The following is a 100,172-nucleotide window of genomic DNA, read 5'->3' as shown; positions in this document are numbered from 1 at the left end:
GCGGGGGCGCGTGCCCCGGGGGGGGGGCCCCCCCCCCAAAAAACCCCGGCCCCCCCCGCCCCCCCGCGCCACAACCCCCCCCCGCCACAGGTTTGGGTGTTGTCCAACACTCGCCGCTAGCACCTCTTGTCAGCAGCCCCCTTTGCAACGAAGGCCTCGGGTATACTGCCGCGTTTTGCGATGCCCTGCGGCGTCCCGCCGGTTCGAAACGCGCACTTACGATTTGCCGGTGCAGCGTTTGTGATTCTGAACCAGCCTTGCAGGGATGGTTCGGTGATTTTTGGAGTTTCTATGCTCGAACAGGCTCAACGCGTCCTCAAGGACATCTTCGGCTACGACAGTTTCCGTGGCCGCCAGGGTGCCATTATTGAGCGCGTGGCCAGCGGTGGCGATGCCTTGGTGCTCATGCCCACCGGCGGCGGCAAATCCTTGTGCTTCCAGGTACCGGCGCTGCTGCGCAACGGCCTGGCGGTGGTGGTTTCGCCGCTGATCGCGCTGATGGACGACCAGGTCGCGACCCTCGAGGAACTGGGTGTCGCCGCCGCGTCGCTGAACTCGACCCTCAGCGCCGAGCAACAGCGAGACCTGGCGACGCGGATCAAGCGCGGCGAAGTGAAGATGTTGTACCTGGCCCCGGAACGCCTGGTGCAGCCACGCATGCTGGCGTTCCTGCAGAGCCTGGAAATCGCCCTGTTCGCCATCGATGAAGCCCACTGCGTGTCCCAGTGGGGTCATGACTTCCGGCGTGAATACCTGCAGTTGGGGCAACTGGCGGAACTGTTCCCCGACGTGCCGCGCATCGCCCTGACCGCCACCGCCGACAAGCGCACCCGCGAGGAAATCGTCGAGCGCCTGCATTTGCAGGATGCCGAGCGGTTCCTGTCGAGTTTCGACCGTCCGAATATTTTCTACCGCATCGTGCCCAAGGAGCAGCCGCGCAAGCAGTTGCTGGCGTTCCTCGCCGAGCGCCGCAGCGATGCCGGCATTGTCTATTGCCTGTCGCGCAAGAAGGTCGACGAAGTGGCGGCGTTCCTGTGTGAACAAGGGTTCCCGGCGTTGCCGTATCACGCCGGCCTGCCCAACGACCTGCGGGCCTACCACCAGAAGCGCTTCCTCAACGAGGAAGGCCTGATCATGGTGGCCACCGTGGCGTTCGGCATGGGCATCGACAAGCCCAACGTGCGTTTTGTCGCGCACCTGGACCTGCCCAAGTCCCTCGAGGCGTATTACCAGGAAACCGGGCGCGCCGGCCGTGACGGCTTGCCAGCCGATGCCTGGATGGCCTACGGCCTGCAAGACGTGGTGATGCTCAAGCAGATGCTGCAGAACTCCGAGGGTGATGAGCGGCACAAGCGCCTGGAGCAGCACAAGCTCGACGCCATGCTCTCGCTGTGCGAGGAAACCCGCTGCCGTCGCCAGACGTTGCTGGCCTATTTCGACGAAGACATGCCCCAGCCGTGCGGGCACTGCGACAATTGTGTCGATGGCGTGGAAACCTGGGACGCCACCGAACCGGCCCGCCAGGCCTTGTCGGCGATTTTCCGCACCGGCCAGCGTTATGGCGTCGGGCACCTGGTGGACGTGTTGCTGGGCAAGGACAACGAGAAGGTCCGCAACTTCGGCCACCAGCACCTGACGGTGTTCGGCGTGGGCAAGGCCCGTACCGAGGGCGAGTGGCGTTCATTGTTCCGGCAACTGGTGGCCCGTGGCCTGGCGGACATCGACCTGGAAGGCTACGGCGGCTTGCGTTTGTCCGAAACCTGCCGGCCCTTGCTCAAGGGCGAGGTCACCCTCGAACTGCGCCGCGACCTCAAGCCGGCAACGGCAGTCAAGAGCAGCAAGAGCCAGGCCAGCCAATTGGTCCGTGGCGAAGAGCGCGAGCAATGGGAAGCCTTGCGCGCCTTGCGGCGCAAGCTGGCCGAGGAACACGGCGTACCGCCGTACGTCATCTTCCCCGACTCCACGCTGCTGGAAATGCTCCGCAGCCAGCCCACTTCCCTGGCGGAAATGGCCCGGGTCAGCGGTGTGGGGGCGCGCAAGCTGGAGCGTTATGGCGAGGCCTTCCTCCAGGTGCTGGGCGGTGAAGCCGAAGCGCCGAAAGCGGTGGCCGATGTGCGCCACGAGCTCATCACCCTGGCTCGGGCCGGCATGACCCCGGTGCAGATCGCCGGGCAATTGCAATGTTCGGAAAAAAACGTCTACACGATGCTGGCCGAGGCCATTGGCAAACAGCAGTTATCCCTGGAGCAGGCCCTGGATCTGCCCGAGGAGCTGATGGGCGAAGTACAGGACGCTTTCCTGGATGGCGAAGGCGAGTTGCCGCCAGTGTCCGAAGTCGCCGCGTTGTTTGTCGGACGGGTGCCTGAAGGTGTGCTGTACTGCGTCAGGGCTGCATTGCAGTCGGAATTTGAAGTCTGATCAGTGAGTTGCGCTCCTTTAACGATTCAGTACAAGGCCAGCCTTGCTTGAATCCAAAGCTCATGCTTAGCTGACTAATAATTAGTTTTTCTCTATTTCAGATCTGATGAGTTTTTTATGCCGTTAACCGATCAACACCGTTTTGGCATGCAGTTGGCGCAGATGTCCCGAGGCTGGCGTGCCGAACTGGACCGTCGCCTGGCCGGGTTGGGCCTGTCCCAGGCGCGCTGGCTGGTGCTGCTGCACTTGGCCCGTTTCGAACAGGCGCCGACCCAGCGCGAATTGGCCCAGAGCGTCGCGGTCGAAGGCCCGACCCTGGCCCGCTTGCTCGACAGCCTGGAAACCCAGGGGCTGGTGCAGCGCCAGGCCGTGGCAGAAGACCGCCGGGCCAAGAAAATCGTGCTCTGCGCACCGGCCCTGCCCTTGATCGAACAGATCGAAACCATTGCCACGCAATTGCGCCGGGAACTGTTCGAAGGTGTCGACGAGGCCGACATGCGCGTCTGCATGCGGGTCCATGGCACGATCCTGGCCAATCTGGAAAAATCCTGAGGTATATCCCTGGCGTCAGACTTTTGAGATTCGCCGGTTAGCGAACTATAACCAGTAGTAAGCGTTCCTAATGAGGGCGTTTATGCCGAGGTTGGTTCTGGTAATCGAAAGGGATGCCCATGCTTGAAAGTTTGCAGTCCACGTTGCGCAGTTGGGTCAACGTGTCGATCGTCGTGGGTGCCCTTGGGTTTCCGGCCTTGGCGTCAGCGCTGGGGCTTGGCGAGATCACGCTCCATTCCGCCCTGAACCAGCCGTTGCGTGCCGATATCGCCCTGGTCGACGTGGCCGGGATCAGTGAAGGTGATCTGTCGGCCAGCCTGGCGAGCCCGGACGATTTCAGTCGTGCGGGCGTGGAACGGGTGTTTTTTCTCAATAATCTGCGTTTTACGCCGTTTTTGCGCGGGGAGCGCAGCTTCATTCGAGTGACCTCCAGCAAACCGGTGGAGGAACCTTTCCTTAATTTCCTGGTGCAGCTTAATCAGCCCAATGGGCGCCTGCTGCGCGAATACACCGTGCTGCTCGACCCTCCGGGCTCACCGGGTATCGTGCCGGAACGTGACGAACCTTCCACGGCTGCGCAGCCTGCGCCGAGCCAGGCCACCCCGGCCATCAAGCCGCCCCCGGCAGTACAGGGCAAGCGCTATACGGTCGTGCAGGGAGACAACCCCTGGATCATTGCCCAGCGCCTGCATGACGCCGGCAGTAACGCGTCGGTCAATGAACTGGTGCAAGGGATCCAGGCCTTGAATCCCGGCAGCGACCGACTCTCCATCGGTCAACGCCTGTTGTTGCCCGATTCGGCCGTGCTGCCGACATCGGCTGCAACCACCGCTGGCCAGGCTTCTGCCGCGTCCGATGAGCAGTTGGCCGCCAGCGTGCTGCAAAACCAGCAGCAACAAAAGACCATCGAGGAACTGCAAGCGCGGCTCCAGGCCCAGGATGCGGAACTCGCCGGGCAGCGCCAGCAGATCAGCGAATTGCAGGCCCGGCTGGCCGAGACGGCTCCAGCCCCCGTTGCGTCGGCGCAACCGCAACCGGCGGAGCCTGCGTCGGAGCCGGCCCCGGACGTATCCCCCGTTACCGAACCGGTTGCAGAGCCAGAGGGCATCAATTGGACATGGGTGGTCGGGTTGGTAGCCCTGTTGGGGATGTTGGCGCTGTTACTGTTCATTCGGCGGCGCCAGCAGCAGGCCGAGCTGGAGCCAATGGCAGAGCGCCCGGAGCCGATGCTGGAGGCGGGCGACGAAAACTTCGACTCAATCCCCGACACGGAGCCCCCCGAGGCGGCGACAACGTTCAATAACGGCGATGCGCCCCTGGGTGATGTGCTGGAGGGCGTCGGGATCTACCTGACCTACGGCCGTTTCACCGAGGCTGCGGGGCTGTTGCGCGCGGCGTTGCTGGCGGAGCCTGAACGCACCGACCTGGGCCTGAAACTGCTGGAGGTCCTGGGCAGGCAGGGCGATGTCATCGGTTTCCAGGCCCAGGAAAATCATTTGCTGGGACAGGGGGTCGATGCCGGGACGCTGGAGGACATTCGTGGGCGTTATCCCAAGGTTGCCGCGATCACCGCACCGATAGTGGCTCCGACAGAACCCCAGGCACCGGCTCCTGAAGTTGAACCTGAGCCTGAACAGGCGCCGCGTGATGAGTTCGAGCTGGACCTGGATGCGCTGTCCATGGAAACCAGTTGGGACCTTGCCGATGATCAGGACACCTCCACCGAAAACAAACCGGTAGTCCCCCTTGCTAACGACCCGACCGAGGGGTTGTCGCTTTCAGGTTTCGACGAACCGGAGCTGCAATGGGAAGCGCCCCTGGAAACCGAGTCGCTGGACGATGCTTTCCTCGATGGTTTTGCCGATGAAGAACAGGCGCTGGAATTTGAGCCTCTGGCCCTCGAACCTGTTTCCCTGGACACCCTGTCCCTCGAACCCCAGCCCCCGGAACATTCGGCCAAGCTGGAACAGGCCCAGAACTGCATCGACGATGGCGACCTGAAGACCGCCGTGACCCTGCTTGAAGAGTTGCTCGAAGAGGGCGACGAACCCCTCAAGGAGACTGCCCGGGTGCTGCTGGCGGGCATTCGTTGAAGTTGTAAATGAATGTCGAGTCAACCGGCCTCTTCGCGTTCAAGCTCGCTCCCACAGGGATCTTGGGTGGAGAGGGATTTCACGTATATCCCGAATCCAGTGTGGGAGCGAGCTTGCTCGCGATAGCGGCCTGTCAGGCGATCAATCCCACCCAGGCAAGCATCTATCCCCTCAAAACGTCTGCCCCAGGTTCAGGTAAACCGCCTGTTCATCGTCGTCGTTGAACCCATAGCTGAAATTCAGTGGCCCCAGCGGCGTATCGAAACCGAGGAAAATGCTCGCGGCATTGATGTAGCCGCTGTCGAATTCGTTGTCGTTGTTCCAGGCCCGGCCGCGCTCCAACGAGCCACCGATGTACAGCGGGAAGTCCAAGGGCAGGTAGGCCCGCGGTGTGAGGCGGCGGTAATACACGGCACGCATCAGGCTCATGTTCTGTCCGGACACTCCATCTTCGCGAAAGCCCGACAATTGCCGCGCGCCACCGAGCACAAAGCTGGACGTCACCACCTCGGCGGTGTCCAGGGTGCGGCCGTAGCGCCCGCCCAGGATGAAGGTGTCCGGGCCGCTGCTCAGGGCCTTGTCCAGTTTGAACTCCCATTGACGGTAACGTTGGTCGGAGCCCAGCCCCGGTTCGTATTGGCGCCAGCTCAGGCCGATGTCTTCCCCTTCATGGGGAAAATACACACTGTCCAGGGAGTCGAACGAATACTTGAGCTCGTAGAAACCCTCGTTGAAATTCTCGCTGGGCTGGTCGTGGTCGCCGATGCGCACATCGGCCTTGCCCCAGGCCTGGCCGACACCGAAGCGAATTTCACCGCTGTTGCCGATCTGGCGCCCCACGTTCAGCCCGAAGCCATAACGCTCGACGCGATACTGGGCCACCGGATCGTTGTCCAGGATGGACTCCACGTTGCGCGATTCGAATTGCCCGTAGGGTGCGATGAAGTAGCGCGAGCCGACATCCAATGGCTGGTAGAACTCGCTGTACAACTCCTGCTTGTCGCCGATCTGCGCCCGGGTCAGCCATTCGGCACCCAGGCGATTGATGCCGTTGACCCGATAACTGGCCCCCAGGTTGAAAGCGCTGTCGCCGCGCATGTCGTCCGACAGGCTCAGCCCCAGCCGCAGATAATCGGTGCCGGTCCGTCGGCCCCGGGCGCTGATTACCAGCGTACGGTCCTGGCCTTTGTGAACCACGCGGTATTGCACCTGCTCGAAGTAATCCAGACCGTACAGCGTACCCATGTCGGTCTGCAGGCGACCCAGGTCCAGCGGCTCACCAATCTGCTGGCGAATGTAATAGCGGATCACGTCATCGCCGACTTTCGAGTCGTTCTCCACGCGAATGGCGGTAATGACCGGCGTGCGCTCGCTGGGAGTACGCGCAGCCATGAGTTCGGCGTCGGGTGTCTCGGGCGGGCGTAAAGGGGCCAGGCGTGCGTCGAGTATGCGGGTGGCGCGGTAGCCGGCGTCGATCATTTCCTGGGCACGGCCGAAGTCGGTAGAGCCGAAGCTCGCCAGGGCCGGCTGGATCAGTACGTCGTCTTTTTTCAGGGTCGCCAGTTGCTCTTCAGAGTTGCGCCGGGTCATCAGGGTGGTCGATTGGTTCAGCACATCGACCACCGTGACCAGTTGCTTGCGGGTGCGCAGCGGCGTGCCGATGTCGACCACAATGGCCATGTCCACGCCCATTTCCCGGGCCACATCCAACGGGATGTTATCGGCCATGCCACCGTCCACCAGCAGCCGGCCGTCCAGTTCCACCGGGGCGAACACCGCCGGGATCGACATGCTGGCGCGAATGACCTTGGGCAGGTGGCCTTTGCCGAACACCACCTTTTCGCCGGTGGCGATGTCAGTGGCGACGGCGCGAAACGGGATCGGCAGTTTGTCGAAGTCACGCGTATCGCTGGCATGGGCCAGCAGGCTTTCAAGCAGCAGGGCCAGGTTCTGGCCCTGGATCACCCCCAAGGGCAGGCCGAGGCTGCCGTCGTCACGAAAGCTCAGTTTCTGCTTCACGAGAAAATCCCGGTCATCCTGTTTGCGCCGGAACGGCACGTCCTTGCGCGGCGGCGCGTCGGACAAGGCCTGTTGCCAGTCGATGCCCAGGGCGAGTTTTTCCAGTTCGTCGATCTTGTAGCCCGAGGCGTACAACCCGCCGATCACCGCGCCCATGCTGGTGCCGGCAATGGCATCGATCTTGATGCCTTGCTCTTCCAAGGCCTTGAGCACACCGATGTGGGCCAGTCCCCGCGCCGCGCCGCCGGACAGTACCAGGCCGATTTTCGGCCGCGGTGCTTCGACAGCCTGGACGAAAGGGGGCAACAGCAGCAGAAGCAGGAGGGGCAGGAGGCGGCGCATCGTCAATCTCGGGGCGGGCGATCGAAGGCGGGTATTATAACGACGCCTTAGCACCCAGGAGTCCACCCGCCATGACCGAACACAAACCGGAAGTCGTCATTACCTATTGCACCCAGTGCCAATGGTTGCTGCGCGCCGCCTGGCTGGCCCAGGAACTGCTCAGCACCTTTGGCGACGACCTGGGCAAAGTGTCCCTGGTGCCAGGCACCGGCGGTGTGTTCCACATCAGCTGTGACGGTACGCAGATCTGGGAGCGCAAGGCCGATGGCGGTTTCCCCGAGGCCAAGGTCCTCAAGCAGCGGGTTCGCGACCGGATCGACCCGGAGCGGGACCTGGGCCACAACGATCGGGTTCAGTGAGACGCGGCTTGGGTCTCCACCCGCGGTTTCTTCGGGCCGCCTAGTTGGCTTGAGATCACGATGGCCGTGATGATCACCACGCCGCCCAGCAACATGCGCAACGTCGGGCGCTCGTCGAACAGCCACCAGGCCATGGCGATGCCGTAGACCGGCTCCATGGCGAAGACCACCGCCGCCGTGCGGGCCTTGATCACGGCCAGGCTGGCGACGAACAGGCTGTGGGCCAGGCCGGTGCAAAACACGCCGAGCAAGCCGATCCACAACCAGTCGATGGGACGAACGTCGCTCAATTGCGGCGCGGCCACCGGCAGCAGGCACAACCCGACCACCACGTTCTGGCACAGCGCGGCCTGTACCGGCGGCACATGGGCGGAGCCGGCACGGTTGGTCAATGACAACAGGGAGAACAGCAGCCCCGAGGCCACGGCCCAGAGCAAGCCGGTGGTGGCACCGCTGGCCAGGTCGAAGCTCGGCGTGACCAGCACCAGGCCGACGCTCACCAACACCACCAGCCAGATTTCATTGGCGCGAATCCGCTCGCGGAAGATCAGCCCCTCGAGCAATACCGTGAAGGCCGGGAAGCTGGCGAACCCCAGCGTGGCGATCGCCACGCCGGCCACTTTCACCGCGATGAAGAAGCTCACCCAGTGCCCGGCCAGCAACAGGCCGCCCAGCAGCAATCGCCGACTATCCTGGGCCCGCAGTTTCTGCCAGCGGCTGCGGCTGGCGAACCGGGCAAACACCGCCAGGGCCAGCACGGCGAAGACGGCGCGGCCGAACACGATGACCGCCGGCGAGGCCGCGGCGAGTTTGCCAAAGACACCGGTCAGGCCAAACATGAGTGCGCCAATGTGCAGGGCGCCGAGGGCGGTACGAGGTGTCATTTCGATCCTTTCAACAGATAAGCCAAAACCGACGGACAAACATCAATCCCCTGTAGGAGCTGACTGTAGGAGCTGACGAGTGCAACGAGGCTGCGATCTTTCCCCAGACACTTGAGTCGCAAGCGAAAGATCAAATGAATCTCAAGCGAAAGATCAAAAGATCGCAGCCTCGTTGCGCTCGGCAGCTCCTACACAGCTCCTACAGGCATTTAAGCGTTTGGGAGGGGGTGGCGTCTGTCGCGATCCTAGCGATTTTTAGCGCGAACCTAGCGCTGATGCCGCAGCGTGCCCGGCGTGGCGCCGAATTCCCGCAGCACCGCCGCGGCGAAAGCACTCTGGGAGCTGTAGCCGACCTGATGGGCGATCTCGCCGATGGGCAGGTCCGACTCCCGCAACAACGCCACGGCCTGGTGCAAGCGGCGGCTACGGATGTACGCCATTGGGGTTTGCCCGCACTCGGCGATGAAACGCGCATGCAGGCGGGCGCTGGAAAGGCCGGCGACCCGCGCCAGGTCCGCCACTTGCAGCGGGTAGGCCGCGTTCTGGTCGATGTGGGCGTTGAGCGCGGCGTAGGGCAGGCGCCGGCCACCGAGGGTGTCCTGGTGAACACCATTGAGACTCGCCAAGAGCAGCACCGCGCCTTGCTGGGCGATCACCGGATCGTCCACCGGGCTGCCCGCCAGCCAACTGACCAGTTGGCTTTGCCCAGCGTCCAGGGGCCGACGAGCGCTGTCGTCGAGCAAGCGGCGGCTGGCGTCGGCGTGATCCCCCAGGCATTGTCCGACCCAGTCGTCACTGGGCACATCCAGTACCAGGCAGCGGCTGCCGTGGGGGCTGCCACAGCCATGATGGGCGCCGGCAGGTACCACCACGAAACTTTGTTGCACCACTTGGCTGCCACGACCTTCGACCTCGAAGTCCAGCGCGCCGGACAACCCGAACACCAGCTGCGCGTGGTCGTGGCTGTGGGCGATCAAGTTGTGGCTGTAGTGGCGTAGCGTGAGGATCGGTCGCATCGCGGTCTCCCGTGTCAGGCCGCCAGCATACACCGAGGGGCAACGCCCGGCTCTGTCATGCAATGGACTTGTGTTTGTCATAGGCCATTAACCGCTGGGGTGCACAGTGGCGAAAACGATCAGAGGGTTGCCCAATGACCAGCGCCGAGCTCGCCAAACCCAGCCGCAAGCAGCGTGTACGCACCCTGTGGATCTCCGATGTGCACCTGGGCACCCGGGACTGCCAGGCCGAGCACCTGTCGCAGTTTCTCAAGGGCTACCACGCCGACAAGATCTACCTGGTGGGGGACATCATCGACGGCTGGAAGCTGCGCGGTGGCATGTATTGGCCCCAGGCCCACACCAACGTCATCCGCCGCTTGCTGACCATGAGCAAGCGCGGTACCGAAGTGATCTACGTCACTGGCAACCATGACGAATTCCTGCGGCGCTATTCGAAGCTGATCCTGGGCAATATCCAGTTGGTGGACGAAGCGGTGCACGTCACCGCCGATGGCCGGCACCTGCTGGTGATCCATGGCGACCAGTTCGATGTCATCACCCGTTATCACCGTTGGCTGGCGTTCCTCGGGGACTCGGCCTACGAATTCACCCTCACGCTGAACCGTTGGCTCAACCACTGGCGGGCCCGTTATGGCTACGGTTACTGGTCGCTGTCGGCGTACCTCAAGCACAAGGTGAAGACGGCCGTCAGCTTTATCAGCGACTTCGAAGAAGCCATCGCCCACGAGTGTGTGAAGCGCGAATTGCATGGCGTGGTCTGCGGGCATATCCACCATGCCGAGATGCGGATGGTGGGCGAGGTGGAATACCTCAACTGTGGCGATTGGGTCGAATCCTGCACGGCGCTGATCGAGCATTGGGATGGAACGATCGAGTTGTATCGGTTGGCGGACGCCCAGGCGCGGGAGGCGTTGATCAAGGCTGAGTTGAAAGTGACTGAGCCTGCCTAGGCCGGCCTGCCTGTTTCGCAAGCCCACATAGTGTTTTTGTGGCGAGGGAGCTTGCTCCCGCTGGCTGCGCAGCAGCCCTGGAAAAGAGGGGCGCTTCGCGCCCAGCGGGAGCAAGCTCCCTCGCCACGGGTTTTCCTGCGTCCGTTGGATTCAGGCTTGCTCCGCCATCGCCGCCTTGTAGATCGATTGCTTCGGCGCGGCAAACAGCCTTTCCAGCATCGGCTCAAAGAAGCTCAACGGCAGTGTGTCGTACTCGGGATCGAACGCCGCTGCGTCGTATTTCGCACAGAAATCAATGGTCGCCTGGTACTGCGGATGTTCGAAAAACTGCTCGCGCAGGTGCCGGTCCATGCCCAGGTGATGGAAGAAGTAATAGCCCTGGAAAATCCCGTGCTTCTCCACCATCCACAAGTTTTCGGCGCTGACGAAGGGCTTGAGGATCGCCGCGGCGATGTCCGGGTGGTTATAGGTGCCGAGGGTGTCGCCGATGTCGTGGAGCAGGGCGCAGACCACGTATTCTTCATCGCGCCCGTCACGGTAGGCACGGGTGGCGGTTTGCAGCGAGTGGGTCAGGCGATCCACCGGGAACCCGCCGAAATCGCCGTCCAGCAGTTTTAAGTGAGTCAGGATCCGGCCCGGCAATTGCCGGGCGTAGGCGCTGAAGTCGGCCGCGATGATCGCCCAATCTTGCGCAGTGCCGTCCTGCATGTGGGTGAAGCGTGCGTGGTTGCTCATCGACACTCCTTATCAGAACGCGACCTTGCCCAGCAGCATGTCGCGGTACATGACGAAATCACCGAATAGGCTGTAGAGCGGATGCTGGAAGGTGGCGGGACGGTTCTTTTCGAAGAAGAAGTGCCCGACCCAGGCGAAGCCGTAGCCGGCCACCGGCAGGGCGAGCCACAGCCACCCGCTACTTGCGACGAGGGCCATGACGAAAATCACGATGACCAGGGAGGTGCCGATGAAATGCAATCGTCGGCAGGTGCTGTTGCTGTGTTCGCTGAGGTAATACGGGTAGAACTCAGCGAAGGTATTGAATCGTTTGGCGTTTTCCACGACGGCTGACTCTGTGGTTATTGTTTTGATATTTAAGTCTAGAGCTATCAATTACAACGGCCAGTGACAATCAGCGCCACTTTAGTATCCTTCGCAAATCCAGCCGTACCCTGCGGCTCGTCATGCAAGTAAAACGTCATGAGCGAACGAACCACTTCTTCAAGCTGGGCGATGGGGATTGTCAAGGCGTTGGAAATGGACGGCCTGGATTGTCGGGCGCTGTTCAATCAATTGGGGCTGGATTTCGATGCGCTGGACGATCCGGATGCACGGTTCCCCCAGGACTCGATGACGCGGCTCTGGCAACGGGCGGTGGAGTTGTCGGGCAACCCGGCCATCGGTTTGAACATGGGCAAGGTGGTGCGCCCGGCCTCGTTCCATGTGGCGGGCTACGCCTTGATGTCCAGTCGCACCCTGGTGGAGGGTTTCCAACGGCTGGTGCGGTACCAGCGGATCATCGCCGAAAGCGCCGACTTGAGTTTTCGTCCGTTGGAAGGCGGTTATGGGCTGATCCTGACCGTTCATGGCGACCATCTGCCCCCGACCCGCCAAAGCGCCGAAGCGTCCCTGGCCTGTGCGCTGGCCCTGTGCAGCTGGTTGACCGGGCGCACCCTGCATCCGGTGAAGGTGCTGTTCCAGGGTGCCGAACCCTCGGACCCGGCGCCTTATCACCGAGCTTTTCACGCGCCGTTGGTGTTCGGCGCTCCCTATGACGCGCTGATCTTCGAACGGGCCGACATGGAGGCGCCGCTGCCGACGGCCAATGAAGCCATGGCGCAGCTTCACGATCGGTTTGCCGGGGAATACCTCGCGCGTTTCTCGGAAAGCCGCGTGACCCACAAGGCACGACAAGTCTTGTGTCGGTTGTTGCCCCAGGGGGAACCCAAGCGAGACGTGGTGGCGCAGACGCTGCACCTGTCCCAGCGCACCTTGCAGCGGCGCTTGCAGGAAGAGGGCACCAGTTTCCAGAGCCTGCTCGAAGACACCCGCCGCGAGCTGGCCGAGCAGTACCTGGCACAGCCGGGCATGACGCTGCTGGAAATCGCCTACCTGTTGGGATTTGCCGACCCGAGCAATTTTTTCCGGGCCTTTCGCCGCTGGTTCGACACCACGCCCGGCGAATACCGGGCGCGATTGGCGAGCCAGCCTGAACCGGTCAGTGACGCCAGAACGCCGGGATACACAGCACGAACACGGTGATGATCTCCAGCCGGCCCAGCAGCATGCCCCCCGACAGAATCCACTTGGCGGCGTCCGGCAGCGGTGCGAAGTTGCCGGCCGGCCCGATGGTTTCCCCCAGCCCCGGGCCGACGCCGGACACGGTACTGGCCGCACCGGTCAACGCCGTCATCCATTCCACGCCCAACAGCGACAGCAGCAGGGCGATCACGCAGATCGTGATGGCGAAGAAGAACGAGAACGTCAGGATCGAGCGGACGATTTCCTCGTCGAGGCGATGACCGTTGTATTTTTGCTTGATCACCGCACGGGGATGGATCAGTTGATTAAGGTTGGCCCGCAGCAGGATGTAGGCGACCTGGAAGCGAAAGATCTTGATCCCGCCGGCCGTCGAACCCGAGCAACCGCCGACGAACCCCAGGTAGAAGAACAGCATCAGCGAGAAATTGCCCCACAGGCTGTAGTCGCCCAGGGCGAAGCCGGTGGTGGTAACGATGGACGTCACGTTCAGCGCCACGTGCCGCAGGGCGTCCAGCCAATGCAGGTCGGTGGTCGCCCAATACCAGGTGCCGAGCACCAGCCAGGTCACCAGCAGCACGCCAATGAGCCCCTGGACCTGCTGGTCCTTGATCAACGCCCGGCGATTGCCCCGCAACATCGAGACGTACAGGGCAAACGGCAGGCTGCCGAGGATCATGATGACGATGGCGACCCAGTGCACCGCCGGCTGGGTCCACTTGGCCAGGGACAGGTCCGAGGTGGAGAAGCCGCCGGTGGAAATCGCCGACATCGAATGGTTGATGGCATCGAACAGGCTCATCCCGGCCCACCAGAGCGCCAGGGTGCCAAGAATGGTGATGCCCACGTAGGCCGCCACGATCAACCGCGCCACCATGTGGGAGCGGGGCATGACTTTTTCCGAGCGGTCCGATGACTCGGTCTGGAACAGCCGCATGCCACCGATGCGCAGCAGGGGCAGGATCGCCACCGCCATGCCGATGAAGCCGATACCGCCGAGCCAGTGCAGCAGCGAGCGCCACATCAGGATGCCCGGCGACATATTGTCCAGGCCGCTCAGGACGGTGGCGCCGGTGGCGGTGATGCCCGACATGCTTTCGAAGAACGAATCCGTATAGCTGATGTGCTGGGTCAGCAGGAACGGCAGCGCAGCGAAGATACACACCACCAGCCAGCTGCTGACGGTCAGCAGGTACATGTCCCGCGGCCGCAGGTGGATGTGTTCCGGGCGCCCTGGAAGCACCAGCGCCAGGCCGGCGAGGAACGTGATCATGCTCGACCAGAGGAACGACGGCAGGTCGCCAGTGCGCTCGAAGATCATCAGCGTGACCATGGGCACGACCATGAAGATCGCCAGGGTGATCAGGAAGATGCCGATGATGAAACCGATGATTCGCAGGGTCGGCAACGCCATGAAGTCCGCTCAGGCTGAAAGGGAAGGGCGCCATTCTACCTGCGGCCAGCGTCCTGTAAACCGGCACTCGGCGGCGCCTGGCTGCCTGGCCACGGAATTTGCGCTAACGGACTCGCCGCACAGCCACTAGAATAGCTGGACATTTTTTCAGGAGGTGGCCGATGCAGGCTCTCGACGCTTTGCTCAACCGTGTTTCCGTCCCGCGCCTGGTGGAGCCGGCACCCACGCCGGAACAGCGCGAGCTCATGTTCGCCGCAGCCATGCGGGCACCGGATCACGGCCAGTTGCGGCCATGGCGCTTCCTGACGGTGGAGGGGCAGGCGCGGCATCGCATGGGCGAACTGCTGGCCGAAGCGGCAAAGTTCAATGACCCACTGGTGCCCGAAGCCGTCGTGGAAAAGGCCCTCAATGGCCCATTGCGCGCGCCCCTGGTCGTGGTGGTGATCGCCCGTCTGCAGGACCATTTCAAAATCCCGAAATCAGAGCAATTGCTGGCGGCCGGCTGCGCGGCCCATGGCATCCTGCTGGCCGCGTATGCCCAGGGGATTGGCGGCGTGTGGCGCACCGGCGAACTGGCGTACTCGCCACATGTGGCCCGGGGGCTTGGCCTTGAAGATGGGGAAGAAGTGATCGGTTTCCTCTACCTGGGCACGCCGCAGAAAGAGGCGCGTACCGCACCGCAGGAAGATGTGGGGCAGTTTGTCCGGGAGTGGACGGGCCCGTAAATCTAATGAGTGGCGCGGTTTCTGTAGTGAAGAGGATTTCTGTGGCGAGGGGATTTATCCCCGCTGGGCTGCGTAGCAGCCCCAACGCTTTTGAATGGATGCGATCTGACACTCCGAGGTGTCGGCCTCAAGGGCCGCTGCGCAGCCCAGCGGGGATAAATCCCCTCGCCACAAAAGGTATCTAGCCACTATTGCTTACCTGCAAACATCCGCAATCGCCACCGCCAGCGCATCCAGGCGCGTGGCATCGATACCGGCCACGTTGGCCCGGCCGGTGCCGACCATGTAGACGCTGTGGCGTTCGCGCAGGTGCTTGACCTGTTCCGGCGTCAGGCCGGTGTAGGAAAACATCCCGCGTTGCACGCCGATATGGGCGAAGCGCTCCCGCAGACCATGGGGTTCGAGAGCTTCCAGCAAACCGCTGCGCAATTGCGCGATGCGCAGGCGCATGGCCTGGACTTCATCGGCCCACAGGCTTTTGAGTTCCGGGTTGCCGAGGATGGTCGCCACCACGGCTGCGCCATGGTCTGGTGGCGTCGACCACAGGTTCCGGGCGATGTTTGCCAATTGGCTGCGGATATCGATCAGTTTTTCGCCGTCCCGGGCGCAGACGATCAACGCACCCGTACGGTCGCGGTACAGGCCGAAGTTCTTCGAACAGGAGCTGGTGATCAGCACTTCGGGTAACGCTTGGGCAAATAGCCGGACCGCCCAGGCGTCCTGTTCCAAGCCATCGCCGAAGCCCTGGTAGGCGAAGTCGATCAGTGGCAGCAGGTCGCGGCTGCGCACCACTTCCAGCAGCTGCTGCCATTGCCCATGGGACAGGTCGAACCCGGTGGGGTTGTGGCAGCAGGCATGCAGCAAGACCACATCGCCTTTGGGTGCCTGGTTCAGGGTTGCCAGCATCGCCTCGAAATCCAAGCGGTTATCGGCGCCCACATAAGGGTAATGACTGACCTTGACCCCGGCCGTGGCGAAAATGGTCTCGTGGATCGGCCAGGTCGGGTTGCTCAGCCAGACACCACGGCCCGGCAGGCACTGGGCGATGAAGTCGGCGCTCAGGCGCAGGGCACCGGTGCCGCCGGGTGTCTGGGTGGCGCCGGCGCGCTTTGCGCTGATCAGCGACGAGTCGGCGCCCAGCACCAGCTCATTGATCAACTGGCCGAACGCGGCGTCGCCATGGCCGCCGATGTAGGTCTTGGTGACCTGGCGATCCACCAGTCGCTGCTCGGCCTGTTTCACCGATTGAAGGATCGGCGTCAGGCCTTGGGCATCCTTATAGACGCCCACGCCCAGGTCGAACTTGCTCGGGTTGCTATCCGCCCCGTAGGCCTCCATCAGGCCGAGGATCGGGTCGCCGGGTACCCGGCCGATGGCGTCGAAATGCATTACTTGCGGCCCTCGGCGGTCTTGGCCACGTCATCGGTGCGAGCGGCCATGATGAAGTCGTTGCGGTGCAGGCCCTTGATGGAGTGGCTCCACCAGGTCACGGTGACTTTGCCCCACTCGGTGAGCAGGCCTGGGTGGTGGCCTTCGGCCTCGGAGATTTCGCCAACGGCGTTGGTAAATGCCAGGGCGTGCTTGAAGTTCTTGAACAGGAAAACTTTTTCCAGCTGCATGACGCCGTCGCGCACTTCGATGTTCCAGTCCGGGATTTGTTTGATCAACACCGGCAATTCTTCGTCGCTGACTTGTGGGGCGTCGGCGCGGCAGGCTTCGCAGTGGGCTTGGTTCAGAGTGTTCATGGTGTGTTCCTGGATCGAATAGTTGAAAACGTCGATGCACCCACGCTAAAGCAAAGCCGCGTCGTGCAACAGACTCAATTGGGATTAAAAGACGCGGTTCACGCCGCTTTGGGCGGAAATTTCGGGGCGTGCAGGCCCAGTTCCCGACCGCGCTTGACCATGCCCATGATGTCTTCGTGGGCCAGGTCGAACAGACGCTTGAGCTCGGGCAACACGAAATACACCGGTTGCAGGATGTCGATGCGATACGGCGTGCGCATGGCTTCCAACGGATCGAAGGCTTGGTGCTCGGGCTCGTCGGACAGGCAGTACACGGTTTCCTTGGGCGACGAGAGGATGCCGCCGCCGTAGATGCGCCGGCCCTGCGGGGTCTGCACCAGGCCGAACTCGATGGTCATCCAATACAGGCGCGCCAGGTAGACGCGTTCTTCCTTGGAAGCCTGTAGGCCGAGTTTGCCGTAGGTGTGGGTAAATTCGGCAAACCAAGGGTTGGTCAGCAACGGGCAGTGGCCAAAGATCTCGTGGAAAATGTCCGGCTCTTGCAGGTAATCCAGTTCTTCACGGGTACGAATGAAGGTCGCTACCGGAAACTGCTTGCTGGCGAGCAATTCGAAGAAGGTCTGGAAAGGGATCAGCGCCGGCACGCGGGCGACTTGCCAGCCCGTGGTCTCGCCCAGCACTTTGTTGACTTCGTCCAGTTGCGGGATGCGGTCGTGGGGCAGGCCCAGCTTGTCGATGCCGGCCAGGTATTCCTGGCACGCACGGCCTTCGATGACTTTGAGCTGGCGGGTGATCAGCGTGTTCCACACCGCGTGTTCTTCAGCGGTGTAGTGGATAAAACCTTGCGCATCGGGCTCGCGAGCCACGTATTGCGTCTGCTTCATGCTGCTCTCCTGCTGATTTTCCCTCAGGGGGGAAGATGCGTTTGTTGTTATGTCGAGCGATGCATTAGAGATAACCCGAAGCAGCGGTGTGTGCATCGGCTTGGCGAGGATGGATTGGGCGAACGACGGGTCGATTCGTAAAGTTTTCGTTACGAATTGACGGGCGCTACGATCTTTCCGGGATTTTCAGGTGGGAAACGGCCTACATCTGTCACATAATCTTGACGATTATTTGCGTTGCCACGCCGAAAAACTTTTGTGACGAGGGTGCTTGCTCCCGCTGGGGCGCGAAGCGGCCCCTGTTTTGGGTCTGCTGCGCAGCCCAGCGGGAGCAAGCTCCCTCGCCACAGAGGGGCTGGAATGGCGCGTTTTTCTATCTCATATGCACCTGGGTCATTTCATGCGCATCAAAGTCCATTGCCAGAATCGCATCGGCATCCTCCGGGACATCCTCAACCTGTTGGTGGAGTACGGCATCAACGTCGCCCGGGGCGAGGTCGGTGGCGAGCATGGCAATGCGATCTACCTGCACTGCCCGAACCTGATCAACATCCAGTTCCAGGCGTTGCGTCCGAAATTCGAAGGCATCGCCGGGGTGTTTGGCGTCAAGCGTGTAGGGCTGATGCCCAGCGAACGTCGGCACATGGAGCTCAACGCCTTGCTCGGCGCCCTGGAGTTTCCAGTGCTGTCCATCGATATGGGAGGTTCCATCGTCGCGGCCAACCGGGCGGCGGCGCAGTTGCTCGGGGTGCGGGTCGACGAGGTGCCGGGGATTCCCTTGTCACGCTACGCCGAGGATTTCGACTTGCCGGAACTGGTGCGCGCCAACCAGTCGCGCATCAACGGCCTGAGGGTCAAGGTCAAGGGTGACGTGTTCCTGGCCGACATCGCGCCACTGCAATCGGAACACGACGACAGTGAAGCCATGGCCGGTGCGGTGCTGACCCTGCACCGGGCCGACCGCGTGGGTGAGCGGATCTATAACGTGCGCAAGCAGGAGCTGCGCGGCTTCGACAGTATTTTCCAGAGCTCGAAGGTAATGGCTGCGGTGGTCCGTGAGGCCCGGCGCATGGCACCGCTGGACGCGCCGCTATTAATTGAGGGCGAAACCGGCACGGGCAAGGAGCTGCTGGCTCGGGCTTGTCACCTGGCCAGCCCGCGCGGCCAATCGCCCTTGATGGCACTCAACTGCGCCGGGCTGCCCGAGTCCATGGCCGAGACCGAGCTGTTCGGTTACGGGCCGGGGGCCTTCGAAGGCGCCCGGGCCGAAGGCAAGCTCGGCCTGCTGGAACTGACCGCCGGAGGAACGCTGTTCCTCGACGGGGTTGGGGAAATGAGCCCGCGCCTGCAAGTGAAATTGCTGCGCTTCCTGCAGGACGGTTGCTTCCGGCGTGTCGGCAGCGATGAAGAGGTGTACCTGGACGTCAGGGTGATCTGCGCCACCCAGGTCGATTTGTCCGAACTCTGCGCCCGAGGCGAATTCCGTCAGGATTTGTACCACCGCTTGAATGTGCTTTCGCTACACATCCCACCCCTGCGCGAATGCCTCGATGGCCTGGGGCCACTGGTGGAGCATTTCCTCGACCAGGCCAGCCGCCAGATCGGCTGTGCATTGCCCAAGCTGGCGCCGGCGGCCATGGACCGCCTCAGTCATTACCATTGGCCGGGCAATGTCCGGCAGTTGGAAAACGTGCTGTTCCAGGCGGTTTCCCTGTGCGATGGCGGAAAGGTGAAAGCCGAGCACATCCGCCTGCCGGACTACGGCGTGCGCCAGCCCCTTGGCGATTTCTCCCTTGAGGGTGGGTTGGACGAGATCGTTGGGCGTTTCGAGAAAGCGGTACTGGAGCGCTTGTATTCCGAACATCCCAGCAGCCGGCAACTGGGCAAGCGGCTGGGGGTTTCCCATACGACCATTGCCAATAAGTTGCGTGAGTATGAAGTGGGCAAGACGGAGCCTTAGCGGGGGCGTTTTTTCCCTGGTATGGGATTTGCTAGATCGTGGCTGTCCCCCCGCTTATTCGGAGTAGGTGGCGACTTTTTGACAGGGCTGAGGCCCGGTTTCGGCTGCGTACGTGAGGCTCAGGATGCAAAAAAAAATAGCTGTGGTGCAGTCGAACTACATCCCTTGGAAGGGCTATTTCGATCTGATCCGCAGCGTCGATGCGTTCGTCCTGTTTGACGATGTCCAGTACACCCGGAGGGACTGGCGCAACCGCAACAAGATCAAGACCGCCCAGGGTGAGCATTGGCTGAGTATTCCGGTCAAGAACAAGGGCCGTCTCGAACAATTGATCAACGAAGTCCAGGTGACCAGCCCGGATTGGGCCGCTGCGCACTGGAAGACCATTGAGCGCAGTTATCGGCGCGCACCGTGCTTCGCTCAGATGGAGGCGCCGATTCGTGCGCTCTACGAGCAGGCTGCCGACCTCACCGATCTGACTCGCATCAACCACTTGTTCATCGCCGGCTTATGCCCCCTGCTGGGCATCCATACGCCGCTCCACCGTTCCGAAGAATTGGGGCGCGCAGAGGGCAAGAATGAACGCCTGATCCATCTCTGCCAGGCCCTCGGGGCCAACGAGTACCTTTCTGGACCCGCGGCCAGTCACTACCTCGACGAAGCGGCGTTCGCCGCCAAGGGGATCGCGGTGTCGTACATGAGCTATGCCGGCTATCCCGAGTATCCGCAGCTATACGGCGAGTTCCAGCATGCGCTCAGCGTCATCGACCTGTTGTTCAATACCGGCGCGGATGCATCGGCTTTTCTGGAGAAAGGGGCTGTCTGAGCGGGCCTTGCCAGTGACACCCTTTTTGACTTGATTCTGGAGATTTCACCCGATGTCGAACCTTGCGCAGCTGGACGCTCATTCGCTCGAACAGGCGTTGGCGCGTCTACGGCTGATGTATGCCAAACCCGAGCATCCCTACTACATCCTGGCGCCTGCTTACCGTGAATCCTCGTCGGGCGTCGTCTCGCTGCACTACCTCTGCCATATGCTCAACCTCAGTGGCCGTGAGGCCTACATCTGCAGCACCGAAGTGGTCAATCCAGATCTCAAGACGCCCTTGATCAGTTCTGCGATCAAGCAGCGCCATAGGGCGGCGGGCAAGGTGCCGATCGCGGTTTATCCCGAGGTATTCCCTGGCAATCCACTCAACTGTCCGGTCGTGGCGCGTTTTCTCCTGAATTTCGAGGGGTTCCTCACTGGGAAAAGCATGGACGCCGCGCCCACCGATTTGTTTTTCTATTACGCCGCCCGGCTCGCTGAGCACCGTGGCGACCCTGACGGTGACCTGTTGTGCCTGCCGGCGATCGATATCGAAATGTTCTCGACGGTGGGCGCCGGCACCGTGCGTAAGGGCAGCTATCTCTACCAGAACCGTCACCCCTTGGGTCAGATCGACTACTCGCTACTGCCAGCGGATGTCCGCCTGCTGAGCATGGCCAACCCCTTGGCCCTGCCTGAGCTGGCCGAGCTGCTGCGCAATGCCGAGGTGATGTACAGCTACGAGTGGTCGATGACCTGCGTCATGGCCGTGCTGTGCGGATGTCCGGTGATATTCATTCCAGGACATGGCGTCGACCAGCCACTGCTCGATAACAGTTTTTTCGGCAGCGTCGGTTTTGCCATGCTCGACCAGCCGGACCCGTTGGAACATGCCCGGGCAAGCCTCGGCGACGCCTTGCCCCGTTATGTTGAGCGCACGGCGGCTTTCTGGCAGCAGCTGGATGTGTTTATTGCAAAAACCCAGGCGACTGCCGCGCGTGAGGCGGTCGGCAACCGTCTGGGTGTGCTCGATTGGTTGCGCCAACGCTACCCGCTGGCGCAACCATTGCGTTTGATCAATGAGCGCTTGGCTAGCGCGGCGGCGCCAAGTTTCACTGTCCTGGTCCGCGACGACGGCAATCCGTTGGCGCTGGCGCACACCCTGGACAGCCTGGATCGACAGTTGTACCAGCGCATCCATGTATGTGTGATGGGTGACGCTGACCCGGGGCGAGCCAACGTTCAATGGTTGGCGTGTGACCCGAAGCAACCTGCGGCAGCGATCAATGGCCTGGTCGAGGGCACCCAGACCGACTGGCTCCTGCTGGTCGAGGCGGGGGAGGAGTTTACTGCTGCGGGGTTGCTGATGACGGCCCTGAATCTGCTCGATGCGCCAGACAGTTGCCTGGCGGTATACGCCGACGAGGCGCTGCGGGTGGGAGGGGTGGCGAATCTTTCGTTGCGGCCTGACCTGAACCTGGATTTGCTCTTGGCGTTTCCGACCAGTCTTTCCCGTCACTGGATGTACCGTCGGGAGGCGCTGGAGCGCTTGAGCGGTTTTGATAATGGCTGCGGTGGCGCCTTCGAGTTGGCCTACCAACTGCGCCTGATCGGCGAGCAAGGGATGGCGAGCATTGGTCATGTCAGCGAGCCCCTGCTGATCGCCAACGAAGTTCGGCAGTCGGAATGTGCTAATGAGCGCTCGGTCATTGACGCGCACCTGCACGGACGTGGCTATGGTCAGGCGCGAGCGGTTGCCCTTGAAAAGGAGCCGGGTCGCTATCGTATCGACTACGGTCACGAGCGACTGGCCTCGGTCAGTATTCTGATTTACCTCGAAGGACAGTTGACCAATTTCCAGCGTTGCCTGGAAAGCCTGCTGATGCGGACAGACGCCGTGGACTTCGAGGTCTTGCTGATCGAGCCGGGCAACGATGAACCCGCATTGCTGGAGTGGCTGGGGCTGGTCGAGCAGATGGGCGAAGGTCGTTTCCAGGTGTTGCGTTTCATGCCGGGGCAGTCGCGCGCGGCGATGTGCAATGCGGCGGCGCAGGAAGCACGCGGTGAATATCTGCTCTGGCTCGACGCGCAAACCGCTGTGCTTGAGCCGGGTTGGCTGCACGCGTTGCTCAATCACGCCCAGCGCCCGGAAGTCGGTGCCGTGGGCGGCACGTTGCAGGATAGCCAGGGCCGGATACGCCAGGCGAGCCTCGTGTTGGGGTTGGGCGGGGTCGTCGGTCGGGCCTTTGAGGGCTTGTCAGCCCAGGTATCGGAGGGCATGGGCCGGTCTGGGCTTGAGCAAAACTGCTCCGCAGTGGGCGGCGAATGCCTGATGCTGCGTCGGGCGCTGTTCCTTGAGGCCGATGGCTTCGATACCGATCCACTGCTGGCCCCCTGGACCCATGTCGACCTGTGCCTGAAGCTGCAGCAGGCGGGTTACCTGAACGTCTGGACCCCTTACGCACGTCTGTTGATGGACGTTGTGTCAGATTCCCAGGCAACTAGCGAGCAGGAAGATGTCTTCTACGCGCGTTGGTTGCCGCAATTGGCTCGCGACCCTGCCTACAACTCCAACTTTTCGCTGCGCGTCGGCGAGGGATTTGTCCGGGAAAACACCGACCTGTGCTGGTATCCACTGCAAGGCAGTGTGCCGAGGGTGTTGGTCTGTGTCACTGAACAGCAGGCGGGGGCTTATTCGCGTCTGGTTCAGCCATTCAGCACCTTGCTGGAAGCAGGGCAGGTCGAAGGCGCAGCTATTTCGAGTTTGCTGTCGCCGGTGGAAATTGCGCGCCTGGCGCCAACCACCGTGGTATTGCAGCGCCCTCTGGATGACGCCGGGCTACTGGCTCTGAGCCGCCTTAGAGCGTTTTCCAAGGCGTTCACGGTCTACGACCTGGACGGTTATTTGCCGCAGATGGAGTTGAAGGGCGATTACGGTGTCGATGAGCTGCTGGAGCGCCTGCGGTTCGGGATGATGCAGGCTGATCGGGTGCTGGTCCCCACGCCGACGCTGGCCGAACTGTTGCAAGGTCAACATGACGACATCCGCGTGCTGGAAACCCTGCTGCCGGCCGCCTGGGGTCGTGTGCAAAGCAAGCGACGCATCGGGGCCAAGCCGCGCCTGGGCTGGCTGGGCGGCAAGGATACTCATCTGCTGGCCGAGGTATTGCCCGCGTTCGCTGGCGAAGTCGATTGGGTGGTGCTGGGCGACTGCCCCGCGGCACTGCAGCCTTATTTGAAGGAGCTGCACCCAGCTGTCGCGCAGCAGCAATTGGCGGGGGCCATGGCAGCCTTGAATCTGGATCTGGCTCTGGTGCCCATGGCTGAAACCCTGGGCAATGCCTGCTCCGGTGACCTGCGTGTCCTGCAGCATGCCGCGTGCGGCCATCCGGTCATTTGCAGCCGGGTGCCGGGTTTTGTCGGCGGTGAGGTATTACCGCTGTCACGGGTGAATAACGAGGCGCAAGACTGGATCCGAACGATTCGCTTGCACCTGGAAGACCGTGAAGCTTCCGCGACGCTGGGGGACACCTTGCAGTCGACGGTGCGGGCGCAGTGGCTGCTCGAAGGCGAGCGCCTGGACGCCTGGCGGCGGGCATGGTTGGCCGATTGATCCCTACTAATATGATGTGACCTTGGTCGCTCAGCGGAGAACATGTGACATGAGCAACGATCTCGATACCTTCATCGCCGCCTATAGCGACAGCTTTGGCTATGCGTATGACAACAACATCATGCTCAACTGGTATCCCCAGCGCATCATGGCGCTCTGTACCCAGGCGCAAAGCCTCCTGGAGCTTGGTGTTGGCCATGGCTTCAGCACCCATCGCTTCTCGCAGTTCTTTGGCGAGCACACGGTCATCGATGGTTCCGCATCGGTGATTGCCCAGTTCAAGGCTCGATACCCGGATAATGCGGCCGAGATCGTTGAAAGTTATTTTGAGACATTCGACACCGACAAGCGTTTCGATCTCATCGTGATGGGTTTTATTCTTGAGCATGTCGAGGATCCACAGACCGTACTGCAACGGTTCAAGCGTTTTCTGGCCCCTGGTGGTCGTTGCTTCGTGGCGGTTCCCAACGGCGAGTCCCTGCATCGGCGATTCGGTCATGCTGCCGGGCTGCTTGACGACATGGCGGCGCTGGGCGGCGCGGATCTTGAGCTGGGTCATGTACGCAGCTACTCGCTACAGACCCTGACCGCGGAACTTGAAACCGCCGGGCTCCAGGTGGTGCGCAAAGAAGGCATATTTCTCAAACCCTTTACCACCGGGCAATTGAAAACGCTGAACTTGAGTCCGGACATCATCCAGGCCATGTGTACCGTGGGCATCGATTATCCAGAACTGTGCTGTGCAATGATGCTGGAAGCGACAGTCGCGCCGTCATGAAAAGCCTGGTCATAGGGAGTACTTCAGTCATTGGTAAGGCGGTCGCCCGGGCGTTGTCGAGCTATGGCCCAGTCAAATTGGCGGGACGTCGGGACGCCGATGTTGCCTTTGACTTGAATAGCCCGCAACCCAGCGCCTGCGACGAGCGCTTCGACGTGGTCGTGTTGGCAGCGGCCGATTTTGGCGGCGGCCAGCCAGATGATCTGATTCGCGCAGAACGGGTCAACAGTGTCGGTACATTGGCTGCCTGTCGCCTGGCCGAACAATGCGGGGCGCGGCATTTCATTCTGCTGTCGTCGCGTTGGGCCAGCCATCAGGCGACGGATCCCTACTTCGGCATCTACTCGCTGTCCAAGCGCCATGCCGAAGAAGTGGCGAGCCTGTATTGCCAGGAACGGGGCATGGCGTTGAGCGTCCTGCGCATCAGTCAGGTCTACGACAGCGGGGAGCAGTGCAGGACTCACCAACCGCTGTTATACGTCATCGCCGACAAGGCGCAGGCGGGGCAGGCCGTCGAGCTCTATGGCAGCAACGACCCCCGGCGCAACTACCTGCACTTGAGTGATCTTGCCGAGGTCTGCGCGCGGCTGGCGGAACAGGGCATCACTGGCTTGTATAACTGCGGCCATCCCGAATCTCCCCGTCTATCCGAAATTGCCCAGGCCGCCTTCGAGGCGTTTGGCAAACCGTCGGACGTCCGCTTCCTGCCGGAAAAAAACGATATTCCCGATCTGCCTTCCTTTGACTGTGGGCATGACTTGTACGAACAAATAGGTTTCACCCCGCGAATAGATATTCGCCGGGGTTTTGAGCTGATGCGAGCGCACCGGGAGAACCTGTCATGAAGACCGTCATGGTGACGGGTGTTGGCGCCATCATGGGTTACGGCCTGCTCAAGTCGCTGCGTGCGGCGGACCCTTCTGTTCGCCTGGTCGGCACCGATATCTACGACGATGCCGTCGGTCGCGGTTGGTGCGATGCATTCGTGCAGGCTCCTTTGACCGCTGACGCGTGCTACAGCCAGTGGTTGGGCGATACGCTGGCCAGGCACGAGGTTGACCTGTTGATCCCGGGGATCGAACAGGATGTCCATTGGCTGTCGGACAACCGAGCGTTGTTGGCGACATTTGATTGCCAGGTTGCGCTCAACAACCCGCAATTGATCGAACTTTCCAGGGACAAATGGGCCATGGACCAGGCGCTGGTGGCGCTGGGGGATGCCAGTCGTATTCCCAGCCTGCTGACGGGGGATTTCCACGCGCTCAAGGCGGCCTTGGGCCTGCCGTTCCTGCTCAAGCCGCGGCGAAGCTATGCCTCCAAAGGGTTGGTCTGGGTTCGCGAGGAGCGCGACTTTACGCCTCACGCGGCCCTGCTCGGTGACTACCTCATGGCCCAACCCATCATTGGCAGCGCGGCCGATGAATTCACCGTGGCGGCGTTCGGCGATGGGCGCGGCGGCACGGGGCCGATCATCGCCTTCCAGCGCAAGCTGGCGTCGGACGGGGCCACCGCCAAGGCTTGGGTGTATCAGGATGATTCGCTGGATGAAACAGTTGCCAGGTTGTGCCGCGCCTTCAAGCCGGTGGGGCCGACCAACTTGCAATTCCGTCGTGGTAGCGATGGCTCCTGGAGCCTGCTGGAGATCAATCCGCGAATATCCTCGACCAGTTCAATGCGTCGCGCATTCGGCTACAACGAGGCGGCCATGTGCCTGGATTTTTACCTCGATGGCAAGACACCGGCCCAGCCCACCATTCGCAGTGGTTTCGCTGTTCGTTATATAGAGGATTTCATTGTCTATGATCGGCATCATTTCTGACGTACATGGCAATTACAGCGCCCTTCGAACAGTGCTTGCCAAGTTGGATGAGCTGGGTGTGTCGCGGATTATCTGCCTGGGTGATACGGCCGGTTATTACAGTCAAGTCAATGAGTGCTGCGAAGCCCTGCGTGAGCGAAACATCTTCTCCGTGATGGGCAATCATGATTGGTACCTGGCCAGGAATGAGCGCTGCCCCCGTTCCAATAGCGCCAATGCCTGCCTGGACTATCAGCGGGGCATCATCACCTCGCAGAACCTGGCCTGGTTGGGATCCCTCCCGGAGCGCTCCACAGAGGATGGACTGAGCATCGTCCACGGTGGCTGGAACGATCCGCTGGACGAGTACCTGCGCCCCTCGCAGGCGTACTTTGCGCCGTTGCCCGGCCAATATTTCGCATCGGGTCATACCCATGTCCAGCACCTGTGGAGCGGCGAGGACAAGGCCTACTGCAATCCCGGTTCAGTCGGCCAGCCACGTGACGGTGATCCCCGGGCAGCTTTCGCCACTTGGGACGGCGAAGCCTTCAACCTGCACCGGGTTGAATACGACATCGGTGAAACGCAGCTCGCCATGAAGAGCGCCGGTTTTACCCCTTATTTCTACGAAAACCTTGATATCGGCAGTCAGATCGGTGGGCGGATCAATGCGGTTTGAGGTTTTTTGCTGTGTGCTACTCACTACCATGCCCGCCCAGGGAAGTTCGCAATGAGCAAAGAAACGATATTCTTCAACCGCCCGTACATGACCGGCAAGGAGCTGGACTACATTGCCCAGGCCAAATTCGGCAACATGCTCGCCGGTGATGGTCCGTTCACCAAGCAATGCCACCGCTGGCTGGAGTCGCACACGGGCTGCAACAAGGCACTGCTCACCCACTCCTGTACCGCTGCGCTGGAAATGGCCGCCTTGCTGCTGGATATCCAGCCTGGCGATGAAGTCATCCTGCCTTCGTTCACCTTCGTCTCCACGGCCAACGCTTTTGTGCTGCGTGGCGCGGTGCCGGTTTTCGTCGATGTACGGCCTGATACCTTGAACCTGGACGAACGTCTGATCGAGGCGGCAATCACGTCGCGGACCAAAGCTATCGTGCCCGTTCACTATGCCGGCGTTGCCTGCGAGATGGACACGATCCTGGCGATTGCGCACAAGCATGGTCTGGCGGTGGTCGAAGACGCTGCGCAAGGGGTGATGTCGACTTACAAGGGGCGGGCGTTGGGCAGCCTCGGCGACCTTGGGGCGTTCAGTTTCCACGAAACCAAGAACGTGATTTCGGGGGAGGGCGGGGCTTTGCTGGCCAATAACCCTGCAATGGCATTGCGCGCCGAGATCATCCGCGAAAAAGGCACCGATCGCAGTCGATTCTTCAGGGGCGAGGTGGACAAATACACCTGGCAAGAAGTGGGTTCTTCGTTCCTGCCCGGAGAAATTACGGCAGCCTTCCTCTGGGCCCAGTTGGAAGAGGCTCAGTCCATCACCAATCGCCGCTTGGCAATCTGGGATCATTACCATGGCGCTTTGGCAGAGCTTGAGCTGCAAGGATTGTTGCGTCGTCCAATAGTGCCTGAAAATTGCCAGCACAATGCGCACATGTATTACGTGCTGCTGGCTCCTGGTGTCGCGCGCCAAGTTGTTCTTGAAAAACTCAAGAGCCACGCCATCTACGCGGTGTTCCACTACGTACCGCTGCATTCGTCGCCCGGCGGAATTCGGTATGGGCGTGTGCACGGCTCGATGGAAATAACCGACGGGTATTCCGAGCGTCTGTTGCGATTGCCGCTCTGGCTCGGTTTGACGAACGATCAGCAAGACCGGGTGGTCGATGTGCTCGGCGGTGCATTGGCGGCTTGCCACCTAGCGGCATAACTCCGCCGGTTTTTCGACTTCGACACAACTGAGCGGTGCTCTCTGAATCCCCCAGGCCCTTTGTTTTCCAGGCCTGGGCCCGCCAGAAAAAAGTTGGTCTGCAAATTGCTTAAGGCTGTGCAACACAGCAGTGGGCGGCAAACGTCCGGCATGCAGAGGAACGACAGTGGACAAGTACCTTTATGTGGCAATGACCGGCGCCAGCCAGAACGCACTGGCGCAGCGGGCCCATGCCAACAACCTGGCGAACATCTCCACCAATGGTTTTCAGAAAGACCTGGAGCAGGCGCGCTCGATGCCGGTGTTCGGCGACAGCTTTCCGGCGCGGGCGTTTGCCCTCTCCGAGCGTCCTGCCACCGACTTCACCCCGGGTGCGCTGATCGAGACCGGTCGCGATCTGGACGTGGCGGTCAGCGGGCCGGGCTGGATGGCCGTGCAGAACCCCGATGGCGGTGAAAGCTACGTGCGCACCGGCAGCCTCAATGTCGACGCCCTGGGCGTGCTGCGGGCCGGCAATGGCATGCCGGTGATGGGCAATGGCGGTCCGATCGCCGTGCCACCCGAGCAGAAAATCGAAATCGGCCAGGACGGCACCATCAGCATCCGTGCCATGGGCGAAGGCCCTCGGGTGATGGCGGAAGTGGACCGCATCAAGCTGGTCAACCCGGACCTCAGGACCATGACCAAGGGCCTGGACGGTTCGATCCGGACCAAGGACGGCCAGCCGGCGCCCATCGACGGCAACGTGCAATTGGTTTCCGGGTTCCAGGAGGCGAGCAACGTCAATGCCGTGGATGAAATGACGTCGGTGCTGGCCCTGGCCAAGCAGTTCGAGCTCCACGTCAAGATGATGAACACCGCCAAAGAAGGCGATGAAGCCATGGCTCGGGTCTTGCAGATCTAACTATTAATTACAGCGTCGCGCCGAAAAACAGGCGTACGAGGAGAATCGAATGCTTCCGGCTCTTTGGGTTGCCAAAACAGGTCTGTCCGCCCAGGACACCAACCTTTCTACCATTTCCAACAACTTGGCGAACGTCTCGACCACGGGTTTCAAACGTGATCGCGCCGAGTTCCAGGACTTGCTCTACCAGGTAAAACGCCAGCCAGGCGCCCAATCGACCCAGGACAGCGAATTGCCGTCGGGCCTGCAAGTGGGTACCGGTGTGCGCATTGTCGGCACCCAGAAAAACTTCAACGCCGGCAGCCTGCAAACCACCGAGCAGCCGCTGGACATGGCCATCGACGGTCGCGGTTTCTTCCAGATCCTGCAGCCGGACGGCACCACGTCCTACACCCGTGACGGTACCTTCCACCTCGACTCCAACGGCCAGATCGTCAACGCCAGCGGTTTCGCCCTGGAACCGGCCATCGTCATCCCGAACGATGCCCAGACTTTCACCGTGGGCCGTGACGGCACCGTGTCCATCACCGTGGCAGGCAACCCGGCCGCCCAGGTCATCGGCAACCTGCAGACCGCCGACTTCATCAACCCGGCCGGCCTGCAAGCGGTGGGCAACAACCTGTTCCTGGAAACCGCTGCCAGCGGCGCCCCGCAAGTCGGCACCCCGGGCTTGAACGGCTTCGGTACCACGCTGCAGAACACCCTGGAAACCTCCAACGTGAGCACGGTCGAGGAGATGGTCAACATGATCACCACCCAGCGTGCCTACGAGATGAACTCCAAGGTGATCTCCACCGCCGACCAGATGCTCTCGTTCGTTACGCAGAATCTGTAACCGCGTCGTCCGTCATTACGTAGACAGGGCGGCCCCAGGGTCGCCTGCAACACCAAGAGGTAGGGTCATGAAACGCTTCGTATCTGTTCTGGCACTGAGTGGGATTACCGCACTCGCGGGCTGTGTTGCGCCAACGCCACGGCCCAATGACCCGTACTACGCTCCGGTGTTGCCGCGCACGCCGTTGCCGGCTGCCGCCAACAATGGCTCGATCTACCAGGCCGGCTTCGAGCAGAACCTGTATAGCGACCGCAAGGCCTTCCGGGTCGGTGACATCATCACCATCACCCTGAACGAGCGGACCCAGGCCAGCAAGAACGCCAACGCGCAGATCGACAAGACCAGCCAGACCAGCGTCGGCCTCACCTCGCTGTTCGGCTCCAGCCTGACCACCAACAACCCGATCGGTGGCGGCGACCTGAGTCTCAACGCCGGCTACGGTTCCGACCGTGCCACCAAGGGCGACAGCCAGTCCGGCCAGAGCAACAGCCTGACCGGCTCGATCACCGTGACCGTCGCCGATGTGTTGCCCAACGGCATCATCGCCGTGCGCGGCGAGAAGTGGCTGACCCTCAACACGGGTGATGAGCTGGTGCGCATCGCCGGCATGGTTCGCGCCGATGATATTTCCACCGACAACACTGTCCCATCGACCCGCGTGGCCGATGCGCGCATCACCTATTCGGGCACTGGTGCCTTTGCCGATGCGAGTCAGCCAGGTTGGTTCGACCGTTTCTTCCTCAGCCCGAAGTTCCCTTTCTAGGTGGCCCAGTTGAATCTTAAACAGCTGTTGATCGGTGCCCTGGTGATGTCGGCAGCCTTCACCGCTCAAGCCGAGCGTCTGAAGGACATCGCCAGCATTTCCGGCGTGCGTTCCAACCAGTTGATCGGCTACGGCCTGGTCGTGGGCCTGAACGGCACCGGTGACCAGACCACCCAGACCCCGTTCACCCTGCAGACGTTCAACAACATGCTGTCGCAGTTCGGCATCAAGGTGCCGGCCGGCTCCGGCAACGTGCAGTTGAAGAACGTCGCGGCGGTGTCGATCAGTGCCGATCTGCCGGCGTTCGCCAAGCCCGGCCAGCAGGTGGACATCACCGTTTCGTCGATCGGTAACTCCAAGAGCCTGCGTGGCGGCACCTTGTTGCTGACGCCGCTCAAGGGGATCGACGGTAACGTCTACGCCATCGCCCAGGGCAACCTGGTGGTGGGCGGTTTCGATGCCGAGGGTCGCGACGGTTCGAAGATCACCGTCAACGTTCCGTCGGCCGGTCGCATCCCGGGTGGTGCGTCGGTGGAGCGTGCGGTGCCGAGCGGTTTCAACCAGGGCAACAGCCTGACACTGAACCTCAACCGTTCCGACTTCACCACGGCCAAGCGCATCGTCGACAAGATCAACGACATGCTTGGCCCAGGCGTGGCCCAGGCCATCGACGGTGGTTCGATCCGCGTCACCGCACCACTGGATCCGAGCCAGCGCGTCGACTACCTGTCGATCCTGGAAAACCTCGAAGTCGATCCGGGCCAGGCGGTGGCGAAAGTCATCATCAACTCGCGCACCGGCACCATCGTGATCGGCCAGAACGTCAAGGTTTCCCCGGCCGCCGTGACCCACGGCAGCCTGACCGTGACCATCACCGAAGACCCGATCGTCAGCCAACCGGGGCCATTGTCCAACGGCCAGACCGCCGTGGTCCCGCGTTCGCGGGTCAATGCCGAACAGGAAGCCAAGCCGATGTTCAAGTTCGGCCCGGGCACGACCCTGGATGAAATCGTTCGGGCGGTGAACCAGGTCGGCGCGGCGCCGGGCGACTTGATGGCCATTCTTGAAGCCTTGAAGCAGGCCGGCGCGTTGCAAGCCGACCTGATCGTGATTTAAGGAAAGCGGTCATGGTGGATATGCGCAAAGGCGCCTTGATCAGCGGGGATTCGGGGTCCTACTCGGACCTGAATCGCCTGAACCAGCTCAAGGTCGGCGACAAGAACAGCGAAGGCAACCTGCGCAAAGTGGCGCAGGAATTCGAGTCGCTGTTCCTCGGCGAAATGCTCAAGTCCATGCGTTCGGCCACCGAGGCCCTGGGCAAGGACAATCCGATGAACACGCCGGAAGCCAAGCAATACCAGGAAATGTACGACCAGCAGTTGGCCGTTTCCATGTCCCGCGAAGGCGGTGGTATCGGCCTGGCCGATGTGCTGTTGCGCCAGATGTCGAAGAACAAGCCGTTGGTGTCCGGCGAGGCGGCGACATTGTCGGCTGCCAAGCAGCAAGAAGCGCAGGACAATGTCACCAAGGCACCAGTGCCGACGCCAGTGGCGGCCGGGACCCTGCCTACCGATGGGCCGTTGTCGCGTACCAGTGGCCAGCGTCCGTTGTGGGCTTCGCGGGCCGTGAGCGCGCCGCAAGGGGCCGAGGGCGTCCACCGTAACGACATGGAACTGCTCAACCAGCGGCGCCTGGCCCTGCCACCGAAACTGGCTGACCGCCTGCTCGCCGGGCTGGTGCCTTCGGCAGCGGCCAATGCCGATGCCCCTGCGCAGAACCTGCTGCCGGATCGTGCCATCGCCGCGGTCAAGCCGGCCACCGGCGAACTGGCCAATGGCGACTGGCTGGCCGCGCTCAAGGCGTCCGAGCCCAAAGGCGACATGCAGGTCTATGGTCGCGCCGTGGCCCAGCCACCGCTGGCGCCAGCGCGCAAGGCCTTCCGCGATGCCGATGAATTCGTCAATGCCATGCTGCCGATGGCCAAGGAAGCCGCCGACCGCATCGGTGTCGACCCACGTTACCTGGTGGCCCAGGCCGCCTTGGAAACCGGTTGGGGCAAATCGGTCATGCGCCAGCCCGATGGCAGCAGCAGCCACAACCTGTTCGGCATCAAGGCCAGCGCCAATTGGAAGGGCGATTCGGCGCGGGCGATCACCAGCGAATTCCGCAATGGCGAGATGGTCAAGGAGACGGCCGAGTTCCGTTCCTACGCCTCGTACCGCGACAGTTTCCATGACTTGGTCAATCTGCTGCAAAGCAACAGCCGCTATCAAGAAGTGCTGAAGTCGGCCGATAAGCCGGAACAGTTTGTACGCGAGTTGCAGAAGGCCGGTTACGCCACCGACCCGAACTACGCCAGCAAGATTTCGAACATAGCCCGGCAGATGACGAGTTACCAAAACTACGCATCGGCTGGTGCCACCACGACTTTATAAGGTCTGAACCATGAGTTTGCTCAATATCGGGATGTCGGGTCTGTCCGCAAGCCAGACCGCACTGGTGACCACGGGTAACAACATCGCCAACGTCGATACCGCCGGGTATTCGCGTCAGCAGACCGTGCAGACCACCAAGGCGTCGAACCAGTACGGCAACGTGTTCATCGGTTCCGGCACGACCCTGGCCGATGTGCGCCGGGTGTATAACTCGTATCTTGAAGCGCAACTGAAGACCACCACCTCGCTCAACAGCGATGCGGCGGCCTACCAGGGGCAGATCACGCCGCTTGACTCGCTGCTGTCGGACAGCGGCACCGGCCTCAACGGCGCGCTGACCAAGTTTTTCGCCTCGGTGCAGAACGTCAACGCCAAGCCGGGCGACGATGCGTCCCGCCAGTTGCTGCTCAGCGATGCCCAGGCCTTGAGCAACCGTTTCAATTCGGTTGCCAGCCAGCTGACCGCGCAGAACGACAACATCAACGGCAACCTGTCGAACATGGTTGACCAGATCAACAGCCTGGCCACCACCGTTGCCCAGCTGAACAAGAAGATCGCCGAAGTCTCCAATTCTGGAGGCGCGCCGAACGATTTGCTCGACGCGCGCAGCGAAACCATTCGTCAACTGTCGACCTTCACCGGCACCCAAGTCGTCGAGAACGGCAGCAGCCTGGACATCTACCTCGGTTCCGGCCAGCCGCTGGTGATGGGCAACATCACCAATAAACTCGAAGCGGTGCCGGACAAGAACGATCCGGGGCGCATCGGCATCCAGCTCAACAGCGGCTCCAGTGTCATGGACCTCACCCAGGTGATGACCGGTGGCGAGATCGGTGGCCTGATGCGCTACCGCAGCACCGTGCTCGACCCGGCCATGAACGAGCTGGGCCGCGTGGCCCTGGTCGTCGCCGACCAGATGAACAGCATCCAGGCCTCGGGCATCGACAAGAACGGTGCGTTTGGTTCCAACCTGTTCAGCAGCATCAACAGCGCCGCGCAGATGAGCCAGCGCAGCGTCGCCTCGCTGGGCAACAGCGCAGGCTCCGGCAACTTCAACGTGTCCATCGAAGACACCGGCAAGCTGACCACCAACGACTACAAGATCACCTTCACCAGCGGCACCAACTACACTGTACAGCGCCTGCCTGATAACACCTCGCTGGGCGCGTTCAGCACGACGACCACGCCAGCGCCGGTCGTCGATGGCTTCTCGCTGACCTTCGCCCATGGCACTGCGGCCGCCGGCGATTCGTTCAAGATCACCCCGACCCGCAACGCGGCGGGCAGCATCAAGACCGAGATGACCGACTCCAAGCGGCTGGCGATTGCCGCCCCGCTGGGCGCCGCCATCACGCCAGGCGGCAGTGGCACGCTGACGATTCCGGCCACCGGCCAGCCGACCATGACGACGAAGCTGGACATCTACGACGAAGCCACCACCAGCATCATCCAGAACGGCATCAAGAATTCCATGCCGGTCAAAGTGGTGTTCGGCGCGACCTCGACTGATGGCACCAGCCAGGCCTACCGGCTGCTCGATGCCCAGGGCGGCTTGATCAGTAGCGGCACCATCAAGCCCGGCCAGAGCAACACGTTGAACCTGAGCGTTCCGCTCAAGGATGCCACCGGTGCCCCGATCCTGGATTCGTCCGTACCGCCGGTGCAGCGCACCGTCGCGTTCGACATGTCCATCGCCGGGGCGCCGTCCGAAGGTTCAGGTATCAACATCAGCCTCAGCCAGCCCGGCAGCCTGGACAACCGTAACGGTACGATCCTGGCCGGCTTGCAGACCGCCAAGACCGTCGACACCGACTCCGCCAGCAAAGGCATTTCCCTGAACGATGCCTACGGCAAACTGGTGGAAGGCGTCGGCGCCAAGGCCGCCCAGGGCAAGCTCGACAGCGCCGCTACCGGTGCGATCCTGGACAATGCCAAGAACGCCCGCGACTCATTGTCGGGTGTGGACCTGGATGAAGAAACCGGCAACCTGGTCAAGTTCCAGCAGTACTACACCGCGTCTTCGCAGATCATCAAGGCGGCGCAACAAATCTTCAGCACATTGATCAACAGTCTTTAAGGAGCCGTAGCCCATGCGCATTTCTACTTCTCAGTTCTACGAAAGCACGGCTGCGAACTACCAGAAAAACTTCGCCAAGGTGGTCAAGACCAGCGAGGAAGCCAGCAGCCTGGTGCGCGTGAACACCGCCGCGGATGATCCGGTGGGTGCTTCGCGTCTGCTCCAATTGGGCAACCAGGCTTCGATGCTGTCCCAGTACGAAGCCAACGTCACCACCATCAAGGCCACCCTGGGCACCACCGAAGCGGTCATGACCAGCATCGGCAACGTGCTGCAGCGCGCCAAGGAATTGGCCGTGAGTGCCGGCAACGCCGCCTACACCGACGCAGACCGTCAAGCGGTCGCCTCGGAATTGGGCTCGATCGAAGATCAACTGCTGAGCCTGATGAACACCAAGGATGAAAACGGCAAATACATCTTTGCCGGCTCCAAGGGCGATGTCGTACCGTTCACCCGCAACGATGACGGCACCTACAGCTACAACGGCGACCAGGTCACCCTGGACCTGCCGATTGGCGACACCATGTCGATGGCCACCAACAGCACTGGCTGGGAAGTGTTCCAGCAAGCGGTCAACACCAGTCGCACCCAAGTCACCATGACCGCGCCTGCGGTGGATGATGGTCGCGTAGTGCTGACCAACGGCCAAGTCTCGTCCAGCGTCAGTTACAACAGCCAGTTCCGCGGTGGCGAGCCGTACACGGTGGAATTCGTCAGCGGCACCCAGTTGAAAATCACCGACTCGGGCGGCAACGATGTGACTGCCGAAGCCAGCAAGGGCGGGACTATTGATCCCAACAGCCAGGCCGGCCAGACCGTGAGCTTTCGCGGCGTCGACTTGACCTTGAACGTCAACCTTCATGCGGGTGATGTTGCCGGCACGATCTTGCCCGGCCATACCTTCACCCTGGCCGCCAAACCTGATTCGTTCACACCGGCTCGCAGCCCTGGCAACACCACCGCGACCCAAATCACGGGCAGCGCAATTACCGATCCAGCGGCCTACCACGCCAGCTTCCCGACGAGCTCGGCAGTACTGAAGTTTACCAGTGCCACGGACTTCGACCTGTACGCCGCGCCACTGACCGCGGACAGCAAACCCGTCTCCAGCGGTACCCTTGCAGGCAACGTCGCCACCGCATCGGGTGTGAGTTTCACACTCAATGGCGCGCCGGCGGCCAACGATCAGTTCAGCATCGCGGTCAATACCCACGAGACGCAGAACATCCTGGACACCGTCAACCAGTTGCGCACTGCTTTGAATACGCCGGCCAATGGCGACAACATCGCCATCCAGAAACTGAATGCGTCACTGGCTTCGGCGATCGGTAACCTGGCCAGTGGTACCGACCACTTGACCAGTGCACTGAGTTCAGTCGGTGGTCGCGGCCAGTCGCTCGATACCCAAAGCGATACCAATCAAAGCTTTGTCCTGGCCAACTCGCAGACCCAGTCGGCGATACGTGACTCCGACCCGGCCGAAGTGATGACGCGCCTGACTTTGCAGCAGACTATGCTTCAAGCGTCGCAGTTGGCGTTCAGCAAGATCGCTCAATTGGGCCTGTTCAATAAAGTGTGATTCAGGGCCGGGACCGTGACGCTATAAGCGGTCCCTGACCCGTTCCTAATACGATTCAGGACGTCCTGCTCTCGCCCGAGTTGGCGCCCACCGGTTGAGAGCCATGCGTGTGAAATCAGCTCCTCTTGTCAGCATTGCCATCCCCGCGTACCGCCCACGCTTTTTCCGCCTCGCCTTGCTAAGCGCGCTCGAGCAGACCTACGAGAACCTGGAGATTGTCATCTGCGACGATTGCCGCACCGATGGCATCGAGCAGATTGTCCAGGAGCTTGGCGCGAACGCCAAGGTTGAGGTGCGTTACCTGCGCAACCCGACTCGGCTGGGGTTCCAGCAGAACCTGTTGCGCTGTCTGGAAGAGTCCCGGGGCGAGTTCATCAAGTTTCTGTGCGATGACGACCAGTTGCTGGCGTTCTGCGTCAGTCAACAGGCGGCCATCCTGCAGGAGCATGCGCACGTATCGCTGGTGATCAACAGGCATCATCTAATCGATGTCGATAACTATGCCTTGCCGGTCCGCCTTGAAAACACTGGCATCACGCAGTTCGATGCGTTGTTCAACGGTACCGACATGCTGGCGTATTTTGAAAAGAGCGCCCGTCAACTTCTCGGCGGTTTGAGTGGCGCGTTGATGCGCCGCGCCGATGTCGAGGCCTTGTTGCCGGCGCTGGCGCGGCCTGGCGAAGGCTTCGAGGCGGTCCTCGATTTTGCCTTGTTCATCTGCCTGTTGCGCCGGGGTCACCTGGTTCAACTGTTCGCCGAGGGAAGCGGCCAGCGCTTGCATCCGGATCGCCTGGCGCGTCAGGCCAAGATGCTCGAGGCGGCCACGGTGGAGATGACTTGGCTCAAGGAAATGCTCGCCCAGCGCAGTGGCGATCCGGCGCCCGCCAGCGGCTGGGTGCGTTACCAGCCACTGGGGCAGCCCAGGGAGCCTGGGGCGCCCGAATGGGAAGAACTCAACGCCTACGCGGTCATTGCGAATCGGCAGGGCATCATCAACTCGCAAGTCGGCACTGACATCGAGAGCTACGCAGACCTCTACCCGCAGTGGTTGGCCTGTCGCCGTTTCAGTCCATCGCGCAAGCAAGTCTTGTCCCGGCAGATCGCCCGCTGGGCTTATCGACCGAAGATCGTTCCCGTCATCATCGACGAGCAGGACGATCCTTATGCGTTGGACATTACCCTGCAGAGTATCGCTGCCCAAGCCTATGCCTGCGAATCGGTGCTGCTGTTGTCCAATGGTCGCCAGGCTGTGGACAATCACGTCCTGCGCCTTGGCCTGCAGGCGGACTGGGCGCAGCAGCTCAACGGGCTGTTGCCTCAACTGGACGGTGCCGACTGGTTCTACCTGCTGCGAGCCGGCGATCGCTTGACCGAGTCAGCGCTGCTGATCATGGCCGATCGGATTGTCAGCTCGCCGGCTGCTGCCTGCCTCTACAGCGATGAAGGTGCGCTGGTGGATGACAAGGCGGTGGAGCCGATCTTCAAGCCCGACTTCAATCTCGACCTGATGCGCGGTTATCCCTATGTCGGTCGGACACTGGCTTTCGAGCGTGCCCGATTCCTGGCCTCGGGTGGATTCGATCCGAGCCTGGGCGAGCTGGCACCCCATGACTTGATCTGGCGGCTGGTGGAAACGGATGGGCCGCAGGTCATTGGCCACATTCCGGAAGTCCAGGTCGAGTCGACGTTTTCGTTCGCCCAATGGCTGTCGTTGCCGAAAGTCATCGAGCGAAACGCCGAATTGATTGGCGCTCATCTACAGCGTATTGGCGTGCCGCACCAGCTGCACCCTGGGCCGCTGCTGGCGTTGATTCCGCGCATTGAATACCTGTTCGCCGAGCGCCCCCTGGTGTCGATCATCATCAGCGTCAAGGATGGCCTGGGCGCGCTGGAGCGTTGCGTCAACAGCCTGATCAGTACGACTGCGTATCCACACTACGAAATCATCATTGTCGATAACGCCAGTGAAGATGCCGAGTTGCAGCATTGGCTGCGGGCAATGGCCGAGCTGGGCAGTGAAAAGTTGCGCATATTCGCGCATTCCGAAAGTGCCAGCGAAGCGGTGATCCGCAACTTCGCCGCGCAACAGGCCCGCGGCGAATACCTGTTGTTGCTCAGCCCCAATTGCATCGTGCTTGAGGCCGCCTGGCTGGACGAACTGCTCAATCAGGGTCAACGTCCTGAGGTCGGCATCGTCGGCCCTCGTACACTCAACCTGCAAGGCCGAGTCATCGACTCCGGCGTGATCATGGGAATGGGTGGGTTGGCGGGCAGGGCTTTCGTCAACGAATCGGTGACATCGGGCGGCTACATGCAACGCTTGCAGACGGTGCAGAACTGGAGCGCCGTCGGTGATCACTGCCTGTTGATACGCAAGCAGGTTCTGAAGGAAGTGGGCGGGTTCGATCAGAGCATTACGATACAGCGGATCAACTCGCTGGAGCTCTGCCAGCAGGTCGGTAAAAACGGCTACCTGATCGTCACCACGCCTCACAGTGATGTCGTGCTGGCGTCCGCGTCCGGCGTGGAAACCAGTGCTGATCCTGCGTGGAAGCAGCGGCTGGAGCACGAACAAGAGGCATTCTATCAGCGCTGGTTGCCCAAGATCGCCAACGATCCTGCCTACAACCGTAACCTGAGCCTGACCGGGAAAAGCTTCAGTCTTGAGCCCGGACCCCGCACCGGCTGGAATCCGTTGATCACCCGCAACGTCCCTTCGATCCTCGGGATGGCGGTCAATACCTCGGCGGTGGGGCATTACCGGGTCAGCCAACCGTTGTTCGAACTGGAAGCGGCGGGTCGAGTCGTGGGGCGTGTGGCCTACGATACGCCCTCGATCATCGACATCGAGCGCCAGTCACCGGATGTGGTCATCCTTCAGGGTCGCTATAACGTGAGTAAGTTCAAGGACATCACTCAAGTCAAGACTTACTCCAACGCCATGCGCATCTATGAATTGGATGACTACATCTCCCGGGTCCCGGAAAAAAACGAACACCGCCGCAACATGCCGGACAACCTTGATGACATGTTGCGCCGAGGGATCGCCCTGTGTGATCGGGTCGTGGTGTCCACCCATCCGCTGGCGGACGTCTTGTCGAGCATGCACCACGATATCCGCGTGGTGCCGAACATGCTGGCTGCCAGCCTGTGGAACCAACTCAGAAGCCGGCGTGCAACCTCCAGCAAGCCGCGTATCGGTTGGGGGGGCGGCACCAGCCACCGTGGCGACCTGGAGCTTATTGTCGATGTCGTTCGGGAATTGGCCGACGAAGTCGAATGGGTTTTCTTCGGCATGTGTCCGGATTTGCTCAAGCCCTATATCCATGAGTTTCACCCAGGCGTGAGCCTGGCGGATTATCCGGCGAAGCTGGCCAGCCTGAATCTCGACCTGGCCTTGGCGCCGCTGGAATTTCATATATTCAACGACTGCAAAAGCAACCTTCGCCTGCTGGAATACGGTGCGTGCGGCTATCCGGTCATCTGTTCGGATACCGAGGCTTACCGGGGGCACCTGCCTTGTACCCGGGTCCTCACCAACAGCACCGAAGAATGGCTGGAGGCCATCCGCATGCACCTGGCGGATCCGATTGCCAGTTACCGGATGGGCGACGAATTACGTGAAGTGGTGCTGCGCGACTTTATCTTGCGCGGCGATAACCTGCAGTACTGGGCCAATGGTTGGCTACCGGATTGATGAGTTTCAACCGCGAAACTCCCGGTATCGCCGATGCGACCCCCACTCGTTAAGGAACGAATATGCAAAGCAATGCCCCAACAGGATCGACTGCGCCATTGAATGAACGGTTTACCCTGGTGCTGCTCGCTCATGACCAGCCGACTGCCCTGCGGCGGGCGTTGCGCCACTACCGCGACAGTTCGTTCGCGGTGCTGGTGATCGACTCATCGAGCCAGATCGCTGCGGATATCCCGGCAGCGTTCCCTGAAGTGCAATATTTGTATGCGCCCACGGCCATTGGTTTCGGCGACAAGGTTCGCCAGGCTGTCGAGCGAGTCGCCACGCCTTACCTGGCGATTGCCGATGCCGAGAGTTTCCTGCTGCCCCAAGCGCTCGAACAAGCGGTGAGTTTCCTCGAAGCACACGCAGAATACGGTGCCTGCCAAGGCTACAGCCTGGCATTCGAGGCCCATGCCGACCGTGTCGATTATTACGTGCTCGATCGCAAGGGCTGCGAGGATTATTCCGGCCTATCGGCCGAAGCCCGGCTGGCCATGTTTGCCGAGGATTGCCCGTCGCTGGTGAATGCCGTCACCCGCACCGAGACCCTGCGGCACAGCAACGCTTCGTTGCCCGGCGGTTTTGATTCTCGGCTGCAGGAGGCCGGCCATTCCTATGGATTGGTAGCCGCTGCACGAGTTCGCTTGCTGGACGTCCCCTATGGTGTGCAGGAGCGCAGTCGCGTGGCGAAGCCGCAGGGCTCGGTCACCACGGCGCCTGGCTCCGTGGACTTGCGTGCGGTCGCTGAACAGGAACGTTTTGCCACGGCCTTGGCCAGTGCCTTCGGCACGGACACCACGGCGCGGGAACAGGCCAAGGCCATTGTCAAGAAGCTGGACGAGCGTTCGGTGCCGCAGCCCGGAAAACTGTTCGAGTCGATCTGGGATTCGCGGCGTGGCGAACCGGTTCGGCGTTTCGAACCGACGCAATACGTTGAGTTGCCGTTCTATAACCAGTCTTTTTTTGACGTGCTCACCGCGCTGGAATTCCTGCTTCATGCGGCGCCAAGCGGGCAGGTGCAGTTGAAGGAGCTCGAAGCCGTCATGCTCAAGCAGAAGGAGCTGACTCGTCCCCAGCGCAACACCAGCGCCGAGCCGCTTGATCAACAACTGGCGAGGGCTTTCCTGAGCTATGCCTTCAACCAGGATCTGGTAAAGCAACTGCATGAGGTCATGCAGGCAAAGGGTGACACGCGCTACGTGCAAATGATTCAGGCCTGGGAACAACGGCTCAAGGCAGCGGCATTTGAAAATACCGCGAGGTTGTTCGACGCCACGCGCTCCGGTCAATTGCTGCGCTGGCTCGAGGCGCGTGAACCGAGCGCCAGTGAAGCCCAGAAAGTGTCGAAGTACCTGGCTGCTCGCAACGGGGGGCCGACGTTTGGCATTTTGATCCTGGATCTGGAAGCCGACATCTTCAAGATGCAGGCCACCTTCGACAGCGTGATCAATGGCTATTGCCGGATGTTCAAGATTGTTGTGTTCACCACGGGTGACCTGCCGAGCGAGACCACGCCACAAAGCGTCCTGCATTTCGTCAAAGTCAACGAAAGCAATTACGTCGACAAAATCAACCAGGTTGTCAGTCAAAGCGATTGCGATTGGATGGTCATGGTCGAGGCCGGCGATGAATTGACACCCAGCGGCCTGTTTCGCGCGAGTGTGGAACTGCTGGCCGCACCGCAGTGCCAGGCCGTGGCAATGGACGAGTTCCAGCGCCAGCCCGACGGGACGCTGGCCAATGTCTTCCGGCCAGGGTTCAACCTTGACTTGCTGCAAAACGCCCCGGCCTTGATGGCCCGTCATTGGCTGGTACGCCGCGAGACGTTGGTAAAGCTCGGCGGTTATTCGCGCGAGTTCAAAAATGCGCTGGAGTTCGACCTGCTGTTGCGTTTGATCGAGCAGGACGGCCTGGAGGGGCTTGCCCACTTGGATGAGCCTCTGCTGACTTGCCAGGCGGCGCCAGTGGAAGACAATGCCGACGAGCGCAAGACCTTGCTGCGTCACCTGGCGGTTCGTGGTTATCAAGCTGACGTGAGTGCAGTTGTGCCGGGCACGCACAAAATCGACTACCGCTTTGCCGAGCGCCCCCAGGTGTCGATCATCCTGCACGGTATTGGCGATCTGACGACGCTACAACGTTGCCTGCTCAGCGTACTGCAGCGCACCCGATATCAGCGTTACGAAGTACTGGTCCCCACCGGGACGGAAAACCATTCCGTACTGCGCACCTGGCTCGATGGCCAGGGGCACCAGGCCAGTCGCGTTCGGTTATTGAATATCGACGCGGGCGTCGCGACGGGGACTTTGATCAACGCTGCCAGCCAGGAGGCCAAGGGCGACTATCTGGTGACACTGGCAGCCGACAGCGAAGTGGTCAACGTCAACTGGATCGAATCGCTGCTCAATCAGGCGTTGCGTCCGGAAGTGGGCGTGGTCGGCGCCAAGCTGGTCGAACGTGATGGGCGCATCACCCAGGCCGGCCTGATCCTGGGTCTGAATGACGAAGTCGGCTCGGCCTTCATCGGCGAGCCGAAGACCGCCAGGGGCTACATGAACAGGCTGGTGGTCGAGCAGAACTGTTCGGCGGTTTCTTTCGCCTGCCTGATGATCTCCAAGCAACTGTTCGAAGCGGCTGACGGCATTGATACAGGACTGTTCGACGATGCCCTGGGTGACGTCGACCTCTGCCTGAGAGTTGACCAGGCCGGTTATTTGACGGTGTGGACGCCGCATGTGCAGGTGATCCAGCCCGGTGTGCTGGCGAGTACGCCTGAAGCGCTTACGGCACTGCGTGAGAAGTGGGCCGGGGCATTCGCCCAGGATCGGTTCTACAACGGCAACCTGGCGTTGCAGGGCGCGGGTTTCGCTCTGGGACCGGTGCGCAACGTACCCTGGACCGGCTTGCTGAACTAACCTGTCGCCTTGCGGTAATGCTGTCCACTCAAGACTGGCCTGATCATTGTGGCGATTGCCTTGAGTGAACAACATTCATCGCCTTGCGGGGCTTTCATTGACGAAGCCGGCAGGTGAAAACCTGCCGGCTTCGTTCCCGTATTACGCTGCCATCCCCGAGATTTCTTTCCGGTGTCCAATCCCTTTGTGGGAAATGACACGGCTTCGTTTGTCATGAAAAAATGCCCCTCCAGAACAAAACGGCGTGACGCATAGGTCATAAAGTGCATCTTCACTGTATTGTATTCCCCGGAGTGGAGGCCTGTCCGTTCGCCTGACAAGGCGTCCGCCCTTGGAAATCAACCATTTTGAAGCGCCCCCTGAGCTTTTGGGGGTGAACCTAGTCGCAGTACATGATCGGGAAGCCATGATGATTGGCATAAAAAGCATAGCGAGTTATGTGCCGACCGCTGGTGTGGATAACTACGCTCAGGGTGCCAAATTCGAGAAGGATGAAGAATTCATCCTCGGCAAGATTGGTTCAGCGTTCCTGCCGCGCAAAGACGCTGACCAGGAAACCTCGGACCTGTGTGTCGAAGCAGTGAACGCACTGTTCGCCAACAATCCGCAGTTGTCGCGTGAATCCATCGACGCGCTGATCGTCGTCACTCAGAACGGTGACGAAGAGGGGCTGCCGCACACGGCCGCCATCGTGCAGGACAAGCTCGGCCTGCCGACCCATGTGGCGGCGTTCGATATCTCGCTGGGCTGCTCGGGCTACGTATACGGCATCTACGCCCTGAAAGGGTTCATGGAGGCCGCAGGGCTGAAGAACGGGTTGCTGGTCACCGCCGATCCGTATTCGAAAATCGTCGACCCTGAGGACCGCAACACCACCATGCTGTTCGGCGATGCCGCCACCGCCACTTGGATGGCCGAAGACGCCAGCTGGCAGTTGGGCAAGGCCAAGTTCGGCACCGACGGTTCCGGTGCGCCGCACCTGAAGGTCAGCGACGGAGTGTTTTTCATGAACGGTCGTCAGGTGTTCAACTTCGCTTTGCTGAAAGTACCGGCTCATTTGCACGAACTGCTGGCCGAGTCGTCGTTGCAACCCAGTGACATCGATGCGTTCTGCATCCACCAGGGCAGTGCGGCAATTGTCGATGCCGTGGCGCGGCGTTTCGAGGGCGAGCCTGAGAAGTTCATCAAGGACATGGTCGAGACCGGCAATACCGTGTCGTCGAGCATTCCGCTGCTGCTGGAAAAGCACGTCCTGGATGCTGACTGGAAGCGCGTGGCAATCAGTGGTTTTGGTGTGGGCCTGTCGTGGGGCTCGGCGATTCTGTATCGCGATTGACCCATTCACGTTCTTCTCGATAGCGCTTCAGGCTGGCCTGTGGCGCTATTTTTTTGCCCGCACCTCTCTCCTGCGCTTTCTTGACGCCATTTTTCGGGCTTTTACTCGCCGCTAAAGCCTTGTTTTGCAAGGGGTGGCAGTCTGCTAGCAAATTTTTTGAAAAAAGCCCTCAAGCAAGTTCCTAATCCGACGATAACTATTACGAAGGTTCTCTAGGCCACACCCCGGCGGTTGCCAAGGGCCGGAAGCCGCAGTACCCAACCAACGAGGAATTCGTCATGGCTTTAACAGTAAACACCAACACCACATCGCTGAACGTTCAGAAGAACCTCAACCGTGCTTCCGACGCTCTCTCCACTTCGATGACTCGCCTGTCTTCCGGCCTGAAAATCAACAGCGCCAAAGACGACGCCGCCGGCCTGCAGATCGCTACCCGTATGACCTCGCAAATCCGCGGTCAGACCATGGCGATCAAAAACGCCAACGACGGTATCTCCATGGCGCAGACCGCTGAAGGCGCGATGCAAGAGCAGACCAACATTCTGCAACGTATGCGTGAACTGGCCATCCAGTCCCGTAACGATAGCAACAGCGCAGATGACCGTATCGCTCTGAACAAAGAGTTCTCGCAGATGAGCGACGAACTGACCCGTATCGCCAACAGCACCAACCTGAACGGCAAGAACCTGCTCGACGGTACCGCCAGCACCATGACGTTCCAGGTCGGTTCGAACACCGGTGCTGACAACCAGATCTCCCTGACTTTGAGCGCCAGCTTCGACGCTGCAGCCCTGGGTGTTGACTCGGCAATCACCATCGTTGGTTCCGACAGCGCTGTTGCTGAAACCAACTTCGCATCGGCGATGGACGCAATCACCAGTGCGATCGACACCATCAACAGTGCTCGTGCCGACCTCGGTGCTGCACAAAACCGTTTCGCCAGCACCATTTCCAACCTGCAGAACATCAACGAAAACGCCAGTGCTGCACTGGGTCGCGTACAAGACACCGACTTCGCTGCTGAAACTGCACAACTGACCAAGCAGCAGACTCTGCAGCAAGCGTCTACCTCGGTTCTGGCCCAGGCCAACCAACTGCCATCCGCTGTACTGAAGCTGCTTCAGTAATAGCCGGATGAGTTTTAGCGGGGGAGTGCGCTTGCGTGCTCTCTCGCTTTTTCCGTTCAAGAGGTGATGGACATGGATATGAGCGTGAAGCTGAACTTGTCTTATCCAGCGGCGAAGCCGGCACCTACCGTGGCCGACAAGCCCGTGGAGAAGCCTCGAGCCGAGGTTGCTACCGTGACCCCGGTCAAGGAAGCACCTAAAGACGCTGCCGCCGAGCAGGACAAACTCAAGAAAGCCGTTCAGGAAATCGAGAAGTTCGTCCAGTCGGTCAAGCGCAATCTGGAGTTCTCTATTGACGAGCCTTCAGGCAAAGTAGTGGTCAAAGTGATTGCCAGTGGTTCCGGTGAAGTGATTCGCCAGATTCCGAACGAAGAAGTCCTGAAACTGGCCAACAGTTTGAATGATGCAAACAGCTTGTTGTTCAGCGCCGAAGCCTGACAATCGGCACGAATTTTGTTGTTATGTTCTTTTGGGCGTGTAAAGGCCAAAAGGCCGGCGACATACTGAAGGGAGTCCCACATGGCAAGTCCAATTCTACCTGGCTTGGGTCTAGGCTCCGGCCTTGATACCGGCGCTATCGTCAAGGCGCTGGTCGATTCCGACAAGGCCGCCAAGCAAGGTCAGATCACCCGAGCGACGACGACGACTACCAACAGTATCTCCGGGGTGGGTACCCTGAAGTCGTTGTTGGCAGCTTTCAATACCGCCATGAAGGACTTGTCCAGCACAACGACCCCGCAATTCTCGGGTTTTGCTGCGACATCTTCAGCTCCCGGCGTTCTCACGGCTACCGCCAGTAACACGGCGGTGAATGGCACTTACGCCATCAAAGTCACCAACCTGGCCACTGCGTCCAAGGTCACTTCGGCGGCCTTCGCGGGTGGTACGACCAGTGCCATTCCCACGGGTACGATGACCATCTCGCAGGGGGGGAACAACTACAACCTCAATGTGCCGGATGGCTCCACCTTGCAATCGGTTCGCGACGCGATCAACGCCGACTCGTCGCTCAAGGCGGCCGGTGTCAGTGCGAACATCATCACCGACTCCTTCGGTTCGCGCCTGGTGCTGGGTTCGACCACGACCGGCGCAGGCTCCGATATTTCGGTGAGTGGTATTGCGGGGCTGGAGATCGATGGCACGAACGTTGTGGGTGCCAACAATACTGCGTTGACGGCTTCTTCGGCGGGCGCCATCGGTGCCCTGGCCAAAGATGCCAGCTTCACAGTCGATGGCATGCTGCTGACCAGCAAGAGCAATACAGTCAGCACGGCAATCTCCGGGCTGACGTTGAATCTGCTCGGAGTAGCGGACGGCGGCACTTCAACCGTTACCGTGGCGCCGAACAATGATGGCTTGAAGGCCTCGATCCAGAAATTTGTCGATGCCTATAACGCGGTCGCCAATAGCATTACCGCACTGACCAAGCCGTCGCTCGATGCCGATGGGAAGTTGACGGTGCCGGCAAAATTGACCGGCGATGCGTTGCCCCGCTCGCTGCTGGCGACGATTCGAACGCCCTTGTCTGAAACCGGCGCTGGCGACGCGCTGACGTCGCTGGCCCAGTTGGGTGTTACCACCGATCAAAAGACGGGTGCGTTGACCTTCGATGGCGTCAAATTCAGCGCAGCGATGAGCGATAAAAAGCTCAGCGGTGAAGTCCAGACGTTGTTCACGGGCACCAACGGCCTGCTGGAACGCATGGGCAAGGCGATCGAACCCTTCAGCGAGAGGGGTGGTATCCTGGATCAGCGGACCACGACGCTGACCAGGACCCAGACCCGCCTGAAGAGCGATCAGGAGGCTCTGGATCGTCGGGTCGAGACCCTGACCGCTGTGCTGACTAAAAAGTACAACGATATGGACACCCTGGTCGGCAAGCTGAAGGCCACTGCCAGCAACATCACTTCGATGTTCGAGGCAATGACGGCGCAACAGAGAAACAGCTGATTTTTCAGCGATGCAAAAAAAGCCCGGCAACGTTTTGACAACGCTCCGGGCTTTCGGCTTTTCGGTCTAAAGTTTTTTGGCGCAGCGTCGATACGCTGTTTATACGAACCGAAGTTTTTTGATGAGGTAGAACATGAATCCGATGTTGGCCCTTCGCCAATACCAGAAGATTGGCGCCCAGGCGCAAACCTCCGAAGCCAGTCCCCATCGTCTTGTGCAGATGCTCATGGAAGGCGGGTTGGACCGTATTGCCCAGGCCAAGGGCGCGATGGAGCGCAAGGATATTGCAAGCAGAGGCATTCTGATCAGCAAGGCCATCGGCATTGTCGGTGGTTTGCGTGAAGGCCTGGACCTGGAAAACCAGGCCGAGTCGGTCGCTGAATTGGATGCTCTTTACGCTTACATGATGAAACGTCTGGCCGAAGCCAACGTCAAGGCCGATCCGAAGATCCTCGACGAAGTCGCCGATCTGCTTCGCACGGTCAAGGAAGGCTGGGACGCCATTGCCGCACCTGGTCCGCAATTCTAAGGAGTGCTCTCATGAGTCTTGTCCTGCAGCGAATCGAAAAAACCCGTGACGCCTTGGTCGATGCCTTGGCCGAGCGAAACTGGGAGGCCATCGGTCAATTGGACCTGGCGTGCCGTTCCTGCATGGAAGACGTCCTGGGTGAGCCTCAGGTGGACGAGGCGGCGTTGCGGATCAATCTTGAGGAATTGCTGGGGGTGTATCGGCAATTGCTGGAGGCGGCGACGGGAGAGCGTCAGGCGATCGTCGATGAGATGCAGCAGATCCATCAAGCACAGAACGCTGCAAAGGTTTACCATCTGTTCGGTTAATGCTCAGTTAATCCGAATCCGTTGCGCCATAAATTTGACTGTGCACGGTTTTTTGACTTAACTAGTAACTGTTTACAGATTTCAGGCGTCTACAGGCATAACAAGTCTGCAAGCGTCTAGCTTGCCCCCTAATTTTTGGGCATTGGGTTGACTAGGGAAGTTGCTATTGCATGTGGCGTGAAACCAAAATTCTCCTGATCGATGACGATAGCGTCCGCCGCCGCGACCTGGCGGTGATCCTGAATTTTCTTGGCGAAGAAAATTTACCCTGCGGAAGCCATGACTGGCAGCAGGCCGTCGGCTCATTGTCGTCCAGTCGTGAAGTCATTTGTGTCCTTATCGGGACCGTAAATGCTCCCGCAACGCTTTTGGGCTTGCTAAAGACACTCTCAACCTGGGATGAGTTCCTTCCGGTTTTGTTAATGGGCGAAAATTCTTCCCTTGACTTGCCTGAGGACCAGCGTCGCCGGGTACTTTCCACCCTCGAAATGCCGCCCAGCTACAGCAAGCTGCTCGATTCGCTGCATCGCGCCCAGGTTTACCGCGAGATGTACGATCAGGCCCGCGAGCGTGGCCGGCATCGCGAACCCAACCTGTTCCGCAGCCTCGTCGGCACCAGCCGGGCGATCCAGCATGTGCGCCAGATGATGCAGCAGGTCGCCGACACCGACGCCAGCGTACTGATCCTGGGCGAATCGGGTACCGGCAAGGAAGTGGTTGCGCGCAACCTGCATTATCACTCCAAGCGCCGCGAAGCGCCGTTCGTGCCGGTCAACTGTGGCGCGATCCCGGCCGAGTTGCTGGAGAGCGAACTGTTTGGTCATGAGAAGGGTGCATTCACGGGTGCAATCACCAGCCGCGCCGGGCGTTTCGAACTGGCCAACGGCGGCACGCTGTTTCTCGACGAAATCGGCGACATGCCGCTGCCGATGCAGGTCAAGCTGTTGCGCGTCCTGCAGGAACGCACCTTCGAGCGCGTGGGCAGCAACAAGACCCAGAGCGTCGATGTGCGCATCATTGCCGCCACGCACAAGAACCTTGAAAGCATGATCGAGGTCGGCAGTTTCCGCGAAGATCTCTATTACCGCCTCAACGTTTTCCCGATCGAGATGGCGCCACTGCGTGAGCGCGTCGAAGACATCCCGTTGCTGATGAACGAGCTGATCTCGCGTATGGAGCACGAAAAGCGCGGTTCGATCCGCTTCAACTCGGCGGCGATCATGTCCCTGTGCCGCCATGGCTGGCCGGGCAACGTTCGTGAGTTGGCCAACCTGGTGGAGCGCATGGCGATCATGCACCCGTACGGGGTGATCGGCGTGAACGAACTGCCGAAGAAATTCCGCTACGTCGACGATGAAGACGAGCAAATGGTCGACAGCCTGCGCAGCGACCTGGAAGAACGGGTGGCGATCAACGGCCACACGCCGGACTTCACCGCCAATGCCTTGTTGCCGCCCGAAGGCTTGGACCTCAAGGATTACCTGGGAGGCCTTGAACAAGGGCTGATCCAGCAGGCCCTGGACGATGCCAACGGCATCGTGGCCCGCGCGGCGGAACGCCTGCGCATCCGCCGTACCACCTTGGTGGAGAAGATGCGCAAGTACGGCATGAGCCGTCGCGAAGGAGATGAACAGGCGGATGATTGACGCCTGTTTTCCAACCGCCTGATTTTCAGGCGGTTTTTTTTCGGCACGGGTATTGCTATATCCCTCGCAACGTTCCGTTTAACTGACGGTCAGCCAAGCGAGAGAGCACGATGACCCAAGCCGCCCAGATGTCGCCTGTCCCCGAGCCGGGACACCTGCCGTCCGCCGAACAGGCGAGCCGGCTTGGACTTGAGCAGGCATTTTCGCTGTTCAACCAGATGTCCAGCCAACTGACGGATTCCTACAGCCTGCTCGAAGCCCGGGTCACCGAGCTCAAGGGTGAGTTGGCCGTGGTCAGCGCCCAGCGCATGCAGGAGCTGGCGGAAAAAGAACGGCTGGCCAATCGGCTGCAGAATCTCCTCGACCTGTTGCCGGGTGGCGTCATCGTCATCGATGCCCACGGTTTCGTGCGCGAAGCCAACCCGGCGGCCTGCGAATTGCTCGGCCTGCCGTTGGAAGGCGAGCTGTGGCGGCACGTTATCGCCCGCTGCTTTGCGCCCCGGGAAGACGACGGCCATGAGGTGTCCCTCAAGGACGGTCGCCGCCTGTCCATCTCGACGCGCTCGCTGGATGCCGAGCCTGGGCAATTGGTGTTGCTCAACGACTTGACTGAAACCCGTCACCTGCAAGACCAATTGGCGCGCCATGAGCGCCTGTCCTCCCTGGGGCGGATGGTGGCCTCGCTGGCTCACCAGATTCGTACCCCGCTTTCCGCCGCGCTGCTTTACGCCAGTCATCTGACCGAGCAGCAATTGCCAGTGGAAACCCAGCAACGCTTTGCTGGGCGCTTGAAAGAGCGCCTGCACGAGCTGGAACACCAAGTGCGCGACATGCTGGTGTTCGCCCGCGGCGAGCTGCCGTTGACCGACCGCGTCAGCCCCAAGGCCTTGCTGCAATCGCTGCAAGCCGCGGCATTGACCCATGTGCAGCAATTGCCGATCCGCTGGCAGTGCGACAGCCATGCCGGCGAAGTGTTGTGCAATCGCGACACGCTGGTGGGAGCGGTGTTGAACCTGATCGAAAACGCGATCCAGGCCAGCGGCGGCGACGTCCGGCTGAAAGTGCACTTATACACACGAGACAACACCTTGCGCCTGTCGGTCAGCGACAACGGTAGTGGTATAGAGCCGGCGGTGCTGGCGCGCCTGGGCGAGCCATTCTTTACCACCAAGACCACCGGCACTGGCCTGGGCCTGACCGTGGTCAAGGCCGTGGCCCGTGCCCACCAGGGAGAATTGCAGCTGCGCTCGCGGCTGGGCCGTGGCACCTGCGCGACGGTGTGCTTGCCGCTGTTTTCCAACACGCCGGGGGTGGAATGAACGCAATGGCGATCAAGGTGTTGCTGGTTGAGGATGATCGGGCCCTGCGCGAGGCGCTGGCCGATACGCTGGTGCTGGCCGGGCACGATTACGCCGCCGTCGGTTCGGCGGAAGAAGCGCTGTTGGCGGTCGGCCGGGAAGCGTTCAGCCTGGTGGTCAGTGACGTCAACATGCCGGGCATGGATGGTCATCAGTTGCTGGGTCTGTTGCGCGCCCGTCAGCCGCAACTGCCGGTCTTGCTGATGACGGCCCACGGGGCCGTCGAGCGAGCGGTGGATGCCATGCGCCAGGGCGCAGCGGATTACCTGGTCAAGCCGTTCGAGCCCAAGGCGCTGCTGGACCTGGTCGCACGTCATGCCTTGGGCAGTCTTGCGGTGGAGGGCGAAGGCCCGGTGGCCATCGAACCGGCTAGCGCGCAGTTGCTGGAATTGGCCGCGCGGGTGGCCCGCAGCGATTCGACGGTGCTGATTTCCGGCGAATCCGGTACGGGCAAGGAAGTACTGGCCCGCTACATCCATCAACAATCCCGGCGTGCCGGGGAACCGTTTATCGCCATCAATTGCGCGGCGATTCCCGACAACATGCTCGAGGCGACACTGTTCGGCCACGAAAAAGGCTCGTTCACTGGCGCCATTGCCGCCCAGGCCGGCAAGTTCGAGCAGGCCGACGGTGGCACGATCCTGCTCGATGAAATTTCCGAAATGCCCTTGGGCCTGCAAGCCAAGCTGTTGCGGGTATTGCAGGAGCGGGAAGTGGAACGGGTTGGTGCCCGCAAGCCCATCAGCCTGGACATCCGCGTGGTGGCGACCACCAACCGCGACCTGGCCGGCGAAGTGGCGGCGGGGCGTTTTCGTGAAGACCTCTATTACCGCCTGTCGGTATTTCCGCTGGCCTGGCGTCCGTTGCGCGAGCGCACCGCCGATATCCTGCCACTGGCCGAGCGGCTGTTGAACAAACACGTCAATAAAATGAAGCATGCGGCGGCCCGGCTTTCAGCCGAGGCCCGGGCTTGTCTGGTTGCCTACCCGTGGCCGGGCAATGTCCGAGAGCTGGATAACGCCATCCAGCGGGCCCTGATCCTGCAGCAGGGCGGTTTGATCCAGCCGGAGGATTTCTGCCTGGCCGGGCCGGTGGCCTGTGCGCCATTGCCGACCCTGGCACCGGTACCCGCCGCAACCACTGCGCCGTCGGTGGATAGGGAGGGCGATTCGGTGGGGGCTTTGGGAGACGACCTGCGGCGCCGCGAGTTCCAGATGATCATCGATACCCTGCGCGCCGAGCGCGGTCGTCGCAAAGAGGCGGCCGAACGCCTGGGCATCAGCCCACGCACCCTGCGCTACAAGCTGGCGCAAATGCGCGACGCCGGCATGGATGTCGAGGCCTATCTGTTCGCCAGTTGAATAAGCACCAGCAATCCCTGTGGGAGCGAGCTTGCTCGCGATAGCGGTGGGTCAGTCAAGTCGAGGTCGGATGTGATGGGGTTATCGCGAGCAAGCTCGCTCCCACAGGGGGGCTGTGCGCGCATTTGTTTTCTATCGCCATGGAGCTGGCACCCTTGTTGCTAATACCTACGTACCCGCTGAGTAAGTGTCAAAAAAACGCGGGCCGCCAGAGAGAGTAGACCATGAGCCAAGGTATTGAATTTAATCGGTTGATGCTGGACATGCGGGCCATGCAAATGGACGCCATGGCCCAGCCTAAATCGGTCGCGGTCCCCCAGGTGGGTGGCAGCAGCTTTTCCGACATGCTCGGTCAGGCCGTCAATAAAGTGAACGATACCCAGCAGGCTTCGAACCAGTTGGCCAGTGCTTTCGAGATTGGCAAAAGTGGCGTCGACCTGACGGACGTAATGATCTCCTCGCAGAAAGCCACTGTCTCGTTTCAGGCGCTGACCCAGGTTCGCAACAAACTGGTTCAGGCCTACCAAGACATCATGCAGATGCCGGTTTAAGGAAATTATTGAGTCATGGCAGAAGCAGCCGTTGATAACGTTCCAGCCAAGGCCACTCCGGTAGACGGCAAACCGCCGTTGTTCGGTCTGTCCTTCCTGGAAAATCTCTCCGAGATGACCATGCTGCGTCAGGTCGGCCTGTTGGTCGGCCTGGCTGCCAGCGTGGCGATTGGTTTCGCCGTGGTGTTGTGGTCCCAGCAGCCAGACTACCGTCCGTTGTACGGCAGTCTGGAAGGCATGGATGCCAAGCAAGTCATGGAGACCCTGGCTTCTGCCGACATTCCTTACACCGTCGAACCCAACTCTGGCGCCTTGCTGGTCAAGGCCGACGACGTCGCGCGTGCGCGCCTCAAGCTCGCCGCCGCTGGCGTGACGCCGACCGATGGCAACATCGGTTTCGAAATCCTCGACAAGGACCAGGGCCTGGGCACCAGCCAGTTCATGGAAGCGACCCGTTATCGTCGCGGCCTGGAAGGTGAGCTGGCGCGGACCATTTCCAGCCTGAACAACGTCAAGGGTGCACGTGTGCACCTGGCCATTCCGAAAAGCTCGGTATTCGTGCGCGATGAGCGCAAGCCGAGTGCTTCGGTATTGGTCGAATTGTATTCCGGCCGGTCCCTTGAGCCAGGCCAGGTCGTTGCCATTATCAATCTGGTGGCGACCAGCGTACCCGAGCTGAGCAAGTCGCAGATCACTGTGGTCGACCAGAAGGGCAACCTGCTGTCCGACCAGGCGGAAAATTCCGAACTGACCATGGCCGGCAAGCAATACGACTACAGCCGCCGCATGGAAGGCATGTTCACCCAGCGGGTACATAACATTCTGCAACCCATCCTGGGCAATGGTCGCTACAAGGCCGAAGTCTCCGCGGATGTGGATTTCAGCGCCGTCGAATCGACTTCCGAGCAGTTCAACCCGGATCAACCGGCGTTGCGCAGCGAGCAGTCGGTGAACGAGCAGCGTACCGCCAGCAATGGTCCGCAGGGCGTGCCCGGTGCCCTGAGCAACCAGCCGCCGTCGCCGGCCAGCGCGCCGCAAACCACCGGTGGTGCTACGGCGGCCGCCGGCATGGTGCAGCCAGGCCAGCCGCTGATCGATGCCAATGGCCAGCAAATCATGGATCCGGCCACCGGCCAGCCGATGCTCGCGCCGTACCCGGCCGACAAGCGTCAGCAATCGACCAAGAACTTCGAGCTCGACCGTTCTATCAGCCACACCAAGCAGCAGCAGGGCCGTTTGAATCGCCTGTCGGTCGCCGTGGTGGTGGACGACCAGGTCAAGGTCAACCCTGCCAACGGCGAAACCAGCCGTGCGCCGTGGACCGCCGACGAGTTGGCGCGCTTTACTCGCCTGGTGCAGGACGCGGTTGGTTTCGACGCCAGCCGTGGCGACAGCGTCAGTGTGATCAACGTGCCGTTCTCCCTGGAGCGCGGTGAAGAAATCGCCGACATTCCGTTTTATTCGCAACCCTGGTTCTGGGATGTGGTCAAGCAAGTATTGGGTGTGTTGTTCATCCTGATACTGGTCTTCGGTGTACTGCGTCCGGTGCTGAACAACATCACCGGTGGCGGCAAGAACAAGCAGTTGGCAGGCTTGGGCGATGTCGAGTTGGGAGGCATGGGCGGCCTGGATGGCGAATTGGCCAACGATCGCGTCAGCCTCGGCGGGCCGCAGAGCATCCTGCTGCCAAGCCCGAGCGAAGGCTACGACGCTCAGTTGAACGCCATCAAGAGTCTGGTGGCAGAAGACCCGGGTCGTGTGGCCCAGGTCGTGAAAGAGTGGATTAACGCAGATGAGTGATAATCGAGCCGCTGTTGCCAAATTGTCCCGGGTCGACAAAGCCGCGATCCTGCTGCTGTCCCTGGGTTCGACCGACGCCGCCCAAGTGCTGCGTCACATGGGGCCCAAAGAGGTCCAGCGCGTGGGCGTGGCCATGGCGCAAATGGGCAACGTGCACCGTGAGCAGGTCGAGCAGGTGATGAGCGAGTTCGTCGACATCGTCGGCGATCAGACCAGCCTGGGCGTCGGTTCCGATGACTACGTGCGCAAGATGCTGACCCAGGCACTGGGCGAGGACAAGGCCAACGGTCTCATCGACCGGATCCTGTTGGGTGGCAACACCAGCGGCCTGGACAGCCTCAAGTGGATGGAGCCGCGGGCGGTTGCCGACGTGATCCGTTACGAGCACCCGCAGATCCAGGCGATCGTGGTGGCTTACCTCGACCCGGACCAGGCAGGTGAAGTGCTCGGCAACTTCGATCACAAGGTGCGCCTGGACATCATCCTGCGGGTGTCGTCGCTCAACACCGTGCAGCCGGCGGCCCTGAAAGAATTGAACCAGATTCTCGAGAAGCAGTTCTCGGGCAACTCCAACGCCTCGCGCACCACCTTGGGTGGCATCAAGCGCGCGGCGGACATCATGAACTTCCTCGACAGTTCGATCGAAGGTCAGCTGATGGACTCGATCCGCGAAGTCGACGAAGACCTGTCCGGTCAGATCGAAGACCTCATGTTCGTGTTCAACAACCTGTCCGATGTCGACGACCGTGGCATCCAGGCGCTGTTGCGCGAAGTGTCGTCCGACGTGCTGGTGCTGGCCCTCAAGGGTTCGGACGAAGGCGTCAAGGAAAAGATCTTCAAGAACATGTCCAAACGGGCGGCCGAACTGTTGCGCGACGACCTCGAGGCCAAGGGCCCGGTGCGCGTCAGCGACGTGGAAACCGCACAGAAGGAAATCCTCACCATCGCCCGCCGCATGGCCGAAGCCGGGGAAATCGTTCTCGGTGGCAAGGGCGGCGAAGAGATGATCTAAGGTCGTTATGTCTGCCAAGAGTGATGAAGCACCCAGCGACCTGATTCGCGGCCGAGACGTCAGTAATTTCGACGTCTGGTCGCTGCCCAGCTTCGACCCCCACGTGCCCGAGCCTGAGCCGGAGCCCGTGGAGGAACTGCCGGAGATGGAGGAGGTGCCGCTGGAAGAAGTCCAGCCGCTGACCCTCGAGGAAGTCGAGAGCATTCGCCAGGAAGCCTATAACGAAGGCTTCGCCGTGGGCGAAAAGGAGGGCTTCCACAGCACCACGCTCAAGGTCCGCCAGGAAGCCGATGTGGCGTTGACGGCCAAGCTTCGTGCGTTGGAATCGCTGATGCTCAACCTGTTCGACCCCATTGCCGAGCAGGACACCCAGATCGAGAAATCCCTGGTGGGTTTGGTGCAACACATCGCCAAACAAGTGATCCAGCGCGAACTGGCCATCGATTCGACCCAGATCGAACAGGTCATGCGTGAAGCGCTCAAGCTGTTGCCGTTGGGCGTGGGCAATGTGCGGCTGTACATCAATCCCCAGGATTTCGAACTGGTCAAGGCCCTGCGCGAGCGCCATGAGGAAACCTGGCGCATCGTCGAGGATGCGACGCTGCTGCCGGGCGGTTGTCGGGTGGAAACCGAACACAGCCGCATCGACGCCACGGTTGAAACACGCATCAGCCAGATCATGGCCAAATTGTTCGACCAGCTACACGAACAGGCCCTGCACCCGGCCGCCGCCGACCTGAGCCTGGAGTTGCCGGACGAACTCCAAGGTGACGTGGCGACGGTCGAGGAGGAATTGGACGTGCCTGAATTGGATACTTCTGCACTGGACAGCCGCGATGCGCCTTGAGCGAACCAGCTTCGGCAAGCGCCTGGGCAGCTACGCCGAGGCCAGTGAGCTGGCCGGCCAGCCGATCCTGGAGGGTCGCTTGCTGCGCATGGTTGGCTTGACCCTCGAAGCCGAGGGCCTGCGTGCCGCCATGGGCAGCCGCTGCATGGTAATCAACGACGACAGCTACCATCCGGTGCAGGTCGAAGCCGAAGTCATGGGTTTTTCCGGCAGCAAGGTTTTCTTGATGCCGGTGGGCAGTGTCGCCGGCATCGCCCCCGGCGCGCGCGTGGTGCCCCTGGCCGACAACGGACGCCTGCCCATGGGCATGAGCATGCTCGGACGCGTGCTGGACGGGGCCGGACGGGCCTTGGACGGCAAGGGCGGCATGAAGGCCGAAGACTGGGTGCCGATGGACGGCCCGACGATCAACCCCCTCAAGCGTGACCCCATCAGCGTGCCGCTGGACGTGGGCATTCGTTGCATCAACGGTTTATTGACGGTCGGTCGCGGCCAGCGCCTGGGCCTGTTTGCCGGTACCGGCGTAGGTAAGAGTGTGCTGCTGGGCATGATGACCCGCTTCACCGAAGCCGACATTATCGTAGTAGGGCTGATCGGCGAGCGGGGCCGTGAGGTCAAGGAATTCATCGAGCACATCCTCGGCGAGGAAGGGCTCAAGCGTTCGGTCGTGGTGGCTTCGCCTGCGGACGATGCACCGCTGATGCGTATGCGGGCGGCGATGTATTGCACCCGTATCGCCGAGTATTTCCGCGACAAGGGCAAGAACGTCCTGTTGCTGATGGATTCGCTCACTCGTTTCGCCCAGGCCCAGCGGGAAATCGCCCTGGCCATCGGCGAGCCGCCGGCCACCAAGGGTTATCCGCCTTCGGTGTTCGCCAAGCTGCCGAAACTGGTCGAGCGCGCCGGCAATGCGGAAAAGGGCGGCGGTTCCATCACCGCGTTCTATACCGTGCTGTCCGAAGGTGACGACCAGCAAGACCCCATCGCCGACTCGGCCCGGGGCGTACTCGACGGCCACATCGTGCTGTCCAGGCGCCTGGCCGAAGAAGGGCACTACCCGGCCATCGACATCGAGGCGTCCATCAGTCGGGTCATGCCGTCGGTGATCAGTGCCGAGCATATGAGGCGTGCCCAGCAGTTCAAGCAATATTGGTCGCGCTACCAGCAAAGCCGCGATTTGATCAGCGTCGGCGCCTATGTACCTGGTGGTGACCGCGAGACCGACACCGCCATCAGCCTTTACCCGGCGATGGCCGTTTATCTGCGCCAGAGCCTGAACGACAATATCGGCATGGGTGCCAGCGAAGCGCACCTGCAGACGATTTTCGCTCCGGTCGCTGGCGGATAACCGACCATGGCCACAAGTCGTGCGGCACGCCTGGCGCCCGTGGTGGACATGGCGGAAAAGGCCGAGAAGACCGCCGTCCAGCGCCTGGCGTATTTCCAGGGGCAAGTGGCCGTTGCCGAGAGCAAGCTGGCAGACCTCGAAAATTTTCGACTCGAATACCAGGAGCAGTGGATCGCCCGTGGCGCCCATGGGGTGTCGGGGCAGTGGTTGTTGGGTTACCAAGGATTTCTTGCGCAACTGGGCACTGCCATCGATCAGCAGCGCCAGAGCCTGGTCTGGCACCAGAACAACCTGGAGAAGGCCCGCCAGAGCTGGCAAGAAGCATTCGCCCGGGTCGAAGGGCTGCGCAAACTGGTGCAGCGCTATATCGATGAGGCGCGGCAACTGGAAGACAAGCGCGAACAGAAACTGCTCGATGAATTGTCCCAGCGCCTGCCGCGGCAGAATCCCTACTGATGGGAAACGAGGATTTTGTCGGATGAACGAGGCAAAACCTTGCTCAGACCTTTACCAGATGCTACACCTTGTACACGTATGTCCATGACAAGGAAGCCGATCATGTCAGTCGTTACCGAAGTATCCCCCGATGGGCATAAGCTGACGATCTCGATCAAGGGTCGATTCGATTTCGGGCGGCATCAGGAGTTTCGTGAGTCCTATGAGCGGCTCCACAAGAAACCTGACTCCATCGTGGTGGATTTGAAAGAAGCCACTTACCTCGACAGTTCCGCCTTGGGCATGCTCCTGCTGTTGCGCGATCATGCCGGTGGCGACCAGTCGGATATCCGCGTCGTCAACAGCAGCAGCGACGTCAAGAAAATCCTCGCGATCTCCAATTTCGACAAGCTGTTCGACATCAGTTGATCGCCATGCAATCGTCGTCGGAGCCACTGACGGTCCTGATTGCCGAAGACAGCGCCGCTGATCGACTGCTGCTGTCGACCATTGTCCGCCGCCAGGGCCATCATGTGCTCACGGCGGCCGATGGCGCCGAAGCGGTCGATGTCTATCTGCAACAGCGTCCGCACCTGGTGCTGATGGATGCGATGATGCCGGTGATGGACGGCTTCGAAGCGGCGCAGAAAATCAAACAGTTGGCCGGGGACCAGTTGGTCCCGATCATTTTCCTCACCTCGCTGACTGAGAGCGAAGCCCTGGCCCGTTGCCTGGAAGCAGGCGGCGACGATTTCCTGGCAAAACCCTACAACCAAGTGATCCTGACGGCCAAGATCAAGGCCATGGACCGCTTGCGCCGGTTGCAGGCCACGGTGGTGGAGCAGCGCGACCAGATCGCCCGGCACCATGATTACCTGCTCAACGAACAACGGGTCGCCAAGGCCGTGTTCGACAAGATCGCCCACTCCGGTTGCCTGAGCGCGCCGAACATCCGTTATTTGCAATCACCCTACGCCTTGTTCAACGGCGACCTGCTGCTGGCCGCGTTCAACCCGGCCGGCGACATGCACATCCTGTTGGGGGATTTCACCGGGCATGGCCTGCCGGCGGCGGTCGGCGCGATGCCCCTGGCGGAAGTGTTCTACGGGATGACGGCCAAGGGCTATGGGCTGGCGCAAATCCTGCGGGAGATGAATGCCAAGCTCAAACGCATCCTGCCAGTGGATATGTTCTGCTGCGCGACGCTGTTATGCCTGAGCTTCCAGCGCTGTACGGTGGAGATCTGGAACGGCGGCATGCCCGATGGTTACCTGCATGACAGCCTCAGCGGCGTGCGCACGCCCTTACCGGCGCGACACCTGCCATTGGGCGTGCTCACCCCGCAGTTGTTCGATGACCGCACCGAAGTGCATCCGATGTCGCTGGGGGATCGGGTGTTCCTGCTGTCCGATGGTGTCATCGAGACCAGTGATCGCGACGACCAGCCGTTTGGCGTGGAGCGGTTGCAGCAGGTATTTTCGGCCAACCGTGAGCCCGACCGTCTTTTCGAGGATATCCAGCAGGCGCTGCTGGATTTTCGTGGTGAGGCCCGTGACGACTTCAGCATGGTCGAGGTGCGGCTGGTCGCTCCGACGCAACTCAATCCGCCACCACCGGTCTATTCCGATAGCGGCCAGTCCAGCCCGCTGGATTGGTCGGTGAGCTTCGAGTTCCGTGCGCAGACGCTCAAGCGCTTCAACCCGATGCCCTACCTGTTGCAATTGCTGCTGGAGGTGCATGGGCTCAGGGCGCAGAGCGGCGCCCTTTACAGCGTCATGTCGGAGCTCTACTCCAATGCCCTGGATCACGGGGTGCTGGGCCTCGATTCGAGTCTCAAGCGTGATGCAGCGGGTTTCGCCCGCTACTACAGGGAGCGCAATACACGCCTGGATGAGTTGAGCGACGGTTACGTGCGGGTGCACTTGCACGTTTCGCCAAACGGCGAGGGCGGTCGCCTGGCCATCGAAGTCGAAGACAGTGGCGAAGGGTTCGATGTCGCCCGGGTGCTGGCACGGCCCGTGGACAGTGATCGATTGTCGGGACGCGGCGTGAGCCTGGTTCGCCAACTGAGCCACCAGGCCAGTTGGTCAGACGATGGTCGTAGTGCGCGCGTGGAGTTTTTCTGGGAGGCTCTGGCATAATTGGGGCCATTCTTGATCAGGGAGCGAACAAGTGAACGAGATTCATCTGGACCGCGACGTGCTTAGCACGTTGAAGGAAGTCATGGAGGAGGGGTATCCGGAGTTGCTGGATACGTTTCTCAACGACTCCGAGGCTCGCTTGCGCGTGCTGCATGAAGCACGGGACGCTGAAAAACTGAGCGCCACCGCCCACAGCTTCAAGGGCAGCAGCAGCAACATGGGCGCCATTCGCCTGGCCGAGTTGTGCGGCGAGCTGGAACAGCGTGCCAAGCAGCCGTCCTTGGGCGGCATCGAAAACCTGGTCAACGAAATCGACAGCGAATTTGCCCATGTCCGCAAGCTGTGCCGGGAAGAGCGTGAAGGTTTCCACTGCTGAGATTTGACGGTCGGGTAAAACGTTGGCCCGTGCCTTGCATTGCCTAGTCTCGACTGTACCTATGATTCCAGTGCAGCGGAGACCTTTTTATGCCCGTCACCCCTAATTCATTGCTTCAGGCCTCCGTCCAGGCCAAGCCCCAGGCCGCCGTCAATTCACCGGCAGCGGCCCCGGACCTCGGGGATAGAGCCTCCAGCTTCGCTCAAGTTTTCGCCAAGCAGGCGCCTGCCAAAGCAGCGGCGGCCCCTGAGCCCGTGGTGAAACCGGCGCGCGACAAGGCCGCTGACAACACCGTCAAAAAAGACGCCGGCAACGAAACCCCTGCCGCCCCGGAACCGACGGTTGCCGATAGCGGCAAACCCTTGCCCGCGGACAAAGCGGCTAGCACCGACGACAAAGCGGCCAGCGATAACGATGCCGACGCGGCTCAAGCGCCGGTGGCGGATGCGGCACCGGTCGATCCGAGCCTCGACCCAGGCGCGCTGACGGACATGGCGGTGCCAGTCGCGACAGCCCCGGCCGAACCTGCCCCCGTGGTGGTCCCGGCTGAGGCTCAGGTAACGACTGCGGTCGCGGCACCGGTTGTCCCATTGGCCGCGCCGGCCCAACCTGCGGTTCCGGTCGTCGATCCAGCCTTCGACCCACAAGCCGATCCGCTCGACGCATTGCCCGCCTTGCGCTTGGCGATGGAGCAGAGCGGTCATGTTTCCGCCAGCAGCCAGGCACAGCCCAAGAGCGCTGCCCCGGCGTCGCTCGACGGCGAGCCGACTTCGGCGCAGACCTTCGCCGCCGGCATGGCCAGCATGCTCAGCGTGCAAGCCGACCAGAACAGCACCGAGTCCGGCAGCCAGGGTGGCGACAAGGCCTTCGGCGGCTTGATCAGCGAGGGTCTCAAGGACTTGAGCGCCGCGTCCAGTGACACCCGCGTAGACGATTTCGCCAACCGCCTGGCTGCACTGACCCAGGCCGCCACGCCCAAAACCGCCAACGCGGTGCCGGTCAATCAACCTATCGCGATGAACCAGAGCGGTTGGACCGAAGAGGTGGTGAATCGGGTGATGTACCTTTCCAGCGTCAATCTCAAGGCGGCCGACATCCAATTGCAGCCCGCCGAACTCGGGCGCCTGGATATCCGGGTGAGCATGGTGCCGGACCAGCAGACCCAGGTCACCTTCATGAGCGCCCACTCCGGCGTTCGCGAAGCCCTCGAAGGCCAGATGCATCGCCTGCGGGACAGTTTTGCCCAGCAGGGCATGGGCCAGGTCGACGTCAGCGTGTCGGACCAATCCCGTGGTTCGCAGAACCAGGAGCAGCAAGCCCAGCAGCAGGCCCAGCAGCAGGCCCGGGCGGGGCGTTCGACCTCTTCCGGTGGACCGATGGATGCCGGGGATGAAGCCACTGCGGCCAGCATCGCTGAAGTGGCCGCCGGCACGACCAGCGTCATTGGCACCAGCGCGGTCGACTACTACGCCTGATCCAATGACGTTTTCCCCTGTGGGAGCGGGCTTGCTCGCGATAGCGGATGGTCAGTCACCCTTGCAGGGGCTGGCCCGCCGCTATCGCGAGCAAGCTCGCTCCCACATTGGTTTTCATGGGTTCTGTAGATCGCATCTGCCCTGTCATCCTGAGTACCGCCACTTCTGGCATAACACTTGCTCCAGCCTTGCCGTGCAACAGTGAAAACCCCGATTAGTGACGGATTATTGGCATGGCGAAGAGCGAAGCAGCAGCTGTAAAAGACCCTGCAACCAAAGGCAAACTCAAGCTGATCATCATGATCGTGGTGGGTTTGCTCCTGGCGATCGGCGTGTCCGTGGGGGCAACCTGGTATTTCATGCACAGCGCTCAAAGCAAGCCGGCGGCGGCAGCGGCCGAAGTCGCGCCAGTGGGCAAGCAGCCGGCGATTTTCGAGCCGATGGCGCCGGCCTTCGTGGCCAACTACACCGTGAACGGTCGCCAACGCTACATGCAGGTCAGCATCACTTTGCAGGGTCGCAACCAGGCTGACCTGGAAGCGCTTCGGGTCCACATGCCGCTGATTCGCAACAACCTGGTGATGCTGTTTTCCGGGCAGAGTTTCGACACCCTGGCCACCCCCGTCGGCCAGGAAATGCTGCGCCAGAAAGCTACGGCCAGCGTGCAGGAAGTGGCTCAGAAAGAGCTCGGCAAAGTGGTGATCGAACAGTTGCTCTTCACTAACTTCGTATTGCAGTAGGAACCCGACATGGCCGTGCAGGACCTGCTGTCCCAGGACGAAATCGATGCGCTGTTGCATGGTGTCGACGACGGTCTGGTACAGACCGAAAACGCTGCTGAACCGGGCAGCGTCAAAAGCTACGACCTGACCAGCCAGGATCGCATCGTTCGCGGACGCATGCCGACCCTGGAAATGATCAACGAGCGTTTCGCCCGATACACCCGCATCAGCATGTTCAACATGCTGCGTCGCTCGGCCGATGTGGCCGTGGGTGGCGTGCAGGTGATGAAGTTCGGCGAGTACGTGCATTCGCTGTACGTGCCCACCAGCCTCAACCTGGTGAAGATCAAGCCGTTGCGCGGCACTGCGTTGTTCATCCTCGACGCCAAGTTGGTGTTCAAGCTGGTGGACAACTTCTTCGGCGGCGACGGTCGTCACGCCAAGATCGAAGGTCGCGAATTCACCCCGACCGAGCTGCGAGTGGTGCGCATGGTGCTGGAGCAGGCCTTCATCGATTTGAAGGAAGCCTGGCAGGCGATCATGGAAGTGAACTTCGAGTACATCAACTCGGAAGTGAACCCGGCCATGGCCAACATCGTCGGGCCGAGCGAAGCCATCGTGGTCTCGACCTTCCACATCGAACTCGATGGCGGTGGCGGCGACCTGCACGTGACCATGCCGTATTCGATGATCGAGCCGGTGCGGGAGATGCTCGACGCCGGTTTCCAGTCGGACCTCGACGACCAGGACGAACGCTGGATCAACGCCTTGCGCCAGGACGTGCTCGACGTCGATGTGCCGATCGGCGCGACGGTCGCCCGGCGCCAACTGCGCCTGCGGGACATTTTGCACATGCAGCCGGGTGACATCATTCCGGTCGAAATGCCCGACGAAATGATCATGCGCGCCAATGGCGTACCGGCCTTCAAGGTCAAGATGGGCTCTCACAAAGGCAACCTGGCGTTGCAGGTGATCGAGCCGATCGAACGCCGCTGAGCGGTGTCGAATTTTTAAGTTTGCGTTTCTAACTGATTTTTGCCCGCCGAGGACAAATGATGGCTAACGATATGAACACCCAGGATGACCAGGCGCTGGCCGACGAATGGGCCGCGGCCCTGGAAGAAACCGGCGATGCCGGGCAGGCTGACATCGATGCCTTGCTGGCCGCCGATAGCGGTAACCACGGCTCCAATCGCTTGCCGATGGAAGAGTTTGGCAGCGTGCCCAAGAGCAATGAACAGGTGACGCTGGACGGGCCGAACCTGGACGTGATCCTCGACATTCCGGTGTCCATCTCCATGGAAGTGGGCAGCACCGATATCAACATCCGCAACCTGCTGCAGCTCAACCAGGGCTCGGTGATCGAGCTGGACCGCCTGGCCGGCGAGCCGCTTGACGTGCTGGTCAACGGCACCTTGATCGCCCATGGCGAAGTGGTGGTGGTCAACGAGAAGTTCGGCATTCGCCTGACGGACGTGATCAGCCCGAGCGAACGCATCAAGAAGCTGCGCTGAGTGAAAGGTTTCCTCGCCGCAGCGTCGATGCTGCCCTTGAGCGTGCTGGCGGCCGAACCGGTTGCCACGGCGGCCGTTGCGCCAGCGTCGGGCACGGGTATCGCCGGGCAACTGGCGCAACTGGTGCTTGGCTTGCTGCTGGTGCTGGGCTTGATCTTCTTTCTCGCCTGGTTGTTGCGGCGCGTGCAACAGGCGGGGCCTGCGGGCAAGGGCCAGGTCATCGACATCGTCGGTTCCCGTGCGCTCGGGCCGCGCGACCGGCTGGTGCTGGTGCAGGTCGGCAACGAGCAGATCCTGCTGGGCCTGAGCCCGGGCACCATCACTGCGTTGCACGTCCTCAAGGAGCCGGTACAGGTACCCTCCACCGAGTCGGCCAGCCCCGAATTTGCCCAGCGCCTCATGGGGCTGCTGGGGAAAGACCAGAAGGATAAAAAGTAATGCCGTTGCGCATTCTGTTGGCATTGGCCCTGATGCTGGCCGCACCGTTGGCGTTCGCCGCGGACCCGCTGTCGATCCCGGCGATCACCCTGGGAACCAACGCCGAAGGGGCCCAGGAATATTCGGTCAGCTTGCAGATCCTGCTGATCATGACCGCGCTGAGTTTCATTCCGGCGTTCGTCATGCTGATGACCAGCTTCACCCGGATCATCATTGTCTTTTCGATCCTGCGCCAGGCCCTGGGCCTGCAACAGACCCCTTCGAACCAGATCCTCACCGGCATGGCGCTGTTCCTGACCATGTTCATCATGGCGCCCGTGTTCGACCGGGTGAACCGGGATGCGCTGCAGCCTTACCTGGCGGAACAGCTCAGCGCCCAGGATGCCGTGGCCAAGGCCCAGGTGCCGATCAAGGACTTCATGCTGGCCCAGACTCGCAGCAGTGACTTGGAATTGTTCATGCGCCTGTCCAAGCGCACCGACATCCCGAGTGCCGACCAGGCACCGCTGACCATCCTGGTGCCGGCGTTCGTGACGTCCGAGCTGAAGACCGCGTTCCAGATCGGTTTCATGATTTTCATCCCGTTCCTGATCATCGACCTGGTGGTCGCCAGCGTACTGATGGCCATGGGTATGATGATGCTCTCGCCGCTGATCATTTCCCTGCCGTTCAAGATCATGCTGTTTGTATTGGTGGATGGCTGGGCGCTGATCATCGGTACCCTGGCGGGCAGTTTCGGCGGTGTTTAGGCCTCTTGTGCGGGTAGGACGATATGACGCCTGAAGTAGCGGTAGACCTGTTTCGTGAAGCGCTCTGGCTGACGGCTTCGATGGTTGCCATCCTGGTGATCCCCAGCCTGCTGGTGGGCTTGCTGGTGGCGATGTTCCAGGCCGCGACCCAGATCAACGAACAGACCTTGAGCTTCCTGCCGCGCCTGCTGGTGATGCTGGTGACGTTGATCGTCGGCGGCCCCTGGATGGTACAAACCTTCATGGAATACATCCTGCAGTTGTACGGCAGTATTCCGCAGTTGATCGGCTGACCCCATGTCGATGCTCGAGCTGACGGACACCCAGATCAGCACGTGGGTGGCATCGTTCATCCTGCCGCTGTTTCGCGTCACCGCGGTGCTGATGAGCATGCCGATCTTCGGCACGACACTGGTGCCGGCTCGGGTGCGTTTGTACTTCGCCCTGGCGATCACGGTGGTTATCGCGCCCGGGCTGCCACCGATGCCGCCGGTCAATGCCCTGGACCTCAGCGCGCTGATGCTGGTGGCCGAGCAGATTCTCATCGGTGCCTTGATGGGGTTCTCGCTGCAGCTGTTCTTCCAGGCCTTTGTGGTGGCCGGGCAAATCATTTCGATCCAGATGGGCATGGCCTTCGCGTCCATGATCGACCCCACCAACGGCGTCAACACCGCGGTGATCGGCCAGTTCCTGACGATGCTGGTGACCCTGTTGTTCCTCGCCATGAACGGGCATCTGGTGGTGTTCGAGGTCTTGACCGAGAGCTTTACCACCATGCCGGTGGGCAGTGCGTTCCTGATCAATCACTTCTGGGAAATCGCTGGCAAGCTCGGCTGGGTCATGGGTGCCGCGATGGTGCTGGTATTGCCGGCGATCACCGCGTTGCTGGTGGTCAACATCGCGTTTGGCGTAATGACTCGCGCGGCGCCGCAACTGAATATCTTCTCCATTGGTTTCCCTCTGACCCTGGTGCTGGGCATGGTGATCTTCTGGATCAGTCTGGGGGATATCCTCAACCAGTATCAGCCGCTGGCCACCCAGGCCTTGCAGCTTTTACGTGACATGGCACAGGCGCGCTGAACCATGGCCGAGAGCGAGAGTGGTCAGGACAAGACAGAAGACCCCACGGAAAAGCGCCTGCGCGAGTCCCGGGAAAAGGGCGAGATCGCCCGCTCCAAGGAACTCAATACGCTGGCGGTGATGCTGGCAGGAGCGGGTGGGTTGTTGATTTATGGCGGCGGGTTGGCCTTGGACCTGCTGGAAATCATGCGCCTGAATTTCTCCCTGCCTCGCGAAGTACTGCTCTCTCCGGGGTCCATGGCCCAGCATCTGCTGCACTCGGGCAAGATCGCGATCCTGGCGGTGCAGCCGATCCTGATCTGCCTGTTGCTGGCTGCGGTGATCGGCCCGATTTCCCTGGGCGGCTGGCTGTTCGCCGCCGGTAGCCTGGCCCCCAAGTTCAGCCGGATGAACCCGGCCGCCGGCCTCAAGCGCATGTTTTCCACCACGGCGCTGATGGAGTTGCTCAAGGCATTCGGGAAGTTCCTGCTGGTTCTGTTCGTTGCGCTGACGGTGTTGCAGGCCGACATCGACGATCTGCTGCGCATTGCTCACGAACCGCTGGAACAGGCCATTATCCACAGTGTGCAGTTAGTGGGCTGGAGCACATTGTGGATGGCCTGCGGCTTGATCCTGATTGCCGCCATCGACGTGCCGATCCAGCTCTATCAGAGCAAGCAAAAGCTGTTGATGACCAAGCAGGAAGTGCGCGACGAGCACAAGGATGCGGAAGGCAAGCCGGAGGTCAAGCAGCGGATCCGCCAGTTGCAGCGCGAGGTCTCCCAGCGGCGGATGATGGCGGCAATCCCCGACGCCGATGTGGTCATCACCAACCCGACCCACTACGCCGTCGCCCTCAAGTACGACCCCGAAAAAGGCAACGCCCCCGTGTTGCTGGCCAAGGGCAGTGACTTCCTGGCACTGAAGATCCGTGAGATCGCCGTGGCCAATGAGGTGATGCTGCTCGAATCCCCGGCGTTGGCGCGATCAATCTACTACTCCACCGAACTCGACCAGGAAATCCCTGGGGGCCTGTATTTGGCTGTTGCGCAGGTATTGGCCTACGTCTACCAGATCCGCCAGCACCGCGCCGGCAAGGGCAAGCGTCCCGAACCGCTCAAGGATTTGCCGATTCCGCCGGATTTGCGGCGGGATGTTTGATGGGGTTTCAGTGGAGGCTTATTCGAACCCGAGGCGAAGACCGAGGGGCGCTAAAAAGTCCGATTCCCATCTACCATCGCTGTGGAAGCCACTGAGGGAATAATAAGATTCACTACGTCTAATTTCATACTTCCACTTTTCCAGCGCAAACATATTGATTCCTCGTACCTTGCTCGCTTCGCTTAGGGATCCTATAAGATTGATTTTGCCCGTATCTGGCATTCCGGGGCTTTGAAGACGTGATACTGTTTTCCTATCCTGCAAGTAATTAAAAAAATTGACTCGGGAGAGATGGTCAATCTTGTTCTGGAAGAGGCGCGTATATTTACGTGGATCGAAAGTATTCGGAAGGATTGAAAAGGCCGCTTCTTCAAGTCTTTGCGGGAGGGTGGATAGTATGGTTTTTTTATGTATTGTTTCAATTCCCTCCGTCGCCCGCCATGGACGTTGGATAGTTGTTTTAACTACATAATAACCTTTTGGAGGGAGGGAGAACTTATTGATTACAATCTCGGGCCCCCTTAAATTAAATACGACCTCGGGCCCGCTTAAATGAATTCTCGGGCGAGCAGGAAAAAGAGCCGCGCTCACCCAACGCCAGAGAGAACTGATCCCCATCCTTCCGTTCGGGTCGCTCCTGTTTATTGGATCACCTGAACAATATGCATAAGAGTTTATCCCGCCCTTGCCAAACGGACTCAATTTGTCCGAACTATTAAACCGCATCAAAACCGGATTGAACGCCCGATAACCATTCCCCAGCAAATAATGCCCGGTCACCGGGTCCGGTCGTTCTCCATTGAAGCCGAGCAGGCTCAAAAAACCGTTGCCGATAGTTCGATTGCCATAAGGCGAATAGGCATGGGACTGCCTTTCATTGGAGGAAACGGCATGCAATACCGAGCGTTGCTGATCGGTCGCTAACAATGTCGCTTGCTTTGCGCTGCCTTGGGTTTCGCTCTGGGCCAGCAATTGATCGCCATGTTGGACAATTGACCGGCTGATGGCCCCTTCGATTTCTGTCGTCAGGCGAGACTTGCAATAAAACCGCTGGACAGGCGCGTGAGTCATCACGGTGTGGCAGGTGAGGCGATCCAGAGGGTCATAGCGGTAAGTGCAGAGGTGCGTGGCTGACATGGTCGACGCTCCGTTTGGGTGAGGCTCCGTTGGATTATCGGGGTTGGGGTGCAAAGGGGGAACTAGCAGAACTGTTAGGTTTGCCTGGAAAGCGCCAGGCCCCGTGGCGAGGGAGCTTGCTCCCGCTCGGTTGCGCAGCGACCGCGATAACAGGTGTGTCTGATGTTTCGTATTCGACTTGTTTCGGGGCCGCTTCGCGACCCAGCGGGAGCAAGCTCCCTCGCCACAGGTTCGTCGTTTGCCTTAGGTGAACAGCATGACCCTGTGGGAGCGAGCTTGCTCGCGATTGCAATGATCCAGTCGATACAGATATTGACTGACAAATCGCCATCGCGAGCAGGCTCGCTCCCACAAAGTTGAATGTGCGTCAGCCGCTCTATTCCCGCCTCCGGCAAAAGTTGGAAGGCTTCTTGCAATACCCCGCCTGCGCCCCCTCCGGGCGTCAAAAGTTTGCTTCACAGGAACGGGGAATATTGGTGGATCGCTCTCAGTTACTCAGCTCTGCACGCAGCAATGTCGTAGACCTCAGCCGGGGTAATCTGGGCGTGCCGCTGTTGCTGCTGGTCATGCTCGCCATGATGATGCTGCCGGTGCCGCCGTTCCTGCTGGACGTGTTCTTCACGTTCAACATCGCCCTGTCGATCGTGGTGCTGCTGGTGTGCGTCTACGCCCTGCGGCCGCTGGATTTCGCGGTGTTCCCGACCATCCTGCTGGTGGCCACGCTGTTGCGCCTGGCGCTGAACGTGGCGTCCACCCGGGTGGTGATGATTCATGGCCAAGAAGGCCACGCCGCCGCCGGTAAGGTGATCCAGGCCTTTGGCGAAGTGGTGATCGGCGGTAACTACGTGGTCGGTATCGTGGTCTTCGCCATCCTGATGATCATCAACTTCGTCGTGGTGACCAAGGGCGCCGGGCGGATTTCCGAGGTAAGCGCGCGTTTCACCCTCGATGCGATGCCCGGCAAACAGATGGCGATCGACGCCGACCTCAACGCCGGCCTGATCGACCAGAGCCAGGCCAAGCTGCGCCGCCTGGAAGTGGCCCAGGAAGCCGAGTTCTACGGCTCCATGGACGGTGCCAGTAAATTCGTGCGCGGTGACGCCATCGCCGGCCTGTTGATTCTGTTCATCAACCTGATCGGCGGCATGGCCGTCGGCATCTTCCAGCATGGCATGACCTTCGGCGATGCCGGCAAGGTATACGCCTTGTTGACCATCGGTGACGGTTTGGTGGCGCAATTGCCATCACTGCTGTTATCCACAGCCGCCGCGATCATGGTGACCCGCGCTTCGGGCTCCGAGGACATGGGCAAGCAGATCAACCGGCAGATGTTCGCCTCGCCCAAGGCCCTGGCTGTTGCCGCCGGCCTGATGGCGGTGATGGGCCTGGTGCCTGGCATGCCGCATTTTTCCTTCCTGAGCATGGCGGCCCTGGCAGCTGGCGGTGCCTACCTGTTCTGGAAGAAGCAGAACGTGCAGAAAGTCCAGGCCCTGCAAGAGGTCAAGCGCCAGCAGGAACTGCTGCCGTCGCCGGCCCGCGCCATGGAAACCAAGGAACTGGGCTGGGATGACGTGACGCCCATCGACATGATCGGCCTGGAAGTCGGTTATCGCCTGATTCCTTTGGTCGACCGCAACCAGGGTGGTCAGTTGCTGGCGCGGATCAAGGGGGTGCGCAAGAAGCTCTCCCAGGACCTGGGCTTCTTGATGCCCACTGTGCACATCCGCGACAACCTCGACCTGGCGCCGAGCGCCTATCGTCTGACACTGATGGGCGTGATCCTGGCCGAAGCCGAGATCTACCCCGACCGCGAGCTGGCGATCAACCCTGGCCAGGTCTACGGCAGCCTCAACGGCATCACCGCCAAGGATCCGGCTTTTGGCCTGGAGGCGGTGTGGATCGAAATCAGTCAGCGGGCCCAGGCCCAGTCCCTCGGCTACACCGTGGTGGACGCCAGTACCGTGGTGGCGACCCACTTGAACCAGATTCTGTACAAGCACTCCAGCGAGTTGATTGGCCACGAAGAAGTCCAGCAACTCCTGCAAGTACTGGCCAAAGGCTCGCCGAAGCTGGCTGAAGAGTTGGTGCCGGGCGTGGTTTCGTTGTCGCAGTTGCTCAAGGTGCTGCAAGCGTTGTTGGCCGAACAAGTGCCCGTGCGCGACATACGCAGTATTGCCGAAGCCATCGCCAACAACGCGTCCAAGAGTCAAGATACCGCCGCCTTGGTGGCCGCGGTTCGGGTCGGCGTATCCCGTGCAATCGTCCAAAGCATTGTAGGCACTGAGTCTGAGCTGCCTGTTATCACCTTGGAGCCAAGGTTGGAACAGATATTGCTCAATAGTCTGCAGAAGGCAGGACAAGGCTCGGAAGAGGGTGTTCTGCTGGAGCCAAGCATGGCCGAGAAGCTGCAGCGTTCGCTGATCGAGGCAGCCCAGCGGCAAGAGATGCAAGGCCAACCGGTGATCCTGCTGGTGGCCGGTCCGATTCGCGCGATGCTCTCGCGATTCGGACGCCTCGCGGTCCCGGGGCTGCATGTGCTGGCGTACCAGGAAATACCGGACAACAAGCAAGTGACCATCGTTGCGACAGTAGGGCCCAACGGCTGAGGTAGTGGTTTATGCAAGTGAAGCGTTTTTTCGCCGCAGACATGCGTCAGGCCATGAAACTGGTTCGTGACGAGCTGGGCGCTGAAGCAGCCATCATTGGCAACCGTCGTATCGCCGGCGGTGTCGAGCTGACGGCGGCCCTGGATTACAAATTGTCGGCGCTGGCGCCACGGGTTCCGAACATGGAACTTGAAGATGAGCTGCGCAAGACTCAATCGCGCATCGCCAGCGCCCAGGCCGAACTGAGCCTGCGCAGCAGCGAAGGCGAAGGTGCGCCGGGCATCAATCGTCAATTGTTCGCCGGTCAACCGCTGACCGCCGGCCTGCCGTTGACCGCCGCCGAACCGCTGATGGAACAGGTCCAGGCCGAACCGCGTCGTCCAGAGCCGGCACCTGCCGCGCCAGCCCGTGGGCTTGACCCGCGCGCCCTGGACTCGATGCGCTTCGAACTCAACAGCCTGCGCGAGCTGATGGAAGTCCAGCTCGGCTCCCTGGCCTGGAACCAGCTGCAAGGCAGCCGTCCGGCCCAGGCCAACCTGTGGCGTCGCCTGCAACGCATCGGCCTGTCCGGCCCGTTGTCCCGCGACCTGCTGGCGCTGATCAATGGTATCGAAGAGCCGCGCCAAGCCTGGCGCATGTTGCTGGCGCACCTGGCACGCATGATTGCCACGCCGGAAGTCGAGCCGCTGGAAGAGGGCGGGGTCATTGCCATGGTCGGTCCTGCCGGCATGGGCAAGACCACCACCCTGGCCAAGCTCGCCGCCCGTTATGTACTCAAGTACGGCGCCCAGAGCATCGCCCTGGTAAGCATGGACAGTTTCCGTATCGGTGCCCAGGAACAACTCAAGACCCTGGGCCGCATCCTCAATGTGTCGGTGACCCATGTGGATCCGGGCCAATCCCTGGCCCAGGCGCTGGAGCCGCTGCTGCGCAAACGCGTCGTGCTGATCGATACCGCCGGCCTGCAAGCCAGCGATCCGGCCCTGCGCATGCAGCTCGAAAGCCTGGCCGGACGCGGTATCAAGTCAAAAAATTATCTCGTGTTGGCAACCACCAGCCAAAAACAGGTTCTAACCGCCGCATATCACAGCTACAAACGCTGCGGGCTGGCCGGCTGCATCCTGACTAAGCTGGACGAAACGGCAAGCCTGGGCGAGGTGTTGAGCCTGGCGATCGGTCATGAACTGCCGGTGGCCTACCTGACCGATGGGCCGCGGATCCCGGATGATTTGCATCTGCCGCGCCGTCATCAATTGGTCAGTCGTGCCGTAAGTGTGCAAATGCAGGAAGAACCCAGCGAGGAAGCCATGGCTGACATGTTCGCTGACATCTACCACAGCCCGACCAAGCAGGTCGGCTGAGGTAATCATGAATATTTTTTGTACCTACATCGATGGTCTGCCATGCATTGTTCCGTATGCGAACGCGCAGCCAGTAATGTGGCCTCCGTCTAAGAAGACAAGGTAAAGAACGAACATGGGCAGCATGCATCCCGTACAGGTGATCGCGGTGACCGGCGGCAAAGGTGGCGTCGGGAAGACTAACGTGTCAGTGAACTTGTCCCTGGCTCTGGCAGAGCTTGGCCGACGGGTCATGCTGCTGGACGCCGACCTGGGCCTGGCGAACGTCGACGTGTTGTTGGGGCTTACCCCCAAACGCACCCTGGCGGACGTGATCGAAGGCCGTTGCGAACTGCGCGACGTGCTGTTGCAGGGGCCGGGCGGGATTCGCATCGTGCCGGCTGCCTCCGGCACCCAGAGCATGGTTCACCTGACCCCGGCGCAGCACGCGGGCCTGATCCAGGCGTTCAGCGACATCGGCGACAACCTCGATGTGCTGGTGATCGACACCGCGGCCGGCATCGGCGACTCGGTCGTCAGTTTCGTGCGCGCCGCCCAGGAAGTGCTGCTGGTGGTCTGCGACGAACCGACGTCCATCACCGACGCCTATGCCCTGATCAAACTGCTTAACCGCGACTATGGCATGAACCGCTTCCGCGTCCTGGCCAACATGGCCCAGAGCCCGCAGGAAGGACGCAACCTGTTCGCCAAATTGACGAAGGTCACCGATCGCTTCCTGGACGTCGCCCTACAATACGTCGGTGCAGTGCCTTACGACGAAAGCGTGCGCAAGGCCGTCCAGAAGCAACGTGCCGTTTATGAAGCCTTTCCACGTTCCAAATGCGCGCTGGCGTTCAAGGCGATCGCCCAGAAGGTCGATACCTGGCCACTGCCGGCCAACCCCCGCGGGCATCTGGAGTTTTTCGTCGAGCGTCTTGTGCAACAAACAGCAGGGCCCGTGTTATGACAGCCAGCGGTTACAACCATCTCTACAAAAAATCGGCACGGGACGCCCAATACGAATTGATCGAGCGTTATGCGCCACTGGTCAAGCGTATCGCCTATCACTTGCTGGCGCGGTTGCCAGCCAGTGTCCAGGTCGAGGACTTGATCCAGGCCGGCATGATCGGCCTGCTTGAAGTGTCGAACAAATACGACGCCAGCAAGGGCGCCAGTTTCGAGACCTATGCCGGTATTCGCATTCGCGGGGCGATGCTCGATGAAGTCCGCAAGGGCGATTGGGCGCCGCGTTCGGTGCACCGCAATACCCGCATGGTCAGTGACGCGATTCGGGCAATCGAAGCTAAAACTGGGCGTGACGCTAAAGATCACGAGGTTGCGGCCGAACTCCAGTTGAGTCTCGATGATTATTACGGGATTTTGAACGATACCTTGGGCAGTCGCCTGTTCAGCTTCGACGACCTCTTGCAGGACGGCGAGCACGAAGGGCTGCATGAGGATAACGCGAGTGCTCACATGGAGCCGTCACGTGACCTGGAAGATGAACGTTTCCAGAGCGCGCTGGCGGATGCGATTGCCAATTTGCCGGAACGTGAGCGACTGGTCTTGGCGCTGTACTACGACGAAGAGCTGAACCTCAAGGAAATCGGTGAGGTCCTGGGGGTCAGCGAATCTCGGGTCAGCCAGTTACACAGCCAGTGCGCGGCCCGCTTGCGGGGCCGTTTGGGGGAGTGGCGAGCGCGCTGACAGGCAGTGTGGGGACACTGCGAGCGGGACTGGCATGGCGTTGCCGGGTCAGTTTCCATCCGTTGTGCTCCAGACCGTTGTCGAGTGTTGTGCCGGAATTGATTGAAATGGCGCGTCCAGGTGCTGGGCGCGTTTAAGACTGCTTGGAGGTCGAATTGGACAAGAACATGAAAATCCTCATCGTTGATGACTTCTCAACGATGCGGCGGATCATAAAAAACCTGTTGCGTGACCTTGGGTTCACCAACACGGTCGAGGCGGATGATGGCGTCACAGCCATTCCGGTCCTCAACAGCGGGAGCATCGACTTTCTGGTGACTGACTGGAACATGCCCGGCATGACCGGTATCGACTTGCTGCGCCATGTGCGCGCCGACGAAAAACTCAAGCACCTCCCGGTGCTGATGGTGACTGCCGAAGCCAAGCGCGAGCAGATCATCGAAGCGGCCCAGGCCGGTGTAAACGGCTATGTGGTCAAGCCCTTCACGGCCCAGGCGTTGAAAGAGAAGATCGAAAAAATCTTCGAACGCATCGGTTAACGGCGCCACGGGGGAGCTATGGACAACGAATCTTCAATGGGCGATTTCGAATCGACCCTGAAAAAACATGCCCGCGAACTGGTCGACAGCCTTGAAAAAGGTCGCTTTGGCGATGCGGTTCAAATGATCCATGAGCTCAACCAGACCCGTGACCGTGGTCTGTATCAGGAAGTGGGCAAGCTCACGCGTGAACTGCACAGCGCGATTGTCAATTTCCAGATCGACCCGCACATGCCGCAGGCCGAGGAAGTCTCGCAGATCACCGACGCCACCGAGCGCCTGGGCTATGTGGTCAAGCTGACCGAGGCGGCGGCCAACCGCACCATGGACCTGGTGGAAAGCGCTACGCCGCTGGTCAATGGCCTGAGTGAAGAGGCCCAGGCCTTGAGCACCGACTGGGGCCGGTTCATGCGTCGCGAAGTCGGTGCTGAAGAATTTCGGGAGCTGGCCCGTCGGGTCGACGGTTTCCTGACGCGCAGCAGCAGCGAAAACCGCGCCGTGGCCAGCAACCTCAACGACATTCTGCTGGCCCAGGACTATCAAGACCTGACCGGCCAGGTGATCAAGCGTGTGACCCAACTGGTCACCGAAGTGGAAAGCAACCTGCTCAAACTGGTGCTGATGGCTAGCCAGGTCGACCGCTTTGCAGGCATCGAACACGACCGTGAAGCGATGCTTGCCGAAAAAGATCCACAAAAACATCTCTCTCAGGGTGAAGGTCCGCAAATTCATGCCGATAAAAGAGAAGACGTTATGTCCGGTCAGGACGATGTGGACGATTTGCTGTCCAGCCTTGGATTTTGATTTAGCCCTATTTTAGGAGCAGCCATTAATGAGCTTCGGCGCCGATGAAGAGATCCTTCAGGATTTCCTGGTTGAGGCCGGCGAGATTCTAGAGCAACTGTCCGAACAGCTGGTCGAGCTGGAAAGCCGACCTGATGATGCGGATCTGCTCAATGCAATTTTTCGCGGTTTCCACACTGTAAAAGGAGGCGCCGGCTTCCTCCAGCTCAACGAGCTGGTGGAGTGCTGTCACATTGCCGAGAACGTGTTCGACATCCTGCGCAAGGGTGAGCGTCGCGTTGATTCGGAATTGATGGACGTGGTGCTCGAAGCGCTGGATGCGGTCAACAGCATGTTCAGCGAAGTGCGTGAGCGCTCGCCGATTACCCCAGCCACCCCCGAGCTGCTCGCCGCGCTGGCACGCCTGGCCGAGCCGCAATCGGCTGACGAAGCCGCGCCGGTTGCCGAGGCGGTGGTTGAAGAACCGGTCGCCGAGGAATCGGGCGACATCACCGATAACGAATTTGAACAGTTGCTGGACTCCCTGAGTGCCGTCAAGGCCCAGGCCGAAGCGCCGGCCGCTCAGGTTGCGCCGGCTGCACCGGCCAGCAATGGGGCTGGCAGCGACGAAATCACCGATGCCGAGTTCGAGTCGCTGCTCGACCAGCTTCACGGCAAGGGCCAGTTCGCGCCAGATGCCGTTGTCCCGCCAGCAGCCCCGGCCGCCCCGAAAGCGGCGGGCGACAGCTCGGACATCACCGACGACGAATTCGAAGCCTTGCTCGACCAGTTGCATGGCAAGGGCACCTTTGCCGTTGACGCCCTGGATTCGGCCATCGCTTCCGCGCCGACGCCAGCCAAGCCGGCTGCCGCCGCGGCTGGCAGCGACCTGATCAGCGATCATGAATTCGAATCGCTGCTCGACGAACTGCACGGCAAAGGCAAGTTCACAGAAGTCGGGAAGGCCACGGCTGCCCCTGCTGCCGGCACCACCGCCACTGCTGCGCCAGCGGCCAAGGCCGCGCCTAAACCCGCCGCCAAGGCACCTGAGCCCAAGGCCGAGCCCGCCAATCCTGCCGCCGCCCCGGCGCCTGCCCGTGCTGCGCCGGCTGCGCCGCCAGCGGAAAAACCGGCCAGCGAAGCCGAGACCACCGTTCGGGTCGATACCGCGCGCCTGGACGAGATCATGAACATGGTCGGCGAGCTGGTGCTGGTGCGTAACCGCCTGGTGCGCCTGGGCCTCAACAGCCAGGACGAAGCCATGTCCAAGGCCGTGTCGAACCTTGACGTGGTCACGGCGGACCTGCAAACCGCGGTCATGAAGACGCGGATGCAGCCGATCAAGAAAGTTTTCGGGCGCTTCCCGCGCCTGGTTCGCGACCTGGCTCGCCAGCTCAAGAAAGAAATCAACCTGGAACTGGTGGGTGAAGAGACCGACCTCGACAAGAACCTTGTCGAGGCCCTGGCCGACCCGCTGGTCCACTTGGTGCGCAACGCGGTCGACCACGGCATCGAGTCGCCGGAAGAACGCGAAGCCTCGGGCAAGGTCCGTGGCGGCAAGGTGATCCTGGCCGCTGAGCAGGAGGGCGACCACATCCTGCTGTCGATCTCCGACGACGGCAAGGGCATGGACCCGAACGTGCTGCGTGCCATCGCGGTGAAACGCGGTGTGATGGACAAGGACGCCGCCGACCGCCTGAGCGACACCGAGTGCTACAACCTGATCTTCGCCCCGGGCTTCTCGACCAAGACCGAGATCTCCGACGTGTCGGGCCGTGGCGTGGGCATGGACGTGGTGAAAACCAAGATTTCCCAGCTCAACGGTTCGATCAATATCTACTCGACCAAGGGCCAGGGCTCGAAGATCGTCATCAAGGTCCCGTTGACCCTGGCGATCATGCCGACGCTCATGGTGATGCTGGGCAACCAGGCCTTCGCCTTCCCATTGGTCAACGTCAACGAGATTTTCCACCTCGACCTGTCGCGCACCAACGTGGTCGACGGCCAGGAAGTGGTCATCGTGCGGGACAAGGCGCTGCCGCTGTTCTACCTCAAGCGCTGGCTGGTCAGCTCCGCTGCTCACGTCGAGCAAGGCGAAGGCCACGTGGTGATCCTTTCGGTGGGCACCCAGCGGATCGGCTTTGTCGTCGACCAGTTGGTGGGCCAGGAAGAAGTGGTCATCAAGCCGTTGGGCAAGATGCTCCAGGGCACCCCGGGCATGTCCGGCGCCACCATCACCGGCGACGGCCGCATCGCGTTGATTCTCGATGTGCCAAGCATGCTCAAGCGTTACGCCGCCCGGCGTATTTGATTCTGGAGGGGCGTGGCCCAGGGCCGCGTCTCGTCTAACGGAGTGTTTATGGTAGTTAAAGTCCTGGTGGTGGACGATTCGGGTTTTTTCCGTCGCCGCGTCTCGGAAATTCTTTCAGCGGACACGAGTATTCAGGTCGTCGGTACCGCGACTAACGGCAAAGAGGCGATCGATCAGGCGCTGGCACTCAAGCCGGACGTGATCACCATGGACTACGAGATGCCGATGATGGACGGCATCACGGCCGTGCGGCATATCATGCAGCGCTGCCCGACCCCGGTCTTGATGTTCTCCTCCCTGACCCATGAAGGCGCCCGGGTGACCCTCGATGCGCTGGACGCCGGCGCGGTGGATTTCCTGCCGAAGAATTTCGAAGACATTTCGCGCAACCCGGACAAGGTCCGGCAGTTGCTGTGCGAGAAGGTCCACAGCATTTCCCGCAGCAATCGCCGTGTCAGTGCCTACAGCGCGCCGGCACCCGCCCCGGTTGCGGCGCCAAGCCCGGCGCCTGCGCCTGCGCCGACGGCTTCGAGCAGCTTCAATCCTGCACCGGTGCGTAGCGCCCCGGCACCTGCGCCGACGCGTTCGGCGCCTGCCAGTGCATCGTCGCCGGCACCCAAGCGCAAAGCCTACAAACTGGTGGCGATCGGCACGTCCACCGGCGGCCCGGTGGCGCTGCAACGGGTCCTGACTCAATTGCCCGCCAACTTCCCGGCCCCCATCGTGCTGATCCAGCACATGCCGGCGGCGTTCACCAAGGCATTTGCCGAGCGCTTGGACAAGCTGTGCAACATCAGCGTCAAGGAAGCCGAGGATGGCGACATCCTGCGCCCCGGCCTGGCGTTGCTGGCACCGGGTGGCAAGCAGATGATGATCGACGGCCGCGGCGCGGTGAAAATCCTGCCGGGCGATGAGCGTCTGAACTACAAGCCTTGCGTGGACATTACTTTCGGTTCCGCCGCCAAGTCCTACGGCGACAAAGTTTTGGCAGTGGTGCTGACCGGCATGGGCGCCGACGGTCGCGAAGGCGCGCGCCTGCTCAAGCAGGGCGGCAGTGCGATCTGGGCCCAGGACGAAGCCAGTTGCGTGATCTACGGCATGCCCATGGCGATCGTGAAAGCTGATCTTGCCGACGCGGTATACGGATTGGACGACATCGGTCGACACCTGGTCGAGGCCTGCATTTAATGGATGTGCTCAGCCTGATTGGCATCACCATGGCGTTTGTCGCCATCATTGGCGGCAATTACCTGGAAGGCGGTCATCTGGGCGCGCTGGCCAACGGTCCGGCGGCGTTGATCGTGATCGGCGGCACCATTGGCGCGGCGCTGTTGCAATCGCCGATGAGTGCTTTCAAGCGCGCCATGCAGGTGCTGATCTGGATTCTGTTCCCGCCCCGTGTCGACCTGGCCGGTGGCATCGACCGCGTGGTGAACTGGAGCCTGACCGCTCGCAAGGAAGGCTTGCTGGGCCTGGAAGGGGTGGCCGATGCCGAACCCGACAGCTACTCGCGCAAAGGCCTGCAATTGTTGGTGGACGGTGCCGAGCCGGAAGCCATCCGCAGCATCCTGGAGGTGGATTTCTACACCCAGGAAAGCCGCGACATCGAGGCGGCCAAGGTCTTCGAAAGCATGGGCGGCTACGCGCCGACCATTGGCATCATCGGTGCGGTGATGGGCCTGATCCATGTGATGGGCAACCTGGCCGATCCGTCGCAACTGGGCAGCGGCATCGCCGTGGCATTCGTCGCGACGATCTACGGCGTGGCGAGCGCCAACCTGGTGTTGTTGCCGATCGCGGCCAAGCTCAAGTCCATCGCGTTGCGCCAGTCGCGCTATCGCGAAATGCTGCTGGAAGGGATCCTGTCGATCGCCGAGGGTGAGAACCCGCGCTCCATTGAATTGAAGCTCCAGGGCTTCATGGACTGATGGGGGATATGGAGCATGGCACGTCGCAGGCATCGTGAAGAACACGTCAACCATGAACGCTGGCTGGTTTCCTACGCCGACTTCATCACGCTGCTGTTCGCTTTTTTCGTGGTCATGTATTCGATTTCGTCAGTCAACGAAGGCAAGTACAAAGTCATTTCCGAGGCGTTGATCGGGGTCTTCACTGACTCCGACCGGGCTCTCAAGCCCATTCCGATCGGCGAGGAGCGGCCCAAGACCACCACGCCGGCCAAACCCTTGGTCAAGGACAGCGAGCAGGTCGACGCCGGTGTCGCCGGCAGTAGCGATCCGTTGAAAAGCATCGCCGACGACATCAGCGCGGCGTTCGGCGACCTGATCAGCTCGAACCAGATGACCGTGCGCGGCAACGAGCTGTGGGTCGAGATCGAACTCAATTCCAGCCTGTTGTTCGGTAGCGGCGACGCCATGCCCAGCGACATGGCGTTCAACATCATCGATAAGGTCGCGGCGATCCTCAAGCCGTTCGACAACCCGATCCACGTCGAAGGCTTCACCGACGACCAGCCGATCCGTACTGCGCAGTATCCGACTAACTGGGAACTGTCCTCGGCCCGCTCGGCGAGCATCGTGCGCATGCTGGCGATGCAGGGGCTCAATCCCGGGCGCTTGGCATCGGTGGGGTATGGCGAGTTCCAGCCGGTGGCCAACAACGCCACCGCCGAGGGGCGTGCGCGCAACCGTCGCGTAATATTGGTGGTGTCGCGCAACCTCGATGTGCGTCGCAGCCTGACCGGTACCGGTACGGCCAATGCAACCCCGGACGCGGCATTGAAGCGGGCTGGCACACAAACTGCACCGGCACCGGTCAAGTCGCCGGGAAGACAGAGTGCCGTCAATTCTCCGTCACCCGCTTTATAACCGAGCTATTTCTCGGTCGAGCCTGTTTCGGCCGGGAGGAACGATCCGAATGAGAGTCTGGGCAGTCGCCAATCAAAAAGGTGGTGTGGGCAAGACCACATCTTCCATCGCTTTAGCCGGGTTGCTGGCCGAGGCGGGCAAGCGCGTGGTCATCGTCGATCTGGACCCCCACGGCTCGATGACCAGTTATTTCGGCTACGATCCCGACAGCCTGGAGCACAGCAACTACGACCTGTTCCTGCACAAGGGCGTGGTGCCCGAGGGCCTGCCGGGGCAGTTGCTGTTGTCCACCAGCGACGAGCGGATTTCCCTGTTGCCGTCGAGCACCGCCCTGGCCACCCTGGAGCGACAGTCGCCCGGACAGAGCGGCCTGGGCCTGGTGATCGCCAAGAGTCTGGCGCAGCTGTGGCAGGATTTCGATTACGCGATCATCGACAGCCCGCCGTTGCTGGGTTTGCTGATGGTCAATGCCCTGGCGGCCAGCCAGCAGTTGGTGATCCCGGTGCAGACCGAGCATTTGGCGGTCAAGGGCCTGGAGCGCATGGTCAATACCCTGGCGATGGTCAATCGTTCGCGCAAGCAGACGCTGGCCTTCAACATCGTGCCGACCCTGTTCGACCGTCGCACCCAGGCGTCCCTGGGCACCCTGCGTGTCTTGCGGGACATGTACCCGGAGGACATCTGGCAAGGCTATATCCCCGTTGATACGCGCCTGCGCGATGCCAGCCGTGCCGGTGTGACCCCTTCGCAATTCGATGGCAAGAGCCGTGGCGTACTGGCTTACCGGGCGCTGCTCAAGCACCTGCTGGCCCAACAGCTTGTTCCGCAGCAGGTGGCCTGATTGAAATTTCTGTATGCGGGAGCAGGCGTTGTAGGAGCTGGCGCAGCCTGCGATCTTTCAGTGAGCATGGATATTCCGGAGATCAAGATCAAAGGATCGCAGCCTTCGGCAGCTCCTACTCGGATGTCTGACAGTTTTGCGAGCTCAAGTCTCATGGCATTCATGCCGATAACCTCTTCAAGTGGCGCACTGTTCCCATGAGCCGCCCGATAAAGACAACCTCGCGTCCGCAAATGGCCCTGCAGTCCTATCTGGATGGGCTGTTGCAGGAAGCGACCGAAGAACTACCACCGCCGCCAAGCGTGATCGAGGCGTTGCCCGACCCCGTCGAAGCCGAGGGTGTGCTGGATGAGTTTCAAGCGGCCGTGCTCGAAGAGCAGGCCCGTGATGCACGCAAACCAGTGGTGGCTGCGGCGGTCGAAACACCGCTCATCAAACCTCAACTGGCGGTGATGCAAGCACCAGCGCCGATCCTGGCGCCGGTCTCGACCGTTGCCCCGTTGCTGCAGAGCCTGGTGACGCCGGTGGTGGAAGTCCACTTGCCGCCGAGCAGTCCGCCGCCACCGGTGCCGGGCGACGACCGTCCGGCCTGGGCTGCCGAGCCGTTCGAGTGTTTGCTGTTCGATGTGGCCGGGTTGACCCTGGCGGTGCCGCTGGTCTGCCTGGGGTCGATCTACTCCCTGGCCGGGCAGGAATTGACGCCGTTGTTTGGCCAGCCGGAATGGTTCCTCGGGATCCTGCCGAGCCAGGCCGGCAACCTGAAGGTGCTGGATACGGCGCGTTGGGTGATGCCGGACCGTTATCGCGACGACTTTCGCCAGGGCTTGCAATACGTGATTTCGGTGCAAGGTTATGAGTGGGGATTGGCGGTGCACCAGGTCAGCCGTTCGCTGCGCCTGGACCCGAACGAGATCAAGTGGCGCAGCCATCGAGGGCAACGGCCATGGCTGGCCGGTACGGTGATCGAGCACATGTGCGCCTTGCTGGACGTTTCCGAACTGGCGGAGTTGATCGCCAGCGGCGGGGCAAAACACTTGGGCGGCAGCAAGAAGCCGGTCCAGAAACCGAAATAAGACAACCGGTGGCGCGCAGCGTCGCCGGACAGAATACACGCCGCCACAGGCGGTTTTTCGAGGGGTCAGGGTATGAATGATAAGGCGTCGTCTCAAAAGGGTTCTGAAGATCCGATTCTGCAATGGGTGACCTTCAAGCTCGATAACGAAACCTACGGCATCAACGTGATGCGCGTTCAGGAAGTGCTGCGCTATACCGAGATCGCCCCGGTACCGGGTGCACCGAGCTATGTGCTGGGCATCATCAACCTGCGCGGCAACGTGGTCACCGTGATCGATACCCGTCAGCGCTTCGGCCTGATGAACGCCGAGATCAGCGACAACACCCGGATCGTCATCATCGAAGCCGACAAGCAAGTGGTTGGCATCATGGTCGACAGCGTCGCCGAAGTGGTTTACCTGCGTCAGTCGGAAATCGAAACCGCGCCGAACGTGGGTAACGAAGAGTCCGCCAAGTTCATTCAGGGCGTGTGCAACAAGAACAACGAGTTGCTGATTCTGGTTGAACTGGACAAGATGATGAGCGAAGAAGAGTGGTCGGAACTGGAGAGTATCTGATTTGATTCTTGAGGTAGCTGTCATTGTCCTGTTCCTTTTCTGGGCAGGCACGCTGGCGATGTTCTTGGCATACATACGTGGCCAGCGGCAGATCGCCGCTCAGCAGGCCCAGGGCGATGCGCTGCGCGACCAGCGCATCAAGGACCTGGCCAAGCGCGTCGACGATTACCAGAACGGCACCGTGCGCATGGGCGAAGCGCTCCATGAGCTGCGTGCCGTGGTCGCGCCGTTGCCGGACAAACTCGCCCAGTTGGAACAGCGCGACCCCTCCAGCCTGTCCTTCGCCCAGGCCGCCCGCCTGGTGGGCATGGGCGCCAGCGTCGACGAACTGACCCAAGCCTGCGGCCTGACCCAGGCCGAGGCGGAGTTGATGAGCAAGCTGCACAAGGGCGGCTGATCGCTTTACTCCGATCGAAATGTGGGGAGCGAGCTTGCTCGCGATAGCGGTGTGGCAGTCGATAGAAATGTCGGGTGTGATTCCGTCATCGCGAGCAAGCTCGCTCCCACAGGTTTTTCTGCTGCTCACGCCTGATCATTCCAGCACACGCAGCGCTTGTGGCGAGGGAGCTTGCTCCCGCTGGCCTGCGAAGCGGGCCCCCGCAGCAGACCGTATCGCCCGGTTTTGCGACTGCTGCGCAGCCGAGCGGGAGCAAGCTCCCTCGCCACGATGCTGCGTTCTGCCGCAGATCCAATGTGGGAGCGAGCTTGCTCGCGATAGCGGTGTGGCAGTCGATAGAAATGTCGGGTGTGATTCCGTCATCGCGAGCAAGCTCGCTCCCACAGGTTTTCTGGCGCTCACCGACTGATCATACCGCCGCTTTGATCAGTAATCGTCGCCGCGGTCGGTCACGTCCTTCTCGACACTCGGCGCGTGCGGGTCAAACCCTTGCGGAAACTTGCCCTTGAGGTTCCAGGCGAACGCGATGATCTCGGCAATCGTGCGGTACAGTTCCTCCGGGATGCTGTCCCCCAACTCCATCCGTGCCAGCAACTTCACTAGCTCGGCATTTTCATAGATCGGCACTTCGCTTTCGCGGGCGATGCGCAGGATTTCCTCGGCCAGGGCCTCGTCGCCCTTGGCGGTGAGGGTCGGGGCGTGGTGGCCGTCGTACTTGAGGGCGATGGCCTGGCGGGGTTCGGTGTGGGTGGTCATGCGTTTTCGTCCACCCAACGCTGTTCCAGGCGAGTCTTGGGGCCTTGGGGCGGGGTACCGAGGTGGCAGTCCAGCTCACCGACGTTCAGGCCACAGGTCACAAGGCGTTCACGCAAGGCGGTCAAGTTGTTTTCGATCAGGCTCGCCGTATAAGGCCGTTCTGCCCATAACTGGCTGGACAGGCTGCCGCTGAGCAACTGGGCCTGGACCTGCAAGGGGCCGAGCGGTTCCACGTCGAACGCCAGTTCCACCCGCCAGAGCTGCTGTTTCGGCTCGCGTTCTTCCCGGCGTTCGTCGGGTTGTTCCCGGGGCGGGGTTTCCTCGCGCTGGAACTTGACCTGCAATGGCACGATGTCCTGCAAGTTGCGCATCGGGATCTCCAACTGCCAAGTACTCATCAGTCGGCCGTCGTCGGTCAGGCCGGTCTGTTCAAGGCTCGACAACTGATGGCTTTGCAGGCGCGACACGGCCGCGGCGGCCAGGCGGAGCAGGTGTTCCAGGTCGCCTTCTTCGTCCTGCTCTTTCAACTGCCGGGAGGGCAGCGGAAAACTGGTGGGCGACGGTTTGGCGCTGACCTGGCCGAGCATCCCCAGGGCACTGCGTACGAAACTCGGCAGGGCCTGGGCCAGCGTGTTGGCGGCAATGATGGCGCCGAGGTTGGTCGAGGCGGGCAGGGCCGGTGTCAGCTGGGCAATCAGTTTCAGCAGGTCGCCCTTCATGTCCGGCGCCAGGCTCGGTGGCTGTCCGGCGAGCAGTTTGCTTTCCAGGAACACACCGCTGGCGATCATGGCCTGGGCCACGCCCTTGGGCGTGCTCAGTTGCTGGGCATCCGGCAGGCCTGCCAGCAAGCGAGTCACCGCCGCGCGCAGCTGTGTTTCTGTGTCGTCAGTGACGGGAAGGTTTTGCAGCGCAGTGATCAGACTGTCCAGCGAGCCCTGGCGGCTGACTTGGGTGACCAGTTGCTGGCTCACCGCCAGTTGCTCCTGACGGTTGCTCAGGGGTACGAATTTCAGCGTCTGGGCATCTTGCACCTGGGCGCTCAAGAGTGTGCCGATGCGCAGCGGTTGGGGACTGTCGATGTCCAGGGTGCTGCCAGCCTGGACGGTGTTGAGCAGGCTCACCAACGACCGGTAGACCACCGGCTGTCCGGGTAAGGCGGGCAACGCCTGGCTGGTCAACACCTTGCCTTGCAGCAACGTGCCCACCGGCATCTGCGCGGTGTCGATGCGCGTCAAGGTGGCAACGCTGGAGGCAACGGCCTGTTGCACGGCAATCGCCAGGTTGCTGGCGGACGGCTGGGTCACGGCCAGGCTGGTGCCCTGGGGCAGTGGCTGGGTGCTGGTGGCCTGCACGGTGGCCTGTCGACCGCTTTCCAGGGTGACCTTGAGCAGTAGCTGAAAAGTCTGGTCCGCCTGCTTGAGCGACAGCACTTCGGCCTTGGCGGTCTGGCCGGGCCCGATCAGCCCTTCGGCTGGCGCCAGCAACTTGAGCAGCTCCCCCGTCACCGTTGGCATACGCGTCGTTGCCGTGGCCTGGGGCAGCGGCAGGATGTTCATGTCGCCTGTCATTTGCGGTCTTACCTTGGGGAAATAAGCTCTCTTGAGAGTAGGTCAGGGCATGTATAATGCCGCCCGTCTTTCAGGGAGTGGCGAAAACCTTGCAATTGTTTGACGCAGCTCTGTGGAACAGGCCGTCAAAGCATCTATGCTGCACCTCTTTAACGGCCGCTGCACCGCCGACTTGAACACCGTATAAGGCCCGCGATCCCTTGACCAGTCCTCTCCTGCAAACCGTTGGCCTCGCCTGTGAGCGAGACTTGCGGCTGCTTTTCGAACATCTGGAATTGAGACTCTCGCCTGGCGACATGGTGCAGATCAGTGGCCCCAACGGCAGTGGCAAGACCAGTCTGTTGCGCCTGCTCGCCGGGTTGATGCAGCCCACCGCAGGGCAAGTGTTGCTCAATGGCCAGCCCTTGCACAGCCAGCGCAGCGAACTGGCCCGTAACCTGCTCTGGATCGGCCACGCCGCGGGCATCAAGGATTTGCTGACCCCCGAAGAGAACCTCAGTTGGCTCTGTGCACTGCATACGCCGGCCGAGCGCGAGGCGATCTGGCAAGCGTTGGCGGCGGTCGGGCTGCGCGGCTTCGAGGATGTGCCGAGCCACACCCTGTCCGCCGGCCAGCAGCGCCGAGTGGCCTTGGCCCGGTTGTACCTGGACGGCCCGCCGCTGTGGATTCTCGACGAGCCGTTCACGGCCCTGGACAAGCAGGGCGTCGCGCAACTCGAGGAACACCTGGCCCGGCACTGCGAAAATGGCGGCATGGTCCTGTTGACGACCCACCACACGCTGGCGCGGATGCCGTCCGGTTATCGCAATATCGATCTGGGGAACTGGGCCGTATGAGTGTGTTTGGCCTGCTGCTTGCCCGCGAGGCGCGCCTGCTGTTTCGTCGTCCGGCCGAATTGGCCAATCCGCTGGTATTCTTCGCGATTGTCATCGCGCTCTTCCCGTTGGCGGTCGGTCCGGAGACTCAATTGTTGCAAACCTTGTCCCCAGGACTGGTCTGGGTGGCCGCGCTTTTATCGGTCCTGCTCTCGCTGGACGGGCTTTTCCGCAGTGATTTCGAAGACGGCTCACTGGAACAGTGGGTCCTTTCGTCGCACCCCCTGGCCCTTCTGGTTTTGGCCAAGGTACTGGCACACTGGGTTTTTTCCGGGCTGGCACTGGTGCTGCTCTCGCCGCTGCTGGCGATGATGCTGGGCTTGCCCGCCGCGTGCATGCCGGTGCTGCTGGTGTCGCTGCTGCTGGGCACTCCGGTGCTGAGCTTGCTCGGTGCGGTGGGCGCGGCGTTGACGGTGGGTTTGAAGCGCGGCGGCCTGTTGTTGGCGCTGCTGATCCTGCCGTTGTATATCCCGGTGTTGATCCTGGGCAGCGGTGCCTTGCAAGCCGCATTGCAAGGCATGCCCGCGACCGGTTATCTGCTGTGGCTTGGGAGCCTGACCGCCCTGGCAATAACCCTGACACCCTTCGCAATAGCCGCTGGCCTGAAAATCAGCGTCGGCGAATAATAACGAGGCCTGGTCAAAAATTGACCACTTCCCTGGAAGTAAAGGCAGACCCGGCGGTTCGTGATGACGAACCGCAACCGTGATGGAAACAGCAATGAACTGGACCTGGTTTCATAAGCTCGGCTCACCCAAGTGGTTCTACGGCATCAGCGGCAAACTGCTCCCCTGGTTGAGCCTCTTCGCGCTGCTATTGATGGGTTCTGGCGTGGTGTGGGGCCTGGCCTTCGCCCCGCCGGACTACCAGCAGGGCAACAGCTTTCGCATCATTTATATCCACGTGCCCACGGCCCTGCTGGCCCAGTCCATCTATGTGATGCTGGCGGTGTGCGGTGTGGTCGGGCTGGTGTGGAAGATGAAACTGGCCGACGTCGCCCTGCAATGCGCTGCCCCCATCGGCGCCTGGATGACCGCCGTGGCGCTGGTCACCGGGGCCATCTGGGGCAAGCCGACCTGGGGTTCGTGGTGGGTCTGGGATGCGCGGCTGACGTCGATGCTGATCCTGCTGTTCCTGTACTTCGGTCTTATTGCGCTGGGCAACGCCATCAGCAATCGTGACAGCGCGGCCAAGGCCTGCGCGGTGCTGGCGATTGTCGGCGTGATCAACATCCCGATCATCAAGTATTCGGTGGAGTGGTGGAACACCTTGCACCAGGGCGCGACCTTCACCCTGACCGAAAAACCGGCGATGCCCATCGAAATGTGGCTGCCGCTGCTGCTGACGGTACTGGGCTTCTACTGTTTCTTTGGCGCGGTGTTGTTGCTGCGCATGCGCCTGGAAGTGCTCAAGCGCGAGTCCCGGGCCAGTTGGGTGAAGGCCGAAGTACAGAACAGCCTGGAGGCCGCTCGATGAGTTTCGCGTCATTCGGCGATTTCCTCGCCATGGGCCATCATGGCCTGTATGTCTGGTCAGCCTATGGCATTTGCCTGGTGGTGCTGGCTCTCAACGTGGCGGTGCCGATCCTGGCCCGCAAGCGGTATCTGCAACAAGAGGCGCGTCGTCTGCGCCGGGAGAACGGTCAGTGAATCCGCTGCGCAAAAAACGTCTTGTCATCATTCTGGCGATCCTGGTGGGTGTCGGTGCCGCGGTCGGCCTGGCTCTCAGCGCCTTGCAGCAGAACATCAACCTGTTCTACACCCCGACCCAGATCGCTAATGGCGAAGCGCCGAAAGACACGCGCATCCGCGCCGGCGGCATGGTGGAGCAGGGCTCGCTGGTGCGTTCCGGGGATTCGCTGGACGTGAAATTCAATGTCACCGATTTTAACAAGACCGTGACCATCACCTATCGCGGCATTCTCCCGGACCTGTTCCGCGAAGGGCAGGGCATCGTCGCCCTGGGCAAGCTCAACGCTGACGGCGTAGTGGTCGCCGATGAAGTGCTGGCCAAGCACGATGAGAAATACATGCCGCCGGAAGTGACCAAGGCCCTGAAAGACAGCGGCCAGTCGGCACCCGCGCCTGTGAAGGAGGGCTGACCGATGACGGCTGGTATCTTTATTCCCGAGTTGGGCCACCTGGCGATGATCCTGGCCCTGTGTTTCTCCCTGGTACAGGCCGTGGTGCCCCTGCTCGGTGCCTGGCGTGGCGACCGGTTGTGGATGAGCCTGGCACAGCCGGCGGCATGGGGGCAGTTCGCGTTCCTGCTGTTCGCCTTCGGTTGCCTGACCTATGCGTTCATGGCTGACGACTTTTCCGTGGAGTACGTCGCCAGCAACTCCAACAGCGCCTTGCCCTGGTATTACAAGTTCAGCGCGGTGTGGGGCGCCCACGAAGGTTCGCTGTTGTTGTGGGCATTGATTCTCGCGGGCTGGACCTTCGCCGTCTCGGTGTTCTCCCGGCAACTGCCACGCGTGATGCTCGCCCGCGTACTGGCGATCATGGGCATGATCAGCACCGGTTTCCTGCTGTTCCTGATCGTCACGTCCAACCCGTTCGAGCGCATCCTGCCGCAGATGCCGATGGATGGCCGCGACCTCAATCCATTGCTGCAAGACATCGGCCTGATCGTTCACCCGCCGATGCTCTACATGGGCTACGTCGGTTTTTCCGTGGCCTTCGCCTTCGCCATCGCCGCGTTGCTCGGCGGGCGTCTCGATGCCGCCTGGGCACGCTGGTCGCGCCCGTGGACCATCGTCGCCTGGGCCTTCCTCGGTGTCGGTATCACGTTGGGCTCCTGGTGGGCCTACTACGAACTGGGCTGGGGCGGCTGGTGGTTCTGGGATCCGGTGGAAAACGCATCCTTCATGCCTTGGCTGGTGGGTACCGCGCTGATTCACTCCCTCGCCGTCACGGAAAAGCGCGGTGTGTTCAAGAGCTGGACCGTGCTGCTGGCCATCGCGGCGTTCTCGTTGAGCCTGTTGGGCACGTTCCTGGTGCGTTCCGGCGTGCTGACGTCGGTGCATGCCTTTGCCTCGGACCCTGAACGTGGCGTGTTTATCCTGATGTTCCTGCTGTTCGTCGTTGGCGGTTCGCTGACGCTGTTCGCCCTGCGTGCCCCGGTGGTCAAGAGCCAGGTCGGCTTCAACCTCTGGTCGCGGGAAACCCTGTTGCTGGGCAACAACCTGGTGCTGGTGGTGGCGGCGTCGATGATCCTGTTGGGGACGTTGTACCCGCTGGTGCTCGATGCACTGTCCGGCGCCAAGCTGTCGGTGGGTCCGCCGTACTTCAACGCGTTGTTCATCCCGCTGATGGCGATCCTGATGGTGGTGATGGCCATCGGTGTGCTGGTGCGCTGGAAAGACACCCCGGTCAAGTGGCTACTGGGCATGTTGACCCCGGTGCTGCTGGGCACGGCCGCCCTGGCCGTGGTGGCCGGCGTGGCCTATGGCGATTTCAACTGGGCGGTGCTGGCGACGTTCGTGCTGGCGGCCTGGGTGTTGCTGGCCGGCGTCCGGGACATCTTCGACAAGACCCGCCACAAAGGCCTGATCAAAGGCCTGCCATCCCTGACCCGCAGTTATTGGGGCATGCAGATCGCCCACCTGGGCATCGCCGTCTGTGCCTTGGGTGTGGTGCTGTCCAGCCAGAACAGTGCCGAGCGCGACCTGCGCCTGGCGCCGGGGGAGTCCATGGACCTGGGGGGTTATCAGTTCGTGTTCGAAGGCGCCAAGCATTTCGAAGGACCGAACTTCACCTCTGACAAAGGCACCGTGCGGGTCATTCGCAACGGCCAGGAAATCACCGTGCTGCACCCGGAAAAACGCCTCTACACCGTGCAGAACTCGGTCATGACCGAAGCCGGGATCGATGCCGGGTTCACTCGCGATCTCTACGTGGCCCTGGGCGAGTCCCTGGGCGACGGCGCGTGGGCGGTGCGCGTTCATGTCAAGCCGTTCGTGCGCTGGATCTGGTTCGGTGGTTTGCTCACCGGCCTGGGCGGGGTACTGGCGGCGCTGGATCGGCGTTATCGAGTCAAGGTGAGAACCCGGGTGCGTGAAGCCCTGGGCGTGACGGGAGCCACTGCATGAAACGTTGGTTGATGCTGTTGCCGCTGGCGCTGTTCCTGTTGATGGCGGTGTTTTTGTACCGGGGGTTGTACCTGAACCCGAGCGAGTTGCCCTCGGCGATGATCGGCAAGCCATTCCCGGAGTTTTCCCTGCCTTCGGTGCAAGGCGACAAGACCCTGACCCGTGCCGACCTGCTGGGCAAGCCGGCGCTGGTCAACGTGTGGGGCACCTGGTGCATTTCCTGCCGGGTCGAGCACCCGGTGCTGAACAAACTGGCCCAGAACGGCGTGGTGATCTACGGCGTCAACTACAAGGACGTCAATGCCGACGCTCTGAAGTGGCTGGCCGAGTTTCACAATCCGTACCAATTGGACATTCGTGACGAAGACGGCTCCCTGGGCCTGAACCTGGGCGTCTATGGCGCGCCGGAAACCTTCTTCATCGATGCCAAGGGCGTGATCCGCGACAAGTTCGTCGGCGTGATCGACGAACAGGTCTGGCGCGAGAAACTGGCCGCCAAATACCAGTCCCTGGTGGACGAGGCCAAGCCATGAAGCGCTGGTTAGCCGCTGCCATCCTGGGGTTGAGCCTGGTCGGTGTGGCCCAGGCGGCCATCGACACCTACGAATTCGCCAACGACGGCGAGCGCGAGCGGTTTCGCGAGCTGACCAAGGAACTGCGCTGCCCCAAATGCCAGAACCAGGACATCGCCGACTCCAACGCCCCGATTGCCGCCGACCTGCGCAAGGAAATCTTCCGCATGCTCGGCGAGGGCAAGGACAACCAGCAGATCATCGACTTCATGGTCGATCGCTACGGTGAGTTCGTGCGCTACAACCCCGCCCTGTCCTCCAAGACCGCGGTGCTTTGGTTCGGCCCCGCCGGGCTGTTGCTCGGTGGTCTCGTGATCATCGCAGTCATCGTGCGCCGGCGCCGGGTCCAGCGCACGGCCGCACCGGACACGCTTTCTGTCGAAGAGCGCCAGCGCCTCGACCAACTGTTGGATAAAACCAAGCATGATTGATTTCTGGCTCGCCGCAGGTCTGCTTCTTCTGGTTGCCCTGAGTTTTCTGTTGATCCCTGTACTGCGTGGTCGTCGCGCTCAACGCGAAGAGGACCGCACCGCCCTCAACGTGGCGCTGTATCAGGAGCGTGTGGCCGAACTGCAAGCCGAGCGGGAGGAGGGCGTGCTCAACGCCGCGCAACTGGACACCGGTCGTGCCGAAGCCGCCCGGGAGCTGCTCGCCGACACCGAGGGCGCCGATGCGCCGCGCGAATCCCGGCTGGGCAAACCGTTGCCGTTGCTCGCCGCCGTATTGGTGCCGGTGCTGGGCCTGGCGCTGTACCTGCATTTCGGTGCCAGTGACAAGGTCGAGCTGACCCGCGAATTCGCCCAGGCGCCGCAGTCGATGGAAGAGATGACCCAGCGCCTGGAACGCGCAGTGGCGGCGCAGCCGGACTCGGCCGAAGGCCTGTATTTCCTCGGGCGTACCTACATGGCCCAGGATCGGCCCGCGGATGCGGCGAAGATCTTCGAGCGCACCGTGGCGGTCGCCGGTCGCCAACCGGAACTGTTGGGCCAATGGGCCCAGGCGCAGTATTTCGCCGATGGCAAGAAATGGTCGGATAAGGTCCAGGCCTTGACTGACGAAGCGCTCAAGCTCGATCCGAAGGAAGTCACCAGCCTCGGCCTGTTGGGTATCGCCGCATTCGAAGGCGAACACTATCAGGAGGCGATCGATTACTGGGGGCGCCTGCTCGCGCAGTTGCCGGAAGGTGACAAATCCCGTGAGGCGCTACAGGGCGGCATTACCCGCGCCACCGAGAAACTGCAAGCCGGCGGCGGCAAAGTCGTCCAGGCCCCGCAGGCCAAGACCGGTGCATTGCTCAAGGTTCGCGTCGACCTGGCGCCAGAGCTCAAGGCCAAGGTGCAGCCGGGCGACAGCGTGTTCATCTTTGCCCGCGCCGTTTCCGGCCCGCCGGCACCCCTGGCCGTCAAGCGCCTGACGGTGGCCGATCTGCCGGTCACGGTTGAACTGGGCGATGCGGACGCCATGATGCCCCAGTTGAAACTGTCGAACTTCCCCGAAGTCCAACTGATGGCGCGCGTCTCCCGGGCCGGCCAGCCGACCGCGGGTGAGTGGATCGGCCGCAGCCAGCCCCTGGCGAGCAGCACCACGGCGCAACAACAATTGACCATCGACAGTCCGGATAAATAACAGGAATTCGCACCATGACCGCCATCGCTCGTATCACCCTGCTCACGCTCGTCATGGGCCTGAGCGCTTGCGCGGTCCAGCGTCCGCCGGAGCCCTCGGCGCCACTGCCACCGATTCCACCGTCGACCCCGACCACCAAGCCGGCCCCGTCCACGCCTCCTGGCAAGCCAGTCATCCCGAACAAACCGGCCAAGCCGGTGCCACGTACCTCCGCCAGTTTCGCCCCGCCACCGGGTGGCAACAGCCATTGGGATGCCAAACTGGGGGTCTATGTGCTGGATAACCAGACCAATACGTTCTACCGCCAGCGCACCTATTTCCGCTGGAACAACGGTTGGAGCCGCTCCGTCAGCCCGAACGGCCCGTGGGAAGAAACCACCATCGAAGGCGTGCCGGCGGGGCTGGGGCGCAAGTTCCACTGAAAGTGGTCGTTTCACACTGATCTGGAAGTGATCGGCAACCCTGTGGCGAGGGAGCTTGCTCCCGCTGGGCTGCGAAGCAGCCCCAATCCAGCCACCGCGGTCTGTCAGGCATATTTCGCTATCCAGGTTTTACGACTGCTGCGCAGCCGAGCGGGAGCAAGCTCCCTCGCCACAATCAAGTCCTCCACCACAATGGCGTTCGGCACAACCGTGCGGTAGGCCGGGCTTTTTGTGTTTCCGAATATTCTTTGCACGAAATTTTCACCAAATCTTGCGGACAATCCCCCGCGCTCATATCGCCGCCGGTTATTTAATGGCAATGCCATAGCCGTTCGTGCAACATTTGCGCACTCGCGCAAGCCCCGGGGCCAGGCTTTGGCCAACAGAGGGCGCGCCGTTGTTTCTTTTTTTGTCACTCCAACTCCAATAGGGTCCTTAAACGACATGGCAATCCCGGACGCCCTGAGTCAGCAGCGCACCACGCATCGCCTGCTGCAACCGACCGTCAAATCGCACCTGGCCTACACGTTGCTTTGCGCCCTGGTGATGATGGTCATGCTGAGCCTGCTGCGCGTGGCGCTGCTGGTCTACAACCGCGAGATGATCCTCGACACCCCGGCCTCGACCTTCGTTGAAGCGTTTTTCAATGGCCTGCGCTTTGACTTGCGCCTGGTGGTCTACCTCAGCATCCCGTTGCTGCTGGCATTGTTCAGCGCAAGGGCCATGGCCGCCCGTGGCTTCTTTCGTTTCTGGCTGACCATTACCTCCAGTGTTGCGCTGTTCCTCGGCTTGATGGAGATGGACTTCTACCGTGAATTCCACCAGCGCCTCAACGGCCTGGTCTTCCAGTATGTGAAGGAAGACCCGAAAACCGTGATGAGCATGCTCTGGTACGGTTTTCCGGTAGTGCGTTACCTGCTGGCCTGGGTGGGCGGCACCCTTATCCTGAGCCTGGCCTTCAAGGGCGCCGACCATGCCACCCGCCCGCGTGGGCCGTTCAGCGGCGGCAGCATCGGAACGCGTCAGCTCGCCCCGTGGTACGGACGTGTCGCGGTGTTCATGGTTTGCCTGGTGGTGGCCGTGGCCGCTGCGCGCGGTACCCTGCGCCAAGGTCCGCCACTGCGTTGGGGCGACGTCTACACCACTGATTCGAACTTCGCCAACCAGTTGGGCCTCAATGGCACTTTGTCACTGGTGGCGGCGGCCAAGAGCCGGCTGTCCGAACATCGTGACAACATCTGGAAGGCCACACTCGAGCAACCGCTGGCACAGCAGACCGTGCGCGACATGCTGGTGATGCCTGACGACAAGCTCGTGGACACCGAGACAGCCGCCGTGCGCCGCGACTACACGCCGCCAGCGGACAAGACCCTGCCGATCAAGAACGTGGTCGTGATTCTCATGGAGAGCATGGCCGGTCACTCGGTGGGCGCCCTGGGCGCGCCGGGCAACATCACGCCTTACCTGGACAAACTGTCCAAGGAAGGCCTGTTGTTCGACCGTTTTTTCTCCAATGGCACCCACACCCACCAAGGCATGTTCGCCACCATGGCGTGCTTCCCGAACCTGCCGGGTTTCGAATACCTGATGCAGACGCCGGAGGGCAGCCACAAGCTGTCTGGTCTGCCGCAACTGCTCAGCGCCCGCAACTACGACGACGTGTATGTCTACAACGGCGATTTTGCCTGGGACAACCAGTCGGGTTTCTTCAGCAGCCAGGGCATGACCACGTTCATCGGGCGTAACGACTACGTGAACCCAGTGTTCTCCGACCCGACCTGGGGCGTGTCCGACCAGGACATGTTCGACCGGGGCCTGATCGAACTCAAGGCGCGGGAAAACGGCAAGCCGTTCTATGCGTTGCTGCAGACCCTGTCCAACCATACGCCTTATGCGCTGCCGACGCCGTTGCCGGTGGAGCCGGTCACTGACCGTGGCCGCCTGAACGAACATCTGACCGCCATGCGTTACTCCGATTGGGCGCTGGGCCAGTTCTTCGAGAAGGCCCGCAAGGAACCTTACTTCAAGGAAACCCTGTTCGTCGTGGTCGGTGACCATGGCTTCGGCAACGAGCGCCAGATCACCGAGATGGACCTGGGCCGCTTCAATGTGCCGATGCTGCTGATCGGGCCGGGCGTCCAGGAAAAATTCGGCCAGCGCAACCACACCATTGGCACCCAGGTCGATATCGTCCCGACCATCATGGGCCGGCTCGGCGGAGAAGTGCGCAACCAGTGCTGGGGCCGCGACCTGTTGAATCTGCCGCCAGGCGACACCGGTTTTGGCGTGATCAAACCGTCGGGTAGCGATCAGACCACCGCACTTATCCACGACGACAAGATCCTGGTGTTGCCAGAGGAAAAGGCAATGGCACCGAAACTGTTCCGTTATCAACTGGGCGCCAATCCACATGCAGAGGTCATCCCGGATGCACCGGAGACGGCTGAGATGAAGCTCAAGCTCGAATCGTTCCTGCAAACCGCGACCAAGAGCCTGCTGGATAACACCGCCGGCGTGATTGACGGTAAGCCGGACTGAGAAACGGCGAGCATAAAAAAAGAGGCCTGCAGAGGCCTCTTTTTTTTGCGCTTACTTAGTGGTTTATATCTTGCCCAGTAATAGCAGGACCAACAGCACCACCAACACTACACCGATGATACCGGACGGACCGTAGCCCCAACTTCTGGAGTGCGGGAAGACCGGAAGACCACCGATCAGCAGGAGGATCAGAATAATGATAAGTATTGTGCCCATCGTAGATTTCCTTATTGGTTGGTTCTGGAGTGATGCAACTTCCAACTACCAGCGCGCATGTGTTAAATCCGGGCGGCTTAATAAGTCCGACCGTAACGTCCTGTAAAAAATTCAAAGTTTTTGTAGGCGCCGGTAGGCGCTGGTAGGAGCTGTGTAGGAGCTGTCGAGTGAAACGAGGCTGCGATCTTTCCCCAGACACTTGAATCCCAAGCGAAAGATCAAAAGATCGCAGGCTTCGCCAGCTCCTACAGTTTGCCCCCGCCATTCAGCAATCTGATGGAGCGTGGGTCCGGCAGGCGCCTTCGCTACACTCGGCCTATCTCTCCCGGAACAAGGCTGTTTGCTATGCAAAATCGCATGATGATCACAGGGGCCGGCTCCGGCCTGGGTCGCGAAATCGCGCTGCGCTGGGCTCGTGAAGGCTGGCGCCTGGCCTTGTCGGATGTCAGCGAGCCGGGCCTGGTGGAAACTCTGAAATTGGTGCGCGCTGCCGGTGGTGAAGGCTTCATCCAGCGTTGCGATGTGCGCGACTACAGCCAATTGACGGCGTTCGCCCAGGCTTGCGAAGAAAAGCTCGGCGGTATCGATATCATCGTCAACAACGCCGGCGTTGCCTCGGGTGGGTTTTTCAGTGAACTGTCCCTGGAAGATTGGGACTGGCAGATCGCGATCAACCTGATGGGCGTCGTCAAGGGCTGCAAGGCGTTCCTGCCATTGCTGGAAAAGAGCCGCGGCAAGATCATCAACATCGCCTCCATGGCGGCCTTGATGCAGGGGCCAGCCATGAGCAACTACAACGTGGCCAAGGCAGGCGTCGTGGCGTTATCGGAGAGCCTGCTGGTAGAGTTGGCGCAGCAGGAAGTCGGTGTCCACGTGGTGTGCCCGTCGTTTTTCCAGACCAATCTGCTGGACTCCTTCCGGGGGCCGACCCCAGCCATGAAGGCCCAGGTCGGCAAGTTGCTGGAAAGCTCACCGATCAGCGCCGCTGACATTGCCGACTACGTCTACCAGCAAGTGGCCCAAGGGCAGTTCATGATCCTGCCCCATGAACAGGGGCGCATGGCCTGGGCGCTCAAGCAGAAGAACCCACAGTTGCTCTACGACGAAATGACGGCCATGGCCGACAAGATGCGCGCCAAGGCCCGCCAGAACCTGAATTGACCTGGCTGCGCGATGTCCTCAGGATGGCGCCATTCGGCCCTCTTGATGGACATCTGCATGCTCAACTACCTGTGGTTCTTTCTCGCCGCGCTGTTTGAAATCGCCGGTTGCTACGCCTTTTGGATGTGGCTGCGCCAGGGCAAGAGCGCCTGGTGGATCGCCCCGGCGCTGCTCAGCCTGACCTTGTTCGCGCTGTTGCTGACCCGCATCGAAGCGACCTACGCCGGGCGCGCCTACGCCGCCTATGGCGGTATCTATATCATTGCCTCGATCGGCTGGCTGGCCGTGGTGGAGCGGGTCCGGCCACTGGGTTCCGACTGGATTGGCGTGGCGCTCTGCGTGTTGGGGGCGAGCGTGATTCTATTTGGCCCACGGCTCTCGGCTTCCTGAAATAACCTACGGTTCGTCAGGTTTTTGCAGGACGTTTCCTTCAGTCGCGAGAGCTTTGCTTGTAGGGCCTTACTGAATTCTCGCCGGTGTCTTGAGAACGGAAAGCAGGCCGGGCATGGTCAGGGTCCAGACATTCTTAAGGACAAGAACCATGCTCGTATTAAGCCGTGCTGTGGGCGAGTTGATTTCCATCGGTGACGATATTTCCGTCCGGGTGCTGTCGGTCAGTGGCACCACCGTGCGTTTTGGCGTCGAAGCGCCACGGCACGTCGATGTCCATCGCTCCGAAATCTATGAAAAAATCCAGAGGAAAAAGGCTAACGCCGCCCGCAAGGCCTGTTCAGTCGAATAGGTGCTTGGGCACGTCGTGCTTGAGCATCAGTTGGCACTGTTCGCTTTCCGGGTCGAAGACAATCAAGGCCTGGCCTTTGGTCAGGGCTTGCCGGACCCGTAGCACCCGCGTCTCCAGGGGCGTGTCGTCACCGTTGTCGGTGCCGTCGCGGGTCACGAAATCTTCGATCAGGCGAGTGAGCGTGTCGACTTCGAGTTGGTCGTGGGGGATGAGCATGGGGGACCTCAGCTAGACAATAGGGCGATGCTACGGCCAATGGGCTTTTGCGGCTAGCCTGGGTTTTGTGGTGGCTGTTCTGGTCTCATCGCGAGCAAGCTCGCTCCCACAGGGTTTCTGAGGCGTACTGCAGACCCCATGTGGGCGGCGTTTTTCAAGGTAGTTGTCGCGTCACCGTTTTGTTATGCCACTTTTGCGATCACAGTAAGCTCTCTTTCAGGGTTCAGATACACCGTCCCGACTGGCCTCCAGTTACGTGTTTCTCCTGACCA

General features: G+C 61.2%; 94 protein-coding genes. 79 read left to right on the top strand and 15 right to left on the bottom strand.

The window, feature by feature from the left end:
* Window positions 1-291 precede the first annotated feature (291 nt).
* The 3 genes from recQ to ACIPQ1_RS19330 all read left to right on the top strand — a co-directional run bounded on the left by recQ (window position 292) and on the right by ACIPQ1_RS19330 (window position 5,063).
* Window positions 292-2,418: a DNA helicase RecQ gene (gene recQ, locus ACIPQ1_RS19340; RefSeq protein ID WP_446534624.1), complete on the top strand. Its 2,127-nt coding sequence runs from the start codon at window positions 292-294 to the stop codon at window positions 2,416-2,418.
* 117 nt (window positions 2,419-2,535) lie between these two features.
* Window positions 2,536-2,970, top strand: coding sequence for a MarR family transcriptional regulator (locus ACIPQ1_RS19335; RefSeq protein ID WP_003199001.1), 435 nt, complete (start codon window positions 2,536-2,538; stop codon window positions 2,968-2,970).
* Between the two features lie 119 nt (window positions 2,971-3,089).
* Window positions 3,090-5,063 (top strand): FimV/HubP family polar landmark protein, encoded by a 1,974-nt coding sequence (locus tag ACIPQ1_RS19330; protein ID WP_446534623.1) that lies wholly within the window; start codon window positions 3,090-3,092, stop codon window positions 5,061-5,063.
* Between the two features lie 171 nt (window positions 5,064-5,234).
* On the opposite strand, the gene ACIPQ1_RS19325 is transcribed toward ACIPQ1_RS19330, so the two are convergent.
* A complete protein-coding gene (locus ACIPQ1_RS19325; protein ID WP_250961978.1) occupies window positions 5,235-7,424 on the bottom strand; it encodes a patatin-like phospholipase family protein in 2,190 nt (729 codons plus the stop codon).
* 71 nt (window positions 7,425-7,495) lie between these two features.
* Here ACIPQ1_RS19325 and ACIPQ1_RS19320 point away from each other — a divergent pair, with 71 nt between their 5' ends.
* Complete coding sequence (locus tag ACIPQ1_RS19320; protein ID WP_003199006.1) at window positions 7,496-7,783, top strand: SelT/SelW/SelH family protein; 288 nt, start codon at window positions 7,496-7,498, stop codon at window positions 7,781-7,783.
* Here the strand turns inward: ACIPQ1_RS19320 and ACIPQ1_RS19315 are convergent.
* Together ACIPQ1_RS19315 and ACIPQ1_RS19310 are read right to left on the bottom strand one after the other, a co-directional pair.
* A complete protein-coding gene (locus ACIPQ1_RS19315; RefSeq protein WP_446534622.1) occupies window positions 7,777-8,667 on the bottom strand; it encodes a DMT family transporter in 891 nt (296 codons plus the stop codon). The two genes, ACIPQ1_RS19320 and ACIPQ1_RS19315, sit on opposite strands and share 7 nt — an antisense overlap.
* A 266-nt stretch (window positions 8,668-8,933) precedes the next feature.
* Entirely contained in the window at window positions 8,934-9,683 is a 750-nt protein-coding gene (locus tag ACIPQ1_RS19310) for a helix-turn-helix transcriptional regulator (RefSeq protein ID WP_250961975.1), read from the bottom strand.
* A 134-nt stretch (window positions 9,684-9,817) separates the two neighbouring features.
* Between ACIPQ1_RS19310 and ACIPQ1_RS19305 the strand changes: the two genes are divergently transcribed.
* Window positions 9,818-10,636 carry a UDP-2,3-diacylglucosamine diphosphatase gene (locus tag ACIPQ1_RS19305; protein WP_411386797.1) on the top strand — a complete coding sequence of 273 codons (819 nt, stop codon included), beginning with the start codon at window positions 9,818-9,820 and terminating at the stop codon, window positions 10,634-10,636.
* A gap of 150 nt (window positions 10,637-10,786) precedes the next feature.
* Here ACIPQ1_RS19305 and ACIPQ1_RS19300 read toward each other — a convergent pair whose 3' ends face one another.
* Together ACIPQ1_RS19300 and ACIPQ1_RS19295 are read right to left on the bottom strand one after the other, a co-directional pair.
* Window positions 10,787-11,371, bottom strand: coding sequence for an HD domain-containing protein (locus ACIPQ1_RS19300; protein WP_446534621.1), 585 nt, complete (start codon window positions 11,369-11,371; stop codon window positions 10,787-10,789).
* 12 nt (window positions 11,372-11,383) lie between these two features.
* Window positions 11,384-11,695: an Mpo1-like protein gene (locus ACIPQ1_RS19295; protein WP_250961972.1), complete on the bottom strand. Its 312-nt coding sequence runs from the start codon at window positions 11,693-11,695 to the stop codon at window positions 11,384-11,386.
* Window positions 11,696-11,833: 138 nt separating this feature from the next.
* Between ACIPQ1_RS19295 and ACIPQ1_RS19290 the strand changes: the two genes are divergently transcribed.
* Window positions 11,834-12,895 (top strand): AraC family transcriptional regulator, encoded by a 1,062-nt coding sequence (locus ACIPQ1_RS19290; protein ID WP_411386798.1) that lies wholly within the window; start codon window positions 11,834-11,836, stop codon window positions 12,893-12,895.
* On the opposite strand, the gene ACIPQ1_RS19285 is transcribed toward ACIPQ1_RS19290, so the two are convergent.
* Entirely contained in the window at window positions 12,852-14,306 is a 1,455-nt protein-coding gene (locus ACIPQ1_RS19285) for a TrkH family potassium uptake protein (protein WP_186704637.1), read from the bottom strand. The genes ACIPQ1_RS19290 and ACIPQ1_RS19285 overlap by 44 nt on opposite strands.
* A gap of 161 nt (window positions 14,307-14,467) precedes the next feature.
* Here ACIPQ1_RS19285 and ACIPQ1_RS19280 point away from each other — a divergent pair, with 161 nt between their 5' ends.
* A complete protein-coding gene (locus ACIPQ1_RS19280) occupies window positions 14,468-15,031 on the top strand; it encodes an NAD(P)H nitroreductase (RefSeq protein ID WP_446534620.1) in 564 nt (187 codons plus the stop codon).
* Window positions 15,032-15,226: 195 nt separating this feature from the next.
* On the opposite strand, the gene ACIPQ1_RS19275 is transcribed toward ACIPQ1_RS19280, so the two are convergent.
* The 3 genes from ACIPQ1_RS19275 to phhA all read right to left on the bottom strand — a co-directional run bounded on the left by ACIPQ1_RS19275 (window position 15,227) and on the right by phhA (window position 17,660).
* Window positions 15,227-16,420: an amino acid aminotransferase gene (locus ACIPQ1_RS19275; RefSeq protein WP_446534619.1), complete on the bottom strand. Its 1,194-nt coding sequence runs from the start codon at window positions 16,418-16,420 to the stop codon at window positions 15,227-15,229.
* Window positions 16,420-16,776, bottom strand: coding sequence for a 4a-hydroxytetrahydrobiopterin dehydratase (locus ACIPQ1_RS19270; RefSeq protein ID WP_003184087.1), 357 nt, complete (start codon window positions 16,774-16,776; stop codon window positions 16,420-16,422). The genes ACIPQ1_RS19275 and ACIPQ1_RS19270 overlap by 1 nt, the downstream gene beginning before the upstream one ends.
* A gap of 98 nt (window positions 16,777-16,874) precedes the next feature.
* Window positions 16,875-17,660 (bottom strand): phenylalanine 4-monooxygenase, encoded by a 786-nt coding sequence (gene phhA / locus ACIPQ1_RS19265; RefSeq protein WP_446534618.1) that lies wholly within the window; start codon window positions 17,658-17,660, stop codon window positions 16,875-16,877.
* A 400-nt stretch (window positions 17,661-18,060) separates the two neighbouring features.
* Between phhA and ACIPQ1_RS19260 the strand changes: the two genes are divergently transcribed.
* The 44 genes from ACIPQ1_RS19260 to flhB all read left to right on the top strand — a co-directional run bounded on the left by ACIPQ1_RS19260 (window position 18,061) and on the right by flhB (window position 68,995).
* Entirely contained in the window at window positions 18,061-19,620 is a 1,560-nt protein-coding gene (locus ACIPQ1_RS19260; protein WP_186704641.1) for a sigma-54-dependent transcriptional regulator, read from the top strand.
* Between the two features lie 124 nt (window positions 19,621-19,744).
* Window positions 19,745-20,446 carry a WbqC family protein gene (locus ACIPQ1_RS19255; protein WP_411386802.1) on the top strand — a complete coding sequence of 234 codons (702 nt, stop codon included), beginning with the start codon at window positions 19,745-19,747 and terminating at the stop codon, window positions 20,444-20,446.
* 52 nt (window positions 20,447-20,498) lie between these two features.
* Window positions 20,499-24,041: a glycosyltransferase gene (locus tag ACIPQ1_RS19250; protein ID WP_446534617.1), complete on the top strand. Its 3,543-nt coding sequence runs from the start codon at window positions 20,499-20,501 to the stop codon at window positions 24,039-24,041.
* A gap of 49 nt (window positions 24,042-24,090) precedes the next feature.
* Window positions 24,091-24,819: a class I SAM-dependent methyltransferase gene (locus ACIPQ1_RS19245; protein WP_446534616.1), complete on the top strand. Its 729-nt coding sequence runs from the start codon at window positions 24,091-24,093 to the stop codon at window positions 24,817-24,819.
* The gene (locus tag ACIPQ1_RS19240; protein WP_446534615.1) at window positions 24,816-25,664 is read left to right on the top strand and encodes an NAD-dependent epimerase/dehydratase family protein; all 849 of its coding nucleotides are present in this window, start codon (window positions 24,816-24,818) and stop codon (window positions 25,662-25,664) included. Before ACIPQ1_RS19245 ends, ACIPQ1_RS19240 begins: the two co-directional genes overlap by 4 nt.
* Window positions 25,661-26,638 carry an ATP-grasp domain-containing protein gene (locus tag ACIPQ1_RS19235; protein WP_446534614.1) on the top strand — a complete coding sequence of 326 codons (978 nt, stop codon included), beginning with the start codon at window positions 25,661-25,663 and terminating at the stop codon, window positions 26,636-26,638. The genes ACIPQ1_RS19240 and ACIPQ1_RS19235 overlap by 4 nt, the downstream gene beginning before the upstream one ends.
* Window positions 26,619-27,296 carry a metallophosphoesterase family protein gene (locus ACIPQ1_RS19230; RefSeq protein ID WP_434705381.1) on the top strand — a complete coding sequence of 226 codons (678 nt, stop codon included), beginning with the start codon at window positions 26,619-26,621 and terminating at the stop codon, window positions 27,294-27,296. Before ACIPQ1_RS19235 ends, ACIPQ1_RS19230 begins: the two co-directional genes overlap by 20 nt.
* A 51-nt stretch (window positions 27,297-27,347) precedes the next feature.
* Window positions 27,348-28,505: a dTDP-4-amino-4,6-dideoxygalactose transaminase gene (gene rffA / locus ACIPQ1_RS19225; RefSeq protein ID WP_434705382.1), complete on the top strand. Its 1,158-nt coding sequence runs from the start codon at window positions 27,348-27,350 to the stop codon at window positions 28,503-28,505.
* Between the two features lie 166 nt (window positions 28,506-28,671).
* A complete protein-coding gene (locus ACIPQ1_RS19220; RefSeq protein WP_186704642.1) occupies window positions 28,672-29,409 on the top strand; it encodes a flagellar basal body rod protein FlgF in 738 nt (245 codons plus the stop codon).
* Between the two features lie 49 nt (window positions 29,410-29,458).
* The gene (gene flgG / locus ACIPQ1_RS19215) at window positions 29,459-30,244 is read left to right on the top strand and encodes a flagellar basal-body rod protein FlgG (protein ID WP_053120245.1); all 786 of its coding nucleotides are present in this window, start codon (window positions 29,459-29,461) and stop codon (window positions 30,242-30,244) included.
* 67 nt (window positions 30,245-30,311) lie between these two features.
* The gene (gene flgH, locus ACIPQ1_RS19210; protein ID WP_411386808.1) at window positions 30,312-31,007 is read left to right on the top strand and encodes a flagellar basal body L-ring protein FlgH; all 696 of its coding nucleotides are present in this window, start codon (window positions 30,312-30,314) and stop codon (window positions 31,005-31,007) included.
* 45 nt (window positions 31,008-31,052) lie between these two features.
* Entirely contained in the window at window positions 31,053-32,123 is a 1,071-nt protein-coding gene (locus ACIPQ1_RS19205) for a flagellar basal body P-ring protein FlgI (protein WP_161798353.1), read from the top strand.
* 11 nt (window positions 32,124-32,134) lie between these two features.
* A complete protein-coding gene (gene flgJ, locus ACIPQ1_RS19200; RefSeq protein WP_446534613.1) occupies window positions 32,135-33,442 on the top strand; it encodes a flagellar assembly peptidoglycan hydrolase FlgJ in 1,308 nt (435 codons plus the stop codon).
* Between the two features lie 10 nt (window positions 33,443-33,452).
* The gene (gene flgK, locus ACIPQ1_RS19195) at window positions 33,453-35,519 is read left to right on the top strand and encodes a flagellar hook-associated protein FlgK (RefSeq protein WP_446534612.1); all 2,067 of its coding nucleotides are present in this window, start codon (window positions 33,453-33,455) and stop codon (window positions 35,517-35,519) included.
* A gap of 13 nt (window positions 35,520-35,532) precedes the next feature.
* Window positions 35,533-37,098, top strand: a complete 1,566-nt coding sequence (locus ACIPQ1_RS19190) for a flagellar hook-associated protein 3 (RefSeq protein ID WP_411386811.1) — start codon at window positions 35,533-35,535, stop codon at window positions 37,096-37,098.
* A 109-nt stretch (window positions 37,099-37,207) separates the two neighbouring features.
* Entirely contained in the window at window positions 37,208-40,795 is a 3,588-nt protein-coding gene (locus tag ACIPQ1_RS19185; RefSeq protein ID WP_411387477.1) for a glycosyltransferase, read from the top strand.
* Between the two features lie 62 nt (window positions 40,796-40,857).
* Window positions 40,858-43,752, top strand: a complete 2,895-nt coding sequence (locus ACIPQ1_RS19180; RefSeq protein ID WP_411386812.1) for a TIGR00180 family glycosyltransferase — start codon at window positions 40,858-40,860, stop codon at window positions 43,750-43,752.
* Window positions 43,753-44,161: 409 nt separating this feature from the next.
* Window positions 44,162-45,088 carry a ketoacyl-ACP synthase III gene (locus tag ACIPQ1_RS19175; RefSeq protein WP_411387478.1) on the top strand — a complete coding sequence of 309 codons (927 nt, stop codon included), beginning with the start codon at window positions 44,162-44,164 and terminating at the stop codon, window positions 45,086-45,088.
* A gap of 278 nt (window positions 45,089-45,366) precedes the next feature.
* Entirely contained in the window at window positions 45,367-46,215 is an 849-nt protein-coding gene (locus tag ACIPQ1_RS19170) for a flagellin domain-containing protein (RefSeq protein WP_411386813.1), read from the top strand.
* Between the two features lie 72 nt (window positions 46,216-46,287).
* Window positions 46,288-46,653 (top strand): flagellar protein FlaG, encoded by a 366-nt coding sequence (locus ACIPQ1_RS19165; protein ID WP_411386814.1) that lies wholly within the window; start codon window positions 46,288-46,290, stop codon window positions 46,651-46,653.
* A gap of 81 nt (window positions 46,654-46,734) precedes the next feature.
* Window positions 46,735-48,165 (top strand): flagellar filament capping protein FliD, encoded by a 1,431-nt coding sequence (gene fliD, locus ACIPQ1_RS19160; protein ID WP_411386815.1) that lies wholly within the window; start codon window positions 46,735-46,737, stop codon window positions 48,163-48,165.
* A 133-nt stretch (window positions 48,166-48,298) separates the two neighbouring features.
* On the top strand, window positions 48,299-48,694 hold the full coding sequence (gene fliS / locus ACIPQ1_RS19155) for a flagellar export chaperone FliS (protein WP_250961952.1): 396 nt from the start codon (window positions 48,299-48,301) through the stop codon (window positions 48,692-48,694).
* 11 nt (window positions 48,695-48,705) lie between these two features.
* The gene (locus ACIPQ1_RS19150; protein WP_411386816.1) at window positions 48,706-49,002 is read left to right on the top strand and encodes a flagellar protein FliT; all 297 of its coding nucleotides are present in this window, start codon (window positions 48,706-48,708) and stop codon (window positions 49,000-49,002) included.
* Between the two features lie 170 nt (window positions 49,003-49,172).
* Window positions 49,173-50,648 (top strand): sigma-54 dependent transcriptional regulator, encoded by a 1,476-nt coding sequence (locus ACIPQ1_RS19145; RefSeq protein WP_003199076.1) that lies wholly within the window; start codon window positions 49,173-49,175, stop codon window positions 50,646-50,648.
* A 110-nt stretch (window positions 50,649-50,758) separates the two neighbouring features.
* Window positions 50,759-51,967, top strand: coding sequence for a sensor histidine kinase (locus ACIPQ1_RS19140; protein ID WP_411386817.1), 1,209 nt, complete (start codon window positions 50,759-50,761; stop codon window positions 51,965-51,967).
* A 5-nt stretch (window positions 51,968-51,972) separates the two neighbouring features.
* On the top strand, window positions 51,973-53,367 hold the full coding sequence (gene fleR, locus ACIPQ1_RS19135; protein ID WP_250962005.1) for a sigma-54-dependent response regulator transcription factor FleR: 1,395 nt from the start codon (window positions 51,973-51,975) through the stop codon (window positions 53,365-53,367).
* A gap of 224 nt (window positions 53,368-53,591) precedes the next feature.
* Complete coding sequence (gene fliE, locus ACIPQ1_RS19130; protein WP_123342173.1) at window positions 53,592-53,918, top strand: flagellar hook-basal body complex protein FliE; 327 nt, start codon at window positions 53,592-53,594, stop codon at window positions 53,916-53,918.
* A 15-nt stretch (window positions 53,919-53,933) separates the two neighbouring features.
* Entirely contained in the window at window positions 53,934-55,718 is a 1,785-nt protein-coding gene (fliF, locus tag ACIPQ1_RS19125) for a flagellar basal-body MS-ring/collar protein FliF (protein ID WP_186704666.1), read from the top strand.
* Window positions 55,711-56,730, top strand: coding sequence for a flagellar motor switch protein FliG (fliG, locus tag ACIPQ1_RS19120; RefSeq protein WP_003184041.1), 1,020 nt, complete (start codon window positions 55,711-55,713; stop codon window positions 56,728-56,730). Before fliF ends, fliG begins: the two co-directional genes overlap by 8 nt.
* A 7-nt stretch (window positions 56,731-56,737) precedes the next feature.
* The gene (gene fliH, locus ACIPQ1_RS19115) at window positions 56,738-57,577 is read left to right on the top strand and encodes a flagellar assembly protein FliH (RefSeq protein WP_411386818.1); all 840 of its coding nucleotides are present in this window, start codon (window positions 56,738-56,740) and stop codon (window positions 57,575-57,577) included.
* The gene (fliI, locus tag ACIPQ1_RS19110) at window positions 57,567-58,925 is read left to right on the top strand and encodes a flagellar protein export ATPase FliI (protein ID WP_186704668.1); all 1,359 of its coding nucleotides are present in this window, start codon (window positions 57,567-57,569) and stop codon (window positions 58,923-58,925) included. The genes fliH and fliI overlap by 11 nt, the downstream gene beginning before the upstream one ends.
* Window positions 58,926-58,931: 6 nt before the next feature.
* Complete coding sequence (gene fliJ, locus ACIPQ1_RS19105) at window positions 58,932-59,381, top strand: flagellar export protein FliJ (protein ID WP_186704669.1); 450 nt, start codon at window positions 58,932-58,934, stop codon at window positions 59,379-59,381.
* 102 nt (window positions 59,382-59,483) lie between these two features.
* On the top strand, window positions 59,484-59,789 hold the full coding sequence (locus ACIPQ1_RS19100) for an STAS domain-containing protein (RefSeq protein WP_186704670.1): 306 nt from the start codon (window positions 59,484-59,486) through the stop codon (window positions 59,787-59,789).
* A 5-nt stretch (window positions 59,790-59,794) separates the two neighbouring features.
* Complete coding sequence (locus ACIPQ1_RS19095) at window positions 59,795-61,501, top strand: ATP-binding SpoIIE family protein phosphatase (protein WP_250961946.1); 1,707 nt, start codon at window positions 59,795-59,797, stop codon at window positions 61,499-61,501.
* A gap of 31 nt (window positions 61,502-61,532) precedes the next feature.
* Complete coding sequence (locus ACIPQ1_RS19090; protein ID WP_186728619.1) at window positions 61,533-61,877, top strand: Hpt domain-containing protein; 345 nt, start codon at window positions 61,533-61,535, stop codon at window positions 61,875-61,877.
* Window positions 61,878-61,966: 89 nt separating this feature from the next.
* Entirely contained in the window at window positions 61,967-63,352 is a 1,386-nt protein-coding gene (locus tag ACIPQ1_RS19085; protein WP_446534611.1) for a flagellar hook-length control protein FliK, read from the top strand.
* 233 nt (window positions 63,353-63,585) lie between these two features.
* Window positions 63,586-64,092, top strand: a complete 507-nt coding sequence (gene fliL, locus ACIPQ1_RS19080; protein ID WP_186704674.1) for a flagellar basal body-associated protein FliL — start codon at window positions 63,586-63,588, stop codon at window positions 64,090-64,092.
* 9 nt (window positions 64,093-64,101) lie between these two features.
* Window positions 64,102-65,070 (top strand): flagellar motor switch protein FliM, encoded by a 969-nt coding sequence (fliM, locus tag ACIPQ1_RS19075; protein ID WP_186704675.1) that lies wholly within the window; start codon window positions 64,102-64,104, stop codon window positions 65,068-65,070.
* 59 nt (window positions 65,071-65,129) lie between these two features.
* Window positions 65,130-65,588 carry a flagellar motor switch protein FliN gene (fliN, locus tag ACIPQ1_RS19070; protein WP_053120289.1) on the top strand — a complete coding sequence of 153 codons (459 nt, stop codon included), beginning with the start codon at window positions 65,130-65,132 and terminating at the stop codon, window positions 65,586-65,588.
* Window positions 65,589-66,026, top strand: coding sequence for a flagellar biosynthetic protein FliO (gene fliO, locus ACIPQ1_RS19065; protein WP_446534610.1), 438 nt, complete (start codon window positions 65,589-65,591; stop codon window positions 66,024-66,026).
* A complete protein-coding gene (gene fliP / locus ACIPQ1_RS19060; protein WP_186704677.1) occupies window positions 66,026-66,775 on the top strand; it encodes a flagellar type III secretion system pore protein FliP in 750 nt (249 codons plus the stop codon). Before fliO ends, fliP begins: the two co-directional genes overlap by 1 nt.
* Window positions 66,776-66,798: 23 nt before the next feature.
* Complete coding sequence (fliQ, locus tag ACIPQ1_RS19055; protein WP_446534609.1) at window positions 66,799-67,068, top strand: flagellar biosynthesis protein FliQ; 270 nt, start codon at window positions 66,799-66,801, stop codon at window positions 67,066-67,068.
* Window positions 67,069-67,072: 4 nt separating this feature from the next.
* Entirely contained in the window at window positions 67,073-67,855 is a 783-nt protein-coding gene (gene fliR, locus ACIPQ1_RS19050) for a flagellar biosynthetic protein FliR (protein WP_446534608.1), read from the top strand.
* A 3-nt stretch (window positions 67,856-67,858) separates the two neighbouring features.
* Window positions 67,859-68,995 carry a flagellar biosynthesis protein FlhB gene (gene flhB / locus ACIPQ1_RS19045; protein WP_446534607.1) on the top strand — a complete coding sequence of 379 codons (1,137 nt, stop codon included), beginning with the start codon at window positions 67,859-67,861 and terminating at the stop codon, window positions 68,993-68,995.
* An 18-nt stretch (window positions 68,996-69,013) separates the two neighbouring features.
* On the opposite strand, the gene ACIPQ1_RS19040 is transcribed toward flhB, so the two are convergent.
* Window positions 69,014-70,132 (bottom strand): RHS repeat-associated core domain-containing protein, encoded by a 1,119-nt coding sequence (locus ACIPQ1_RS19040; RefSeq protein ID WP_446534606.1) that lies wholly within the window; start codon window positions 70,130-70,132, stop codon window positions 69,014-69,016.
* A 476-nt stretch (window positions 70,133-70,608) separates the two neighbouring features.
* Here ACIPQ1_RS19040 and flhA point away from each other — a divergent pair, with 476 nt between their 5' ends.
* The 14 genes from flhA (at window position 70,609) to ACIPQ1_RS18970 (ending at window position 85,115) form a co-directional block, all read left to right on the top strand.
* On the top strand, window positions 70,609-72,738 hold the full coding sequence (gene flhA, locus ACIPQ1_RS19035; RefSeq protein ID WP_446534605.1) for a flagellar biosynthesis protein FlhA: 2,130 nt from the start codon (window positions 70,609-70,611) through the stop codon (window positions 72,736-72,738).
* Window positions 72,739-72,749: 11 nt separating this feature from the next.
* Window positions 72,750-74,099 carry a flagellar biosynthesis protein FlhF gene (flhF, locus tag ACIPQ1_RS19030; protein ID WP_411386825.1) on the top strand — a complete coding sequence of 450 codons (1,350 nt, stop codon included), beginning with the start codon at window positions 72,750-72,752 and terminating at the stop codon, window positions 74,097-74,099.
* 115 nt (window positions 74,100-74,214) lie between these two features.
* The gene (fleN, locus tag ACIPQ1_RS19025) at window positions 74,215-75,045 is read left to right on the top strand and encodes a flagellar synthesis regulator FleN (protein WP_003184001.1); all 831 of its coding nucleotides are present in this window, start codon (window positions 74,215-74,217) and stop codon (window positions 75,043-75,045) included.
* Complete coding sequence (gene fliA, locus ACIPQ1_RS19020) at window positions 75,042-75,785, top strand: RNA polymerase sigma factor FliA (RefSeq protein WP_014337177.1); 744 nt, start codon at window positions 75,042-75,044, stop codon at window positions 75,783-75,785. Before fleN ends, fliA begins: the two co-directional genes overlap by 4 nt.
* 167 nt (window positions 75,786-75,952) lie before the next feature.
* Window positions 75,953-76,324 carry a chemotaxis response regulator CheY gene (locus tag ACIPQ1_RS19015; RefSeq protein ID WP_064378627.1) on the top strand — a complete coding sequence of 124 codons (372 nt, stop codon included), beginning with the start codon at window positions 75,953-75,955 and terminating at the stop codon, window positions 76,322-76,324.
* A gap of 18 nt (window positions 76,325-76,342) precedes the next feature.
* Window positions 76,343-77,128, top strand: coding sequence for a protein phosphatase CheZ (locus ACIPQ1_RS19010; protein ID WP_207966032.1), 786 nt, complete (start codon window positions 76,343-76,345; stop codon window positions 77,126-77,128).
* Between the two features lie 28 nt (window positions 77,129-77,156).
* Entirely contained in the window at window positions 77,157-79,418 is a 2,262-nt protein-coding gene (locus ACIPQ1_RS19005; protein WP_446534604.1) for a chemotaxis protein CheA, read from the top strand.
* Between the two features lie 48 nt (window positions 79,419-79,466).
* Window positions 79,467-80,606, top strand: a complete 1,140-nt coding sequence (locus ACIPQ1_RS19000) for a protein-glutamate methylesterase/protein-glutamine glutaminase (protein WP_411386827.1) — start codon at window positions 79,467-79,469, stop codon at window positions 80,604-80,606.
* Window positions 80,606-81,346 (top strand): flagellar motor protein, encoded by a 741-nt coding sequence (locus ACIPQ1_RS18995; protein WP_186728626.1) that lies wholly within the window; start codon window positions 80,606-80,608, stop codon window positions 81,344-81,346. Before ACIPQ1_RS19000 ends, ACIPQ1_RS18995 begins: the two co-directional genes overlap by 1 nt.
* A 15-nt stretch (window positions 81,347-81,361) precedes the next feature.
* Window positions 81,362-82,246, top strand: coding sequence for a flagellar motor protein MotD (gene motD, locus ACIPQ1_RS18990; RefSeq protein ID WP_411386828.1), 885 nt, complete (start codon window positions 81,362-81,364; stop codon window positions 82,244-82,246).
* Between the two features lie 49 nt (window positions 82,247-82,295).
* Window positions 82,296-83,087 carry a ParA family protein gene (locus tag ACIPQ1_RS18985; RefSeq protein WP_053120309.1) on the top strand — a complete coding sequence of 264 codons (792 nt, stop codon included), beginning with the start codon at window positions 82,296-82,298 and terminating at the stop codon, window positions 83,085-83,087.
* Window positions 83,088-83,284: 197 nt separating this feature from the next.
* Window positions 83,285-84,160, top strand: coding sequence for a CheW domain-containing protein (locus tag ACIPQ1_RS18980; RefSeq protein WP_446534603.1), 876 nt, complete (start codon window positions 83,285-83,287; stop codon window positions 84,158-84,160).
* Between the two features lie 72 nt (window positions 84,161-84,232).
* A complete protein-coding gene (locus ACIPQ1_RS18975) occupies window positions 84,233-84,718 on the top strand; it encodes a chemotaxis protein CheW (protein WP_003199144.1) in 486 nt (161 codons plus the stop codon).
* Between the two features lies 1 nt (window position 84,719).
* Entirely contained in the window at window positions 84,720-85,115 is a 396-nt protein-coding gene (locus tag ACIPQ1_RS18970) for a DUF2802 domain-containing protein (protein ID WP_003183966.1), read from the top strand.
* A gap of 426 nt (window positions 85,116-85,541) precedes the next feature.
* On the opposite strand, the gene ACIPQ1_RS18965 is transcribed toward ACIPQ1_RS18970, so the two are convergent.
* Window positions 85,542-85,871, bottom strand: a complete 330-nt coding sequence (locus ACIPQ1_RS18965) for an EscU/YscU/HrcU family type III secretion system export apparatus switch protein (RefSeq protein WP_186704689.1) — start codon at window positions 85,869-85,871, stop codon at window positions 85,542-85,544.
* Window positions 85,868-87,439 carry a flagellar hook-length control protein FliK gene (gene fliK, locus ACIPQ1_RS18960; RefSeq protein WP_446534602.1) on the bottom strand — a complete coding sequence of 524 codons (1,572 nt, stop codon included), beginning with the start codon at window positions 87,437-87,439 and terminating at the stop codon, window positions 85,868-85,870. The genes ACIPQ1_RS18965 and fliK overlap by 4 nt, the downstream gene beginning before the upstream one ends.
* A gap of 200 nt (window positions 87,440-87,639) precedes the next feature.
* On the opposite strand from fliK, the gene ccmA reads away from it, so the two are divergent.
* The 10 genes from ccmA to ACIPQ1_RS18910 all read left to right on the top strand — a co-directional run bounded on the left by ccmA (window position 87,640) and on the right by ACIPQ1_RS18910 (window position 95,027).
* Window positions 87,640-88,275, top strand: coding sequence for a cytochrome c biogenesis heme-transporting ATPase CcmA (gene ccmA / locus ACIPQ1_RS18955; protein ID WP_186704691.1), 636 nt, complete (start codon window positions 87,640-87,642; stop codon window positions 88,273-88,275).
* Window positions 88,272-88,940: a heme exporter protein CcmB gene (gene ccmB, locus ACIPQ1_RS18950; RefSeq protein ID WP_003183957.1), complete on the top strand. Its 669-nt coding sequence runs from the start codon at window positions 88,272-88,274 to the stop codon at window positions 88,938-88,940. Before ccmA ends, ccmB begins: the two co-directional genes overlap by 4 nt.
* 94 nt (window positions 88,941-89,034) lie before the next feature.
* Window positions 89,035-89,790, top strand: a complete 756-nt coding sequence (locus tag ACIPQ1_RS18945; protein WP_250965915.1) for a heme ABC transporter permease — start codon at window positions 89,035-89,037, stop codon at window positions 89,788-89,790.
* The gene (ccmD, locus tag ACIPQ1_RS18940) at window positions 89,787-89,963 is read left to right on the top strand and encodes a heme exporter protein CcmD (protein WP_003199159.1); all 177 of its coding nucleotides are present in this window, start codon (window positions 89,787-89,789) and stop codon (window positions 89,961-89,963) included. The genes ACIPQ1_RS18945 and ccmD overlap by 4 nt, the downstream gene beginning before the upstream one ends.
* Window positions 89,960-90,415, top strand: a complete 456-nt coding sequence (gene ccmE / locus ACIPQ1_RS18935; protein ID WP_039593064.1) for a cytochrome c maturation protein CcmE — start codon at window positions 89,960-89,962, stop codon at window positions 90,413-90,415. The genes ccmD and ccmE overlap by 4 nt, the downstream gene beginning before the upstream one ends.
* 3 nt (window positions 90,416-90,418) lie before the next feature.
* A complete protein-coding gene (locus tag ACIPQ1_RS18930; RefSeq protein ID WP_411386831.1) occupies window positions 90,419-92,407 on the top strand; it encodes a heme lyase CcmF/NrfE family subunit in 1,989 nt (662 codons plus the stop codon).
* On the top strand, window positions 92,404-92,940 hold the full coding sequence (locus ACIPQ1_RS18925; RefSeq protein WP_186728631.1) for a DsbE family thiol:disulfide interchange protein: 537 nt from the start codon (window positions 92,404-92,406) through the stop codon (window positions 92,938-92,940). The genes ACIPQ1_RS18930 and ACIPQ1_RS18925 overlap by 4 nt, the downstream gene beginning before the upstream one ends.
* The gene (locus ACIPQ1_RS18920; RefSeq protein ID WP_186704695.1) at window positions 92,937-93,410 is read left to right on the top strand and encodes a cytochrome c-type biogenesis protein; all 474 of its coding nucleotides are present in this window, start codon (window positions 92,937-92,939) and stop codon (window positions 93,408-93,410) included. Before ACIPQ1_RS18925 ends, ACIPQ1_RS18920 begins: the two co-directional genes overlap by 4 nt.
* Window positions 93,403-94,605, top strand: a complete 1,203-nt coding sequence (ccmI, locus tag ACIPQ1_RS18915) for a c-type cytochrome biogenesis protein CcmI (protein ID WP_446534601.1) — start codon at window positions 93,403-93,405, stop codon at window positions 94,603-94,605. Before ACIPQ1_RS18920 ends, ccmI begins: the two co-directional genes overlap by 8 nt.
* A gap of 14 nt (window positions 94,606-94,619) precedes the next feature.
* Window positions 94,620-95,027, top strand: coding sequence for a hypothetical protein (locus tag ACIPQ1_RS18910; protein WP_186728633.1), 408 nt, complete (start codon window positions 94,620-94,622; stop codon window positions 95,025-95,027).
* Window positions 95,028-95,131: 104 nt separating this feature from the next.
* On the opposite strand, the gene ACIPQ1_RS18905 is transcribed toward ACIPQ1_RS18910, so the two are convergent.
* Window positions 95,132-95,353 (bottom strand): hypothetical protein, encoded by a 222-nt coding sequence (locus tag ACIPQ1_RS18905; protein ID WP_411386833.1) that lies wholly within the window; start codon window positions 95,351-95,353, stop codon window positions 95,132-95,134.
* Between the two features lie 118 nt (window positions 95,354-95,471).
* On the opposite strand from ACIPQ1_RS18905, the gene ACIPQ1_RS18900 reads away from it, so the two are divergent.
* Entirely contained in the window at window positions 95,472-97,565 is a 2,094-nt protein-coding gene (locus ACIPQ1_RS18900) for an LTA synthase family protein (RefSeq protein ID WP_250963535.1), read from the top strand.
* Between the two features lie 63 nt (window positions 97,566-97,628).
* Here the strand turns inward: ACIPQ1_RS18900 and ACIPQ1_RS18895 are convergent, their stop codons facing one another.
* The gene (locus ACIPQ1_RS18895) at window positions 97,629-97,781 is read right to left on the bottom strand and encodes a DUF3309 family protein (protein WP_003183939.1); all 153 of its coding nucleotides are present in this window, start codon (window positions 97,779-97,781) and stop codon (window positions 97,629-97,631) included.
* Window positions 97,782-98,126: 345 nt separating this feature from the next.
* Here ACIPQ1_RS18895 and ACIPQ1_RS18890 point away from each other — a divergent pair, with 345 nt between their 5' ends.
* The 3 genes from ACIPQ1_RS18890 (at window position 98,127) to csrA (ending at window position 99,684) form a co-directional block, all read left to right on the top strand.
* On the top strand, window positions 98,127-98,942 hold the full coding sequence (locus ACIPQ1_RS18890; protein WP_446534600.1) for an SDR family oxidoreductase: 816 nt from the start codon (window positions 98,127-98,129) through the stop codon (window positions 98,940-98,942).
* Window positions 98,943-98,999: 57 nt separating this feature from the next.
* Entirely contained in the window at window positions 99,000-99,332 is a 333-nt protein-coding gene (locus tag ACIPQ1_RS18885; RefSeq protein ID WP_060743066.1) for a YnfA family protein, read from the top strand.
* Between the two features lie 151 nt (window positions 99,333-99,483).
* On the top strand, window positions 99,484-99,684 hold the full coding sequence (csrA, locus tag ACIPQ1_RS18880; protein WP_053120338.1) for a carbon storage regulator CsrA: 201 nt from the start codon (window positions 99,484-99,486) through the stop codon (window positions 99,682-99,684).
* On the opposite strand, the gene ACIPQ1_RS18875 is transcribed toward csrA, so the two are convergent.
* Window positions 99,673-99,900 carry a YheU family protein gene (locus tag ACIPQ1_RS18875; RefSeq protein ID WP_003199186.1) on the bottom strand — a complete coding sequence of 76 codons (228 nt, stop codon included), beginning with the start codon at window positions 99,898-99,900 and terminating at the stop codon, window positions 99,673-99,675. The two genes, csrA and ACIPQ1_RS18875, sit on opposite strands and share 12 nt — an antisense overlap.
* Window positions 99,901-100,172 lie beyond the last annotated feature (272 nt).

The organism is Pseudomonas sp. LARHCG127, assembly GCF_052871455.1.
This window is presented reverse-complemented; position numbering and strand designations above follow the sequence as displayed.

Coding starts and splice junctions, on each gene's coding strand:
- recQ (WP_446534624.1), top strand. CDS start 292: ATGCTCGAACAGGCTCAACGCGTCCTCAAGGACATCTTCGGCTACGAC.
- ACIPQ1_RS19335 (WP_003199001.1), top strand. CDS start 2,536: ATGCCGTTAACCGATCAACACCGTTTTGGCATGCAGTTGGCGCAGATG.
- ACIPQ1_RS19330 (WP_446534623.1), top strand. CDS start 3,090: ATGCTTGAAAGTTTGCAGTCCACGTTGCGCAGTTGGGTCAACGTGTCG.
- ACIPQ1_RS19325 (WP_250961978.1), bottom strand. CDS start 7,424: ATGCGCCGCCTCCTGCCCCTCCTGCTTCTGCTGCTGTTGCCCCCTTTC.
- ACIPQ1_RS19320 (WP_003199006.1), top strand. CDS start 7,496: ATGACCGAACACAAACCGGAAGTCGTCATTACCTATTGCACCCAGTGC.
- ACIPQ1_RS19315 (WP_446534622.1), bottom strand. CDS start 8,667: ATGACACCTCGTACCGCCCTCGGCGCCCTGCACATTGGCGCACTCATG.
- ACIPQ1_RS19310 (WP_250961975.1), bottom strand. CDS start 9,683: ATGCGACCGATCCTCACGCTACGCCACTACAGCCACAACTTGATCGCC.
- ACIPQ1_RS19305 (WP_411386797.1), top strand. CDS start 9,818: ATGACCAGCGCCGAGCTCGCCAAACCCAGCCGCAAGCAGCGTGTACGC.
- ACIPQ1_RS19300 (WP_446534621.1), bottom strand. CDS start 11,371: ATGAGCAACCACGCACGCTTCACCCACATGCAGGACGGCACTGCGCAA.
- ACIPQ1_RS19290 (WP_411386798.1), top strand. CDS start 11,834: ATGAGCGAACGAACCACTTCTTCAAGCTGGGCGATGGGGATTGTCAAG.
- ACIPQ1_RS19285 (WP_186704637.1), bottom strand. CDS start 14,306: ATGGCGTTGCCGACCCTGCGAATCATCGGTTTCATCATCGGCATCTTC.
- ACIPQ1_RS19280 (WP_446534620.1), top strand. CDS start 14,468: ATGCAGGCTCTCGACGCTTTGCTCAACCGTGTTTCCGTCCCGCGCCTG.
- ACIPQ1_RS19275 (WP_446534619.1), bottom strand. CDS start 16,420: ATGCATTTCGACGCCATCGGCCGGGTACCCGGCGACCCGATCCTCGGC.
- ACIPQ1_RS19270 (WP_003184087.1), bottom strand. CDS start 16,776: ATGAACACTCTGAACCAAGCCCACTGCGAAGCCTGCCGCGCCGACGCC.
- phhA (WP_446534618.1), bottom strand. CDS start 17,660: ATGAAGCAGACGCAATACGTGGCTCGCGAGCCCGATGCGCAAGGTTTT.
- ACIPQ1_RS19260 (WP_186704641.1), top strand. CDS start 18,061: ATGCGCATCAAAGTCCATTGCCAGAATCGCATCGGCATCCTCCGGGAC.
- ACIPQ1_RS19255 (WP_411386802.1), top strand. CDS start 19,745: ATGCAAAAAAAAATAGCTGTGGTGCAGTCGAACTACATCCCTTGGAAG.
- ACIPQ1_RS19250 (WP_446534617.1), top strand. CDS start 20,499: ATGTCGAACCTTGCGCAGCTGGACGCTCATTCGCTCGAACAGGCGTTG.
- ACIPQ1_RS19245 (WP_446534616.1), top strand. CDS start 24,091: ATGAGCAACGATCTCGATACCTTCATCGCCGCCTATAGCGACAGCTTT.
- ACIPQ1_RS19240 (WP_446534615.1), top strand. CDS start 24,816: ATGAAAAGCCTGGTCATAGGGAGTACTTCAGTCATTGGTAAGGCGGTC.
- ACIPQ1_RS19235 (WP_446534614.1), top strand. CDS start 25,661: ATGAAGACCGTCATGGTGACGGGTGTTGGCGCCATCATGGGTTACGGC.
- ACIPQ1_RS19230 (WP_434705381.1), top strand. CDS start 26,619: ATGATCGGCATCATTTCTGACGTACATGGCAATTACAGCGCCCTTCGA.
- rffA (WP_434705382.1), top strand. CDS start 27,348: ATGAGCAAAGAAACGATATTCTTCAACCGCCCGTACATGACCGGCAAG.
- flgG (WP_053120245.1), top strand. CDS start 29,459: ATGCTTCCGGCTCTTTGGGTTGCCAAAACAGGTCTGTCCGCCCAGGAC.
- flgH (WP_411386808.1), top strand. CDS start 30,312: ATGAAACGCTTCGTATCTGTTCTGGCACTGAGTGGGATTACCGCACTC.
- ACIPQ1_RS19205 (WP_161798353.1), top strand. CDS start 31,053: ATGTCGGCAGCCTTCACCGCTCAAGCCGAGCGTCTGAAGGACATCGCC.
- flgJ (WP_446534613.1), top strand. CDS start 32,135: ATGGTGGATATGCGCAAAGGCGCCTTGATCAGCGGGGATTCGGGGTCC.
- flgK (WP_446534612.1), top strand. CDS start 33,453: ATGAGTTTGCTCAATATCGGGATGTCGGGTCTGTCCGCAAGCCAGACC.
- ACIPQ1_RS19190 (WP_411386811.1), top strand. CDS start 35,533: ATGCGCATTTCTACTTCTCAGTTCTACGAAAGCACGGCTGCGAACTAC.
- ACIPQ1_RS19180 (WP_411386812.1), top strand. CDS start 40,858: ATGCAAAGCAATGCCCCAACAGGATCGACTGCGCCATTGAATGAACGG.
- ACIPQ1_RS19175 (WP_411387478.1), top strand. CDS start 44,162: ATGATTGGCATAAAAAGCATAGCGAGTTATGTGCCGACCGCTGGTGTG.
- ACIPQ1_RS19170 (WP_411386813.1), top strand. CDS start 45,367: ATGGCTTTAACAGTAAACACCAACACCACATCGCTGAACGTTCAGAAG.
- ACIPQ1_RS19165 (WP_411386814.1), top strand. CDS start 46,288: ATGGATATGAGCGTGAAGCTGAACTTGTCTTATCCAGCGGCGAAGCCG.
- fliD (WP_411386815.1), top strand. CDS start 46,735: ATGGCAAGTCCAATTCTACCTGGCTTGGGTCTAGGCTCCGGCCTTGAT.
- fliS (WP_250961952.1), top strand. CDS start 48,299: ATGAATCCGATGTTGGCCCTTCGCCAATACCAGAAGATTGGCGCCCAG.
- ACIPQ1_RS19150 (WP_411386816.1), top strand. CDS start 48,706: ATGAGTCTTGTCCTGCAGCGAATCGAAAAAACCCGTGACGCCTTGGTC.
- ACIPQ1_RS19145 (WP_003199076.1), top strand. CDS start 49,173: ATGTGGCGTGAAACCAAAATTCTCCTGATCGATGACGATAGCGTCCGC.
- ACIPQ1_RS19140 (WP_411386817.1), top strand. CDS start 50,759: ATGACCCAAGCCGCCCAGATGTCGCCTGTCCCCGAGCCGGGACACCTG.
- fleR (WP_250962005.1), top strand. CDS start 51,973: ATGGCGATCAAGGTGTTGCTGGTTGAGGATGATCGGGCCCTGCGCGAG.
- fliE (WP_123342173.1), top strand. CDS start 53,592: ATGAGCCAAGGTATTGAATTTAATCGGTTGATGCTGGACATGCGGGCC.
- fliF (WP_186704666.1), top strand. CDS start 53,934: ATGGCAGAAGCAGCCGTTGATAACGTTCCAGCCAAGGCCACTCCGGTA.
- fliG (WP_003184041.1), top strand. CDS start 55,711: ATGAGTGATAATCGAGCCGCTGTTGCCAAATTGTCCCGGGTCGACAAA.
- fliH (WP_411386818.1), top strand. CDS start 56,738: ATGTCTGCCAAGAGTGATGAAGCACCCAGCGACCTGATTCGCGGCCGA.
- fliI (WP_186704668.1), top strand. CDS start 57,567: ATGCGCCTTGAGCGAACCAGCTTCGGCAAGCGCCTGGGCAGCTACGCC.
- fliJ (WP_186704669.1), top strand. CDS start 58,932: ATGGCCACAAGTCGTGCGGCACGCCTGGCGCCCGTGGTGGACATGGCG.
- ACIPQ1_RS19100 (WP_186704670.1), top strand. CDS start 59,484: ATGTCAGTCGTTACCGAAGTATCCCCCGATGGGCATAAGCTGACGATC.
- ACIPQ1_RS19095 (WP_250961946.1), top strand. CDS start 59,795: ATGCAATCGTCGTCGGAGCCACTGACGGTCCTGATTGCCGAAGACAGC.
- ACIPQ1_RS19085 (WP_446534611.1), top strand. CDS start 61,967: ATGCCCGTCACCCCTAATTCATTGCTTCAGGCCTCCGTCCAGGCCAAG.
- fliL (WP_186704674.1), top strand. CDS start 63,586: ATGGCGAAGAGCGAAGCAGCAGCTGTAAAAGACCCTGCAACCAAAGGC.
- fliM (WP_186704675.1), top strand. CDS start 64,102: ATGGCCGTGCAGGACCTGCTGTCCCAGGACGAAATCGATGCGCTGTTG.
- fliN (WP_053120289.1), top strand. CDS start 65,130: ATGGCTAACGATATGAACACCCAGGATGACCAGGCGCTGGCCGACGAA.
- fliP (WP_186704677.1), top strand. CDS start 66,026: ATGCCGTTGCGCATTCTGTTGGCATTGGCCCTGATGCTGGCCGCACCG.
- fliQ (WP_446534609.1), top strand. CDS start 66,799: ATGACGCCTGAAGTAGCGGTAGACCTGTTTCGTGAAGCGCTCTGGCTG.
- fliR (WP_446534608.1), top strand. CDS start 67,073: ATGTCGATGCTCGAGCTGACGGACACCCAGATCAGCACGTGGGTGGCA.
- flhB (WP_446534607.1), top strand. CDS start 67,859: ATGGCCGAGAGCGAGAGTGGTCAGGACAAGACAGAAGACCCCACGGAA.
- ACIPQ1_RS19040 (WP_446534606.1), bottom strand. CDS start 70,132: ATGTCAGCCACGCACCTCTGCACTTACCGCTATGACCCTCTGGATCGC.
- flhF (WP_411386825.1), top strand. CDS start 72,750: ATGCAAGTGAAGCGTTTTTTCGCCGCAGACATGCGTCAGGCCATGAAA.
- fleN (WP_003184001.1), top strand. CDS start 74,215: ATGGGCAGCATGCATCCCGTACAGGTGATCGCGGTGACCGGCGGCAAA.
- fliA (WP_014337177.1), top strand. CDS start 75,042: ATGACAGCCAGCGGTTACAACCATCTCTACAAAAAATCGGCACGGGAC.
- ACIPQ1_RS19015 (WP_064378627.1), top strand. CDS start 75,953: ATGAAAATCCTCATCGTTGATGACTTCTCAACGATGCGGCGGATCATA.
- ACIPQ1_RS19010 (WP_207966032.1), top strand. CDS start 76,343: ATGGACAACGAATCTTCAATGGGCGATTTCGAATCGACCCTGAAAAAA.
- ACIPQ1_RS19005 (WP_446534604.1), top strand. CDS start 77,157: ATGAGCTTCGGCGCCGATGAAGAGATCCTTCAGGATTTCCTGGTTGAG.
- ACIPQ1_RS19000 (WP_411386827.1), top strand. CDS start 79,467: ATGGTAGTTAAAGTCCTGGTGGTGGACGATTCGGGTTTTTTCCGTCGC.
- ACIPQ1_RS18995 (WP_186728626.1), top strand. CDS start 80,606: ATGGATGTGCTCAGCCTGATTGGCATCACCATGGCGTTTGTCGCCATC.
- motD (WP_411386828.1), top strand. CDS start 81,362: ATGGCACGTCGCAGGCATCGTGAAGAACACGTCAACCATGAACGCTGG.
- ACIPQ1_RS18985 (WP_053120309.1), top strand. CDS start 82,296: ATGAGAGTCTGGGCAGTCGCCAATCAAAAAGGTGGTGTGGGCAAGACC.
- ACIPQ1_RS18980 (WP_446534603.1), top strand. CDS start 83,285: ATGAGCCGCCCGATAAAGACAACCTCGCGTCCGCAAATGGCCCTGCAG.
- ACIPQ1_RS18975 (WP_003199144.1), top strand. CDS start 84,233: ATGAATGATAAGGCGTCGTCTCAAAAGGGTTCTGAAGATCCGATTCTG.
- ACIPQ1_RS18965 (WP_186704689.1), bottom strand. CDS start 85,871: ATGACCACCCACACCGAACCCCGCCAGGCCATCGCCCTCAAGTACGAC.
- fliK (WP_446534602.1), bottom strand. CDS start 87,439: ATGACAGGCGACATGAACATCCTGCCGCTGCCCCAGGCCACGGCAACG.
- ccmB (WP_003183957.1), top strand. CDS start 88,272: ATGAGTGTGTTTGGCCTGCTGCTTGCCCGCGAGGCGCGCCTGCTGTTT.
- ACIPQ1_RS18945 (WP_250965915.1), top strand. CDS start 89,035: ATGAACTGGACCTGGTTTCATAAGCTCGGCTCACCCAAGTGGTTCTAC.
- ccmD (WP_003199159.1), top strand. CDS start 89,787: ATGAGTTTCGCGTCATTCGGCGATTTCCTCGCCATGGGCCATCATGGC.
- ACIPQ1_RS18930 (WP_411386831.1), top strand. CDS start 90,419: ATGACGGCTGGTATCTTTATTCCCGAGTTGGGCCACCTGGCGATGATC.
- ACIPQ1_RS18925 (WP_186728631.1), top strand. CDS start 92,404: ATGAAACGTTGGTTGATGCTGTTGCCGCTGGCGCTGTTCCTGTTGATG.
- ACIPQ1_RS18920 (WP_186704695.1), top strand. CDS start 92,937: ATGAAGCGCTGGTTAGCCGCTGCCATCCTGGGGTTGAGCCTGGTCGGT.
- ccmI (WP_446534601.1), top strand. CDS start 93,403: ATGATTGATTTCTGGCTCGCCGCAGGTCTGCTTCTTCTGGTTGCCCTG.
- ACIPQ1_RS18910 (WP_186728633.1), top strand. CDS start 94,620: ATGACCGCCATCGCTCGTATCACCCTGCTCACGCTCGTCATGGGCCTG.
- ACIPQ1_RS18905 (WP_411386833.1), bottom strand. CDS start 95,353: ATGGCATTGCCATTAAATAACCGGCGGCGATATGAGCGCGGGGGATTG.
- ACIPQ1_RS18900 (WP_250963535.1), top strand. CDS start 95,472: ATGGCAATCCCGGACGCCCTGAGTCAGCAGCGCACCACGCATCGCCTG.
- ACIPQ1_RS18895 (WP_003183939.1), bottom strand. CDS start 97,781: ATGGGCACAATACTTATCATTATTCTGATCCTCCTGCTGATCGGTGGT.
- ACIPQ1_RS18890 (WP_446534600.1), top strand. CDS start 98,127: ATGCAAAATCGCATGATGATCACAGGGGCCGGCTCCGGCCTGGGTCGC.
- ACIPQ1_RS18885 (WP_060743066.1), top strand. CDS start 99,000: ATGCTCAACTACCTGTGGTTCTTTCTCGCCGCGCTGTTTGAAATCGCC.
- csrA (WP_053120338.1), top strand. CDS start 99,484: ATGCTCGTATTAAGCCGTGCTGTGGGCGAGTTGATTTCCATCGGTGAC.
- ACIPQ1_RS18875 (WP_003199186.1), bottom strand. CDS start 99,900: ATGCTCATCCCCCACGACCAACTCGAAGTCGACACGCTCACTCGCCTG.